This window comes from Marinobacter sp. EhC06 (genome assembly GCF_001650915.1).
GTDB lineage: Bacteria > Pseudomonadota > Gammaproteobacteria > Pseudomonadales > Oleiphilaceae > Marinobacter.
On record NZ_LXYO01000023.1, the window covers coordinates 517,885 to 633,227 of the forward strand.

94 protein-coding genes and 1 riboswitch (2 of these 95 only partly in view) are annotated in these 115,343 nt (G+C 58.0%); of the genes, 66 read left to right on the forward strand and 28 right to left on the reverse strand.

The annotated features are described in order from the left end of the window. The 3 genes in view from recC to recD are tightly spaced (each overlapping or abutting the next) and all read left to right on the forward strand, a layout consistent with a single transcriptional unit that may run on beyond the window. A protein-coding gene (gene recC, locus A8B84_RS12345; RefSeq protein WP_064229461.1) for an exodeoxyribonuclease V subunit gamma crosses the window boundary here: on the forward strand, positions 1-2,241 show its 3' portion. It extends 1,401 nt beyond the left edge of the window; the window shows 2,241 of its 3,642 coding nt (coding positions 1,402-3,642); its start codon lies off the left edge, out of view; the stop codon is at positions 2,239-2,241. Continuing rightward, the gene (gene recB, locus A8B84_RS12350) at positions 2,238-5,963 is read left to right on the forward strand and encodes an exodeoxyribonuclease V subunit beta (RefSeq protein WP_064229462.1); all 3,726 of its coding nucleotides are present in this window, start codon (positions 2,238-2,240) and stop codon (positions 5,961-5,963) included. The genes recC and recB overlap by 4 nt, the downstream gene beginning before the upstream one ends. Further along, the gene (recD, locus tag A8B84_RS12355; RefSeq protein WP_064229463.1) at positions 5,960-8,245 is read left to right on the forward strand and encodes an exodeoxyribonuclease V subunit alpha; all 2,286 of its coding nucleotides are present in this window, start codon (positions 5,960-5,962) and stop codon (positions 8,243-8,245) included. Before recB ends, recD begins: the two co-directional genes overlap by 4 nt. Before the next feature lie 97 nt (positions 8,246-8,342). On the opposite strand, the gene A8B84_RS12360 is transcribed toward recD, so the two are convergent. Then, on the reverse strand, positions 8,343-10,151 hold the full coding sequence (locus A8B84_RS12360; RefSeq protein ID WP_064229464.1) for an ABCB family ABC transporter ATP-binding protein/permease: 1,809 nt from the start codon (positions 10,149-10,151) through the stop codon (positions 8,343-8,345). A 252-nt stretch (positions 10,152-10,403) separates the two neighbouring features. Between A8B84_RS12360 and A8B84_RS12365 the strand changes: the two genes are divergently transcribed. From A8B84_RS12365 to A8B84_RS12375, 3 genes are all read left to right on the forward strand, one after another. Continuing rightward, on the forward strand, positions 10,404-12,134 hold the full coding sequence (locus tag A8B84_RS12365; RefSeq protein ID WP_064229465.1) for an ABC transporter transmembrane domain-containing protein: 1,731 nt from the start codon (positions 10,404-10,406) through the stop codon (positions 12,132-12,134). An 89-nt stretch (positions 12,135-12,223) separates the two neighbouring features. Next, positions 12,224-13,501 (forward strand): 4-aminobutyrate--2-oxoglutarate transaminase, encoded by a 1,278-nt coding sequence (gene gabT / locus A8B84_RS12370; protein ID WP_064229466.1) that lies wholly within the window; start codon positions 12,224-12,226, stop codon positions 13,499-13,501. A gap of 212 nt (positions 13,502-13,713) precedes the next feature. Then, positions 13,714-14,478 (forward strand): VC0807 family protein, encoded by a 765-nt coding sequence (locus tag A8B84_RS12375; RefSeq protein ID WP_064229467.1) that lies wholly within the window; start codon positions 13,714-13,716, stop codon positions 14,476-14,478. A gap of 95 nt (positions 14,479-14,573) precedes the next feature. On the opposite strand, the gene gyrB is transcribed toward A8B84_RS12375, so the two are convergent. The 5 genes from gyrB to dnaA all read right to left on the reverse strand — a co-directional run bounded on the left by gyrB (position 14,574) and on the right by dnaA (position 22,198). After that, a complete protein-coding gene (gyrB, locus tag A8B84_RS12380) occupies positions 14,574-16,988 on the reverse strand; it encodes a DNA topoisomerase (ATP-hydrolyzing) subunit B (RefSeq protein WP_064229468.1) in 2,415 nt (804 codons plus the stop codon). A gap of 54 nt (positions 16,989-17,042) precedes the next feature. Then, positions 17,043-18,170 carry a DNA replication/repair protein RecF gene (gene recF, locus A8B84_RS12385; RefSeq protein WP_064229469.1) on the reverse strand — a complete coding sequence of 376 codons (1,128 nt, stop codon included), beginning with the start codon at positions 18,168-18,170 and terminating at the stop codon, positions 17,043-17,045. Positions 18,171-18,297: 127 nt separating this feature from the next. Then, positions 18,298-19,569 carry an ABC1 kinase family protein gene (locus A8B84_RS12390; protein ID WP_064229470.1) on the reverse strand — a complete coding sequence of 424 codons (1,272 nt, stop codon included), beginning with the start codon at positions 19,567-19,569 and terminating at the stop codon, positions 18,298-18,300. A 15-nt stretch (positions 19,570-19,584) separates the two neighbouring features. Further along, entirely contained in the window at positions 19,585-20,688 is a 1,104-nt protein-coding gene (dnaN, locus tag A8B84_RS12395; RefSeq protein WP_064229471.1) for a DNA polymerase III subunit beta, read from the reverse strand. A 55-nt stretch (positions 20,689-20,743) separates the two neighbouring features. Beyond that, positions 20,744-22,198 carry a chromosomal replication initiator protein DnaA gene (gene dnaA / locus A8B84_RS12400; RefSeq protein ID WP_064232339.1) on the reverse strand — a complete coding sequence of 485 codons (1,455 nt, stop codon included), beginning with the start codon at positions 22,196-22,198 and terminating at the stop codon, positions 20,744-20,746. 645 nt (positions 22,199-22,843) lie between these two features. On the opposite strand from dnaA, the gene rpmH reads away from it, so the two are divergent. The 5 genes from rpmH (at position 22,844) to mnmE (ending at position 26,854) form a co-directional block, all read left to right on the forward strand. After that, the gene (rpmH, locus tag A8B84_RS21330) at positions 22,844-22,978 is read left to right on the forward strand and encodes a 50S ribosomal protein L34 (RefSeq protein ID WP_008172542.1); all 135 of its coding nucleotides are present in this window, start codon (positions 22,844-22,846) and stop codon (positions 22,976-22,978) included. 14 nt (positions 22,979-22,992) lie between these two features. Then, on the forward strand, positions 22,993-23,400 hold the full coding sequence (gene rnpA, locus A8B84_RS12405) for a ribonuclease P protein component (protein WP_064229472.1): 408 nt from the start codon (positions 22,993-22,995) through the stop codon (positions 23,398-23,400). Then, positions 23,400-23,693, forward strand: coding sequence for a membrane protein insertion efficiency factor YidD (gene yidD, locus A8B84_RS12410; RefSeq protein ID WP_064229473.1), 294 nt, complete (start codon positions 23,400-23,402; stop codon positions 23,691-23,693). Before rnpA ends, yidD begins: the two co-directional genes overlap by 1 nt. Before the next feature lie 4 nt (positions 23,694-23,697). Continuing rightward, complete coding sequence (yidC, locus tag A8B84_RS12415) at positions 23,698-25,413, forward strand: membrane protein insertase YidC (RefSeq protein ID WP_064229474.1); 1,716 nt, start codon at positions 23,698-23,700, stop codon at positions 25,411-25,413. Positions 25,414-25,483: 70 nt separating this feature from the next. After that, positions 25,484-26,854 carry a tRNA uridine-5-carboxymethylaminomethyl(34) synthesis GTPase MnmE gene (gene mnmE / locus A8B84_RS12420; RefSeq protein WP_064229475.1) on the forward strand — a complete coding sequence of 457 codons (1,371 nt, stop codon included), beginning with the start codon at positions 25,484-25,486 and terminating at the stop codon, positions 26,852-26,854. Positions 26,855-26,856: 2 nt separating this feature from the next. Here mnmE and thpD read toward each other — a convergent pair whose 3' ends face one another. Beyond that, on the reverse strand, positions 26,857-27,792 hold the full coding sequence (gene thpD / locus A8B84_RS12425) for an ectoine hydroxylase (RefSeq protein WP_064229476.1): 936 nt from the start codon (positions 27,790-27,792) through the stop codon (positions 26,857-26,859). 164 nt (positions 27,793-27,956) lie between these two features. Continuing rightward, the gene (locus tag A8B84_RS12430) at positions 27,957-29,777 is read right to left on the reverse strand and encodes an acyl-CoA dehydrogenase C-terminal domain-containing protein (RefSeq protein WP_064229477.1); all 1,821 of its coding nucleotides are present in this window, start codon (positions 29,775-29,777) and stop codon (positions 27,957-27,959) included. A gap of 255 nt (positions 29,778-30,032) precedes the next feature. Here A8B84_RS12430 and A8B84_RS12435 point away from each other — a divergent pair, with 255 nt between their 5' ends. The 3 genes from A8B84_RS12435 to A8B84_RS12445 are packed head-to-tail and all read left to right on the forward strand — an operon-like array spanning position 30,033 to position 34,877. Beyond that, positions 30,033-30,593, forward strand: a complete 561-nt coding sequence (locus A8B84_RS12435; protein ID WP_064229478.1) for a DUF3833 domain-containing protein — start codon at positions 30,033-30,035, stop codon at positions 30,591-30,593. 39 nt (positions 30,594-30,632) lie between these two features. Continuing rightward, on the forward strand, positions 30,633-31,727 hold the full coding sequence (locus A8B84_RS12440; RefSeq protein ID WP_064229479.1) for an efflux RND transporter periplasmic adaptor subunit: 1,095 nt from the start codon (positions 30,633-30,635) through the stop codon (positions 31,725-31,727). Positions 31,728-31,730: 3 nt separating this feature from the next. Continuing rightward, the gene (locus tag A8B84_RS12445) at positions 31,731-34,877 is read left to right on the forward strand and encodes an efflux RND transporter permease subunit (RefSeq protein ID WP_064229480.1); all 3,147 of its coding nucleotides are present in this window, start codon (positions 31,731-31,733) and stop codon (positions 34,875-34,877) included. 12 nt (positions 34,878-34,889) lie between these two features. On the opposite strand, the gene A8B84_RS12450 is transcribed toward A8B84_RS12445, so the two are convergent. Next, entirely contained in the window at positions 34,890-36,155 is a 1,266-nt protein-coding gene (locus tag A8B84_RS12450; protein WP_064229481.1) for an EAL domain-containing protein, read from the reverse strand. A gap of 231 nt (positions 36,156-36,386) precedes the next feature. On the opposite strand from A8B84_RS12450, the gene A8B84_RS12455 reads away from it, so the two are divergent. From A8B84_RS12455 to glmS, 16 genes are all read left to right on the forward strand, one after another. Then, positions 36,387-37,685 carry an MFS transporter gene (locus A8B84_RS12455; RefSeq protein ID WP_064229482.1) on the forward strand — a complete coding sequence of 433 codons (1,299 nt, stop codon included), beginning with the start codon at positions 36,387-36,389 and terminating at the stop codon, positions 37,683-37,685. A gap of 340 nt (positions 37,686-38,025) precedes the next feature. Next, positions 38,026-39,912, forward strand: coding sequence for a tRNA uridine-5-carboxymethylaminomethyl(34) synthesis enzyme MnmG (gene mnmG, locus A8B84_RS12460; protein ID WP_064229483.1), 1,887 nt, complete (start codon positions 38,026-38,028; stop codon positions 39,910-39,912). Between the two features lie 9 nt (positions 39,913-39,921). After that, entirely contained in the window at positions 39,922-40,566 is a 645-nt protein-coding gene (gene rsmG / locus A8B84_RS12465) for a 16S rRNA (guanine(527)-N(7))-methyltransferase RsmG (RefSeq protein ID WP_064229484.1), read from the forward strand. 50 nt (positions 40,567-40,616) lie between these two features. Continuing rightward, on the forward strand, positions 40,617-41,411 hold the full coding sequence (locus A8B84_RS12470) for a ParA family protein (protein ID WP_008172572.1): 795 nt from the start codon (positions 40,617-40,619) through the stop codon (positions 41,409-41,411). Between the two features lie 60 nt (positions 41,412-41,471). Beyond that, positions 41,472-42,347 (forward strand): ParB/RepB/Spo0J family partition protein, encoded by an 876-nt coding sequence (locus A8B84_RS12475; RefSeq protein WP_064230093.1) that lies wholly within the window; start codon positions 41,472-41,474, stop codon positions 42,345-42,347. Between the two features lie 271 nt (positions 42,348-42,618). Next, positions 42,619-43,017, forward strand: coding sequence for a F0F1 ATP synthase subunit I (locus tag A8B84_RS12480; protein WP_064229485.1), 399 nt, complete (start codon positions 42,619-42,621; stop codon positions 43,015-43,017). Positions 43,018-43,036: 19 nt separating this feature from the next. Next, positions 43,037-43,909, forward strand: coding sequence for a F0F1 ATP synthase subunit A (gene atpB / locus A8B84_RS12485; RefSeq protein ID WP_064229486.1), 873 nt, complete (start codon positions 43,037-43,039; stop codon positions 43,907-43,909). A gap of 75 nt (positions 43,910-43,984) precedes the next feature. Further along, positions 43,985-44,242 carry a F0F1 ATP synthase subunit C gene (gene atpE / locus A8B84_RS12490; protein WP_012138088.1) on the forward strand — a complete coding sequence of 86 codons (258 nt, stop codon included), beginning with the start codon at positions 43,985-43,987 and terminating at the stop codon, positions 44,240-44,242. Between the two features lie 69 nt (positions 44,243-44,311). Continuing rightward, positions 44,312-44,782, forward strand: coding sequence for a F0F1 ATP synthase subunit B (locus tag A8B84_RS12495; RefSeq protein WP_174805021.1), 471 nt, complete (start codon positions 44,312-44,314; stop codon positions 44,780-44,782). A gap of 15 nt (positions 44,783-44,797) precedes the next feature. Further along, positions 44,798-45,334 carry a F0F1 ATP synthase subunit delta gene (locus tag A8B84_RS12500; RefSeq protein ID WP_064229488.1) on the forward strand — a complete coding sequence of 179 codons (537 nt, stop codon included), beginning with the start codon at positions 44,798-44,800 and terminating at the stop codon, positions 45,332-45,334. A gap of 28 nt (positions 45,335-45,362) precedes the next feature. Next, a complete protein-coding gene (gene atpA, locus A8B84_RS12505; protein ID WP_008172590.1) occupies positions 45,363-46,907 on the forward strand; it encodes a F0F1 ATP synthase subunit alpha in 1,545 nt (514 codons plus the stop codon). A 75-nt stretch (positions 46,908-46,982) separates the two neighbouring features. Beyond that, positions 46,983-47,846 (forward strand): F0F1 ATP synthase subunit gamma, encoded by an 864-nt coding sequence (atpG, locus tag A8B84_RS12510; RefSeq protein WP_008172593.1) that lies wholly within the window; start codon positions 46,983-46,985, stop codon positions 47,844-47,846. A 55-nt stretch (positions 47,847-47,901) separates the two neighbouring features. Next, positions 47,902-49,296: a F0F1 ATP synthase subunit beta gene (gene atpD, locus A8B84_RS12515; RefSeq protein ID WP_064229489.1), complete on the forward strand. Its 1,395-nt coding sequence runs from the start codon at positions 47,902-47,904 to the stop codon at positions 49,294-49,296. A 47-nt stretch (positions 49,297-49,343) separates the two neighbouring features. Next, positions 49,344-49,766, forward strand: a complete 423-nt coding sequence (locus A8B84_RS12520; protein WP_008172596.1) for a F0F1 ATP synthase subunit epsilon — start codon at positions 49,344-49,346, stop codon at positions 49,764-49,766. Between the two features lie 148 nt (positions 49,767-49,914). Then, the gene (gene glmU, locus A8B84_RS12525) at positions 49,915-51,279 is read left to right on the forward strand and encodes a bifunctional UDP-N-acetylglucosamine diphosphorylase/glucosamine-1-phosphate N-acetyltransferase GlmU (RefSeq protein ID WP_064229490.1); all 1,365 of its coding nucleotides are present in this window, start codon (positions 49,915-49,917) and stop codon (positions 51,277-51,279) included. Positions 51,280-51,309: 30 nt separating this feature from the next. Then, positions 51,310-53,142: a glutamine--fructose-6-phosphate transaminase (isomerizing) gene (gene glmS, locus A8B84_RS12530; RefSeq protein WP_064229491.1), complete on the forward strand. Its 1,833-nt coding sequence runs from the start codon at positions 51,310-51,312 to the stop codon at positions 53,140-53,142. Positions 53,143-53,648: 506 nt separating this feature from the next. Here the strand turns inward: glmS and A8B84_RS12535 are convergent. Beyond that, on the reverse strand, positions 53,649-54,560 hold the full coding sequence (locus A8B84_RS12535) for a sucrase ferredoxin (RefSeq protein ID WP_064229492.1): 912 nt from the start codon (positions 54,558-54,560) through the stop codon (positions 53,649-53,651). After that, complete coding sequence (locus A8B84_RS12540) at positions 54,557-55,435, reverse strand: ABC transporter ATP-binding protein (protein ID WP_064229493.1); 879 nt, start codon at positions 55,433-55,435, stop codon at positions 54,557-54,559. Before A8B84_RS12540 ends, A8B84_RS12535 begins: the two co-directional genes overlap by 4 nt. Positions 55,436-55,508: 73 nt before the next feature. Here A8B84_RS12540 and A8B84_RS12545 point away from each other — a divergent pair, with 73 nt between their 5' ends. Genes A8B84_RS12545 through A8B84_RS12555 form a run of 3 tightly spaced genes read left to right on the forward strand, consistent with a single transcriptional unit; the run spans position 55,509 to position 58,524 of the window. Continuing rightward, entirely contained in the window at positions 55,509-56,483 is a 975-nt protein-coding gene (locus A8B84_RS12545) for an ABC transporter substrate-binding protein (RefSeq protein WP_227512814.1), read from the forward strand. After that, complete coding sequence (locus A8B84_RS12550; RefSeq protein WP_064229495.1) at positions 56,477-57,481, forward strand: FecCD family ABC transporter permease; 1,005 nt, start codon at positions 56,477-56,479, stop codon at positions 57,479-57,481. The genes A8B84_RS12545 and A8B84_RS12550 overlap by 7 nt, the downstream gene beginning before the upstream one ends. Further along, positions 57,478-58,524, forward strand: a complete 1,047-nt coding sequence (locus tag A8B84_RS12555; RefSeq protein ID WP_064229496.1) for a FecCD family ABC transporter permease — start codon at positions 57,478-57,480, stop codon at positions 58,522-58,524. The genes A8B84_RS12550 and A8B84_RS12555 overlap by 4 nt, the downstream gene beginning before the upstream one ends. 61 nt (positions 58,525-58,585) lie before the next feature. Here A8B84_RS12555 and A8B84_RS12560 read toward each other — a convergent pair whose 3' ends face one another. Then, on the reverse strand, positions 58,586-60,709 hold the full coding sequence (locus A8B84_RS12560) for a TonB-dependent receptor (RefSeq protein WP_064229497.1): 2,124 nt from the start codon (positions 60,707-60,709) through the stop codon (positions 58,586-58,588). 189 nt (positions 60,710-60,898) lie between these two features. Here A8B84_RS12560 and A8B84_RS12565 point away from each other — a divergent pair, with 189 nt between their 5' ends. From A8B84_RS12565 to A8B84_RS12585, 5 genes are all read left to right on the forward strand, one after another. After that, on the forward strand, positions 60,899-61,369 hold the full coding sequence (locus tag A8B84_RS12565; protein ID WP_064229498.1) for a hypothetical protein: 471 nt from the start codon (positions 60,899-60,901) through the stop codon (positions 61,367-61,369). 64 nt (positions 61,370-61,433) lie between these two features. After that, positions 61,434-62,384, forward strand: a complete 951-nt coding sequence (locus A8B84_RS12570; RefSeq protein ID WP_082905156.1) for a helix-turn-helix transcriptional regulator — start codon at positions 61,434-61,436, stop codon at positions 62,382-62,384. Positions 62,385-62,490: 106 nt separating this feature from the next. After that, complete coding sequence (locus A8B84_RS12575; RefSeq protein ID WP_064229500.1) at positions 62,491-64,644, forward strand: TonB-dependent siderophore receptor; 2,154 nt, start codon at positions 62,491-62,493, stop codon at positions 64,642-64,644. Positions 64,645-65,049: 405 nt separating this feature from the next. Beyond that, a complete protein-coding gene (gene nhaB, locus A8B84_RS12580; protein ID WP_064229501.1) occupies positions 65,050-66,555 on the forward strand; it encodes a sodium/proton antiporter NhaB in 1,506 nt (501 codons plus the stop codon). A 90-nt stretch (positions 66,556-66,645) separates the two neighbouring features. Continuing rightward, complete coding sequence (locus A8B84_RS12585; protein ID WP_064229502.1) at positions 66,646-67,482, forward strand: substrate-binding periplasmic protein; 837 nt, start codon at positions 66,646-66,648, stop codon at positions 67,480-67,482. Positions 67,483-67,509: 27 nt separating this feature from the next. Here A8B84_RS12585 and A8B84_RS12590 read toward each other — a convergent pair whose 3' ends face one another. The 3 genes from A8B84_RS12590 to A8B84_RS12600 all read right to left on the reverse strand — a co-directional run bounded on the left by A8B84_RS12590 (position 67,510) and on the right by A8B84_RS12600 (position 72,574). Beyond that, entirely contained in the window at positions 67,510-68,190 is a 681-nt protein-coding gene (locus tag A8B84_RS12590; protein ID WP_082905180.1) for a DUF3047 domain-containing protein, read from the reverse strand. 108 nt (positions 68,191-68,298) lie between these two features. Further along, a complete protein-coding gene (locus A8B84_RS12595) occupies positions 68,299-69,204 on the reverse strand; it encodes a DNA-binding response regulator (RefSeq protein WP_064229504.1) in 906 nt (301 codons plus the stop codon). Further along, positions 69,191-72,574 carry an ATP-binding protein gene (locus A8B84_RS12600; protein WP_064229505.1) on the reverse strand — a complete coding sequence of 1,128 codons (3,384 nt, stop codon included), beginning with the start codon at positions 72,572-72,574 and terminating at the stop codon, positions 69,191-69,193. Before A8B84_RS12600 ends, A8B84_RS12595 begins: the two co-directional genes overlap by 14 nt. A gap of 297 nt (positions 72,575-72,871) precedes the next feature. On the opposite strand from A8B84_RS12600, the gene urtA reads away from it, so the two are divergent. The 11 genes from urtA to A8B84_RS12655 all read left to right on the forward strand — a co-directional run bounded on the left by urtA (position 72,872) and on the right by A8B84_RS12655 (position 86,035). Beyond that, positions 72,872-74,143 carry an urea ABC transporter substrate-binding protein gene (gene urtA, locus A8B84_RS12605; RefSeq protein ID WP_014578807.1) on the forward strand — a complete coding sequence of 424 codons (1,272 nt, stop codon included), beginning with the start codon at positions 72,872-72,874 and terminating at the stop codon, positions 74,141-74,143. Positions 74,144-74,241: 98 nt separating this feature from the next. Next, complete coding sequence (gene urtB / locus A8B84_RS12610; protein WP_014578806.1) at positions 74,242-75,168, forward strand: urea ABC transporter permease subunit UrtB; 927 nt, start codon at positions 74,242-74,244, stop codon at positions 75,166-75,168. A 9-nt stretch (positions 75,169-75,177) separates the two neighbouring features. Further along, entirely contained in the window at positions 75,178-76,386 is a 1,209-nt protein-coding gene (gene urtC, locus A8B84_RS12615) for an urea ABC transporter permease subunit UrtC (RefSeq protein WP_064229506.1), read from the forward strand. Next, the gene (gene urtD, locus A8B84_RS12620) at positions 76,386-77,144 is read left to right on the forward strand and encodes an urea ABC transporter ATP-binding protein UrtD (protein ID WP_053113350.1); all 759 of its coding nucleotides are present in this window, start codon (positions 76,386-76,388) and stop codon (positions 77,142-77,144) included. Before urtC ends, urtD begins: the two co-directional genes overlap by 1 nt. Positions 77,145-77,146: 2 nt before the next feature. Further along, positions 77,147-77,836, forward strand: coding sequence for an urea ABC transporter ATP-binding subunit UrtE (gene urtE, locus A8B84_RS12625; protein WP_014578803.1), 690 nt, complete (start codon positions 77,147-77,149; stop codon positions 77,834-77,836). Positions 77,837-77,850: 14 nt separating this feature from the next. Further along, on the forward strand, positions 77,851-78,897 hold the full coding sequence (locus A8B84_RS12630) for an aliphatic amidase (protein WP_014578802.1): 1,047 nt from the start codon (positions 77,851-77,853) through the stop codon (positions 78,895-78,897). A gap of 15 nt (positions 78,898-78,912) precedes the next feature. After that, positions 78,913-79,956, forward strand: coding sequence for an AAA family ATPase (locus A8B84_RS12635; RefSeq protein WP_064229507.1), 1,044 nt, complete (start codon positions 78,913-78,915; stop codon positions 79,954-79,956). 101 nt (positions 79,957-80,057) lie between these two features. After that, the gene (gene fmdA, locus A8B84_RS12640; protein WP_064229508.1) at positions 80,058-81,290 is read left to right on the forward strand and encodes a formamidase; all 1,233 of its coding nucleotides are present in this window, start codon (positions 80,058-80,060) and stop codon (positions 81,288-81,290) included. A 5-nt stretch (positions 81,291-81,295) separates the two neighbouring features. Then, positions 81,296-81,649 (forward strand): FmdB family zinc ribbon protein, encoded by a 354-nt coding sequence (locus tag A8B84_RS12645; RefSeq protein WP_064229509.1) that lies wholly within the window; start codon positions 81,296-81,298, stop codon positions 81,647-81,649. A gap of 126 nt (positions 81,650-81,775) precedes the next feature. Continuing rightward, a riboswitch (cobalamin riboswitch) is annotated at positions 81,776-81,984 on the forward strand. Positions 81,985-82,179: 195 nt separating this feature from the next. Then, positions 82,180-84,945: a ribonucleoside-diphosphate reductase subunit alpha gene (locus tag A8B84_RS12650; protein WP_064229510.1), complete on the forward strand. Its 2,766-nt coding sequence runs from the start codon at positions 82,180-82,182 to the stop codon at positions 84,943-84,945. A 31-nt stretch (positions 84,946-84,976) separates the two neighbouring features. Next, positions 84,977-86,035, forward strand: a complete 1,059-nt coding sequence (locus tag A8B84_RS12655; protein ID WP_064229511.1) for a ribonucleotide-diphosphate reductase subunit beta — start codon at positions 84,977-84,979, stop codon at positions 86,033-86,035. 129 nt (positions 86,036-86,164) lie between these two features. On the opposite strand, the gene A8B84_RS21335 is transcribed toward A8B84_RS12655, so the two are convergent. From A8B84_RS21335 to A8B84_RS12665, 3 genes are all read right to left on the reverse strand, one after another. Continuing rightward, positions 86,165-86,335, reverse strand: a complete 171-nt coding sequence (locus A8B84_RS21335) for a phage integrase N-terminal SAM-like domain-containing protein (protein ID WP_227512815.1) — start codon at positions 86,333-86,335, stop codon at positions 86,165-86,167. A gap of 213 nt (positions 86,336-86,548) precedes the next feature. Further along, positions 86,549-86,803 carry a Txe/YoeB family addiction module toxin gene (locus A8B84_RS12660; protein ID WP_008938367.1) on the reverse strand — a complete coding sequence of 85 codons (255 nt, stop codon included), beginning with the start codon at positions 86,801-86,803 and terminating at the stop codon, positions 86,549-86,551. Next, entirely contained in the window at positions 86,800-87,051 is a 252-nt protein-coding gene (locus A8B84_RS12665; protein WP_064229512.1) for a type II toxin-antitoxin system Phd/YefM family antitoxin, read from the reverse strand. The genes A8B84_RS12660 and A8B84_RS12665 overlap by 4 nt, the downstream gene beginning before the upstream one ends. 204 nt (positions 87,052-87,255) lie before the next feature. Between A8B84_RS12665 and A8B84_RS12670 the strand changes: the two genes are divergently transcribed. Continuing rightward, positions 87,256-87,498: a type II toxin-antitoxin system Phd/YefM family antitoxin gene (locus A8B84_RS12670; protein WP_058092928.1), complete on the forward strand. Its 243-nt coding sequence runs from the start codon at positions 87,256-87,258 to the stop codon at positions 87,496-87,498. Next, a complete protein-coding gene (locus tag A8B84_RS12675; protein ID WP_064229513.1) occupies positions 87,495-87,758 on the forward strand; it encodes a Txe/YoeB family addiction module toxin in 264 nt (87 codons plus the stop codon). Before A8B84_RS12670 ends, A8B84_RS12675 begins: the two co-directional genes overlap by 4 nt. A gap of 204 nt (positions 87,759-87,962) precedes the next feature. On the opposite strand, the gene A8B84_RS12680 is transcribed toward A8B84_RS12675, so the two are convergent. Then, positions 87,963-90,065 (reverse strand): molybdopterin-dependent oxidoreductase, encoded by a 2,103-nt coding sequence (locus A8B84_RS12680; RefSeq protein ID WP_064229514.1) that lies wholly within the window; start codon positions 90,063-90,065, stop codon positions 87,963-87,965. A 164-nt stretch (positions 90,066-90,229) separates the two neighbouring features. On the opposite strand from A8B84_RS12680, the gene A8B84_RS12685 reads away from it, so the two are divergent. Continuing rightward, positions 90,230-91,003: a CLCA_X family protein gene (locus tag A8B84_RS12685; protein WP_064229515.1), complete on the forward strand. Its 774-nt coding sequence runs from the start codon at positions 90,230-90,232 to the stop codon at positions 91,001-91,003. Between the two features lie 6 nt (positions 91,004-91,009). Next, positions 91,010-91,471, forward strand: a complete 462-nt coding sequence (locus tag A8B84_RS12690) for a methyltransferase family protein (RefSeq protein ID WP_064229516.1) — start codon at positions 91,010-91,012, stop codon at positions 91,469-91,471. Positions 91,472-91,517: 46 nt separating this feature from the next. Here A8B84_RS12690 and A8B84_RS12695 read toward each other — a convergent pair whose 3' ends face one another. Beyond that, positions 91,518-94,103, reverse strand: a complete 2,586-nt coding sequence (locus tag A8B84_RS12695; RefSeq protein ID WP_064230094.1) for an EAL domain-containing protein — start codon at positions 94,101-94,103, stop codon at positions 91,518-91,520. Between the two features lie 241 nt (positions 94,104-94,344). On the opposite strand from A8B84_RS12695, the gene A8B84_RS12700 reads away from it, so the two are divergent. The 6 genes from A8B84_RS12700 to ahpC all read left to right on the forward strand — a co-directional run bounded on the left by A8B84_RS12700 (position 94,345) and on the right by ahpC (position 101,008). Then, the gene (locus tag A8B84_RS12700; protein ID WP_064229517.1) at positions 94,345-94,557 is read left to right on the forward strand and encodes a hypothetical protein; all 213 of its coding nucleotides are present in this window, start codon (positions 94,345-94,347) and stop codon (positions 94,555-94,557) included. A 185-nt stretch (positions 94,558-94,742) separates the two neighbouring features. Further along, positions 94,743-95,336 carry a transcriptional regulator BetI gene (betI, locus tag A8B84_RS12705; protein ID WP_064229518.1) on the forward strand — a complete coding sequence of 198 codons (594 nt, stop codon included), beginning with the start codon at positions 94,743-94,745 and terminating at the stop codon, positions 95,334-95,336. Between the two features lie 63 nt (positions 95,337-95,399). After that, complete coding sequence (gene betB, locus A8B84_RS12710) at positions 95,400-96,869, forward strand: betaine-aldehyde dehydrogenase (protein ID WP_064229519.1); 1,470 nt, start codon at positions 95,400-95,402, stop codon at positions 96,867-96,869. A gap of 27 nt (positions 96,870-96,896) precedes the next feature. Further along, the gene (gene betA, locus A8B84_RS12715; protein WP_064229520.1) at positions 96,897-98,582 is read left to right on the forward strand and encodes a choline dehydrogenase; all 1,686 of its coding nucleotides are present in this window, start codon (positions 96,897-96,899) and stop codon (positions 98,580-98,582) included. Between the two features lie 479 nt (positions 98,583-99,061). Beyond that, complete coding sequence (locus A8B84_RS12720) at positions 99,062-100,279, forward strand: hypothetical protein (RefSeq protein ID WP_064229521.1); 1,218 nt, start codon at positions 99,062-99,064, stop codon at positions 100,277-100,279. Positions 100,280-100,444: 165 nt separating this feature from the next. Further along, positions 100,445-101,008: an alkyl hydroperoxide reductase subunit C gene (gene ahpC / locus A8B84_RS12725; protein ID WP_082905157.1), complete on the forward strand. Its 564-nt coding sequence runs from the start codon at positions 100,445-100,447 to the stop codon at positions 101,006-101,008. A 77-nt stretch (positions 101,009-101,085) separates the two neighbouring features. Here the strand turns inward: ahpC and A8B84_RS12730 are convergent, their stop codons facing one another. Continuing rightward, a complete protein-coding gene (locus tag A8B84_RS12730) occupies positions 101,086-101,562 on the reverse strand; it encodes a peroxiredoxin (RefSeq protein ID WP_064229522.1) in 477 nt (158 codons plus the stop codon). Further along, positions 101,543-102,298: a DUF3581 domain-containing protein gene (locus A8B84_RS12735; protein ID WP_064229523.1), complete on the reverse strand. Its 756-nt coding sequence runs from the start codon at positions 102,296-102,298 to the stop codon at positions 101,543-101,545. The genes A8B84_RS12730 and A8B84_RS12735 overlap by 20 nt, the downstream gene beginning before the upstream one ends. A 258-nt stretch (positions 102,299-102,556) precedes the next feature. Here A8B84_RS12735 and ahpF point away from each other — a divergent pair, with 258 nt between their 5' ends. Together ahpF and A8B84_RS12745 are read left to right on the forward strand one after the other, a co-directional pair. Further along, positions 102,557-104,143 (forward strand): alkyl hydroperoxide reductase subunit F, encoded by a 1,587-nt coding sequence (gene ahpF / locus A8B84_RS12740; RefSeq protein ID WP_064229524.1) that lies wholly within the window; start codon positions 102,557-102,559, stop codon positions 104,141-104,143. Positions 104,144-104,327: 184 nt separating this feature from the next. Next, on the forward strand, positions 104,328-105,452 hold the full coding sequence (locus tag A8B84_RS12745; RefSeq protein WP_064229525.1) for an ABC transporter substrate-binding protein: 1,125 nt from the start codon (positions 104,328-104,330) through the stop codon (positions 105,450-105,452). Between the two features lie 31 nt (positions 105,453-105,483). Here the strand turns inward: A8B84_RS12745 and A8B84_RS12750 are convergent, their stop codons facing one another. Next, positions 105,484-106,152, reverse strand: coding sequence for a transglutaminase-like domain-containing protein (locus tag A8B84_RS12750; RefSeq protein ID WP_064229526.1), 669 nt, complete (start codon positions 106,150-106,152; stop codon positions 105,484-105,486). 116 nt (positions 106,153-106,268) lie between these two features. Beyond that, the gene (locus A8B84_RS12755; protein ID WP_064229527.1) at positions 106,269-106,997 is read right to left on the reverse strand and encodes a TrmH family RNA methyltransferase; all 729 of its coding nucleotides are present in this window, start codon (positions 106,995-106,997) and stop codon (positions 106,269-106,271) included. Positions 106,998-107,152: 155 nt separating this feature from the next. On the opposite strand from A8B84_RS12755, the gene rlmE reads away from it, so the two are divergent. Further along, positions 107,153-107,773: a 23S rRNA (uridine(2552)-2'-O)-methyltransferase RlmE gene (rlmE, locus tag A8B84_RS12760; protein WP_064229528.1), complete on the forward strand. Its 621-nt coding sequence runs from the start codon at positions 107,153-107,155 to the stop codon at positions 107,771-107,773. A 1-nt stretch (position 107,774) separates the two neighbouring features. On the opposite strand, the gene A8B84_RS12765 is transcribed toward rlmE, so the two are convergent. Then, entirely contained in the window at positions 107,775-108,809 is a 1,035-nt protein-coding gene (locus tag A8B84_RS12765; RefSeq protein WP_064229529.1) for a histone deacetylase family protein, read from the reverse strand. Between the two features lie 145 nt (positions 108,810-108,954). On the opposite strand from A8B84_RS12765, the gene A8B84_RS12770 reads away from it, so the two are divergent. Next, a complete protein-coding gene (locus tag A8B84_RS12770; protein ID WP_064229530.1) occupies positions 108,955-109,503 on the forward strand; it encodes a YgjV family protein in 549 nt (182 codons plus the stop codon). 8 nt (positions 109,504-109,511) lie between these two features. On the opposite strand, the gene A8B84_RS12775 is transcribed toward A8B84_RS12770, so the two are convergent. Continuing rightward, positions 109,512-110,381, reverse strand: a complete 870-nt coding sequence (locus A8B84_RS12775) for a carbohydrate kinase family protein (protein ID WP_064230096.1) — start codon at positions 110,379-110,381, stop codon at positions 109,512-109,514. A 212-nt stretch (positions 110,382-110,593) separates the two neighbouring features. Here A8B84_RS12775 and A8B84_RS12780 point away from each other — a divergent pair, with 212 nt between their 5' ends. Beyond that, positions 110,594-112,120 (forward strand): flavin-containing monooxygenase, encoded by a 1,527-nt coding sequence (locus A8B84_RS12780; RefSeq protein WP_064229531.1) that lies wholly within the window; start codon positions 110,594-110,596, stop codon positions 112,118-112,120. Here A8B84_RS12780 and mltF read toward each other — a convergent pair whose 3' ends face one another. Next, positions 112,121-113,497 carry a membrane-bound lytic murein transglycosylase MltF gene (gene mltF, locus A8B84_RS12785; protein WP_064229532.1) on the reverse strand — a complete coding sequence of 459 codons (1,377 nt, stop codon included), beginning with the start codon at positions 113,495-113,497 and terminating at the stop codon, positions 112,121-112,123. 194 nt (positions 113,498-113,691) lie between these two features. Here mltF and A8B84_RS12790 point away from each other — a divergent pair, with 194 nt between their 5' ends. Together A8B84_RS12790 and A8B84_RS12795 are read left to right on the forward strand one after the other, a co-directional pair. Beyond that, positions 113,692-114,612: a lysophospholipid acyltransferase family protein gene (locus A8B84_RS12790; RefSeq protein WP_064229533.1), complete on the forward strand. Its 921-nt coding sequence runs from the start codon at positions 113,692-113,694 to the stop codon at positions 114,610-114,612. A gap of 69 nt (positions 114,613-114,681) precedes the next feature. Continuing rightward, entirely contained in the window at positions 114,682-115,137 is a 456-nt protein-coding gene (locus tag A8B84_RS12795) for a DUF302 domain-containing protein (protein WP_064229534.1), read from the forward strand. A 37-nt stretch (positions 115,138-115,174) separates the two neighbouring features. Here the strand turns inward: A8B84_RS12795 and A8B84_RS12800 are convergent, their stop codons facing one another. Next, positions 115,175-115,343: the 3' portion of a TlpA disulfide reductase family protein gene (locus tag A8B84_RS12800; protein ID WP_064229535.1), read on the reverse strand. The gene runs 647 nt beyond the window's last position; only the last 169 of its 816 coding nucleotides appear in the window; the start codon falls outside the window, past its right edge; the stop codon is at positions 115,175-115,177.

The window sequence follows — 115,343 nt, forward strand, 5'->3', positions numbered from 1 at the left end:
CCCTTCACCATTTCTGACCAGGGCCAGCGCCACCATGAACCGGTGCTGATCGCCCTGGAGACCCTGATGTCACTGCCACGAAGCCGATTCGCGGTGAGTGAGATCATCAGCCTGCTGGAGGTGCCGGGCATACGGGATCGCTTCGGGATTAACGAAGACGAGATTCCCCTCGCCCGGCGCTGGGTAGAGGGCGCCAATATCCGCTGGGGCCTGCACGGCCGGCACCGGGAAAGCCTGGACCTGCCGGCGGAACTGGAACGCAATACCTGGCAAGCCGGCCTGCGGGCGATGCTGCTAGGTTATGGCATGGGTGACGACGAGCCCTGGGGCGGAGTGGAACCCTTTGGCGAAATCGGCGGCCTGCAGGCCAGTCTGGCGGGCCGCCTGAACGACTTTGTGCATCAACTGGAAACCCTCTGGCAGGCGCTGCAGACCAATCGCACACCCGAAGACTGGGAGCGCCTGTTTTCAGAAATGCTCGGGCAGTTTTTCCACAAGGTGGAAGGCAGCGACCTGTTGCTGCTGAACCGTTTCCGCCGCCAGCTGGAACAGTGGCTGGATGACGCCATGGCCGCCGGCCTGCAGGAACAGACGCTGCCCCTGAATATCGTCAAGGATATCCTGCTGGAGGGGCTGGATGAAGGCGGCCTGAACCAGCGCTTCCTGGCCGGCAAGGTGAATTTCGCCACCCTGATGCCCATGCGGGCCATACCCTTCCGGAAGGTGTGCCTGCTGGGCATGAACGACGGTGACTACCCCCGCTCACGGCCGCCGGTGGATTTCGATCTCATGGCCCAGGATTACCGGCCGGGGGACCGTTCCCGCCGGGAAGACGATCGCTACCTGTTCCTGGAAGCCCTGTTGTCCGCCCGGGAGCAGCTGTACATCAGCTGGGTAGGCCGGAGCATCAAGGATGATTCGGAACGGCCACCGTCAGTGCTGGTGGGCCAGCTACAGGATCATCTGGACAGCCTGTGGTCCGTGGCCGGGCAACCGGAGGCAAAGGTCACCGACGCCCTCACCACCCAGCATCCGCTGCAACCGTTCAGCCGGGCCTATTTCCCGAAAGCCAACGGGTTGGACGGGGTTGGTAAGGGTGGTGAGGGTGGTGAGGGCGAAGACAGCCCACCCAGGCCCCTGAACGACGTCCTGAAGGCCCGCCGTCTATTTACCTATGAACGGGAATGGCGCAGTGCTCATGGTGCTGAGGCTATAGAACAGACTCAGTCTGCCCTTCCGTACCAGGCGCCCGAGGAGCCCATCAGCCTGAACGATCTGGCGGCTTTCCTGAAAAAGCCCATCGACACCTTTTACCAGCGTCGACTGCAGGTGCGCTTCGAGGATGTCGAGGACGACGACACCGACAACGAGAATTTTGATCTGGACGGTCTGGACCGCTGGCGCCTGGATAACGAGCTGATTCAGGACGGGCTTCTGAAAGCCAGTAATGAAGAAGAACTGGACGAACGACTGCAAACAACCCTGGACCGGATGGCCCGACGGGGGGACCTGGGCATGGGCGTCACTGAGCACCGCCTGCGTTCCGAGCTGGCCGGTCGATTACCGGACCTGTTCGAACGGTACCAGAGCGCACTGGCTGACTGGCCGGAGGCGATCGCCGAGCCTCTGCCTTTTGACTATCGGTATGAGAATGCCCTGGGTTCTGTTGCGGTCGCCGATCTGATCGACGGCCTTCGCTGCAATGCCGAGGGCGACTTGTGCCGGCTGGTGGTGGCCAGTTCCAGCCTGCTGAGCGGCTCCGCCAGCAGGAAAGTACGCTACGCCAACCTGATGCGGGACTGGCTGATTCATCTTGCCGGGCAACTGAGCGGGCAGCCTTTCCAAACCCTGGTTCTGGGCAAGGAGGAGGGCCGCCGGTTCCGCTTTGCAGCTCTGGCTCCGGAACAGGCCAGACCGCTGTTCGAGGCGGTACTCACCCGGTGGATGGAAGCCACCACCCGGGCCTTGCCGATTCACTGCGAGGCCGGCTTTGCCTGGATCACCAGTTTCTACGGCGGAAAAAAGTATGTCGGTGACCACGAGCGGGCTATCAGCGAGGCAGAGCAGGCCTATACCACCGCTCTGGAGCGGGACACCGGTTACCTGATGGGCGCGTTCGAAACGCCGGAACGGCTGATGGGAAGCGGCGAATTTGAGGCCCTGTTGCATCAGCTCTATGTGCCGGTCTGGGAAGCCGAGCAGGGCAAGTCGGCAGCAGATCAGATCGGGAGCGTGGGATGACTGAACAGATGACCAACCGGAACCCGAACCTGGATCCATTGGCCTTGGCCCTGAACGGCAGTGCCCTGATCGAGGCCAGTGCCGGCACCGGCAAAACCTTCACCATTGCCATTCTGTACGTGCGCCTGGTGCTTGGCCACGGCCAGTCCCCCGACAGTCCGCTGCAGAACCTGCTGCCTCCCAATCTGCTGGTGGTGACCTTTACCGAGGCCGCCACCAAGGAACTGCGTGACCGTATCCGCACCCGGCTCACCCAGGCCGCCGAGGTGTTCTCGGAGGCTAATGACGAGCCCAACCCGCCCGCGGAAACGGCGCTGATCTATCAGCTGCGGGATGAAAGCTACCCGGATCCGGCCAGCTGGCCGGAATGCCGCAAGAAGCTTCTGCTGGCCGCCGAGTGGATGGACGAGGCGGCGGTATCCACCATTCACAGTTTCTGCAACCGCATGCTCAGCGAGCACGCCTTCGACAGCGGCAGCCTGTTCAAGCTCACCCTGGAAACCGACCAGAGCGAATTGCTGGACGAGGTCGCCAGGGATTACTGGCGCACCTTTGTCTATCCGCTGCCCCCGGCGCTGATGGACGAGGCCCTGAGCCACTGGAAAACGCCCGGGGATCTGCGCCAGGGTGTTCGCAACCTGATTGACGATCCTCAGAGCCTGGGCACACCGCCGGAGAGCGTTTACCAGGCCATCGACCAGGTAGTCAGGCGGCGTCTGGAACAGTCACAGGCCCTGAAGGCTCACCCCTGGGGTCAGTGGCGCGGGGAAGTCATCGAGCTGCTGAACGATCTGAACAAGAGCAAGCGGCTCCACGGCGCCAGCAAGAATGCCATGGTCAAGGTCTGGGACTTTCTGGTCGCCTGGGCGGAATCGGACGACCTGTTGCCCGAGAAAATCGACACGGCCGCCGGCTACAAAAATCAGACGCCCGAGGGTCTCGACAATATTCTCAAAGGTGATGAATCCGCCCCCCATCACCCTGCTCTCGACGCCATCGAAGCGCTGCTGGATTTCAGCCAGAACCAGCCCAGTGCCAAATCCGATATCCTGCGCCACGCCAGCCACTGGATTGCCGAGCGGCTGGAATCGGAAAAGCAGAAGCGCTCGGAAATGGGCTTTGACGATCTGCTCACCCGGCTGGACGATGCGCTGCACGGTCCCCGTGGCGACCAGTTGGCGGCCACCATCCGTCGCCAGTTTCCGGTGGCCCTGATCGACGAATTCCAGGACACCGACCCGGTGCAGTACCGCATTTTCGACCGTATCTATGATGTGGAAAGCGCCGACGCCGGCACCTGCCTGTTGATGATCGGGGATCCCAAGCAGGCCATTTACGGCTTTCGGGGTGCCGATATCTACACCTACCTGCAGGCCAGGCAGGGCGTGAAAGAGCGAACCTACACACTCGGCAAGAACTTCCGCTCCGCCAAGACCATGGTGGCGGCGGTTAACCGGGTCTTTGAACACAGTGACCAGAACAGCCGGGACGGCGCCTTCCTGTTCGGCAAGGGCGACACCTCACCGCTGCCGTTCCAGGGTGTGGACGCCAACGGCACCAAACGAAGCTGGTCGATCGACGGGGAAGTGCAACCCAGCCTGGTGTTCTGGACCCACGAATCCGGGGAAGAGGACAGGGACGGCAACCCGAAGGGTATGGCCAAGGGCACCGCCACGGCCGACGTGGCAGAAACCTGCGCCAGCGAGATCGCCCTTTTGCTGACCTTGGGCCAGGCCGGGCAGGCGGGTTTCGCCTTGCCGGATAATCCGGAGGATCTGGAGCCGGTTGCCCCGAGAGACATCGCGATACTGGTCAACAACCGCAACGAGGCCAGCGCGGTGCGGGACGCGCTGGGTCGCCGACGCATCAAGAGCGTCTACCTGTCAGACCGGGATTCGGTACTGACCTCCCGGGAATCCAAAGAAATACTGTGCTGGCTGCGGGCGTTTGCCGAGCCCCGGCAACTGGCTTACATCCGCGCGGCCCTGGCCACGCCCACCCTGGGCCAGACCTGGCATGCCATGAATCAGCTGCTCACCGACGAGCTGGTGCTGGAGCGGGAAATCGAGCGCTTTATCGGTTACCAGCAGCAATGGCAGAAGCAGGGTGTGTTGCCCATGCTACGAACCTTCCTTATGGATTTCGAGGTGCCGGGCCGGTTGCTGCAACGGCCCGACGGCGAACGGCGGCTGACCGACATTCTGCACATTGCCGAATTGCTGCAGCAGGACAGCCTGCAACTGGACGGCGAACATGCCCTGGTGCACCACTACACCCAGATCCTGCGGGCGGCGGACGAGGAAGACGAACACCGTACCCTGCGGCTGGAAAGCGATGCCGGTCTGGTGAAAGTTATCACCGTGCACAAATCCAAGGGTCTGGAGTACCCCCTGGTGTTCCTGCCCTTCGGCACGGCCTTTCGCGCCCAGAGTGAAAAGCAGGCCTTCGTGCGCTATCACGATGACCAGGGCAGGCTGGTTACCGTGTTCGACCCGGCACCGGAAGACGTCGCCAGGGCCGACCAGGAACGCCTGGGTGAGGATATCCGCAAACTCTACGTGGCCCTGACCCGGGCCCGGTTCGCCACCTGGGTGGGCACGGCGGCCCTGGACAACTGGCAGCAAAGCGGTCTGGGCTACCTGATTGCCGGCGATGGACAGAGCCGTATCAGCGACTGCCTGAGTCAGCTGGCCCAGGGCAGAGCAGAGATCCGGATTACCCCGTTACCGGATCCGGACGAGACGCAATACCACGAGCAGGCCCCGGAGGCCCTCGGCCCGGCGCTGGTCTCTTCCCGGGAGGCAAAAGAGGACTGGTGGATCGCCAGTTACTCGTCCATCGAGTACACCGGCATGACCGGCACCGGGATCGCCTTCACCGGTGAAGTGGAAGACGCCCAGACCCAGAACCTGCTGGAAGAAAGCAGCCAGGAGGCAGGGGAAGAGGCGGAACCGATAGCTACGCACCGCAACCAGCACAACTTTCCCAAGGGCGCCGGCCCCGGCACTTTCCTGCACGAATTGCTGGAGTGGTGCACGCAGCAGGGGTTCCAGCGGGTTGTGGATAACCCGCCCCTGCTTCATGAGCAACTGACCCGACGCTGCGGAACCCGTGGCTGGAGTGACTGGGTGGAACCGCTGGAGCGTTGGCTGCTGGCATTGATCAGCAGGCCCTTGAGCCTCGACCGGGCTGGCAGAGAAGGGGTTAGCCTGGCGAACCTGACCACCCTGCGCCCGGAACTGGAGTTCTGGTTTGAGAGCCGCAACGTCAGCGTCCGGAAACTGGACCAGCTGGTGACCGCGCACACCCTGAACGGCGCAGACCGGCCCCGGGTGGAGGAGACCCGATTCAACGGCATGCTCAAGGGCTTTATCGATCTGGTGTTCGAACACAACGGGCAGTATTACGTGCTGGACTACAAATCCAATACCCTGGGCGAAGAGGACAGCGCCTATACCGACCAGGCCATGGGCAACGCCATTCTGGATAAACGCTACGATCTGCAATACGTGCTCTATCTGCTGGCCCTGCACCGGCTGCTGAAAGCCCGTTTGCCGGATTACGACTACGACCGGCACATTGGCGGCGCGGTTTATCTGTTCCTGCGGGGCGTTGATTCCACCAACGGCGGTGCCTTCACTGACAAACCACCCAGAGCCCTGATTGAACAGCTGGATGCCCTGTTCGATGGCGAGTCCGTAAAAGGGGAGGTGGCCGCATGAGCCGTTCCCGTTCTCACACCGGAAAATCCGACCATCAGATTGATCTGTTCGCAGAGGACACCGCCGCGGAACCGTCGACCATGACGCCAGCCGGTGATGCCAGCATCGCTATCAACGATCTGCTCACCAGCCCGGATAAAACCGAATCTCTGCTGGTTCACTGGCAGCAGGCGGAGTGGATCCGCCCGCTGGATGTGGGTTTCGCCCGGCTGATCCGGGAGCTGTCGGAAGAGCAGGGCGAACGCCCGCACCCGCTGGTTCTGCTACTGGCGGCACTGGTCTCGCACCAAGTGGGTCGTGGCCATGTTTGCGTGGATCTGGCCCATCTCCTTGCCGATGCCGGCCATACCCTGTCACTGCCGCCGGAGGAGTCGGTTCACGAGCCACTCGCCGATTCCGGAACCGGCGAACCGGACCAGCCCAAGCCGGACGAGGTGCTTGCTTTTGTGACGCTGCCGGAATGTTTGAGCATACTGGGAAGGGCCTGCGCCGTGAGTGATGGCTCACATACAACACCACTGGTGCTGAATGAAACCCGGCTTTACCTGCGCAGATTCTGGCGTTATGAGCAACGCATTGCTGACGGCATCATGCAACGCCTGGCTCTGCCGTCCGCCCTGGCGGATCCGGAATCCGGACCGGCCCAAACCCTGTCCCGGGCCCTCGGCCAGTTGTTCCAGTCGTCAGAACCGGTGGATTACCAGAAACTGGCCTGTGCCCTGGCCGCCCGCAACCGTTTCGCCGTTATCACCGGCGGGCCCGGCACCGGCAAGACCACCACCGTGGTTAATCTACTGGCAGCCCTGCAGGCGGTCGCCGGGGAATCTCCCGAACGGGCCGGCCGCAAATTCCGCATCCGCCTGGCTGCCCCCACCGGCAAGGCAGCCGCCCGTCTGAACGAATCCATCGGTGGGGCGGTCAGCCGCTTGCCCCTTGCCGAGCTGCCCGGCAACGTGGAGCTGGCTGATATTCCCACGAGGGTCACCACACTGCACCGGTTGCTGGGCAGCCGGCCGGATACCCGCAAATTCCGCCATAACCGCGACAACCCGCTGCTGGTGGATATCCTGGTGATCGACGAGGCCTCGATGGTGGACGTGGACCTGATGGCGTCGGTATTCGATGCCTTGCCCGCCAGCGCCCAGCTGATCCTGCTGGGCGACAAGGATCAGCTGGCCTCGGTGGATGCTGGTGCGGTACTGGGTGAGCTGTGCCAGCGGGCCCTGCAGGCCCACTACACCCTGGAAACGGCACAGTGGCTTGCCGCCATGACCGGCAAGGAGATACCCGAGTCACTGGTGGACGCAACCGGTCAACCCATGGACCAGGCCGTGGCCATGCTGCGCAAAAGTTATCGTTTCCAGGAGGACAGCGGCATCCGGGCGTTCGCGGAAGCCGTGAATACCAATGCCCTTGATAGCGCCATGTTGCGCCAGATCCGGGAAGCGGCCTTCGACGACGTCATCCTGCTCAACGGCCAATCCGGAAAACCGGACCCGGAAGACACCCTGGATCGGGTGTGTCGCCATGCCATCACCGGCTCACCGGAGGCATTCCGCAATGCCGGGCAGGGTCGGCACGTGAACGGCCAGAGCCTGGCACCACCCGTTGGTTACCGCCATTATCTGGAACGGTTACAGAATCACGGCCTGAACGAAGACAGCCCTCGCGAAGACTGGGATGCGATGGCGTTACAGCTCCTTGAAGCCTTCAGTGATTTCCAGGTGCTCTGTGCCCTGCGCAAAGGTCCCTGGGGTGTGGAAGGACTGAACGACCGGATCGCGAGGCAGTTACTGGCGGAGAAGCTGATCCCACGGGCAGAAGGTTGGTACCCGGGCAGACCGGTGCTGATTACCGGCAACGACTACAACCTGGGCCTGATGAACGGCGACATCGGCATTACCGTCAGCGTGCCCTGGGACTGGACTGAAACCGGTGAGCCCCGATACACCCTGCGAGTGGCGTTCCCCAGCAGCGACACGCCTGGCGGCATCCGCTGGATCTCGCCCAGTCGTCTGCAGCAGCTGGAAACCGTGTATGCCATGACGGTGCATAAATCCCAGGGTTCGGAGTTCAACCACACCTGCCTGGTGCTGCCAGACCGGCTCAGCCCCGTCCTGACGAGGGAACTGATCTACACCGGCATCACCCGGGCCCGGAACTGGTTCAGCCTGATTACCGGCACCCAGGAGGTTCTGAGGGACGCTGTCGGGCAGCAGGTGGTGCGCGCATCCGGACTGGCGCTCAGGCTTGTAGATAACGAGTCCCCAAGGCGCCAGTAAGCGGAGGGCCTTGCCAAAACATGCTCCTTCGGCACGTCCATGTGACGCTCGAGCTCCGCCATCCCTGGCTCCGCACGGTTTTGGCAAGGCCCTCCGCTCACTGGCTCAGCTGGCTGTTATCGCCACTTCGGTGCTGCTGCGCCCAGAGATGGGCGTAGTGGCCACCAGCGGCCAGCAACTGGTTGTGGCTGCCGCTTTCAACAATACGCCCGCCATCCATCACCAGAATGGTGTTGGCATCGCGGATGGTGGAGAGCCGATGGGCTATTACCAGCGTGGTCCGTTGCTGGCTGACTTCGTTGAGCGCGCCAAGGATCGCCTGCTCCGACAGTGAATCCAGCGAGGAAGTGGCCTCATCCAGAATCAGCAACGGCGGGTTCTTCAGAATCACCCGGGCAATGGCCACCCGCTGTTTTTCACCACCGGAGAGCTTCAGGCCCCGTTCACCGACTTTGGTTTCATAGCCGTCCGGCAGGCTGTGGATAAAGTCTTCCAGGTGGGCCATCCGGGCCGCCCGATAGACCTCTTCCTCGGTGGCTTCCGGTCGGCCATAGGCCAGATTCCGGTACAGGGTATCGTTGAACAGCACCGTATCCTGGGGCACCACACCAATCGCCGATCGCAGGCTGTCCTGGCTCACGTTACGGATATCCTGGCCGTCGATACGGATGGCGCCCTGATCAACGTCGTAAAAACGGAACAGCAGGCGGGCGAGGGTGGACTTGCCGGCACCACTGGCCCCCACCACCGCCACCTTATGGCCGGCTGGGATGGTGAAATTCACATCCCGCAGGATCGGCCGGTCCGGGCGATAGGCAAAGTGGATATGGTCGAACTGCACTTCACCTTTATCCACAGCTAGCTCGGTGGCATCCGGGGCATCTTCAATGGCCGGTTTATCCCCCAGCAGTTTGAACAGGCGCTCGACATTCACCAGGGCCTGCCGGATTTCCCGGTAGACAAAACCCAGGGCATTCAGCGGAATGAACAGCTGGAGCAGGTAAGCGTTGATCATGGTGAAGTCACCCAGGGTGATCTCACCGCTGGCCACTTCCTGAACAGCCATGGCCATGATCACGATCATCGCCAGACCAATAATCAATGCCTGGCCGGAGTTAAGCGCGGCCAGGGACAACCGGTTTTTCAGCCGGGCCTGTTCCCAGTCATCCAGATCGACGTCGTATAACTGCGCCTCATAGCGTTCATTATTGAAATATTTGACGGTCTCATAGTTCAGCAGGCTGTCTATCGCCCGCGAGTTCGACTGGTTATCCCGGGCGTTGGCTTCGCGCACGAATTTGGTCCGCCACTCGGTAATCTTGATGGAAAAGACCACGTAGACCACCACGGCCACCAGAATGGCCAACACATAACCGACGTTGAACACCACGAACAGGATGCCGGCCACCAGCAGGATTTCCAGGAGGGTGGGCACAATGTTGAACAGGGTAAAGCGCAGCAGGAAGCTGATGCCGTTGGTACCCCGCTCGATATCCCGGGCCAGGCCACCGGTCTTGCGGTCCAGGTGGAAAGCCAGTTCCCGCTGGTGCAGGTGCTCGAACACCCGCAGGGAAACCCGCCGCATGGCCCGCTCGGCCACCCGCGCGAAAACCGCATCCCGAAGCTCATTGAACAGGGTGGCGCCAAAGCGCAGCGAACCATAGGCCACCACCAGAACCACTGGAATCCACAGCAGCATGTCCGCCCCGCGGTTCTGGTCCAGGTAATCGACGATGTATTTCAGGGCGATTGGCGTGGCGACGGTGGCCAGCTTGGCCAGCACCAGCAAAGCCAGGGATAAAGCCACCCGGCCGCGGAATTCGTCGAGATAGGGCCAGAGGCCTGAAATGATTTTCCAGTCCGGTTTATGATCTGCCGGGTAATCGTTGTCGGCGTAGGCTCTCAATTCATGTTCCTTCCGCTTCGGAGTAGTCGAGCGCGCGGGTGGAGCGGCTTGCCAGGACACGCTGTAAATACGTCCCTGTACGCTCGGCGAAAGCCATCCCTGGCTTTCGACGGTCCTGGCAAGCCGCTCCACCCGCACGCTCTTGCGTAGCTGTATGATAGGTCTTGTATGGAGTACAAACCGTATTGTTAGCGGAGTCTACAGCACCCCGTATCCAGGAGGCACATCATTAACACTCGTCACCGCAAAGCCCTGAAACTGGTCATCGACTTTATCAGCCCCTATCGCCGGGCTGTCGCCGGTGCCCTGGTGGCGCTGATTTTTACGGCCGGAATTACGCTCGGGTTAGGGCAGGGTTTACGTATTCTCGTGGATCAGGGATTAGCCACCGAGTCGCCGGAGAACCTGGCCAGGGCCATCGGTCTGTTTTTCATCCTGGTATTGGGGCTCGCATTTGGCTCGTTTGCCCGGTTCTATCTCGTGTCCTGGATCGGCGAGCGAGTGGTGGCGGATATTCGCAAAAAGGTGTTCAACCACCTGATTGATCTTCATCCGGGCTTTTTCGAGCAGAACCGGGCCCTCGAGATCCAGTCTCGGTTTACTGCCGATACCACCGTGCTGCAATCGGTGATTGGCTCGACCGTATCCATTGCCCTGCGTAACGCCCTGATGCTGGTCGGCGGGTTGCTGCTGCTGTTCATTACCAACGCCAAGCTGGCGAGTATCATTCTACTGGGCTTTCCACTGGTGATTGCCCCCATCCTGTTCTTTGGCCGGAGAGTTCGCGCGCTGTCCCGGCTCAGCCAGGACCGGGTGGCCGATGTTGGCAGTTACGTGGGCGAGAACCTCACGCAGATCAAGACCGTTCAGGCCTTTAACCACCAGCCCCACGACCGTCGGTATTTTTCCGAGGTGTCGGAACGGGCCTTCGACATAGCCCGGCAGCGTATCCGTCAGCGGGCCTGGCTGACCACGCTGGCTATTTCCCTGGTGATGGGCGCCGTCGGGATTGTTATCTGGATAGGAGGGCTGGATGTGATTAACGGCCGGATCAGCCCCGGCGAGCTGGCGGCCTTCGTGTTTTACAGCCTGCTGGTGGGCGTTGCTGCCGGTGCCATCAGCGAGGTGATTGGCGAGTTGCAAAGGGCGGCCGGGTCGGCGGCACGGCTGTTCGAGCTGCTTCAGACCGAGCCGGCGTTTGAGCGTAAAGACACGACTCTTGAACTGCCTGAACACATTCAAGGTGCGATCAAGATTGACCGTCTGAGCTTCAGTTACCCCGGGCGTTCGGAACAGCCCGCGCTGACGGATCTTACGCTTGAGGTAAAAGCCGGCGAAACCCTGGCCCTGGTTGGCCCGTCGGGAGCCGGCAAATCCACCCTGTTTGACCTGCTGCTGCACTTCTACCAGCCGACGGAGGGCAGCATTCTAATTGATGGCATGGACACCGCCGATCTCTCGCTCGAGGCCCTGCGTCGGTGTTTTTCCCTGGTGCCCCAGAATCCCGCCCTGTTCCATGGCACCGTGGCCGACAACATCCGCTACGCTCGGCCCGACGCCAGCCAACAGGACGTCGAGCAGGCCGCGAAGATCGCCCATGCCCATGATTTCATCCAGGCCCTGCCCAAAGGCTACGAAACCCGGCTAGGAGATGCTGGACTGGGCCTGTCCGGTGGCCAGAAGCAGCGTCTTGCCATCGCTCGGGCGTTGCTGGCCGATGCCCCGATCCTGTTGCTGGATGAAGCCACCAGTGCCCTGGATGCCGAAAGTGAAAACCTCATCCAGCAGGCGATGCCGGCGCTGACCGCGGAGCGAACCACCCTGGTGATTGCCCATCGACTGGCCACGGTGCGGGACGCTGATCGCATTGCGGTACTGGACCAGGGCCGGCTGCTGGCGGTGGGTAGCCACGATGAACTGATGCGTCATAACCCCCTCTATCAGCGGCTGGCAAAACTGCAATTTCGGGACGATGCCGCCTGAGGGCGACAATAGTCGGTTTGTTTCCTGTCACCGTACTACTTACACTGTTAGATGAAACTTTCGAACCTGAACCCAGGGAGAATGGCAAAGTGAGCAATAAAGAATTGCAGGCACTCAAAGAACGCTACGTTGCAGCGGGCGCGGCAAGTCCCAACGAACAGTTTGCCGACCACGCAACGAATGCGGAATTGTGGGATGCAGACGGCAAACGCATGATCGATTTTGCCGGCGGCATTGGCGTACTCAACATTGGCCACCGTCACCCGAAGGTGGTTGAAGCGGTCAAGGCACAGCTGGACAAGCTGATGCACACCTGCCAGACGGTTATGCCCTATGAGGGCTACGTTAAACTGGCAGAGAAGCTCAGCGGCGTGGTACCGGTACGTGGCCATGCCAAAGTGATGTTGGCCAACTCCGGTGCCGAAGCCCTGGAAAACGCCATGAAGATTGCCCGTGCAGCGACCGGCAAGACCAACGTGATCTGCTTTGACGGCGGTTATCATGGCCGTACTTTCTACACCATGGCGATGAACGGCAAGGCTGCCCCGTACCAGACAGACTTTGGCCCCATGCCCGGTACCGTTTACCGCGCACCTTATCCCGTTCCTTATCACGGCGTCAGTGAAGACGAAGCGCTGCGTGGCCTGAAGATGGCCATGAAAGCCGATTCCCCGGCGCGCAATACAGCTGCGATCGTCATCGAGCCGGTATTGGGTGAGGGCGGTTTCTACGCGGCACCGACCAGTTTCCTGAAGGAGATCCGCAAGATCTGTGATGAGAACGACATCCTGATGATCGCGGATGAAGTACAGAGCGGCTTTGGCCGGACCGGCAAGATGTTTGCCATCGAGCACAGTGGTGTTGAACCGGATCTGATGACCATGGCCAAGAGTATGGCTGATGGCATGCCGATTTCCGCCATCGTCGGTACCGACAAGTACATGGACGCCTCCGGCCCGAACTCTCTGGGCGGTACCTACACGGGCAGCCCGACCGCGTGTGCAGCAGCCTTGGCCGTATTCGACGTGTTCAAGGAAGAGGACATCCTCGGCAAGTCCCAGGCGCTGGGTGAGAAACTCAAGCAGCGCTTCAGCCAGTGGCAGGAACAGTTTGCCCATGTCGACAACGTACGCAATCTCGGTCCCATGGCTGCCTTTGAGCTGGTAGAAAGCAAGGAAAGCCATACACCCAAGCCGGAATTGGCGGCTGCGGTGACCAAGAAGGCGAAAGAGAAGGGTCTGATTCTTCTGAGCTGCGGTATGTATGGCAATACCTTGCGTTTCCTGATGCCGGTCACCATCGAAGACGATGTGCTGGAAGAAGGGCTGGCAATTGTAGAAGAGAGCCTCAAGGAAGTTGGTGCCTGATCGGCGCTGAATTTCACGGGGAGTCGAGAAGCCGGGCATAAGCCCGGCTTTTTTATAACAAAAGAAAAGCGTCGTTCAGTTTCAACGAGCAGCCGCCCTGTTGGCGCACTCGGGCAGCGGTTACGTCCGGGCTCGGATTCGTCGTATACTGCCAGGAGTTCTCCAGCAGTGGCCCCCTCGGCCTGCTCCAGTTTCACCAACCAGGCTAGATCATGACGTCTCCGAGCTCCGCCAACGTACCGGACCACAAGCCAAGGCCCTGGGTCGATTTGCTGGTCAGCATTATTATTCCCTCCGTTATCCTGATGAAATTCAGTGGCGAGGAACACCTGGGCAACGTCAACGCGCTGGTTATCGGCCTGGCATTTCCATTAGGCTGGGGGCTGTTCGAGCTGATCAAGTATCGCAAGAAAAACTTCATCGCGGTACTTGGCCTGGTCAGTGTCGGCCTGACCGGCGGCATTGGCCTGCTGGAGCTGGATGCGGGATGGTTGGCCATCAAGGAAGCCGCGATTCCGGCGATTATTGGTCTGGCGGTACTGGCTTCTACAAGGACGAAATATCCGCTGGTACGAACCCTCCTGTATAACCCTTCGGTTCTTGATGTGGATAAAATCCACAAGACGCTGGAGGAGCATAACCGGGTTCAAGAGTTCGAGGCACGCCTGCTCAAGGCCAGTTACTTCTTTGCCGGTACCTTCCTGTTCTCATCGATCATGAACTACGTCATTGCAAAGTGGATCGTGGTCAGCCCGTCCGGTACGGAGGCGTTTAATGAAGAGCTTGGCCGGATGACCCTGGTGAGCTATCCGATGATCGCCATTCCTTCGATGATCATGATGATGCTGATTTTCTATTATCTGTGGCGCACCATTCGCCGGTTGACCGGTTACACCCTGGAAGAGGTGATGGCGCCTCATCTTGCGGAGAAAGAGAAAGAAAGGAACAAGTCCTCGGAATCGACCACCGGGAAATAGCAGGCCTGGACGTTTTCCGATAAGGCCGGACATAAAAAAGCGGCGGAGGTTTGAAAGCCTCCGCCGCTTTTTTTATTGCACCTGGGACTGGTTGATCAGATATCCAGGTTGGTCACTTCCAGCGCATTGGTCTGGATAAAGTTGCGACGAGGCTCTACATCGTCACCCATCAGCGTCGTAAAGATCTGGTCGGCCGCAATGGCGTCTTCGATCGTTACTTTCATCATCCGACGGGTCTCCGGATCCATGGTGGTTTCCCACAGCTGCTCCGGGTTCATCTCGCCCAGTCCCTTATAACGCTGAATGTTCAGGCCGCGCTGGGCCTCTTTCATCAGCCAGTCCAAAGCGCCCTCGAAAGACAGGACCGCCTGTTTGCGCTCACCCCGTTGGATATAGGCGCCTTCTTCAATGAGGCCATCCAGAGTCTCACCCATACGGGCGATCGCCGCGTAGGAGGACGATTCGAAGAACTCGTGACTGAAGACGTGATCGTAGGGGATCCCGTGAACATAGATGGTCACTTTCGGGAGGTACAGACCCCGTTCGGTATCCTTGGTCACCGAGAAGGTGTACTTGGTACCGGTACGGGTATCCAGGTCCAGGCCATCACCCAGGCGAGCGACCCAGCGAGCCACTTCCGCTTCCTCCTTCAGGTGCTCAGGCTTGAGCGTGACGTTCTGAAGCATCTGTTCCAGAACCTTGGCCGGGTATGCCCGGGACAGGCGGCCAATCATGTTCATAACCGCCTGGTAGTCCTTCACCATAGTCTCCAGCGCGGAATCCTTGATGGCCGGAGCCTCCGGATTCACATAGAGCTGGGCGCCTTCCAGGGCAGTCTGGGTAAGGTAGGCTTCCTTGGCTTTCTCGTCTTTCAGGTACTGCTCCTGCTTGCCACGCTTGACCTTGTAAAGCGGTGGCATGGCGATAAAGACGTGGCCACGCTCGATGATTTCACGCATCTGACGGAACAGGAAAGTCAGCAGCAGGGTGCGGATGTGGGAACCGTCCACGTCCGCATCCGTCATGATAATGATCGAGTGGTAACGCAGTTTGTCGGGATTGAACTCTTCCCGGCCGATACCACAACCCAGCGCGGTGATCAGGGTGCCCACTTCCGCAGAGGAGAGCATCTTGTCAAAGCGGGCTTTTTCCACGTTCAGGATCTTACCCTTCAACGGCAAGATGGCCTGGGTCTTGCGGTCACGGCCCTGCTTGGCGCTGCCACCGGCCGAGTCACCCTCCACAATGTACAGTTCGGAAAGGGCGGGGTCTTTCTCCTGGCAGTCCGCCAGTTTTCCGGGCAGGCCAGCAATGTCCAGAGCGCCTTTGCGGCGAGTCATGTCCCGCGCCTTGCGAGCGGCCTCACGGGCCCGGGCCGCTTCAATCATCTTGTTGACGATAAGCTTGGCTTCGTTGGGCTGCTCCTGCAGGTATTCCGCAAAACTCTGGTACAGCTCCTGCTCGACCGCGGTTTTCACCTCGGAGGACACCAGCTTGTCCTTGGTCTGGGAGGAGAACTTCGGGTCCGGAACTTTCACGCTAATGATGGCAGTGAGGCCTTCACGGGCATCGTCGCCGGAAGTGGCAACCTTGGCCTTCTTGCCCAGACCTTCCTGCTCAATGTAGTTGTTGAGGGAGCGGGTCAGGGCGGCCCTGAAGCCAGCCAGGTGAGTACCTCCATCCCGCTGGGGGATGTTGTTGGTAAAGCAGTAAAGGTTTTCCTGGAAGGCATCATTCCATTGCATGGACACTTCTACGGCAATACCGTCTTCGCGCTCACGGTTGAAGTGGAATACCCGGTTGATCGGGGTCTTGTTAGCGTTCAGGTGCTCAACAAAGGCCCGCAGACCACCTTCATATTCAAAAACTTCTTCTTTGCCGGACCGCTCGTCGGTCAAGCGGATGCGGACGCCACTGTTCAGGAAGGCCAGTTCACGAAGGCGCTTCGCAAGAATGTCATAGTGGAATTCAATATGGGTGAAGGTTTCCGGCGACGGGATGAAATGCACCTTGGTACCGGAGGCATCGGTTTCGCCAACAGCCGCCAGAGGCGCATTGGGAACCCCGTGAGTGTAGGTCTGCTCGTAGACCTTGTTATCACGGCGGATAGTCAGGGTGAGGGTAGAGGACAGCGCGTTCACTACGGAAACGCCCACACCGTGAAGACCACCGGAGACCTTGTAGGAGTTATCGTCGAATTTACCTCCGGCGTGCAGCACGGTCATGATAACTTCTGCTGCCGACACCCCTTCCTCTTCGTGCAGATCCACCGGGATACCACGACCGTTATCTTTAACAGTCACCGATTCGTCGGGATGGATAATCACACCAATCTCTGAGCAGTAGCCCGCAAGCGCTTCGTCGATGGAGTTATCCACCAATTCAAAGACCATGTGGTGCAAGCCTGTGCCATCATCGGTATCCCCGATGTACATACCCGGCCGCTTTCGCACCGCATCCAGTCCTTTCAAGACTTTGATACTGGAGGAATTGTAGTTAGATTCACTCATTCGGAAACTCCTGAAGCGTGATAGGCCGGGGCTTTCTAGCTGTTCGCACCGGTCTTATTCTTCCGTCAATTTGCCATGTTCCACGTGGAACAATCTGTAATCCGGTGCGTTACCCCCGGGCCAGAGCTGTCCCACGAGGGGCCGCTCTATCGATGTGATAAACACCTGACAACGTAATGCCTGTAACCTGCTGGCCAACATGGCCCGATGGCCTTCATCCAGCTCGGCGTTAATGTCGTCAAGCAAAAAGGTCACCTGTTTGCCCAGGTCACTCAACACCATGCCTTGGGCAATTTTCATCAAAATAACCAGGGTTTTCTGCTGGCCCCGGGAGAAGGTTTCGGCAACAGGCCTGCCCTGAAACTTCAACCGGATGTCCGCGCGGTTCGGACCATAAAGCGTGTGTCCAACCTTTCGTTCCTGTTCGCGATGATCTGCAAGCAATTCCGCCAGCGGGCGGCTTACATCCCAGCCCGGGTAGTACTCAAGCTTGAGACCTTCGGTCCAGGGTACTTCCACTTCCCGAACCAGTTTTTCGAAAGCGGCCTTGAATCGGCCAAAGGTGTCAGCTCGAGCCTCGGTAATCCGTTCACTCAGGGTAGTGTACTGATGGTCCCAGACCCGCATTAAAGCTTCGTCTAGTCTACCATTTCTCAGCGTTTGATTCCGCTGTGATGTGACTCGCTGGCATTGTTGCCATAACGATCCGAAAGAAGGTTCCACGTGGAACACTAACCAATCGAGAAACTGCCGCCGCTTTCCTGGTCCCCCAGTAATCACATCAAACACACCGGGATCGATTACCGATACCGGAAGATGTTTCGCGAGGCCAGACAGGCTGCGAACCGCTTCCCCATCCACCCGCAAAACTGTTTCCTTCTGTCCGACATCCCGGGATATCCCCAACCGATGCACAAGTTCAGAGTCATTCCCACGATCGTTTTCCTCCAGACCGTGATCGAGACCGCCGAACACCGTGAGTCGTTGTTGGCCGTGGCTCACCACCGCCTGATGACGATTCACCCGAAAAGAACGACCCAAACCCAGATAGCCAATGGCTTCCAGGACGCTGGTTTTGCCGCTGCCGTTTTCACCGTACAACAGATTGAAAGAAGGCGAGAAGCTGACAGGCGCAGAAGACAGATTGCGGAAATTTTCAGTCTGAAATTTTACAAGCGCCATAGAAAAGCAAACTCGAAGGCGAGGGGGAAGGAAGCCAAAAAACACCCGGAAAACGAAAAAGGCAGCGTTACCTCCCTTCAGCAACGCTGCCCTAGTGTACAAAAGCCACTCGCTCAAGGCGACAGCCTCAATGGAGCATATTCAACCGTTCGTCCATAAACACATCCATTTCCGGAGCGAGGATGTGAACGTAGCGATCGAAATACAGGAACTGTTTCAGCAACAGGGCAAATTCCCTCGGAAAATGCAGGCCGTGGCTTTCACCGATCTTAACCATATCCATCAGAATGTGATTAACATCGTCCTCCGCCTGGTCCGCCTCATAAGGCACTTCATCCGGCACCATCTTGTCCATCTGCTGATACAGCCTTCTCAGATCACCGGCGAGATCTTCAGCACGAACCATCTGGCGGGTTATCCCGATACGGATCATGGCATCGGCCATGCCTTCGAAATTGCCAACCATCACAGCCGAAATAAAATCGCTGACCGCCTGCCAGGTATCCGGTTTGATTCGGCCAACAATGCCAAAATCGATAAAACCAACCCGGCCATCCTTCAAGACCATCAGGTTACCGGCATGCACATCCGCGTGGAAGAACTCGCACTGAGTAAGGCTGGCAAACCAGGTGTTCATGGCAGTGATCAGGGTCCGCTCCGGATCCCGGGCGTAACCGCGAATGCTCTCCAGATCCGTCAGTGACACACCGTGGAAGCGCTCCATGGTCAGAATACGGCGAGTACTGCAATGCTCAAACACCCTGGGCACCGCCGCGTCTTCATTATGGGTGTCATGCAGGAAATCCCGGAAAACCTTCAGGTTGTTGGCTTCCTTGATAAAGTCGCACTCTTCCATCATGGTCCGCTGGATTTCCTCCACAATACCGGACATGGAAGTCCAGGACAGTTTCGGTGCCAGGGTTTCAATAATTCGGGCGGACAGATACAGGAAGTTCAGGTCCGTCAGCAGAATGTTCTCAGCCCCCGGTTTCTGAACCTTGATAACCACTTCTTCACCGGATACCAACCGGGCGGCGTGAACCTGCGCAATCGACGCCGAGGCCAAAGCCACCGGATCGATTTCCGCATAAACCTCATCCAGCGGCCGACCCAATTCGTCCCGGATGATCTTCTTGATCACACCAAAGGGCAGGTTCGGGGTCTTGTCCAGGCAGTACTGGAATTCTTCCACATACTCCTTGGGGAAAAACGTGGGAGAACTGGCAATAAACTGCCCCAGCTTGATGTAGGTCGCACCGAGTGACTCAAACGTCTGCCTCAGCAGCCTGGGCGTGGGAGGGCGATCCCCCCGAAGCCAGTTGATCCCGGTGCGGCCGAGTACCGACACAGTCTGGCCAATCCTGAAGGCGCCTTTGATTCCATTCGTTACGGTACTCATCAACGTCATCTCCTTCTACAGCCTCATGGGCATGACAACATAGAGGCAGCGGTTATCATTCTGCGCCTCTATCAACGCACTGCTGTTCGGATTGGACAGGGTAATTTTTACCTGGTCCTCATCCAGCGCATTCATTACATCCACTAGGTAGCCTACATTAAAACCGATCTGCAGGGATTCGCCCTGGTAGTCCACCGGCAGCGCATCTTCGGCCTGTTCCTGGTCCGGGTTATTGGCGAAGACCTGGAGCTCATTCGAGGCCAGGTTCAGCCGTACCCCGCGGATATTCTCGTGAGACAGGATCCCTGCCCGTTGCAGCGTATTCTTCAGTGTCGCGCGATCCGCCAGCACCACCTTGTCGCCGCCCCGTGGAATAACACGGTTGTAGTCCGGGAACTTGCCTTCGATGAGCTTCGACGTGAAGGTATACGAACCCACCGTCGCCCGAAGGTGGTTATCACCAATGACCAGCGTCACCGGCGTTTCCACGTCATCCAGCAGTCGGGAAAGTTCCAGAACCCCTTTACGGGGAACGATCACCTGCCGCAACTCCGGGCAATTGGTCACCAGTTCCAGATGTGCCATGGCCAGTCGGTGACCATCGGTCGCCACCGTCCGTACATGATCCTTGTCCACTTCCAGTAACAGGCCGTTCAGGTAATAGCGAACGTCCTGCTGGGCCATGGCGAACGCGGTTGCATCCAGCATCCGGCCCAGCTCTTTTTGCGGCAGCTCCAGACGGAAGCTCTCGTCTTCGTCTTCGACATTGGGAAAGTGTTCTGCCGGCAATGTGGACAAGGTGAAGTGACTGGCTCCGCAGCGCAGATGCAAACGATCGCCCTCAAGGGACAGCTCCATCGGCGCTTCGTCACCCAGGGCCCGGGCGATATCAGACAGTTTACGAGCCGGAACGGTAATCCGGCCGGGCTGATCCACATGCACCGGTGTTATCCGCGCTACCAGTTCCACTTCCATATTGGTACCGGTCAGGGTCAGGGTATTGTCCTCGGCCACCAGCAATACGTTGGACAGCACCGGCATGGTTTGTTTCTTTTCCACCACGCCGGCAATGCTTTGCAGCGGGGTAAGCAGGGATTCACGGCTGATCGTCAGTTTCATGGCACTCAGCTTTCTTTATGTTGGAAGGGTGAATGTTGTTTGCCAACGCCCGGCATCAGGTGGTCAGCAGTCTCATAAAATTCTGATAATCCTCGCGGATGCCCGGATCAGTCTCCTGCAACTCCACGATTTTCTTGCACGCATGCAAAACAGTGGTGTGGTCACGACCGCCAAAGGCATCGCCAATCTCCGGCAAACTGTGATTGGTCAGCTCCTTCGACAGCGCCATGGCAACCTGCCGTGGCCGGGTGACCGTTCGGGTTCGGCGTTTGGATAGCAGGTCGGCAACCTTGATCTTGTAATACTCGGCCACAGTGCGCTGAATATTATCGATGCTCACCTGTTTCTCATGCAGCGCCAACAGGTCTTTCAAGCTCTCCCGGATGAACGGAGGGGTGATCTCCGAACCGGTGAAGTGAGCATTCGCTATCACCAGACGAAGCGCCCCTTCTAGCTCACGAACATTGGACCGAATCTTCTGGGCAATAAAAAAAGCCGCCTCGCTGCTGAGCTTGACGTTGGCCTGATCGGCCTTCTTCATAAGAATCGCCACCCGGGTTTCCAGTTCCGGCGGCTCAACCATCACAGTCAGCCCCCAGCCAAACCGGGATTTGAGCCGCTCTTCCATATCGACAATTTCTTTCGGGAATCGATCACAGGTCACGATGACCTGCTGGCCGCCTTCCAGCAGCGCATTGAAGGTATGAAAGAACTCTTCCTGCGAACGCTCCTTGCGGGCAAAGAACTGGATGTCGTCAATCAACAACGCATCCACAGATCGGTAATAGCGCTTGAACTCGTTGATGGCGTTCAGCTGCAATGCCTTGACCATATCTGCCACAAACCGTTCCGAGCGGAGATAGGCCACTTTCGCCTTGGGGTTGCGACGGACAATTTCGTTGCCGATGGCGTGCATCAGGTGGGTCTTACCCAGACCAACACCGCCGTACAGGAACAGCGGATTGTAGGCACCCCCCGGATTCTCCGCCACCTGCATCGACGCCGCCCGTGCCAGCTGGTTGGATTTACCTTCAACAAAGGTTTCGAAGGTGAACCCCTCGTTCGGAAAACTCTGGTGCTTGATATCACCTTCAACCTGAACCGGCCGTCGCTCGCTGCCACTTTTCGGGCGGACAGAGGGCGAACCGGCCACCGTGGCAGCCACACCCTTCTCTTCTTCGGTGACCCGGCTACCGCTTTCTTCATGAACCTGGCCATTTACACGGACAGGTGCTTCCGAGCGTTTGACCGGTTCATCTTCACGAGGTGCGGACCCCACTTTCATATTAACCCGGGGAGCCTGCCCGCCGTTCAGATCCTTGAGTACCTCTTCAATGCGCCGCAGATACTTTTCATTCACCCAATCCATCACAAAACGGTTGGGAGCGAACAGCATCAGCTGCCCCTCCCGATGGTCGGATTGCAGGGGCCTGAGCCAGGTATTGAACTGTTGTGCGGGAAACTCGTCCCGGAGTACTTCAAGACATTGATGCCACATACTGTTTGGCACGACAGCCTGCTCCCGATAACCCTGAAATGTCTCTGAACGGACAAGGGACATCCTGTCCAGTGAGATGACCCCGGATTCTAACCCGACCGGCCTCCCAGTGAAAGAGCCGCAGCCGGTTCATGAACAGCCTGTGGAAATTTATTTCTTTATATTTCAGTTTGTTACGAACTTACCTACAACCTTGTGTACAGAAAATAAGTTCTTTGAAAGTTACTCACAGCCCTGTGTGTACAGCCGGGGTTTAACCCTGTTAGGAACCCCGGGACGCAACCGGGGATAACTTGGATTCATCACACAATTCCGACTTACCCACATTTCGCCCTGCCACCGTCCACAGCGCTCACGGTGCCTTATCAATACCCTTATAAACCGTGCAAAGTTTTGTTTTTTAGATTTTTTTATCGCTTATCCACAGAAATCCTCGATACTAATAACAGTAATAATTAATCCTTAAAAGAATTCTAAAAAGACTTACTGAATTTATTACCTGGCCAGGTGGTTCAAGAAATTTCAGCATGCGCACAACCCCCTAGCAATAAGCATTGAATTCCCACCGGTATTTGCATAGAATGCCGCTCCTGTTTTGGCTGTTCATTTTCCAGCCAGTTACTGAATTTCCAACTTACGAATTGTGAGATCATCACCATGAAAAGAACGTTTCAACCAAGCGTCCTGAAGCGTAAGCGCGTTCACGGTTTCCGTGCCCGTATGGCCACTGCCAACGGTCGCAAGGTTATTTCCCGTCGTCGTGCCAAGGGCCGCGCACGTCTGTCCGCGTAAGCTCTGATTGCCTCATGAAGGCTTTGAGTTTCCCGAAATCACATCGTCTTCTGCGACCTGCTGATTACGGCAAAGTCTTCAACGACGTGCAGCTGAAAGTTCCACACCGGAATTTTCTGATCCTGGCAACACCGAATAACCTCGGTCATGCCAGGATCGGTTTAATCTTCTCGAAGAAGAACCTGAAGCTAGCCGTCCAGAGAAACCGGGTAAAGCGCCAAGTCCGAGAAAGCTTCCGGCACCAGACGGATCTGCCCGGTCTCGACCTTGTGGTTCTGGGACGTCAGGGGCTGGTTTCCCTGGATAACCAGTCGGTACGGGCATCCATGGACGACCTCTGGCGACGTCTCAGAAAAAAGTACGCTCAATCTCAGCCATCCCGGGCAGCAACACCAGACACTGCCGGTCGAGGAACGGGTTAATGCGCAAGCTCCTGCTTCTGCCCATCCGCTTCTATCAGTACGCAATCAGCCCCATGATGGCCAGTCACTGCCGCCATCACCCCACCTGTTCACAATACGCCGTTGAAGCCATAACCCACCATGGCGCGCTTAAAGGATTATTTCTCGCAATCCGGCGTCTGTTAAGGTGTCATCCCTGGGCGGAAGGCGGTTATGATCCTGTGCCGGGAACAACAGAATCCCGGGTTCAGGAAACCGTAACAACCTGCGTACACGCTGATCATTCCCATACAACAACCCAGACCAGACAGTAACTCTATGGATATTCAACGCATCGTATTATTTGCCGGCCTGGCTATTGTCAGTTATCTGATGGTGCTTGCCTGGAATGAGGATTACCATCAGCAGCCGGAGACGGCTCAAGTTGCTGAATCTCAGCCTTCGCAGTCCGCCGGCAGCATGGGCAATTCAGACGATATGGTGCTTCCTGAGGATAATGCAGCCCAGGTGGACGGTGATGGCGAGTTCACGACGCCGGAAACCGGTCAGGCTGTCGTCAGTTCAACAGAAAACAACACCACGGTAAGCGATCAGTTCATCACTGTTCGCACCGACGTCTACGACCTGCAGATTGATCGGGTCAGCGGTAACCTGGTAAAAGCACAGCTGCTTGACTACGACGACACCCTGAACAGCAAGGAGCCGCTGACCCTCCTGAATAACACCCAGAACCGTCTTTATGTTCTCGAAAGCGGTCTGATTGGTCGTGATGGTCCTGATAGCCGCAAGAACGGTTCCGCTCCCGTCTACAATGCAAACGCTTCGAGCTATGAGCTGGCCGAAGGTGACAACCAGCTCCAGGTAGACCTGAGTTACACTACCGATAACGGTGTAAAGATCACCAAGCGTTACCAGTTCGAACGCAACAGTTATGAGATCGGCGTCAAGTACCTGGTTGAAAACCAGTCCAGCGACAACTGGCAGGCCAATTTCACCGGTAAAATCGTCCGTGACCAGTCTCCGGACCCGACCTCCCAGACCAGCATGGGTATCCAGGCATTCCTTGGTCTGGTAATCAGCTCCCCGGAAGATCCCTACGAGAAGTTTGATTTTAGCGACCTGCAGGAAACCCAGATCAACCAGTCTGTCACCAACGGCTGGCTGGCTTTCCTCCAGCATTACTTCCTGTCTGCCTGGGTTCCCGAGCGCGACATCCCGGCCCAGTACCAGACCACCCAACGTGGCCAGAATTACGTCATGGGCTTTGTCTATCCTGCCACTACCGTGGCTCCGGGCGAGACTGCCGAGATCGGTGCAAGGGCCTATGTCGGGCCCAAGATCATCGAACGCCTCGAAGAAATGGCTCCGAACATGGACCGTACCGTTGATTTCGGCTGGCTGTTCTTTATTTCCCTGCCGCTGTTCATCATTCTGGATTGGTTCCACAGCCTTGTCGGCAACTGGGGTGTTTCCATTATCCTGCTGACAGTGCTGGTTAAAGCCGTGTTCTTCCATCTGTCTGCCACCAGTTACAAATCCATGGCCAAGATGCGGGCAGTCGCCCCTCAGTTGACCCGGCTGAAAGAACTGTACGGTGACGATCGACAGCGCATGTCCCAGGAAATGATGGCGCTGTACAAGCGGGAGAAAATTAATCCACTCGGTGGCTGTCTGCCCATCCTGGTGCAGATGCCGGTATTCATCTCCCTGTACTGGGTACTGTTTGAGAGTGTGCAGCTACGCCATGCGCCGTTCATGCTGTGGATTCAGGATCTATCGGTGATGGACCCGTATTTCATCCTGCCGATCCTGATGGGTGCCAGCATGTTCCTGCAGATGAGTCTGAACCCGACTCCGCCGGACCCCATGCAGGCCAAGATCATGAAGATGATGCCGTTGATCTTCACCGTATTCTTCCTGTGGTTCCCGGCAGGTCTGGTTCTGTACTGGCTGGTGAACAACATTCTGTCCATTGCCCAGCAGTGGTACATTACCCGCAAGATCGAAGCAGAAATGGCCGGTAAGAAGCACTGACCGGTGCCCGAACCGACCCGGCAAAGGCTCCTGTGTGGAGCCTTTGTTGTTTTCAGCCTGTGGAAAAAGCATGAGCCAGAGTTCTGACACCATCGCAGCCATAGCCACCGCACCCGGACAGGCCGGGGTCGGGATCGTTCGCGTGTCTGGCCCCAGGGCCCGGGCCATTGCCCAACAGATGCTGGGGTTCGAGCCCAAACCCCGTTATGCCCATTACGGCCCGTTCCACGACAATCGGGGCGAGTTGATTGATGAGGGCATCGGGCTGTTTTTCCCCAACCCCCACTCCTTCACCGGTGAGGATGTATTCGAGCTTCAGGGCCATGGCGGTACCGTGATTCTCGATCTTCTGCTTCGGGAGGTGTGCAGCCAGGGGGCAAGACTGGCCCGCCCCGGTGAGTTCTCCGAACGGGCCTTTCTGAACGACAAACTGGATCTTGCCCAGGCCGAAGCCATTGCCGATCTTATCGAGAGCAGCTCGGAACAGGCGGCCCGCTGTGCCGTTCGTTCCATGCAGGGAGTGTTCTCCCGGCAGATCGAAGATCTGGTGGAGGCGGTGACTCACCTGCGGATCTATGTTGAGGCGGCGATCGATTTTCCCGAGGAGGAGATTGATTTCCTGGCCGATGGCAAGGTGGCCAGTGATCTTCAGAACCTGCTGGACCGGCTCGAGAAAATTCTGGCGGAAGCCCAGCAGGGGACCATTCTTCGAGACGGTATGAAAGTGGTCATTGGCGGCAGGCCCAATGCCGGCAAATCCAGCCTGCTGAACGCCCTGGCCGGTCGCGAGGCGGCCATTGTTACGGCTATTGAAGGCACAACCCGGGATGTCCTGAGGGAACATATCCACATCGATGGTATGCCGCTGCACATCATCGACACGGCCGGTCTCCGGGACAGTCCGGATGAAGTGGAACAGATCGGTATTGCCCGGGCCTGGGATGAAATCCGTCAGGCCGATCGCATCCTTCTGATGGTGGATGCCACCACCACCGATAAAACCAGTCCCCATGAAATCTGGCCGGATTTCATTGATCAGTTACCGGCCAACGCCCCGGTGACGGTTATTCGCAACAAGGTGGATCTGTCCGGTGAAACGGTAGGGATCAGCGCCGAAGACCATCAGAGTGCGCCGGTTATCCGTTTGGCGGCAAAGTCTGCCGAAGGTCTGGAAATACTCCGGGACCACCTGAAACAGTGCATGGGCTTTGCCAGCACTACCGAAGGCGGTTTCCTGGCCCGACGCCGGCACCTGGATGCCCTAGAGCGGGCCCAGGCCCTGTTGGTTCAGGGCCAGAGCCAGCTGGAAGGGTTCGGTGCCGGTGAGTTACTCGCTGAAGATCTGAGGGCGGCCCAGGATAGCCTGGGTGAGATCACCGGGCACCTTACCCCGGATGAGCTTCTGGGCAAGATTTTCAGCAGCTTTTGTATCGGTAAATAGCGCTAACCGGTTTTCCGGCCTTCGTCTTCTGGAACTGGCACCAGGGTCTCGGTGTTACTGCGATTGCCCAGGAAATCCGGCCGTGGCTTGTTGCCACAGAATGGGGCCTGAAGCTGGTTTTCCACACTGTTGTAGACGAAGAACAGATTGCTCCGCGGCCAGGGTGACATATTGGCGTTCGAGGCATGCAGGGTATTGCACTCGAAGATGATCAGCGAGCCGGCGGGACCGGTGGGTGCCTTGATCCCGTATTCGTCCGCCATGGCGGCAAGGTCCCGATCGTTGGGAACGCCCAGCTCCTGTTTTTTCAGGGATGACTGGTAGTTGTCTTCCGGCGTGCGGCCAACGCAGGGCACAAAGGTCTTGTGGGAGCCGGGAATCAGCATCAACGGGCCGTTAAACGGCGTGTTGTCGGTGAGGGCGATGGAAAAGCTGACGGCTCGCATCCGGGGCATCCCGTCTTCGGCGTGCCAGGTTTCGAAATCGGAGTGCCAGTCAAAGCCCTTGCCGTGGAAGCCGGGTTTGAAGTTGATCCGGGACTGGTGGATATAGGCTTCACTGCCCAGAAGCTGGCGGACCATCGCCAGAATCTTCGGATCCCGGGTCAACCGGTCGAAGCGATCAGAAAGTTCGTGAATGCCGAAAATCGAGCGGATTTCCTGCTTGCCCGGCTCGGTAATGGTTCCTTCGGACCGCAGGATACTCTCATCATTTTCGTAACCCCGCAGATCCTCCCGGAACTGGCGAACGGTGGCCTGGTCGAGAAAATTGTTGAAGACGATAAAGCCGTCGCGCTCATATTGCGTCAGTTCGGTTTCACTCAGTGGTCCGTTGGTTCGATCCGAACCTTTGCTGTGCACCACGGGGTCCTGGCGCTCAAAGCTTTCAGTGGGACGTTCCAGGCGGGTGGGATAAAAGTCGTCAGCACGAGTTTCCATATTCGAACCTCCTTCTTTTATGCTCGCGATCAAAGGTTTTCTATTTAATTCAGTTAGTTAATAACTCCAATATGGAAATGCACCTGTGAGGTGGGGTCAGGCGGGAGTATTTCAAGGCCAAAAAAATCCCGGGCAAGGCCCGGGCGTAAGAGAGACCGGATAGCTTATCCGGTAAAGGCCAGATCATCGGCATCCAGTTGCATCAGGTTCTTGCTGGGGCTGAGCATGCTGGCAGCGTGGCTCTGGGCCCGGGGCAAAAGGCGCTCAAAATAGAATTCGGTGGTTCCGAGCTTGGCCTGGTAGAAAGCAGCCGAATCCTCGCCACCGTTATCGAGTTTATCCACAGCCACCGCGGCCTGGCGCAGCCAGATATAGGCCATGGTGACGTAGCCGCTGTACATCAGGAAATCATAGGCCGCAGAGCTCACCACATCCCGGTCCTTGCGGGCCGCAAGCATGATCCGCACTGTCAGCCAGTTCCATTGGCCGGTCAGCTTGAGCAGCTCAAGCGCCCAGGGTCGCAGCCGTTTGTCGGTGAGATGCTTGCGGGCAAAATTGGCAATCTTCAGGGTGAATTCCCGGACCGCGCCGCCCTGGGTCATCAGCAAAACCTTTCGACCCAACAGATCCAGCGCCTGGATACCGGTAGTGCCCTCGTACAGGGTGGCGATGCGGGTATCCCGGACAATCTGCTCCATGCCATGCTCCCGGATGTAACCATGGCCGCCAAAGACCTGAACGCCCAGATTGGCTGCTTCGCACCCGAGTTCGGTGAGAAAGCCCTTCAGTATCGGGGTCAGGAAGCCGAGCTTGTCATCGTATTTGTCCGCCTTTTTATCATCGCCCTCAGTGAATCCCTCCACCATGTGATCGGCCAGTCGCGCTGCGTAATACAGCATGGCCCGACCGCCTTCGGCGATGGCCTTCTGGGTCAGCAGCATCCGGCGCACATCGGCATGATGAATCAGGCTATCGGCCACCTGAACCGGTTCTTTTTTACCGGAAAGTGCCCGCATAGAGCGTCGATCCTTCGCATAGGCCAACGCCCACTGATAGGACAGCTCCGCCGGCCCGACACCCTGGATTGCGGTGCCGATCCGGGCGGTGTTCATGAAGGTGAACATGCAGTTGAGGCCTTCATTCTCGGGCCCGATCAGATAACCCTTGGCCCCATCGAAATTGAGCACACAGGTGGCCGAGGCCTTGATGCCCATTTTCTTTTCCAGACTGCCACAGACCACCGCGTTGCGTTCGCCCACCCCGCCCTGGCTGTCGGGCAGGAACTTGGGCACGATAAACAGGCTGATACCCCGGGTACCCTTGGGGGCATCCGGCAGACGGGCCAATACGATGTGGACGATGTTCTCGGTCAGGTCGTGGTCGCCGGAGGAGATGAAAATCTTGGTGCCCGTGAGTTGGTAGCTGCCGTCGGCCTGGGGTTCAGCTTTGGTCTTCACCTGGCCCAGATCGGTGCCGCACTGGGGTTCGGTCAGGCACATGGTGCCGGCCCAACGGCCTTCGGTCAGTGGTGCAAGGTAGGTCTGTTTCTGATCCTCGGAACCGTGCAGGAAAATGGTGTTCATGGCGCCCAGGGACAGACCCGGGTACATAGAGAAAGGCCAGTTGGCTGTGCCCATCATCTCCTGTTTCAGCAGTCCCATGGACGCAGGCAGGCCCTGGCCGCCGTATTCCTCGGGTGCGGAGAGCCCTTGCCAGCCACCCATGGCGTATTGTTGGTAGGCTTCGCGGTAACCGGCAGGTGTAGTGACCTCACCGTTCTCGAGTTTGCAGCCTTCCTCGTCGCCGGAGAGGTAGAGTGGGCTCAGCACTTCTTCACAGAACTTTGCGCATTCGCCGAGTATCGCATCCACGATATCGGGCGTGGCGTTTTCACCGCTGGCCAGGGTGGCGTAATGACCCGGGTAGTCGAACACTTCGTTCAGCAAAAATTTCATGTCGCGCAGGGGCGCCTTGTAAACCGGCATAGCGGAATCCTCTGTGTCTTTCTCGGAATCTTCGGTGGGCAATCACCCGCCATTACCTGTTGTTTTACGCCAATACCCGGGCGCTGCCATTGACGAAAAGCGCCCGGCAGACTGTCAGAATGGACAATTGGCCGAGATGACGTAAAAGCCCGGGGAAAGCCCGGAGAGAGTCCGGCAATGATCGCTAAAGTCGGTTGTGGCGTATTCCTTTTCGCCAAAGAACCGCAATAAACCCGTTCAGAGAGTGTAAAAGTCATGCAAAGCCCGTTTACTGAGATATCGAAACGCCTGTCGACACCTATACTCTGGGTACTGTCTTCGGCACTGCTGCTCAGCGGCTGTGCCAGCCCGTCACTCGAGGATTATGCAGACCGCACACCCGAACTGGTCCCGGAAGAGTTCTTCACTGGCGAACTTTCCGCCCGGGGGGTGGTCAAGAATTTCTCCGGTGAGGTGATTCGTACCTTCGATGCGGATATTAGCGCGTCGTGGGATGATGAGGGTGTGGGCACCCTGGATGAGGTGTTCCGCTTTAATGACGGCGAGGTGCAGACCCGGGTCTGGACCTTGACTCCCTCCGAGGAGGGTTATCATGCCGACGCAGGCGATGTGGTTGAACCCGGAACCATGCGCTGGCGCGGTAACGCCATTCATATGAATTATGTCCTCCGTGTGTCATACGGTGACGGTACTCTGGATGTGCGCATGGACGACTGGATGTATCTGATCACGCCCGACACGCTGATCAACCAGACCACCATGAGCAAGTGGGGAATCGACGTGGGCGAAGTGGTGCTGGTGATCCAGAAAAAGTAACAGACGACTAACCGAGAATTGGAAGAATCTGGAAATCCTATGTGGAAACAGTGGTTGATTGCGTTGGTGCTGGTGGCAGTTGCTATCGGCGGTGCCTTTGTGTACCAGAATCTGGATGAGGGCACTGCCGCTCAGAGCGGTGCTGAGCGTCCTGCCAGTGCCGTCAACACGCTCCTTCCGAAGATGGAGATGGTGCGGGATGTGGTCAATGCAGTTGGCAGTCTGAAAGCCCTGAATGCGGTGGAGTTGACCACGGAAGTCAGTGGCCGGGTGGTAGAACTGAATCTGGAAACCGGCCGCCGGGTAGAGCAGGGTGAGGTGCTTTTACGACTGGATGATCGCCAGGCCCGGGCGGATCTGCAGGTGATTGAAGCCCAACTGGCGGATGCCCGCCGGAAGTTAGAGAGGGCACAGCGGTTGCGCTCCAACAACAGTATTTCCCAGTCCCAGGTGGATGAGCTGAGAACGGCTGTCGACGTGGCCGAGGCGCAGCGTCAGGCGGGTCGGGTCCGTCTGGAGAACCACCGCATCGAAGCGCCGTTTGCCGGTGTGGTCGGGTTGAGTGACATCAGCGTCGGGGCCTACATCACGGCCGGAACCTCGGTGACCACCCTGGATACCACCGACCGTATGGAGCTGGGTTTTTCCATTCCGGAGCGTTTTCTGGGGCAGGTGAGTCTTGGGCAACGGGTTCGCGGCGCATCGCCGGCCTACCCGGATCGGCAGTTTTCCGGTCAGCTGGTGGAGTTGGGTTCCCGGGTCAGTGAGCTGAGCCGGTCGCTGCCGGTGCGGGCACTGATCGATAATCCGGAGGGTCTGCTCCGCCCGGGGCAGTTTATGTCCGCCACCCTGACGCTCCGGGAACGGGAAGCACTGGTTATCCCGGAACAGGCGGTGATGATCCGCGGTGATGAACAATATGTGTTTGTGGCTGAAGACGGTGTTGCCCGGCGGGTTTCGGTCAACCTGGGTTCGCGCATGCCGGGTTTTGTGGAAGTGTCGAAGGGTTTGAGCCAGGACGATCCGGTGATTGTGACCGGTCAGGACCGGCTCAGCAGCGGGGACCGGGTTCGGGTATTGGAAGATGACAAGGCCATTCCCGAGAACCGATTTATCACGGCCAGGGAGTCGTAACCGGTGGTTCTTTCTGATGTCTCTATCAAGCGACCGGTGTTCGCAACGGTTCTCAGTCTTTTGATCGTGGTTTTCGGGCTGGCAGCCCTGTTGGGCCTGCCGGTGCGCGAATACCCGGATATTGACCCACCGGTTGTCTCCATTTCCACCGATTACACCGGTGCGGCAGCCGAGGTGGTAGATACCCAGATTACCCAGGTGATCGAGGGTGCCATCAGTGGCATCGAGGGTATTCGTTCTATTGAATCGTCTACTGAGCAGGGCGAATCCCGAACCAGCATCGAATTCACCACGGCCCGGGATGTGGATATTGCCGCCAATGATGTTCGTGATGCGGTGTCCCGGGTGGCCAACCAGTTGCCGGACGAAGCAGATCCGCCGGTAGTGCGTAAGGCGGATTCCGATGCCCGCCCGATGATGTGGGTCACCCTGCGCAGTGATGTCTGGGACAGTGCCGAGCTGAGTGATTTTGCCGACCGGGTGTTGGCGGACCGGCTGTCGGTTCTCGACGGTGTTGCCGACGTACGTATCGGTGGCGAGCGGCGTTATGCCATCCGGGTCTGGCTGGACCGTGAGCGGCTTGCCGCCCGGGATATCACCGTGGCAGAAGTTGAACGGGCCCTGCGCGCCAACAACGTGGAGTTACCGGCCGGATCGGTGGATTCGTCCACTCGCAATTTCACGGTGCGTGCCGAAGGCCGACTGTCGAATGTGGAACAGTTTCGGGAACTGGTGATTCGCCGGGACGGTAATGACCTGTTGCGTCTCGGGGAAGTGGCCAATGTCCAGATGGGGGTGGAGTCGGATGTCAGCCGTCTGCGCGCGAACGGCCAGACCGCCATCGGCATGGGTGTTATCCGTCAGTCCAAGGCCAACACCGTGGCCGTTTCCGATGCGGTCCGCGCCGAGTTGGAAAAGATTCGGGAGACCCTGCCGCCGGAAGTCACCATCGCGGAAAGCTACGACGAGTCCATTTTCATCCGGGCGTCCATCAAGGAAGTGGTCACCACGCTCGCCATCGCGGTGTCCCTGGTTATCCTCGTTATCTTCCTGTTCCTGCGTTCCTGGCGCGCCACCCTGATTCCTGCGGTGACCATTCCGGTTGCGGTGATTGGTGCTTTCATCGGCCTGGGTTTTCTCGGTTTTTCCATTAACGTGCTGACCCTGCTGGCGGTCATTCTGGCCATCGGCCTGGTGGTGGACGACGCCATCGTGATGCTGGAAAACATCCAGCGCCGGATTGACGAGGGTGAACCGCCATTGCTTGCCGCCTACCGGGGCGCAAAACAGGTCGCGTTTGCGGTGATTGCCACCACCCTGACCCTGGTGGCGGTGTTTGTCCCCATTTCTTTCATGGGTGGCAATATCGGACGGCTGTTCGCCGAATTCGGATTTACCCTGGCTGCGGCGGTGGTTTTTTCCAGCCTCGTTGCCCTGACGCTGGCACCGATGCTGTGTTCCAAGTGGCTCAGACACAGCCCGGAATCGGCGGAGGGCCATCGTCTGTGGGCGGCCAGCGAGAAGGTTCTGAATGGCCTGACCAATGGTTACCGCAGGCTGTTGCAGTTTTCCCTGAGGCAGCCGGGGCTGTTACTCGGCCTGGGTCTGGTGGGGCTGGTTATTGCCGCCGTGGTGTACCCCAAATTGCCCCAGGAACTGGCGCCAACCGAGGACCGCGCCGTGATCATCATGCCCACCAGCGCGCCTCGTGGTTCAACGGTGGAATACACCGATCACTACGTCCGCCAGGTGGAAGAGTCTTTGCTGCCGTATCTGGATGAGGGCATAGCCAATCGCCTGCTCTCCATCGTCGGATTCCGCGATGAGGAAGACAATGCGTTCCTGATCATGGGCCTGGTGCCCTGGGAAGAACGGGATATCAAGCAGCAGGAAGTGACCAGCGAAATCCGCAAGAAACTGGCGGATGTGTCCGGCATCCGAACCGTGGCCGTAAACCCGCCGGGTCTGGGCCAGCGCGGGTTCAGTCAGGCGGTGGAGTTCGTGGTGGCCGGACCGGACTATGAGTCGGTACAGGCCTGGAGCCAGGAGATCGTGGAGCGGGCCAAGGAGAATCCCAATCTGCAGAACCTGGATACTGACTTCGAGCTGACCCGACCAGAGCTTCGGGTCAATATCGACCGGGAGCGGGCGGCGGACCTGGACATCACCATTGAGGACGTCGGGCTCACCTTGCAGACCATGCTGGCATCACGCCAGGTGACGACCTACATTGATCGGGGCCGGGAATACGATGTGATTATCCAGGCTGAAGATGCCAACCGGGCAACCCCGGAAGACCTGGGCCAGATTTTCCTGCGGCCCCGGGAGGGCGGCAACCTGATCCCTTTGCAGGCGCTGGTCTCGGTGCAGGAAATTGGCGCCAACCCGGACCTCCGTCGCATCGACCGGCTTCCCGCCGTGGTCATCAGTGCCTCCCTCGCCGATGGTTATGACCTGGGGTCGGCCTTGACCTACCTGAACAACCTGGCTGTGGATAACCTGCCGCCGGAAGCGCGGGTCAGTTACAAGGGTTTGAGCCGGGAATTCCAGGAATCCTCGGCCGCCATCTACGTTACCTTTGCGCTGGCCTTCGTCATCGTGTTCCTGGTGCTGGCGGCCCAGTTTGAAAGCTGGATCCATCCGCTGATCATCATGCTGTCGGTGCCACTGGCGGTGACCGGTGCCCTGCTGGCGCTCTGGTGGACCGGAATCAGTCTCAACATTTACAGCCAGATAGGCATCATCATGTTGCTGGGGTTGATGGCCAAGAACGGGATATTGATCGTGGAGTTCGCCAATCAGCTCCGGGACAAAGGCTATGAGGTGCGGGATGCCATACTCGAAGGCGCCTGCCTGCGGTTCCGGCCGGTACTGATGACCACCATATCGACGATTTTTGGTGCGGTTCCCCTGGTAATCGCCACCGGCGCAGGCGCGGAAAGCCGTGCGGCCATTGGCATGGTGATTCTGGGCGGGCTGATCTTCGCCACCACGCTGACCCTTTTCATCATACCGGTGCTGTATAACCTGTTGGCCCGGTTTGCCAAATCCTCCAATGCAGTGGAGAAGGAACTGGAACGCCAGGCTTCGGGCCAGGCCGGTGGCACAGGGCTGGCGGCAGCGCCTCAGAAACGCGCGGATGACTTCTGATCAGTGACACGATCACAGGGTGGCCGGGAACTCGAGCTGGCCACCGAATATTTCATCCGGGTGGATATCAATGCAGAATACCTGCTGTCCTGACAGCATGGTTGAGAGGGTTACCGTGCGTTTGGCGTCCGGCAAACCGACATAGGGCCGACAGCTACTGATGTGCTGGGGCCGTTCCAGGGCATTGCGGAAGTATTCCCGGTGCGTCCATCGGGCGCCGGCCGAGTGATATAGGGGGTTGAATTTTCCGCGATGGATGTCCGGATTGGCCCGGGCAAGATTGCCCTGCTGTATGCCCTGGGCATTAAGCAGGAAACAGCGTTGCACACCGTCCACGTCCAACAGCTTATTGCACGCGACGTCGAACGGTAACTCCCGGCTCAGGGAGTGGCAGGCTTCCAGAATTTCGAAGCGAAGCAGTCGAAAGTAGCTCTCCTGGTCCCGGATATCCTGGGCCGAAGATTCACTGGAATCGGCAATAATTCCCTTCAGGGCCAGTTCTGTCAGTTCCGGCTCATGATCGTGCAGGCTTGTTGGCCGGGCAAACAGGAAACCCTGCAGCAGATCCGCCTCGGTTTGCAGGGCGATATGGGCCTGAGTGCTGTTCTCGATGCCTTCCAGAAGCACGAGGCTGCCGCTCTCGCGAATCATCTTCACCAGACTTTCCAGCAGCATTCGGGCGCGACTGTGGTTCTCCGCATTGACCAACAGGCTGCGGTCGAGCTTCACGATGAGCGGATTGATGCGCCACAGACGCTCGAAATTGGAATCGCCCATACCAAAATCGTCAATGGCAATCTGGAAACCATGGGCCTTGGCCTTGAGAATGAATTCCAGAAGTGCTGTCGGATTCTCGGAGGCCGTCTCCACCAGCTCCAGAACCACTTTCTCCGGGTCGATTCCGCTGCTCTGGCACTGTAGGGCGAGCTTTTCCAGAGAGGCTTCTGGATGAATGCAGGTACCCGGATTAATATTCAGGAACAGCCAGACAGGCTGTGAGCTTGCGGCGAAATTATCGAGGTGAATCTGCAACAGGTGTCTGTCCAGTTCGGCAGTCTGGTTCTCTGCTTCCGCCTGCTGGAAAAGCTCGAAGGGGGAGATGCTGGCGTTGTTCTTCCTGACCCTCACCAGGGCCTCATAGCCCACCAGTTTCCGATGGGTCGGGCTCAGGATCGGCTGGTAAACAGAACTGAAATCATAGTCGTTGATCATGTCTGGAGCCCGGGTTATTTCGGCTCCGCGATAGATGCGTCGGGGAAGTCGGACTACGCTGCTCATGGTCAGGAACCTTTATACTGCCAATGGTCTGGCCATCCTGGCCTGATGATAAAAGAATGTCTGAACAGGCAGCTAAAGCGAATTCCGTACCAGAGAGCCAAAAAACAAGCAGTTAACTTTGCTTAAACCCGTCAGATAAATGAACTTCGCTATCGGTTTTAGAACAATTGCACCAGATGCGGGCAGATTCTGAACGGCAAGGTTGGCAATGCACCAAAACAGGATTCCTTGATGCCATCAAAAAGTCAGTTCCGTTTGCTGGGCCAACGCCGTTTCCTGCCGTTTTACCTGACCCAGTTCTCCGGCGCCTTTAACGATAACCTGTTCAAGAACGCGCTGTTGCTGTTGATCACCTACAGCGCCGGCAGCTTGATGGGGCTGTCCGTGAATGTGGTGGTTAACCTGGCGGCCTTCCTGTTCATCCTGCCGTTCTTCCTGTTCTCTGGCATTGCCGGCGAAATGGCCGACCGCTATGAGAAGTCCCGGATCATCCGGAATGTGAAGCTGGCAGAGATCGTGATCATGTCCGTTGCCGCGGTTGGGCTATGGTTCGGCTGGTACGAGTTGTTGTTGGTACTGCTGTTCCTGATGGGCACCCAGTCCACCTTCTTCGGCCCGGTGAAATACGCCATCCTGCCCCAGGTGCTGGCGGACGATGAACTGGTGGGTGGCAACGGTCTGGTGGGCATGGGCACCTTTGTGGCAATTCTCCTGGGCACCATTGCCGCGGGCCTGTTGATGGGCTTTGAGGCCGCCGCCCGGCTGACGGCGATTGCGGTTGTGGTTATGGCGGTGCTTGGTTATCTGGCGGCACGCCAGGTACCGGCGACCGAACCCGACGGTTCGGGAGTTAATGTACGCTTCCGGCCGGTGGTGGAAACCTGGAGGCTGATGGCTCTGGCGGCCGAGCGTCGCCAGGTGTTGCTGGCGGTGTTGACCATCTCCTGGTTCTGGTTTCTTGGCGCGGCGTACCTGACCCAGTTTCCCAATTTTGCCCGCACCAATCTGCTGGGCGATGAAACTGTTGTCACCCTGCTGCTGGCCATGTTCACCATCGGCATTTCGATCGGCTCCATGATGTGTGAGCGGCTTACCAAGCACCGCATTACCCTGGCACCCGTGCCCTGGGGGGCCCTGGGGCTTAGTCTGTTCGGGATTGATCTGTATTTTGCGGTGCCGGACGATCCGGAGGCCTCGACCTGGTGGACACTGGTCACCGATCCCGTTTACCTGAGGGTGTTAATGGATCTGGTGGGTATCGGTATCTGCGGTGGTCTTTTCATCGTGCCCCTGTACGCCTTTATCCAGCACGAAACACCACGGGCCAAACGTGCCCGTATCATCGCCGCACTGAATGTCATCAACGCGTTGTTCATGGTGGTGAGTGCCCTGGCCGGCATCGTGGTGCTGGGATTTCTGGGAATCAGCATTCCGGGGTTTTTCCTGCTGCTTTCACTCCTGAACGGGCTGGTGTTACTGGTGGTCTGGCGGCTTCGGCGAAAAACCGCCTCACACTCTGTGGATAATTAGTTGGAAAACCTGCGGAAACACTCCGGATGAATTATAGAAATTCGATAAAAAACAAAATTTTAAATCATTTTTTAGGGTGTTTAACAAGTAGTCTTGCATGTGGATAACTTTCTTGAAAACTTTTCTGAGAAGAGTGATCCAAGCGTCTGAAAAGCCATGAATTTCGGTTTTCCACTATCCACTGAACTTCGCCAGGGAAGCCCTCGGGTACGGTGCACGGGGGCAATCAGCTTTTAACCCCAGCTTTCTCTGGTTAAAATTTGCACATTCTGACTGCAATTTCCTGGGTGAGGCGTTATACTCGCCGCCCTATTTTATCCCCCGATTTCCGAGGTGAGCTGTGGATTTTCCGACCCGTTTCGATGTCATTGTCATTGGTGGTGGCCATGCCGGTACCGAGGCCGCGCTGGCGGCTGCACGCATGGGTTCCCAGACCCTGCTGCTGACCCACAACATTGAGACCCTTGGCCAGATGTCCTGCAACCCGGCCATCGGCGGTATTGGCAAAAGCCATCTGGTTAAAGAAATTGATGCCCTGGGTGGCGCCATGGCCGAAGCCACCGACAAGGCCGGTATCCAGTTCCGGGTACTGAACAGCCGCAAGGGTCCGGCCGTGCGCGCCACCCGTGCCCAGGCTGATCGCGTTCTCTACAAGGCGGCCATTCGCCATACCCTGGAAAGCCAGCCGAACCTGACCCTGTTCCAGCAGGCGGCGGACGACCTGATTGTGGAAAACGACCAGGTCACCGGTGTCGTTACCCAGACCGGCATCCGCTTCAACGCCAAGACCGTGGTGCTCACCACCGGTACCTTCCTCGGCGGAGTTATCCACATCGGTATGCAACACCATGCCGGCGGCCGCGCCGGTGATGCGCCGGCCAACGCCCTGGCCCAGCGGTTGCGGGAACTGCCGTTCAATGTCGGACGTCTGAAAACCGGCACGCCGCCGCGCATCGATGCACGGTCTGTGGATTTCTCAGTGATGCAGGAGCAGTGGGGTGATGACCCTACCCCGGTGATGTCCTTTATCGGCAATCGTAGCCAGCACCCGGAACAGGTCTGCTGCTACGTGACCCGGACCACTGAACAGACCCACGATATTATTCGCAGCGGTTTCGACCGCTCGCCGATGTTTGCCGGCAGCATCGAGGGCGTGGGCCCCCGCTATTGCCCGTCGATCGAAGACAAGGTGAACCGGTTTGCCGACAAGGACTCCCACCAGATCTTTGTGGAGCCGGAAGGACTGACCACCAACGAGCTCTACCCGAACGGCATTTCCACAAGCCTGCCCTTTGATATCCAGCTGGCGGCGGTCCGTTCGATTCCCGGCTTTGAAAATGCCCATATCACGCGGCCCGGTTATGCCATTGAATACGATTACCTGAATCCGCAGGACCTGCGTCACACCCTGGAAACCAAGTTCATCCACGGTCTGTATTTCGCCGGCCAGATCAACGGCACCACCGGCTATGAAGAAGCCGGGGCCCAGGGTCTGCTGGCGGGGATCAATGCTGCCCTGCGCGCCCAGGAAAAAGACGAATGGTACCCGCGCCGGGACGAGGCCTACCTGGGTGTGCTGGTGGATGACCTGATCACCATGGGCACGTCCGAGCCCTATCGCATGTTTACCAGCCGCGCCGAGTATCGCCTGATTCTGCGCGAGGACAATGCCGATCTGCGTCTGACCGAAACCGGTCGCAAGCTCGGCCTGGTGAATGATGAGCGCTGGCAGAAGTTCAATGACAAGCGCGATGCGATCGCCACCGAGCGTAGCCGCCTCGAGGCCACCCGGATTCATCCGAATACCGAGGCCGGTGAGCGCGCCAACGGCTTTCTCAAGCAGCCGATGACCCGTGATCAGTCTCTGGCCGAGCTGCTGCGCCGGCCCGAGATTGTCTACAGCCACATTGCCGAGATCGGTGCCGAGAAAGCGGAAGATCCGGTGGTCGCGGATCAGGTGGAAATCGAGATCAAGTACGAGGGTTATATTTCCCGTCAGACCGACGAGATCGAGCGGCTCCGTAAGAACGAGAACACCGCCCTGCCGGTGGATCTGGATTATGACGTCATCGGCGGCCTGTCCAACGAGATCAAGCAGAAGCTCAAGACCGTTCGGCCGGAAACCGTAGCTCAGGCCTCACGTATCCAGGGTGTGACCCCGGCGGCGGTGAGCCAGATCCTGGTGCACCTGAAAAAGCGCGACCTGCTGCGCAAACAGTCGGCCTGATCTGCGCCCATGACCAAGTCACTCTGGCACGGCCAGCTCCGGGATGGACTGGCCACAATGGGCCTGTCCCTGGATGAGGATCGGCAGGAAAAGCTGCTGGCTTTTCTGGGCCTGCTTAACAAGTGGAACCGGGCTTACAACCTCACGGCTGTGCGTGATGAGCGTGTGATGGTGTCCCGGCAGCTGCTCGACAGCCTGAGCATTTTGCCCTGGGTAACTACGGATCATCTTCTGGATGTGGGTGCCGGCGGCGGATTGCCGGGTATTCCCCTGGCGATTGCACTGCCGGAAAAGCGATTTACCCTGCTCGACAGTAACGGCAAGAAAACCCGCTTTCTCAACCAGTGTGTGTTGGAGCTGGGGTTGGGTAACGTGGAGGTTATTCATGGCCGTGCGGAGGATTGCAGCCCCGAAGAACCCTTCGCCCAGATCAGCAGTCGCGCCTTTACCGCGTTGGAGAATCTGGTGAACTGGTGTGGCGATCTGTTGGCAAATGAGGGTGAGTTCCTTGCCATGAAAGGTCAGTTTCCGGATGATGAAGTAGCTGCCCTCCCGGCTGGCTGGCAGGTAAAATCCAGCCATTCCCTGGACGTTCCCGGTGCCGATGGCGAGCGCCATCTTCTGGTGGTCGCCCGGGCCGCGAATTCCCGGTAGTTCGGCAGTCGAATTTCTCTACCGCAAACCCATAAACAAGGAGGCAGGACATGGCGCGCGTGATTGCAGTGACCAATCAGAAAGGCGGTGTGGGCAAAACCACCACCTGCGTCAACCTGGCCGCCTCCCTGGCCGCGACCAAACGCCGGGTGTTGCTGGTGGATATGGATCCCCAGGGCAACGCCACCATGGGCAGCGGTGTGGATAAAAATGCCCTGGAACTGTCCGGCTACGACATGTTGACCAAGCGCGCCAGCGCTGCCGAGGTGATCATTCCCGCCGAGGCCTCCGGTTTCGATATCCTGCCGGCCAACGGCGACCTGACCGCCGCTGAAGTCGAGCTGATGAACGAAATCGGTCGTGAGCATCGCCTGCGCCTGGCCTTGAATACCGTTCGCGACAACTACGATTACATCCTCATTGATTGCCCTCCATCACTCAGCCTGCTGACGGTGAACGCCCTGTCGGCGGCCGACTCTGTACTGATTCCCATGCAGTGCGAGTACTACGCACTGGAGGGTCTGGCGGCGCTGATGAACACCGTTGAGCAGATCCAGGAAACGGTTAACCCGAATCTGCAGGTTGAAGGCATCCTTCGCACCATGTACGACCCGCGGAACAGTCTGACCCTGGATGTTTCCGGTCAGCTGAGTGAGTACTTCGGCGACAAGGTGTATCGTGCGGTGATTCCCCGCAATGTCCGCCTGGCCGAGGCGCCAAGCTATGGCGTACCCGCCCTGAAGTACGACCGGGCATCCAAGGGCGCCATTGCCTACCTCGCCCTGGCCGGCGAGATGGTGCGTCGCCATGGTTCAAAAAAGACATCCGCGCCGGTTGCGGTGTAACATACCGCCCTGTCACTCACTTAAGCACAACGATTTTCAACGGGAAGAATGACTGACACCATGGCGGCGAAGAAACGAGGATTGGGTGAACGTGGACTGGGCGCCCTGCTGGCGGGCTCCAAGGTCAATCTTGACCAGGAGCTGAAAGACCACGATGGGGAACTCCGCGAAGTTCCCATTGATCTGATCCAACGCGGCCGGTACCAGCCCCGGCGCGACATGGACCCCGCGGCCCTGCAGGAACTGGCGGATTCCATTCGTCAGCAGGGCGTAATGCAGCCAGTGGTGGTTCGTCCCATCGCCGAAGGCCGCTATGAGCTGATTGCGGGTGAGCGCCGCTGGCGTGCTACCCAGATGGCCGGCCTGGATAGCATTCCTGCCATCATCCGGGATGTTCCCGATGAAGCCGCCATCGCCATGGCGCTGATCGAGAACATCCAGCGCGAGAACCTCAATCCCATTGAAGAAGCCTTCGCCCTTCAGCGTCTGCAGGACGAGTTTGGCCTGACCCAGGCCCAGGTGGCCGAAGCCGTTGGTAAATCCCGCACCACCATTACCAACCTGCTACGATTGATCGGTTTGTCTGAAGACGTTCGTATCATGCTCGAGCATGGCGATCTGGAAATGGGCCACGGCCGAGCGATGCTGACCCTGGCTCCGGAACTGCAGATGCAGGTGGCCAAACAGGTGGTGGCCAAATCCCTGTCGGTTCGCCAGACCGAAGCTCTGGTAAGGCGGGTGCAGCAGGAAACCCCGGACAGCAAATCCAGAAAAAAGGGAACTGTGGACCCCAACATTCGCGCCCTGCAGGATGATCTGGCCGAGCGACTGGGCGCACGGGTGTCGATTGATCATGGTCAGCGTGGCAAAGGCAAGCTGGTGATTGAATACAGCTCCCTGGATGAACTTGACGGCATTCTTGGCCATATCAAATAAAAGGTCGGGGTTTTATCGGCCTTCCGGGCCCCCTACGAAAGTTCGTACCTGGCTGTGTACACAACATGTAGTGGTGAAAAACTGAACGGCCGTCTATTTGTGACTAAAATTGCCAAAACCCAGTTATTACGCCGCTTTTGACGGACCGGCCGCTGCCCGGTTTTGTTGATTCGTGCACATTGAACACATATAATCTGCGGCGCTCGTATCGGTGTATTTGCTTACTTTTTAGACGACATCGACCGAAAAGCACCGTACTTCCGGGACGAACATGACGAAGGCAGCTTCAGGCGGTATTGGCCGCCCGCCCATCGCACGATGGTTTGTAATAGAGAGTGTGGTACTTGTCTTTGTCAGCCTGGCGTTTCTCTTGCGAGGCCAGGTTTCCGGTTATTCAGCGCTGCTGGGTGGACTTATTTTTTTGATCCCCCATGGTTATTTTGCGCTCAAGGCATTCCGCTACGCCGGCGCGCGGTCTGCCAGGAAGATCATGACTTCTTTTTACCAGGGTGAGGCCGGCAAGCTCATCCTGTGCGCCATCCTTTTCACGATGGTGTTTAAATGGATTCAGCCGCTTGATATAGCGGCACTTTTTTTAACATTTGCGATCATGCTGGTCACCAATTGGTTGACGCCGCTTCTGGCGGGCAGCAATACGCAGCAAAGCTAACTGGACCTGGGAAACCGTTATGGCAGGAAGTGCATCCGAATATATCCAGCATCACCTCCAGAACCTCACCTACGGTAAGCTGCCGGCAGGCTATGAGCGTGCCGACGGAACCGTACTTCAAGATGCAACCTGGACGCTGGCTCATACCGGCAAGGAAGCATCCGACATGGGCTTCTGGGCTCTGCACATAGATTCTCTGGGCTGGGCGGTCGCGCTCGGTGCCCTGTTCCTGTTTATTTTCCGTCTGGCCGCGAAGCGTGCCACCTCGGATCAGCCCGGCGGGCTGCAGAATTTCGTTGAAGTGATGGTTGAGTTCGTCGACCAGAGTGTGAAGGAAACCTTCCACGGCAAGAACAAGGTGATTGCGCCGCTGTCGCTGACCATTTTCTGCTGGGTATTCCTGATGAACCTGATGGACCTGGTGCCGGTGGACTTCCTGCCCCAGCTGTTCCACCTGATGGGTCTGGAATACATGAAGGTCGTTCCGACTACGGATGTAAACGTTACTCTGGGCATGTCCCTGTCCGTATTCGCTCTGATCATCTATTACAGCCTGAAAGTGAAGGGCGTGGGTGGCTTCGTTGGTGAGCTGACCCTGCACCCCTTCTCTTCAGACAATCTGTTCCTGAAGATTTTGCTCGTCCCGATCAACTTCCTGCTGGAAGGCGTGAGCCTGATCGCCAAGCCGATCTCACTGGCGCTGCGTCTGTTCGGTAACCTGTACGCAGGCGAGCTGATCTTTATCCTGATTGCACTGCTGCCGTTTTGGGCACAGTGGGCACTGTCTGTACCCTGGGCGATTTTCCACATTCTGGTTATCACCCTGCAGGCATTCATCTTTATGATGTTGACGATCGTGTACCTGAGCATGGCTCACGAAGACAGTCACTGATCGGACACCATTAAGCCGTAGTTCTAAACCCTAAACCCTTAAACTGAAAAACCTAACTGAAAACTGGGAGTTATCATGGAAACTGTAGTTGGAATGACCGCTATTGCCGTTGCACTGCTGATTGGCCTGGGTGCCCTGGGTACTGCGATTGGCTTTGGTATCCTCGGTGGCAAGTTCCTGGAAGGCGCTGCGCGTCAGCCGGAAATGACCCCGATGCTGCAGGTTAAAATGTTCATCGTTGCAGGTCTGCTGGACGCCGTAACCATGATCGGTGTTGGTATCGCTCTGTTCTTCACTTTCGCCAACCCGTTTGTCGGCCAGATCGCCGGTTAATCGAGTCGCCAGAGCCGGGGTTTTACCCCGGTCAGATGATTCTTAACAAAACAGGCGAGAGGTGAAGACGTGAACATTAATTTGACGATGATTGGTCAAGCCATCGCGTTCTTTATCTTTGTCGTCTTCTGCATGAAGTACGTGTGGCCGCCAATCATGGCCGCACTGCAGGAGCGTCAAAAGAAGATCGCTGACGGACTGGCTGCCTCAGACCGCGCTGCGCGCGATCTGGAACTGGCTCAGGAAAAGTCAGCTCAGGAACTGCGTGAAGCCAAGCAGCAAGCTGCTGGTCTGATTGAACAGGCCAACAAGCGCGCGGCCCAGATTGTGGAAGCATCCAAGGATGACGCCCGCAAGGAAGGCCAGAAGCTGATTGAGCAGGCCAAGGCCGAAATTGAACAGGAGCGCAATCAGGCCCGTGACGCTTTGCGTGCAGAAATTGCCACCATTGCTGTTGCCGGTGCTGAGAAGATCCTGGAAACCTCTGTCGATGCCTCCAAGCACAACGAGATGTTGGAAAAACTGGCGGCAGAACTTTAAACGACGAGGTTCATCATGGCAGAACTGAGAACGCTGGCCCGTCCCTACGCAAAGGCAGCATTTAGTGCCGCTCAGGAGCATGAACAGCTGGCTGAGTGGTCCCAGGTGCTGACAGTTGCCGGGCAGGTCACCGCGAACAAAGACATTCGACAGCTTCTCGCGAATCCGGGTCTGGAAGAGCAGAAGAAGGCAGAACTGATTCTGGAGGTCGCTGAAGATGGCGTCACCGATCAGGTCCGCAACTTTTTCGCTGTACTGGCTGAAAACCGCCGGCTGACTCTTCTTCCTGAGATTGCAGCGCTCTTCAACACGTACCGGGCTGATCTGGAGCGCACTGTTGATATCGAAGTCACCGCGGCTTTCGAGCTGACGGACGAACAGCAACAGAAGCTCGCCCAGGCACTTTCGAAGAAACTCGAGCGGCAAGTGTCACTCGCAGCGTCATTGGACAAGTCTCTTATTGGCGGCGTGATTATTCGCACCGGCGATATGGTCATTGACGCATCTGTACGCGGAAAGCTGACCAAGCTGGCCGACGCTCTGGGCTCCTGATTTCAGCACAAGGTTTGAGGATATTGGCATGCAGCAACTGAATCCATCCGAGATCAGTGACATCATCAAGAAGAGAATCGAGAAACTCGACATCTCTTCCGAAGCAAAGAACGAAGGTACGATCCTGTCGGTATCCGACGGTATCGTGCTGATCCACGGTCTGGCCGACGTTATGTACGGCGAGATGATTGAATTTGCCAACGGCACTTTCGGCATGGCTCTGAACCTGGAGCGTGATTCCGTTGGTGCGGTTGTGCTGGGTGACTACGAAGATCTGGCCGAAGGCCAGAAAGTTCGTTGCACCGGCCGCATCCTGGAAGTACCGGTTGGTCCGGAACTGATGGGCCGTGTGGTCGACGCTCTGGGTAACCCCATCGACGGCAAGGGCGACCTCGGTACCGACCTGACCTCTCCGGTCGAAAAGGTTGCACCGGGCGTTATCGCTCGTCAGTCCGTTGATGAGCCGGTTCAGACTGGTCTGAAGGCAATCGACACCATGGTGCCGATCGGTCGCGGCCAGCGTGAGCTGATCATCGGTGACCGTCAGATCGGTAAGACCGCTGTCGCCATCGACGCGATCATTAACCAGAAAGACACCGGCATCAAGTGTATCTACGTTGCCGTCGGTCAGAAGCAGTCTTCCATTGCCGCCGTTGTGCGCAAGCTGGAAGAGCACGGTGCCATGGATCACACCATCGTGGTTGCCGCCGGTGCCGCCGATCCTGCAGCGATGCAGTTCCTGGCTCCGTACTCCGGTACCTCCATGGGTGAATACTTCCGTGACCGTGGTGAAGACGCCCTGATCATCTATGATGATCTGTCCAAGCAGGCTGTGGCTTACCGCCAGATCTCCCTGCTGCTGCGTCGTCCGCCGGGCCGTGAAGCATACCCGGGTGACGTATTCTACCTGCACTCACGTCTGCTGGAGCGCGCGTCCCGTGTAAACGCTGATTACGTTGAGCAGCTGACCAACGGTGAAGTGAAAGGCCAGACCGGTTCCCTGACCGCCCTGCCGATCATCGAAACCCAGGCTGGTGACGTGTCCGCGTTCGTACCGACCAACGTAATCTCCATTACCGACGGTCAGATCTTCCTGGAAACCAACCTGTTCAACTCCGGTATCCGTCCGGCGATGAACGCCGGTATCTCCGTATCCCGGGTAGGTGGTTCGGCCCAGACCAAGATCATGAAGAAGCTTGGCGGTAACATCCGTCTGGCTCTGGCCCAGTATCGTGAACTGGCCGCTTTCGCACAGTTTGCTTCCGACCTCGACGAAGCAACCCGTCAGCAGCTTGAGCACGGTCAGCGTGTAACGGAACTCATGAAGCAGAACCAGTACAGCCCGATGTCTGTGGCTGAAATGGGTACGGTTCTGTTCGCAGCCAACGAAGGCTTCCTGGACGACGTTGATGTCGACAAGGTAGTGAAGTTTGAAGCGCAGATGCTCGACTGGATGCGCTCCGAGCAGAAAGACCTCCTCGACAAGATCAACGAGAAAGGCGATTACAACGACGAAATCGCTGCCGGCCTCAAAGCTGCACTTGAGAAATTCAAGACCACTCAGAGCTGGTAAGAAAATGGGCCTGCGGCAATTGTCGCGGGCCGCTTTTCGTAGCAACGAGTGTCTAACTTGAGAAGGCAGTGAGTTATGGCCGTCGGCAAAGAAATACGTAACCAGATTTCAAGCATCAAGAGCACGCAGAAAATCACCAGCGCCATGGAAATGGTGGCTGCGAGTAAAATGCGTAAGGCTCAGGAACGCATGCAGGCAACTCGCCCGTATGCCGACAAGATGCGTCAGGTGATCGGGCACATTGCCAAGGCGAATGCTCAGTACAAGCACCCGTTCATGGTCGAGCGCGAGGTCAAGCGCGTGGGCTATATCGTGGTGTCAACTGATCGTGGCCTCTGTGGTGGTCTGAACATCAACCTGTTCAAAGCGCTTGTCCGTGAAATGAAAGCGTGGAAAGAAAAAGGAGTGGAAACCGATCTGTGCGCCATCGGGCAGAAAGGGGCTTCCTTTTTCCGGAGCTACGGCGGCAATGTCGTCGCGGCGCTGACCCATCTGGGGGACAGCCCGAGCTCTGAAAAACTCATCGGCAACGTCAAGGTTATGCTGGATGCGTTCTCGGAAGGCAAGATCGACCGTCTTTATGTGGTCAGCAACGAGTTCGTCAACACCATGACCCAAAGCCCGAAGGTGGAGCAGCTTCTGCCCCTGCCTGAGAGCGAAGACGAAGAAGAGATCAAGAACCAGTGGGATTATCTCTACGAGCCCGATGCCAGGCAGATCCTCGATGGCCTTCTGCCACGTTTTATTGAATCCCAGGTGTACCAGGGTGTGGTAGAAAATCTGGCATGTGAACAGGCAGCCCGGATGATCGCCATGAAGAGCGCAACTGATAACGCCGGTAGCATTATCGACGAGCTTCAGCTGGCTTATAACAAGGCGCGTCAGGCAGCCATTACCCAAGAGATATCGGAGATTGTGAGCGGCGCCGCTTCGGTCTGATCCGACCCACAATCCAACTGGTTTTATTGACTATCAAGATAACGAGGAACCGAGCATGAGTAGCGGACAAATCGTTCAGATCATTGGCGCGGTTATCGACGTGGAATTCCCACGTGACTCCGTACCCAAAGTATATGACGCACTGCTGCTTGAAGGTGGCGAAACAACTCTGGAAGTCCAGCAGCAGCTGGGTGACGGCATTGTTCGTACCATCGCCATGGGCAGCACTGAAGGCCTGAAGCGTGGCCTGAAAGCAGAAAACACCGGCAACCCGATTTCGGTACCGGTTGGTACCCAGACTCTGGGCCGTATCATGGACGTTCTGGGTCGTCCCATCGACGAAGCCGGCGAGATCGGCGAAGAAGAGCGTTGGGCGATTCACCGCAAGGCACCGGGCTATGCCGATCAGGCAGCGTCTGCGGACCTGCTGGAAACCGGCATCAAGGTTATCGACCTGATCTGCCCGTTCGCCAAGGGTGGTAAAGTTGGCCTGTTCGGTGGTGCCGGTGTTGGTAAAACCGTAAACATGATGGAGCTGATCAACAACATCGCGAAAGAGCACTCCGGTCTCTCCGTATTCGCGGGTGTTGGTGAGCGGACCCGGGAAGGTAACGACTTCTACTATGAAATGAAGGAGTCCAACGTTCTCGATAAGGTTGCTATGGTTTACGGCCAGATGAACGAGCCCCCTGGAAACCGTCTGCGTGTGGCCCTGACCGGTCTCACCATGGCTGAGAAGTTCCGGGACGAAGGCCGTGACGTACTGTTGTTCGTTGACAACATCTACCGTTACACCCTGGCCGGTACCGAAGTATCCGCACTGCTCGGCCGTATGCCGTCTGCGGTAGGTTACCAGCCGACTCTGGCCGAAGAGATGGGTCAGCTGCAGGAGCGTATTACCTCCACCAAGAACGGTTCCATCACGTCCATCCAGGCGGTATACGTACCGGCGGATGACTTGACTGACCCGTCGCCTGCAACCACCTTCTCGCACCTGGATGCTACCGTTGTACTGAGCCGTGACATCGCTTCCAAGGGTATTTACCCGGCGATCGATCCGCTGGATTCCACCTCTCGTCAGCTGGATCCGCTGATCATCGGTCAGGAGCATTACGAAGTGGCCCGTGGCGTGCAGACTAACCTGCAGCGCTACAAGGAGCTGAAAGACATCATCGCCATCCTGGGTATGGATGAACTGTCAGAAGAAGACAAGCTGACCGTAGCCCGTGCCCGTAAGATCGAGCGTTTTCTGTCCCAGCCGTTCCACGTTGCTGAGGTCTTCACCGGTTCCCCCGGTAAGTACGTTTCCCTCAAGGAAACCATCAGCAGCTTTAAGGGCATCCTGAATGGCGACTATGACGAACTGCCCGAGCAGGCGTTCTACATGGTTGGTACCATTGAGGAAGCGGTCGAGAAAGCGAAGGAGATGAAGGCTAAGGCCAAGAAGTAATTTGCGCCTGAGCACTTGTTTCCGGATCGATCAAAGAGGCAACTGACATGGGTATGACCGTGCATTGTGATGTGGTAAGTGCCGAAACAAAGATCTATTCCGGATTGGTGGAAATGCTGATCGCAGCGGGCTCTGAAGGTGACCTGGGTATTGCCCCGGGTCACACCCCGCTGCTGACCCAGCTGAAGCCGGGCCCTATTCGGATTATCAAGCAGGGCGGTGAAGAAGAAATTCTTTACGTGTCAGGCGGGTATCTGGAAGTCCAGCCCAATCTGGTGACTTTGTTGGCGGATACCGCTGTTCGTGCAAAGGATGTGGACGAAGCAGCCGCGCTCGAAGCTCAGAAAGAAGCCGAGAAAGCACTTGCCAACAAGACTGGTGAATTCGAGTACTCCCGTGCCGCTGCAGAGCTGGCCGAGGCTGTTGCGCAGCTTCGTACCATCCAGCAGCTGCGTAACAAAATGCGCTAAGCATTTTCGTTTCGGGTTTGCCGAACACCGAAGCCGCATCCTGAGCGGCTGGAAGACCAACGTGTTACGTTGGCCATCCGGCCTTGAAGGGTGCGGTTTTTTATTTTCAGCATTCAGAGAGTAAACACTCCGGGAGCCTGACTTTTCCATGAGCCCGCTACACGTCGTCATTCTGGCCGCCGGCCAGGGTTCCAGAATGAAATCCGCATTGCCCAAGGTACTGCATCCTATTGCCGGCCGCCCGATGCTCCATCATGTTATCGAAACGGCTAAACAGCTTGGTGCCGAAAAGATCCATACGGTGATCGGCCATGGCGCTGACAAGGTCCGGGAAGCTACGACTGAAGCCTCGGTAAACTGGGTCACCCAGAGCGAGCAGTTGGGTACCGGCCACGCTGTCGCTCAGGCCCTGCCGGATTTGCCCGATGACGCGCGGGTTCTCGTTCTCTACGGCGATGTGCCGCTGACCCGCCATGAAACCCTCGAGGGGCTGGTTGGCACCCTGGATGACAACACCCTGGGTCTTTTGACGGTGACCATGGACAAACCCCAGGGCTATGGCCGGATCGTCCGGGATGCCAATGGCGACGTGCAGTCAATCGTCGAGCAGAAAGATGCGTCTGCCGAGCAACAACAGATCCGCGAAGTGAATACGGGCATCCTGGCGGTATCCGCGAAACACTTGAAATCCTGGTTGCCTACGCTCTCCAACAGCAATGCCCAGGGCGAATACTACCTTACCGACATTATTGCCATGGCGGTGGACCAGGGCCTTCGTGTTTCGGTGTCCCAGCCGGAGAATCCTTTTGAAGTGCAGGGGGTCAACAATCGCCTGCAGTTGGCGGAACTGGAACGCTGGTTCCAGCGTCGGCAGGCAGACCGACTGATGACAGAGGGCGCGACGCTCGCGGATCCTGCCCGGGTGGATGTCCGCGGCGAGCTCAGTATTGGCAATGATCTGTGGATCGATGTAAACGTGGTATTCGAGGGTAAGGTCAGCCTCGGTAGCAATGTGTCCATTGGCCCCGGTTGTGTCATCAAGGATGCGACCATTGCAGATGGAGCCGAGATCAAGGCACACAGTGTGATTGAGGGCGCGGTGATTGGCGCCAGTGCCCAGATCGGCCCGTTTGCCCGCATCCGTCCGGGCACCGAACTGGCGGCGAATACCAAAGTCGGTAACTTTGTGGAAACCAAAAAGGCTATCGTCGGCGAGGGCAGCAAGATCAATCATCTGAGTTATGTGGGTGATGCCTCACTGGGCCGTAATGTGAATGTGGGTGCAGGAACCATCACCTGTAATTATGATGGTGTGAACAAGTACCGGACGGTGCTCGGCGACGGGGTCTTTGTCGGCTCCAATACAGCCCTGGTTGCGCCGGTTACCGTTGCGGCCGATGCCACCATCGGTGCCGGGTCCACCATCACCCGTGATGTAGCCGACCACGAACTGGCTGTCGCACGGGGCCGGCAGCGCAATATCGCCGGTTGGGAAAAGCCGAAGAAACACTGATACAAACGATCAACAGACAGGTAGAACAGCATGTGTGGAATTGTAGGCGCGGTTTCGGAAAGGGACGTTCAGGGCATCCTTCTTGAGGGGCTGCGCCGTCTGGAATATCGGGGGTATGACTCCGCGGGCATGGCCGTGATCGGTGGCGATCATAGCGTCCAGCGTGCACGGGAAGTAGGCAAGGTTGCCGCTCTCGGGGATGCCATGGCAGCAAACCCACTCGCGGGTCATCTGGGCATCGCTCACACCCGCTGGGCCACCCATGGCGAGCCATCCCAGATCAACGCCCATCCGCACATGTCCGGTGAGCATCTGGCCATCGTCCATAACGGTATTATCGAGAACTATCAGGAGCTGCGTGAAGAGCTCCGGGCCGACGGTTTCGAGTTCACCTCGCAGACCGATACCGAAGTCGTTGCCCACCTGATTGAGAAGAACTACCGTGCCCTTGGCAACCTTCACGAGTCCGTTCGGGCCTCCATTGCCCGTCTTCGCGGTGCCTACGCCCTGGCTGTTGTCCATGCCGATGAACCGGACCACATGGTGGTCTGTCGTGAAGGCAGCCCCCTGGTGATCGGCGTGGGTATCGGCGAGAACTTTATCGCCTCCGATCAGCTGGCCCTGCTGCCGGTAACCGATCGCTTTATGTTCCTGGAAGAAGGCGACATTGCCGACATCAAGAAGGATGGCATCACCATTCTTGATCGCGAGGGCCATTCGGTGGAGCGGGAAGTGGCCCGCTTCGAACACGGCGCCGATTCTGCCGACAAGGGCGAGTACCGCCACTTCATGCTCAAGGAAATCTACGAGCAGCCCAAAGTGATCAAGGCCACCATGGAAGGCCGGGTCACCAAAACCCGGGTGCTGGAACAGGCCCTGGGTACCGAGGCTGCAAACCTCCTCGAGAATGTTCGTCATGTCCAGATCATTGCCTGCGGCACCAGTTACCACGCCGGTATGGTGGCCCGTTACTGGATTGAGGAGCTGGCCGGTGTCGCCTGCTCGGTGGAGGTGGCTTCCGAGTTCCGCTACCGCAAACACGTGATTCAGCAGGATACCCTGTTCCTCTGTATCTCCCAGTCCGGCGAAACCGCCGATACCCTGGCGGCCCTGCGTCAGGCGAAAAGAGCAGGTTTCCGGGCAGCATTGGCCATCTGTAACGTGCCGGGTAGTTCCCTCGTGCGGGAATCCGACTTGGTGATCATGACCCAGGCTGGACCGGAAATCGGCGTGGCCTCCACCAAGGCATTCACCACCCAGCTCACGGCATTGCTGATCTTTACCCTGGCTCTGGCCCGTCATAATGGGCTGCCCGAGGAGCAGGAAGCTGAAATCGTCGAGGCCCTCCACCTCGTGCCCGGCCAGGTCAGCGATGTGCTGGCCCTGGATGGCGAGATCGCCGAGATGTCCAAGGCATTCATAGATAAGAACCACAGCCTGTTTCTGGGCCGCGGTTCCCAGTTCCCGGTCGCCCTCGAGGGTGCCCTCAAGCTCAAGGAAATCTCCTACATCCACGCCGAAGCGTACCCGGCCGGCGAGCTCAAGCATGGCCCCCTGGCCCTGGTCGACAGCGAAATGCCGGTGGTCACCGTAGCGCCCAACAACGATCTGGTTGAGAAGCTCAAATCCAACCTGGAAGAAGTCCGGGCCCGTGGCGGCGAGCTATTTGTCTTCGCTGATAGAAAGGCCGACGTGAAAGCCGAAGACGGCATTCACGTGATGCAGATTCCATCCGTGCATCCGATTACGGCTCCGATTGTCTACACCGTGCCACTGCAGCTTCTGTCCTATCATGTGGCGGTGCTCAAAGGGACTGATGTGGACCAGCCGAGGAATTTGGCGAAAAGCGTTACCGTAGAGTAATTGAAACTGCTGTATGCGACCCCGGAACGGATCTGTGGCTTCGAGGCCGAGTTTAACGCCTACCGAATGGACGATCTTAGGGCTTGCGGTACCTCCACCTGACTGGAGGGCAAGACCCACTCGGACTATAAATGCGGCTACGAAACCTACCTCGCAGGTAACCGGGTTTCGCCCCTGAAGCTCACCGCTTACGTTGAGCATGACACGACGAGTCGATGGACCAATCGTCTTCAGGCCATGGTAGTGGGAGACAGGGATCGTTTTGACGGCACGGGCTTTGTCCGCGGCCCAGTGGAATCCTATGCAATTCTGGACCTGACTTGCCGCTAGCAGCTGCCGCAGGGCGATCTCACGTTGGCTGTCAACAATCTGCTTAATGAAGACTACTTCCCCGTCATTTCGCAGATCTACAACTTTGACACTCAGTACACCCAGCGAACGGGCCGCTCAGTCATGCTGACCTACGGACTGGATTGGTAAGGGACAATAGGCCGGTTTGTCCAACGCTAATGCGGGATAAGCCGGCTTACGAACCAGCATTCCGAAGCGGATGGGCCCTCGTCGAGGTCAGCGCAGGTATCTACCCGGCTGATCTCGAAGGACTCACACCTGGCATCCAGACGCCCCGTGACCTCTTGCCCGGCGTGCCACGATACCGGTACAGCGACGGCGCCATCCTTCTGAGGCACTGCATCATCGATTTCAAGATCGGCGCTTAATCCCTGTACTTCTAGCCACTCCAGCACCGCAATTTCGGCGCATTGCTGGGGCGGTGTCAGCCTGCTAGAGCCCCGATAGCACGGCAGATAGGGCCGGCCAGCTGTTTCGTGAGCGATCAGAGGGGCCACATCCGGGTCTGAAATCCGGCCGTATTTCCGAAGCGCTGGAAATACGATCACGCTCGCAGCCAACCGGCACCCGCCCAGATGCGAACTCTCCCAGACCTCGAACTGTCCCTGCTGTTTTTGTGATTCTCTGGCCAGCGCCTGGTAGGTGCGGTATCCGAACTTGGCACAGCACTTGTCTTTCTTTCCGTGAGTGCAGCACAGAATCAGGTTTCGGGTGAGGGATTCCGGTGACCAGTGGCTCAAGGGCTGACGGTTTGCCACTGCGTCCAGCAACGCCGGAAGGGACTCGCGCTCTACATCCAGCCAGAGATTCTCGGGGAACAGATACAACCGATGGCGGTCTTCTGGCCAATGCCTGCGATGGATAAGGTTGACCCGTCGTCCCCCGGCCACGAGGGTTTCAATCCGGTCTACCAGGGCGGGCTCCATGTCATTGGCGATCCGAAGGCTTTTAGACCAGGCTCGGCGAGGCCAACTGATAAGCAGGTTGCATTGCGGATGGGCGCCGGTCCCGGGCAGAGGATCGCCCACGTCCAGGCTCTCCATGGCACAAAATCGCTGCCTGGTCATAGGGTAAGTGTGGCCCCGGTCGGTCGCCCGGCATACCCGGAGGCTTGCTGACCCTGGCCTTTGACAGGTACACAGAATGGCCTCCCGTTTGCTGGGTCGACCAAAACCTGGGCCCGCAATCCAAACACATCTGCCAGTGCCGGCTCGTTGAACACATCCACAGGCGCGCCCCGGTATCGAATCCGGCCTGCACGCATCAGAACCAGTTCATCGGCGTAGGCGGCTGCAAGATTCAGATCGTGGAGAACCACGAGTAGGGTTCGGCCATGTTGGTGGCACAGCGATTCCAGCAGCTCCATCAGATCCACCTGGACTTTCAGATCGAGGAAGGTAGTTGGTTCGTCCAGGAGCAACCACTGGGTTTCCTGAGCCAATACCATGGCGATCCAGCAACGCTGACGTTGCCCCCCGCTAAGAGAATCAACCGGGCGATCTGCGAACTGGCTGACATCGGCGGCCTCCATGGCCCTGGTAACCGCTGACTCGTCGCGCCGGGACCATTGCCGGACCAACGTTTGGTAAGGAAATCGCCCAAGCCCCACCAGCTCGCGGACGCTCAGGCCATCGGGCGCATTGGGGCTTTGTGGAAGAACGCCCAGCCGACGGGCCACGGCACGGGTTGGCTGCCGATGGATATCCTGGCCGTCGAGCAGAACCCGGCCGGTACGGGGCGAAAGCGTCCGGGCCAATGTTTTCAGTAGTGTTGATTTACCACAGCCATTGGGGCCCAGCAGGACGGTGAGCTTTCCCGGTTCAAGATGAAAATCAACGTCATCAAGGATAACGGTCTCTCCGTAGCCCACCGACAGGCGCTCACCCTTGAGGGGGCCATGGTCGGTGTTACAGGTTAGAGAATGCTGTGTCTGATCAGTCATGGGATAGTCGCGTTGAATCTGACGCAGATGATAGTATTACGCATTCTCATTAGCAAACCACAAGCAGCCAATTATGATCCACCCAACCCGTCCGCCCGGGCAGACGAGCCCGATGGCTCTGTTGTTTGTCTTGGGAATTACTTTTCTTGGTTTCATGCCGGCCGGTGTGGCAGGTATCGTAACCGTTGATCACGCCCTTGGGGTTGCGACATTAGAAACCCAGCCTGAGCGTGTAGTTTCGCTATACCAGGGAGCGACCGATACGGCTGTCGCCCTGGGCATTAAACCGGTGGGTATGGTGGAGTCCTGGACCGAAAAACCCATGTATCAGTACCTGCGAGCCTACCTGTCCGACGTTCGGATGCTTGGTCTTGAAACCCAGCCTGACCTGGAAGGGATTGCCTTGCTGGATCCCGATCTGATCGTTGCTGCCCGCAATCGTCATCTGGCGATCTTTCCGTTACTCGATCAGATCGCCCCGACGGTAGTGATCGACGATGTCTATGAGTTCAAGCCCCTGCTATCGTTGATGGCCAAGGCCACTGGCAAAAAGGAACAGGGGCTTTGTCTACTGGAGCACTGGCAGGCCCGAACCCTCGATTTCCAGTCGCGGATCCGGAAAAAACTGGGTTCTGCCTGGCCCACCGAGGTAGCCATTCTGAGTTTTCGTGCCGACCATGCAAGAATCTACTATGGCGGTTTTGCCCGAAGTGTCCTGGAAGAACTGGGGTTCCTGGCCCCAGCGCCCCATCGTCAGAAAGGCTGGGGTATTAAGCTGACCAGTGAAGAGAGCATTCCTGCTATGGATGCCGAAACAATCTTCCTGTTCATGGAGGATGATCCGGCCGTTCAGCGTACCTATCGGCGCTGGTCTGCACACCCCTTGTGGCAGAATCTCAAGGCTGTCCAGGCGGGTGAGGTTTATCCGGTGGACCCGATAACCTGGAACATGGGGGCCGGAATATTGGCGGCCAATCTGATGCTGGATGACCTCTACCGCCATTACCGACTACGAGATCCTTTGCCAGAGGTATTGGACGCATGCTGACGACCACGGCCACCCGGGCCGCGGGCCTGCTCACCGGAATTGCTTTGGCCGGTGCAGCTCTGGTTGCCAGCCTGATGTTTGGGCACATCCCGGTCTCCTTCGAAGCTCTCTACGGCAGTGTTGTGGCGTACAACCCCGGCGACCTGGAGCAGCTTGTCATACGCTCTGAACGCCTGCCCCGAACACTCATCGCCCTGGCAGTAGGGGCCGGACTCGCGGTCGCGGGTGTGCTGATGCAGGCACTGACCCGAAATCCGCTGGCGTCGCCGGGTATTCTGGGCATCAATGCCGGCGCTCTTTTCCTGGTCGTTGTCGGGGCGAGCTTGTTTAGCCTGACGGCGCCCACCCAACTGATCTGGCTGGCCTTCGCCGGGTCCGGCCTTGCGGCGATGCTGGTGTATTTCCTCGGTCATGAACCCGGCCGGGGGATTTCGCCGATCCGGACGGTGTTGGCCGGTGTCGCCTTGACGGCCCTGTTTGTGTCGTTTTCCCAAGGCCTGCTGATTCTCAATCAGGAACGGTTCGAAAGCATGCTGTTCTGGATAGCCGGGTCGGTTTCCGGCCGCAATCTAGAGGCGGTGGCCCCCTTATTGCCCCTCATAGCGGGGGGGCTGGTATTCAGTTTGTTGCTGGGCCGTCAGCTCAATCTGCTCGGTCTTGATGACGAGGTTACCCAGGGGCTGGGCCTGAACGTCGCACAGATCCGTTTGCTTATCGGCCTGATGGTGATCGTGCTGGCCGGAACTTCAGTGGCCATTGCCGGTATGATCGGCTTTGTGGGGCTGATCGTGCCCCATATTACCCGGGGGTTGCTTGGTACTGATCACCGCTGGCTTATCCCGGGTGCCGCCGTGATCGGCGGAGCGTTGTTGATGGGATCTGACACCCTCGCCCGGCTGTTGATTCCACCAAGGGAGGTGCCCATTGGTGTCGTGACGGCCCTGATTGGGACGCCTCTGTTCCTGCACCTTGCTCGTCGCGTTGGGCAGAAATCATGAGTAAAACACTGGTTGTACGTGGGGCAGCAGATCAATGGTCGGTGCGGATACAACCGGCGGTCCTCAGGATTTGTCTGGCCCTGGCTGCCCTGCTTTGCCTGAGTGCTCTGGTTTCGCTGTCCCTGGGCAGTTACCCGACCACCATGCCTCAGATATTCCAGGCCTTGTCGGGTGCGGAGAATCTGCACGGGATCAGACTCATTCTGCTGGAAATACGTCTGCCCAGGATCCTGATGGCCATCCTGGCCGGCGGCGCTCTGGGGCTTGCCGGGTTGTTGCTGCAGGGCCTTGTCCAGAATCCGCTGGCGTCACCGGATGTGGTCGGGATTACCAGCGGCGCATCGGCTGCGGCGGTGTTCACTCTGTGGGTAACCGACAGCGCCGGGGGCACGCCACTGCTGGTACCTGCCGCCATCGCCGGGGCGTTAGCTGTGACGGTTTTACTGGTGATGCTGTCGTGGCGCGGAGGTGTCAGCCCCACCAGGTTGGTATTGATTGGTGTTGGGCTGGCAGCCGGCCTTTCTGCGGTCACTACCCTGATTCTGGTAGTCAGCCCTGATGCCACTGCCATGTCCGCCTATATCTGGCTGACCGGAAGCCTGTATGCCGCTCGGTGGAGTGATATTTTCGGGCTGGCACCGGTGGTAATAGGCGGCCTCGCTGTGGCCATTGCCGTGGCCCGCGACCTGGATCTTCATGCCCTGGGTAGCGATCTGGCCCTGGCCCTTGGCAGCAATCTCAATCGCCAGCGTCTTGTGCATCTGTTGCTGGCGGTTGTACTGGCCGGCGGCGCAGTGGCCTATGCCGGCGCTCTGGGTTTTATCGGATTGCTGGCTCCACATATGGCACGTCGGATTATCCGCACCGGGCATATGGGCCTTACCCTCATCAGTCCGATGCTCGGAGGCCTGATACTGGTCTGGGCGGACCTTGCCGGCCGGGTTTTGTTTATACCCAGGGATCTGCCGGCAGGCTTGTTCGTGGCTGGTGTCGGGGCGCCGTTTTTCGTTTATCTACTATACCGCCTGAGGCGCAAGTCCTGAACGGTCAGGTGCCGGCACAAAAAAGCCGGGGAACGCCCCGGCAAGGAGACCACAACGAGGGTCAGAAATCGTGCTGATAACCGAGCGTGATGGTTCGGCCACGGCCCCGGAAGTAGTAGTCGTCGCTGGCTCGGGCCGCCTGGGAGTAATAGGTGATGTAGGTTTCGTCCAGCAGGTTTTCGATACCCAGGGAGATTTTGCCCGCGCTGGTCTGATAGGCGAGTGAGGCGTCGAACAGGCCGTAACCGTCAAAATCCAGTGTGTCGCCTTCCACATCCCGGTCCAGGAAGTGGCTGTACTGGAGATGGCTGGACAGGGCCTGAGTCCACCCGGCCGACCAGGTGGCACGGAACGTTTCGGGCGGAACGTTAATGCCCGTCAGCTCCCGATCAACCTGTCCATCACCGTCCGTGTCCGATTTACCTTTCACGTAACTGTACGAGAACCCAAGCTGATGACGAGGATGAATGTCTGCCTCTGCGGTGACTTCCCACCCTTCTATCTCGGTTTTCTCGCGGCTGCCGACCCAGACGCCGTTACGCTCGGTCAGGCGCTCGCCGAAATCCGAATTGGACTGATAGTAGCTCACCTCCAGCCGATAGGCTTCCCAGTCCATGCGAGTGCCGATTTCACGGTTATCTGTCACGATGGGCTGTAACTGCAGGAGGCTGTCAACGTCCTGATTGGGCGTGCTGATACCACGAAGAACCCGGCCAACATCCGGCATCCCGAAACCTTCCGAGTAGTTCCCGTAAACCTGTGCCCAGTCGTTCACCTGAAACACCACGCCAGCGTTGTACAGCGTCTCATTGAAGTCCGGGTTGCCACCGTCGACAACCACGTTGTCCTGGGTCACATTGCTGCGATCAATGGTGGTGTAGGTATCCACCTTGAGTTTGGCTCTTTCGTGGCGGGCGCCGCCATGGACTGACAGGCGGTCTGTAACGCTCAGATTGGCCTGCAGGAATGCCGCGAGGTTCCGGAAGCGGGATTCGGGCACGTAGGTCCGATCCGTTTCGACCAGAACCTGGGTGGTTTCATCCTGCAGCAGATCCAGGCCGGTGGTCAGCGTCAGGTGATCATCGAACAGGCCCTCGCGAGTCAGGGTGAACTTACCCCCTAATTTGTCGGATTCGTTTCGGGTCTGGTCAAACTGGGTATCGCCACTGCCGTCCAGGTAGGGGAAAAAAGGCGTGGTCGCAAATTGCGCGCGGAAAGACTGACGATATAGCTGGGTATCAACGCGGTTGCCCATCCAGTCGTCGTGAGTATAGGAAAGACGCGCTGTTGTTACTTCGTTGTATTCCGGCTCGCCATCCGGGTTGCCAGGCCGGGCTGTTGTTGGGACACCGTTGGCCCGATCACCCGGTACCGGTTCGTAATCGCCATTGCCTTCGAGCCTGAACCGATTGACGAAGAATTCAATATTCTGATCGTCGTCCAGCCAGTAGCCGATCTTGCCCAGAACGTCATGGCTGTCGGAATTCTGTATCTCACCGGGGTAGGCGATCCCGACGATGTCGTCTTTGCCATCGTAGAACACACCGCGTTGTTGGTAAGTGGCGCCACCCAGGTACTCCCAGTTACCGGATTGGCCACTCACACGGTAGTTCAGCTTGTAGCCCTGGCCGTCTGAATCAACGTCGTCGTCCGAGGTCGCGCTAGCGGAAACCGACTGATTCACCTGGCCACTCGCGGGCTTTCTCGTGACAAAGTTAATAATGCCCCCGGTGGCGCCCAGGCCATGTTCAGCACTGGCACCGTGGATAACCTCAATACGCTCAACCATCGACAGATCGATTGTATAGCTGTCGCGGGCGCTATCGCGCAGCGGGTTACTCTGCGGCACCCCGTCAATCAGAAACAGGGGCGACCGGCCACGAAAAGTTTCACCGGCATTGGACAGTTTTTGACGACTTGGCGAGTAGGAGGGGATCAGGTTGGCCAGAACCTGTCCCGGGTCATTGCTAATGGCAAGTTGCTGCTCGATTTGTTCCCTGGAAATGATGGTGGTCTTTTGCGGCATCTGGTCCGCGGTGGTCCGGTTACGTGTTGCGGTGACCACCAGTTCATTCAGGTTTGCGGTGGGTACGGCAGGCGTGGTTTGCGTCTGACCCGGGCTGACTGCTGGAAGTGTGGCCAGCCCGGCCAGAACCACAGTGCGGGCGGAAAAGGTTTTAGGCATGAAGGTTAACTCGTTTTTGATGTATTTGAAGCCGCAGGCAGCAGATGTTGGGCTCCCAGAAAACGCAAACGATAATAATTACGATTAATAAATGCAAATTATGAAACTTGCGGGCTACACACAATGTTTCTCTTGATTCCGATAATAATGATAACTATTATCATTCAAGGAACGAGCGAGGAGAGCCCCATGGAATTTCTATGCCCCAATCACCGTCAGCAATTCGCCGAGCTTCCGCTGGAAGAACGCAAAGACCTCTGGCTTTTCTGGATGGAGAATGCCCAGGCCTGCAGTGAGCAGGGGCAGTGGCGGGACGTTATTTCCCTGTCAGGCAGCGCCTTTGACCTGGCCTGCCTTCACGGCCCCAGAGAAGAATCCTGCATGCACATCGAGCTGACCCTCTCAGCCATTCTGGTATCCCGGGCGCTGTCCGACCGCGGCGACCGGGCCGGTATGGACGCAGTAATCCTTCGGGCACTGGATTGTTTGCAGCAACCCGACTATCACGCCTCCATCGAGGGATGTTGCAACGTCCACGAATGCGTCGCCGTGCTTATCGACCCTTCGCGGCACGCAGACTTCTTTGCTGACTACCTGAACTGGCCCTCTTTGCCATTTGTTCCACGCAAACGGGTAACCATGGTGAGGACGCTTCACTGATCTCATAATTGGAGAATAGAGGCATAGCCTGCAGACCAGGTTGACGAGGCGCGGAGAGGGTAGGTTGCACACATTCAGTCGGGCAGATTTCGAACGTTTCGGGCAGCTTTACGACATTGAATTTCGGTTCCCGGTGATAGCGGGCGACACCAGCACCGATGACCGGATTGTTGCCCGCGGGGAGATTACCGAGCACAGCCTCGCATCGGGTTTTCGCTTTACCTTTTCCTCACTTGAAGTGCTGGAGGGCTACGAATCGGTTTCCTGTGGTCACGCACCATTGCTGGTGCTGGTAGTCCTTGATGGCATCGTTGAGCTTACCCTCGGCTCTGTCGAACACGCACTGACGCCGGGTACCGCTGTCAGCATGCAGCTGCATCCGGACTACCCATTGCAGGCCCACCAGCCAGAGCACCAGCATCTGGAAATTGTTGCGCTTGCGTTCGATCCCCGGGGCGCAACCCTGGGGCATGTCTCACCCAGCTTACATGGCCTGACCACGCTCCCTCGGGTTCCCCTGCGTAAATGGAATGTGCCTCCCGCGCTCAAGGAGCTGTTACAGACCTACGCGGGCCTTACCATGACGGGCGCTCAGAAGAACCTGGTTTTGGAGGGCCTGGCACTGCAGCTTGCCGGACTGGGTCTGGTAGGCGAAGAGCATGAATCGCCGGATGTTCCGGTGGTTCCGGTCCAGCAACGTCAGCGCCTTGAGCTGGTAAGGCAGCACCTCGAGTTCACTCCGGATCATCATCACACCCTGAAGGACCTTGCCCAAATGGCGGCTATGAGCCCAAGCGGCCTGCGAGCTAAGTTTCGGGCGATGTATGGCGTTCCGGTCTTCGACTATCTGAGAAAATGCCGGCTTCGCTTGGCAAAACACTATCTGGAGCAAGGCTTCAGTGTTGAGCAGAGCGCGAACAAGGTGGGGTACACACACGCGACCAATTTTTCGACGGCGTATCGCCGGGAATTCGGGTTTTCTCCCCGACAACGCAACGTTGACCAGAAAAATTAGCACTCCGCATAGATTTTTTGTTTTCTTGAATACCAAACATCGGATCTAAACGACAATAATTCGCATTACAGTTTATTTTGTAAAGCGCGTTGTTTGGAGCTGATTAATGAATTCGTCCCGTGATAACCGCCAGTCCTTTCTCCCGTCAGGCCTCGCGTTGGCCATAGCCGGGGTTCTGGCAAGCCCGATGTTGTACGCGCAGGAAGCGAACGTTACCGAGCTGGATGCAATTGAGGTATCTGCAGATGGCGCCGAACCGAGCGGCACTGCACCGAGTGATGGTTATACCGCAGAGGCTACCGTCACTGGCACGAAAACAACCACCAGCGTGGTTGAAACACCCCAGTCCATTTCGACGGTCACAGCGGATCAGATCCAGGATCAGAACGCGGCCAACCTGGGCGAAGTTCTGCGCTATACAGCCGGTGCCCGTGGTGAGACTTTCGGTTTTGAACCGCGCACCACCTTTCTGAGAATACGTGGCTTCGATGTGGCCACCAGTGGCTTGTTTCGTGACAACCTGAAACTGGCGAATCCCGGCTTTGCGGCCGGTTACAGCCTGGAGCCCTATGGTGCCGAGCGCATTGATGTGCTGAAGGGACCCTCGTCCGTGCTCTACGGACAGGCGGGCCCGGGCGGGTTGGTGAACTATGTGTCCAAGCGACCTACATTCGACACTCGTCGAGAAGTGCGCGTTGAGGCGGGCACCAACGATCTGGTTCAGGGCCAGTTTGATATCAGTGGGGCGGTGAATGACAGTGATACCCTTGCGGTTCGCCTGGTGGGCCTGGTTCGCGACAGCGAAACTCAGGTGGATTTTGTCAATGACGACCGAAAGTACCTCGCCCCCAGCCTGACCTGGCAACCCACGGACGCCACCCGACTGACGGTACTGGCGCACTGGCAGTATGACGACACCCAGCCCTCCCAGCGCTACCCGTTGCAGGGGACTCTTGAGCCAAACCCGAATGGTCCGATTCCTGACAACCGGTTTACCGGCGAGCCGGGGTACGACGCTTACGAGCGTCGCGAGAGCGCCTTTGGATACGAGTTTGAACACCACATCAATGACCAGGTGGTGCTGCGTCAGAATGTCCGGGACTACCGCAACGATGTCGACGACCAGACCATCTACACCACCGGCTTGCTGGCGGATCAGAGAACCATTACCCGGTCACGCTTTGACAGTTTCGGTCGCATTGACGGCCTGGTCATGGATAACCAGCTGCAGTTGACCGCTCAGACGGGGGCGGCCGAACACACGGTATTGGTCGGCCTGGATCATCAGGATATTGACGTGTCATCCCGGCAGTTCTTCGGGCCCGCCAGTAACCTGGACATCTATGATCCCGTCTATGGCGCGCCTATCCCTGATGCCCCTTTGTTTAAAGACGAGAACGGCCAACTCAAGCAGACCGGCGTTTACCTGCAGGATCAGATCCGGGTAGACCGTTGGACGGTTTCCCTTGGCGGCCGGTATGACGTGGCCCGTTCCGAGACACTCAATAATCTCACCGGCGCCACAGCTAGCCGGGAAGACGAAGCCTTCACCGGGCGTGCCGGTGTCAGTTACCAGCTCGCGAATGGCCTTGCACCCTATGTGAGCTACATGGAGTCGTTTCTCCCCACTACAGGTACCGATGCGGCAGGCAATCCGTTCGAGCCGGAAACCGCACATCAGTACGAGGTGGGCGTGAAGTACCAGCCCAACACGGACACGTTGGTCACACTGGCCTGGTTCGACCTGACCCGGGAAGACTACCTGACCACCAACCCCACCAGTTTTGCCAGTGAGCAGAAGGGCGAGGCCAACTCGCGGGGCCTTGAGATGGAAGCCCGCACGCGTGTGTTCCAGGCGCTGGATGTGGTTGCCAGCTATACCTACACCGATGCCGAGATCACCAAAGCCAGCAACCCGGTGGAAGAGGGCGAGCCGCTGGAATACACACCCGAACATGAAGCGGCGCTATGGGGCAAATATAACTTCCGGGGCGGTATGCTGCATGGCCTGGGTCTGGGCGCCGGTGTGCGTTACATCGGCGAGAGTTTTGGCGCGGCATTCAACGCGGATAATTCTGCCCTGGAAGTACCGGATGTAACCCTGGTGGATGCCGCTGTTACCTACGACATTGGCCAGGTGTCGCTGGGCCTGCATGCACAGAACCTGCTGGATGAGAAATACGTGGCAACGGCCTTCGACAGCTCGGGCACCTACGGCACCCGCCGTGAAATCACAGGTTCGGTTATTTACCGGTTCTGAGTACATTGCTCTCCCGGCGCACGGACGCGCCGGTTCCCAAAATTCTCTAAGAACCTATCCTGAAAGCAGTTCCCCCGCCAGAAACTGTCCTTCACCGTTGAGATTCACATCCAGGTCAGTTCTATCCAGTGCCTGTTCGTGGTCTTGAGGGGGGCTTTTTTTCATAAAACCACCGCATTGAGCCAGAAATCGGTTAAAATGCGGTCGCTTGCACCGTTTGAATTAAGTAATATTACTAAAAAATTCCGGCGTGGCTGGGCTTACCTTCCTCTCTTGTTGTTATTACGACCAAATAAGGTCTGAAACTCGTACCTTTGGACCATACCCCGGTACGCAAATATCAAGGAAGATTCGGGCCTTCTGCCACACAATACCAATAACCCGTTTTCTCAGAAGATTTCTGTAATGCCCACTACCGTTATTTCCGGCTTTACCCACAATTTCCTTGGCAAAGCGCCCGTCTGGTACAAGCAGGTAATTCTGCTGTTTCTGGTCGCCAACCCGATTGTCATGTGGACGCTCGGTCCGGGAACGGCCGGCTGGCTTCTGATTGCCGAGTTTATTTTTACCCTGGCCATGGCCCTGAAGTGTTACCCGCTTCTGCCGGGTGGCCTGCTGGCGGTGGAGGCGCTGCTGATCGGCCTGACCACGCCGGATGCGGTCTATCTGGAAGTGCTCACCAACTTCCCCGTTATCCTGTTGTTGATGTTCATGGTGGCCGGTATCTACTTCATGAAGGAACTGCTGCTGGTGACCTTCACCCAGATTCTGGTGGGTGTGCGTTCCAAGTCGGCTTTGTCTCTTCTGTTCTGCTGCGCGGCAGCGATTCTTTCGGCCTTCCTGGATGCCCTGACTGTTACCGCGGTGATCATCAGCGTCGCGGTGGGTTTCTACTCGGTTTACCACAAGGTTGCCTCCGGTAAGGGCTATCAGCACAAGGATCATAACGCCGGTAGCGATGACGAGGTGATCGAGCTGCACCGGGAAGACCTGGAGAACTTCCGTGCCTTTTTGCGCAGCCTATTAATGCACGGTGCTATCGGTACCGCTCTCGGCGGGGTAGCCACCATGGTGGGCGAGCCGCAGAACCTGCTGATTGCCAAGGTGGTGGGTTGGGATTTTGCCGGCTTCTTCCTGCATATGGCGCCGGTGAGCGTGCCGGTGCTGGCGGCCGGGTTGTTTACCTGCTGGGCTCTGGAAAAGTTGCGCTGGTTCGGCTACGGCGGGCGCCTGCCCAAACCCGTGCGCCGGGTGCTGGAAGAGTTTGCAGAGAACGAGCGGGCGAAGCGAACCAAGGCTGATCAGGCCGCACTCTGGGTGCAGGCTTTTGCGGCTGCAATTCTGGTGGTGGGCCTGGCTTTTCACCTGGCTGAGGTCGGCTTGATTGGCCTGTTGGTGATCATCCTGATTACCTCATTTACCGGTGTCACCGATGAGCACCAGATTGGTAAAGCGTTCCAGGAATCCTTGCCGTTTACCTCCCTGCTGGTGGTGTTTTTCGCGGTGGTTGCCGTGATCCACGAACAGCACCTGTTCAAGCCGATCATTGACTACGTTCTGTCGCTTCCCGAAGCCCGTCAGCCGGGCATGTTCTTTATCGCCAACGGCGTGCTCTCGATGATCAGCGATAACGTGTTCGTGGCCACCGTGTATATCAGTGAGGTGAAACAGGCTCTGGATGCGGGTGCTATCAGCTATGACCATTTCCAGAAGCTGGCGGTTGCCATCAACACCGGCACCAATCTTCCCAGTGTGGCGACCCCGAATGGCCAGGCGGCTTTCCTGTTCCTGCTGACGTCTGCCATCGCGCCACTGGTTCGACTGTCATACGGCAAGATGGTGATTATGGCGTTTCCCTATATGTTGGTAATGGGGGGGGTAGGTCTGTACATGGTTATTAACCATATTTGACATTCTGTTCGGATTTTTGCGGGCAGTGTCAGTGCAGATTTGCCCGGGTCTGTTAATCTTTGCCTAAACAGACCTCACTAAACGGATTCCATGCACAGTTGCCAACGCCCTTGTTTTGTCTCTGCACTGACGAGCCGGCAGTCGCTGACTAACCGGTTCGTCATCTTTCTGATGCTCACCCTTGCGGCCATGGCGGCATCAGCCCAGGAAGGAGCGAATAAAAAAACATTGCGTGTGGCCTACCTGGAGTTTCCGCCGGTTACCTACCAGGCTGCCGATGGAACAGCGGCTGGCAGCTTCATCGAGCTGACCCGGAAAGTTGCCGCTGAGGCTGGCTATGAGCCTGAGTTTCTCTATTTACCGGTCAGTAGGGTCTATCTTTATCTGAGCAATGGCGCGATTGATGTCTGGCCCGGCGTTACTGAGGTCCCCAATCTACAGGGGAATGTTCTGGAAAGTTGGGTCAGCCCATCCCCGGTGCACCTGAGTGCCTGGTATCTTGATGGAAAACCGCCCTTGACCAACCTCGAGCAGTTGCGGGGCAAACGTGTGATTGTAATCGGCGGCTATACATACGCCGGCCTGCTTTCCTGGCTTGAAGCCGACAGTGAAATCCGGGTTACCGAATCGCCCAATCATCGTTCTGCGGTTGATATGCTGAAGCGTGGACGTGGTGATTACCTGCTGGATTATCGCCAACCGGTCCGGGAAATTCTTATCGAAGGGGCGGATCGCATGCTCCGGGAGTCGGAAGTCCGTACTCGCAACCTGGCCTGGGTTTTCTCGCTTGCCCATCCCCGGGCTGCTCTGTTGCGGGATGAATTCGACGATGCCTATCTGCGCCTTGTAGAGAAAGGTGAGGTGCCGCCGGTACGAGAAATTACCGAGGGCTATACGATCCCGGGTTATCCCGAACAGCTGCGCTGATCGGTTTTGCACACAGAGTACTGATGTTCAGGGGTTTAACCGGATATCCCCATACCAGGCGGTCGCTTTTTCCCCGGTGTTGTCCGAATCCGACATGATGGCAATACCCACCACCGGTGGCGGTTCCTCGCCAAACGCTTCCCGGTAGTCGGCCATGATATCCCGCTCCACCGTGACCCATTCGCCGACCTGTTCTGATCCGGAATTAATGGCAATCATCATGGTTTTCTCGGTGTAAGGGTTGGGCACAATCTCGCCCTTCGGGAGAGTATTGGCCCAGATGTAGTTGAGGGCATTGCCCGGCAGAGACTCACCGAATAACACCTCGACGGTCTTGCGTTTGGCGCGCTCGAAAAACCCTGCCTTCTCGGGCTGGAACTCGAATGCCACATAGATTCTCGCCGGATAATCGTCCCCGGACTTTTCCCGGGCATCGCCTTTTTCGAAGACATTCGAGACCTTCCACCGCCATTGCAGAATCAGCGAATCGGTTGGCTCCAGCCTGACCCGTGCGATCAGTCCTGACGCACCGCCGTCCGTGGTCGCCCGCACGACCTGCTGACCGTCTTCGGTTGTCAGTTCATAGCGGCTGAGCTGATCTATTTTGGGGAATTCCAGAGGCTCCCAGCCATCATTCAGGGACTGCATTTCCGAGAAAGGTGTGAGCGGGGATGGTGCCTGTGCCAACAAGAGCCCTGACAGGCCCATCAGAACCAGCACTGATAAAAATGTGGCAGTCTTTCTCATCGCGCTTCTCGCTTTCAGGTTTACAGTACCCCGATGGACAGACGCTATGAGCAAAAGTGCCCGAGGCCATTACTGGATTGCCAGCAAGCGGATTGCACTGGCTGCGGCCGCCGTCCGGTTCTCTACGCCCAGTTTCCGGAATACCTGCTCCAGGTGTTTGTTAACGGTTCGGGGACTCATATCCAGGATCTGGCCTATCTCCCGGTTGGTCTTACCGTTCGCGATCCAGAGTAACACGTCGGATTCTCTCAGTGTCAGCTCGAACCGTTGCCGCAAGGCTGCTGTTGCGCTGTTCTGGTTCTGTGGTGTTTTCAGCCGCAGCAGGTATTCTCTGTTATCCACAAGGGCAAGAAACTCTACCGTTCTGTCGATACCCATGATTTCGACTGGCATGCTGTGGCCCGGCTCGGGACGGTGGCCCAGCCATTGCTCCAATCTGGCACGTACCTCGGGAAATTCGGGATGCGCTGCGTCGGGCAGGTACTGGCAAACCTGTGGCGTGCCCCAGAGCAAATTCGCCTCGCGGTCCACCGCAAACAGGTTCTGACCGGCCGTATCCAGGGCGCTACGAGCACTGCGGGTCATGCGGGCGTTCGTCAGGTGTACATCCATTCTGGCCAGAAGTTCGGTGGTGTTAATCGGTTTGGTTACGTAATCCACCCCACCGGCGTTGAGCCCCATAACAACGTGCTCGGTATCGCTCAGACCGGTCATGAAGATGATGGGAATATCGGCGAACGCGGGGTTCTCTTTCAATCGACGACAGGTTTCGAAGCCGTCCATATGGGGCATCAAAGCGTCCATCAACACCACATCTGGGGTTATATTCTGGCTGATCGTAAGCGCCTGGTTTCCTTCCAGAGCAACGAGCACCGTCATACCTGCCTCTTCCATGGCATCGTTGATCATTCGAATGGAGTCGACTGCGTCATCTACGACCATCACGACAGTCTTCCGGTCATTATGAAGCTTCATGTTCGGCTACCTCGAGTAGTTCAAGAATTTTCTCAAACTGGAAATCGTTGGTGAGTCTGGTGAGCTCAATCGCAAAGGGTTCGGCCGCCTCGCCGCTGTGTTTCAGGTCATGCAATGCCTCAAGCAGGCCTTTCCGGTGTCCGATCCGGGCCAGAGTGGCCAGAGCCAGGCGATGCTCCATTTTGGGTAAAGGCAAAACGCCATGGTCGGGTGCTGGAATAGCCGCCATGGGATCCGGGCTCTTATCGAATCGCCAATTGAGATCCAGCACGCTGGCAATGGTGTCGAGCAACAGGTTCAGCCGAACCGGTTTGATGATGTAGCCATCGTGCAGACGCGGTGAGTCTGCGGCGTGGTGGCCTTCGTTAGCGTCGGCAGAGACCATCACGACAGGCATGGTGTGCTTGTGCTGTCGTAGCATTGCCAGGACTTCCCAGCCGCTTTGGCCCGGCATGGACACGTCGAGAAGCAGAAGGTCAGGGCGTTCGGCCTCAACGGTTGCCAAAACCTGCAGAGCATTGCCAAGATCGACGATTTCAAAGCCCAGGGGCGAGAGCATGGCCCGCATGACCTGGCGGTGGGACACATCGTCATCCACCAGCAGTACCTTTCGCCGCGAACCGTGGTAACCGTAGATGCGCTTGGCCGGCATTGATATCGAGCGGGGTGTCGAAGAATGCAGGCTTGATAGCATCAGACTGACCCGGAAGACACTACCTTGACCCGGTACGCTCTCCAGCGAGATATCGCCACCCATGATTTCCGTGAGCAGGCGGGTAATGGTCAGACCCAGGCCTGTGCCGGCCCGGCTTTGCCCCGGTGTCCGGATACGTTCGAAGGGTCGGAAGATGCGTTCCACATTCTCAGGGGCTATGCCTTCCCCGGTATCGCGTACGGTGAACTCGGCGACCTGACTGCGATAACGCAGGGTCAGGGAGACGCCGCCCCGATCCGTGTATTTAATGGCGTTGGAGAGAAGGTTGATCAGAATCTGGCGCAGCCGCTTCTCATCGGTGGTGACCATTTCCGGAAGCGGGTTGGGGCAGTGGTAATCGAAGGCCAGGCCTTTATCTTCCGCCTGCAGGCGGAACATGGTCACCAGTTGCTCCATCAGCAGCCCAATCCTGACCTGATCGCGGTGCAGGTCCAGCCGGCCGGCTTCAATTTTGGAAATATCCAGCAGCCCCTCAATCAGATCGGCGAGGTACTCACCGCTTCGGCGTATCACGCCGAGGGCTTCCTTGCGGTGGGAAGGGATGGTCTCGTCGTTTTCCATCAACTGGGCATAACCGAGGATGGCATTGAGTGGGGAACGGAGTTCGTGACTGATCCCGGTCAAGTAGCGACTTTTCGCCCAGTTGGCGGCCTCCGCCTGTTCTTTGGCCTGCTGAAGAGCCTGGTCGGTCCGTTCGTGGGCGACGATCTCTTCCATCAGGAGGCGGTTCTGGCGACGGGACTCTTCTTCAGCCACCACCCGGCTTTCGTGGGCGAGCACGAACAACCAGCAGATCACACCGGTCACGATCACCAGAATGAAGAACACCTTCCACAGGGTCACCGATAAAAGAATGCCTTCAGCGGGTGAAGCGACCGGCGTCTTGAAATAGATCAGGGACAGCAGCAGGCCGGAAAGGCCGTTGATGAGCACCAGCAGGCTCAGAAAATGCCCGAGCCTTGAGCGCAGACCGGCCAACACCGGTTTTGGCATCAGGCTTCCGAGAAACTGATTGAGCTGTTCCTGATATCCGGCCCCCGGTTTGCAGGCGTCTGCGCAACGGGCATCGAGCGAACAGCACAGTGAACAGATGGTGCCGTCGTACGCGGGACAATGGGTGAGATCTTCCGGTTCGAAGTGATGTTCACAAATCGTGCATTGCACGAGCTGATGGTCAGTAGCGATGGGGACGAATGGCCGTGCTGTGTAGAAACGGCCACCGGTTTTCCAGGCGATCAGAGGCGCCATGATCAGCGCGACTCCCATGGCGATAAAATGGGACAGAGCCTCCGGATAGACGCCCAGTATGCCGGTGTGGCAGATGATTCCTACTAAAGAGGCCGTCAGCATGGCACCAACTCCGACCGGGTTGATGTCGTACAGGTGGGCACGTTTGAACTCAATGTGTGCGGGACTGAGCCCCAGTGGTTTGTTGATCACCAGATCCGCCACCAGGGAACCAACCCAGGCAATGGCGACGATGCCGTAGAAACCCAGGGTTTCCTCCAGCGCCCGGTAAACACCCAGTTCCATCACCAGAAGGGCAATGGCGACGTTGAAGAACAGCCAGACAACTCGTCCGGGGTGGCTGTGGGTGAGTCGCGAGAAGAAGTTGGACCAGGCGATGGAGCCGGCATAGGCATTGGTAACGTTGATCTTGAGCTGGCAAAGAATGACGAAAATGCCCGCCATCGCCAGGGAGATCTCGGGTGAATGGGTAATGTAATTGAAGGCGATCAGATACATCTGGGTGGGATCAGCCGCCTCCGAGGCGGTAACGCCCTGTTTCAGGGCAAGAACCGCAAGAAAGGAGCCCGCCAGGATTTTTAACATGCCGATCACAATCCAGCCAGGTCCGCCTGCCATAACGGCGGCCCACCAACGTCGCTTTTCCCGGGCATTGCGGGGTTCTGGAATGAAGCGCAGGAAATCCACCTGCTCGCCGATCTGGGCAATCAATGAGAACACCACAGCCGCCGCAGCCCCGAACATAACGATGCTGAAGCCACCGGAATCAACCGGGTTAAGTCCCTCGAACTGTGTCCAGTCGCTGACGGAAGAGGCATCCGCGTAAACAATGAAAACAAAGGGCACCAGTTGGAGAAAGATGAAGGCTGGCTGGGTCCAGACCTGGAACCGGCTGATCGTGGTGATCCCGTGGATTACAAAGGGAATGATCACCACGGAGCAAATCAGGTAGCCCAGGACCAGTGGAATCCCGAACAGCATTTCCAGCGCCATGGCCATGATGGCGGCCTCGATGGCGAAAAAGATAAACGTGAACGAGGCGTAGATCAGCGAGGTGATGGTGGAGCCTATATAGCCAAAGCCGGCACCGCGAGTCAGCAGGTCAATGTCGACGCCGTAACGGGCCGCGTAGTAACTGATCGGGATGGCGGTGAGGAAAATCACCAGACTGACGGCCAGTATCGCGGCGACCGCATTGTCGAATCCGTAGTGGAGGGTAATGGAGCCGCCGATGGCTTCCAGTGCCAGAAAGGAGATGGCGCCCAGGGCTGTGTTGCTTACCCGGGCCGCGGACCAGCGCCGGGCACTCTTGGCGGTAAAGCGAAGCGCATAGTCTTCCAGGGTCTGGTTGGCTACCCACTGGTTGTAGCTGCGCCGAACCCGAAAAATATTCTGTCTTGCCGCCATGACTGCCTTGCCTTTGGTGTTTGAGTGCCCCGCGTTAGTGCAGCTTCAAGCTGAAATGCACAGGATGAGAAAGCCGGAACAATATCCGTGCCATAGACCGGTGCAGGGATGTTCTTCTTCTGCATGCCTGCGTTTTTAGCCTGTCCTGTTGGTTACAGGAATGCGTCAAATGACGTAGCGCGCTGGGGCGATTGCCGAATGGGCACCTGTACGGGTGCCGAGCAGAATGATTCTCGTGGGCACTGTGCTTTCGAAGGGAAGCGCGGATCCGGACTTCAAAAACTGCGAGGAATCACCATGGATACGACAGATCAAGCCGCCAACGGGCGGTCGTTCGGTAAGGGACTGGGGCTGAAAAAGAGCCTGATGACGCTGGCGGCTTCCGTCATGCTTGCGACGTCGGCACAGGCGGCAGTGCCGGCCACAGCAGAGGTCAACACGACCGGTCTGGCGGTGACGGATGACACTGTTACGGTCGGCATTCTGCACTCCATCACCGGCACAATGGCGATCAGTGAGATTGGCTCGGTTCAGGCGGAAAAGCTGGCCATTGACCAGATCAACGCCTCCGGTGGTGTCCTGGGCCGCCAGATTGAATTCGTTCAGGAAGACGGCGCCAGTGACTGGCCGACCTTCGCTGAAAAATCCCGGAAGCTACTGCGCCAGGACAACGTTGCTGCGATCTTCGGCGCCTGGACCTCGGCTTCCCGCAAGGCCGTTCTCCCGGTCATCGAGCAATACAACGGCATGCTCTATTACCCCACCTTCTACGAGGGTCTTGAGCAGTCGCCCAACGTGGTCTACACCGGCCAGGAAGCGACGCAACAGATTCTTGCCAGTATCGACTGGGCCGCAGAAACCAAGGGTGCCAAAAGCTTCTATCTGCTCGGATCGGACTACATCTGGCCCCGTACTTCGAACAAGATCGCCCGCAAGCACATCGAGGACAAGCTGGGCCTCAAGGTCTCTGGCGAAGAGTATTATCCGCTGGGCCACACCCAGTTCAACTCCGTTATCAACAAGATCAAGCTGCGCAAGCCGGACGTGATCTTTGCCTCGGTTGTCGGTGGCTCCAACGTGGCCTTCTACAAGCAGATGAAAGCGGCCGGTATCGATTTCACCGATGAGAAGCCCCTTCTGCTGACCATCTCCGTGACCGAAGACGAAATCCGCGGTATCGGCGGTGAGAACGTGGACGGCATCTACGCCTCCATGAAGTATTTCCAGAGCCTCGATAACCCCAACAACAAGGAATTTGTTGCGGCCTTCAAGGAAGCCTACGGCGATGACATGGTCATCGGTGACGTGACCCAGGCGGCGTATCTCGGCCCATGGCTGTGGAAAGCTGCGGTTGAAAAAGCCGGCTCATTCGACATCGACAAGATCCGTGAAGAGTTCGCAGGCATCGAGTTCACGAAAGCGCCAGAGGGTTACGTGCGCATCCACGAAAACCATCACCTGTGGTCCAAGACCCGCATCGGCCAGGCTCAACCTGACGGCCAGTACAAGGTTGTCTACGAGACCGAAGAACTGATGGAACCGGACCCGTTCCCGGAAGGCTACCAATAAGCCCGGACTCCTGGCGCCCCCGGGCGCCAGCATCCGTTGCCTCTGAACACGAGATTAAGGGTTTGAAGGGTAAGTTGGTCTAAAGGGGAGTAAGGGTCATGTTTGATGGCTACACCAGCAGTGAATTGATGTCGATATTTGCCATGCAGGGGTTTGCCGGGCTCTCCCTGTTTTCAGTGTTCGTACTGATGGCATTGGGCCTGGCCATCATCTTTGGTCAGATGGGGGTGATCAATATGGCACACGGGGAGTTCATGATCCTCGGCGCCTACACCACCTACCTGACATCCGGTTTTTTCCAGTCCTATCTGCCGAGCCTGTTCGGCGGCTACTTCTTCGTCGCCATGGTTCTGGCTTTCCTGATTTGTGCTGCCCTGGGGGCATTCGTTGAATGGCTCATGATACGGCGACTCTATCACCGACCACTGGATACCCTTCTGGCCACCTGGGGTCTGAGCCTGATCATGCAGCAGGCTTACCGATCCATCTTTGGCGCCCGGGAAGTGGGTGTGGACCTGCCCGAGTGGATGATGGGGGCGATCCAGGTGACTGACCTGGTGGAGCTGCCCATCAACGGTTTGTTCGTGATGATCATCGCGCTGTCCATTGCCGTGGGCGTGTATTTCCTGATGTACCGATCCGGCTATGGCAAGAAAGTGCGGGCGGTGGTTCAGAATCGCCCCATGGCTGAAGCCGTTGGTATCAACAGTGCCGGTATCGACCGAGCCACTTTTGCCCTCGGGTGTGGCATCGCTGGCGTCGCTGGTGCTGCCTTCACCATGATCGGTTCCACCGGTCCGTCCTCTGGCCAGGCTTATATCGTAGACACCTTCCTGGTGGTGGTGTTTGGCGGTGCCCAGAGCCTGATCGGCACCATTGTGTCCGCCTTCGGTATATCCCAGGCCCAGTCCACCATGGAGTTCTTCCTCAGTGGTTCCATGGCCAAGGTGCTCACCCTGCTGGTCGTCGTCGGCATCCTGATGCTGCGTCCAGAAGGACTCATGGCCCTCAAGGTCCGTCGGTAGGAGATTGTCATGAAGAGTTCATCCCCATTGAAATGGTTTGCCACCCGCGAGGGACTGTATTACGTCGCACTGGCCGTGTTGCTGGTGGTGCTTTTGCCACTGGCGCTGGACCCATTCCGCCTGAACATGGTGGGCAAGTACCTGACCTACGCCTTTGTCGCCATTGGCCTGGTGATGTGCTGGGGCAAGGCCGGCATTCTCAGCCTGGGCCAGGGTGTGTTCTTTGGCCTTGGCGGCTACTGTATGGCCATGTTCCTGAAGCTGGAGGCCTCCACTCCGGAGGCCACCGCCATCCAGTCCACCCCCGGCATCCCGGATTTCATGGACTGGAACCAGCTCACCGAGCTGCCCTGGTTCTGGGAACCGTTCCACAGCTTCTCCTTCACCCTGCTTGCGGTGATCGGTGTGCCGGTTCTGCTGGCGTTCGTTATCGGCTTCGCCATGTTTACCCGGCGGGTGGGGGGCGTGTACTTCGCCATCATCACCCAGGCTATCGCCGCAATCCTGACGATTCTGATTATCGGACAGCAGGGCTATACCGGCGGTGTGAACGGCATTACCGATCTGCAGACGCTGAACGGCTGGGACATCCGCACCGATGAAGCCCGGACCATCCTGTACTTTGTCTGTGTTGGCATGCTGTTCCTCTGCCTGTTTGTGGCGCGCCTTGTCCAGAACCGGAAGCTGGGCCGCATCCTGGTGGCCATGAACGCCCAGGAAAATCGGGTGCGTTTTTCCGGCTATGACGTTGCCGCCTTCAAGATCTTCGTGTTCTGCCTGGCAGCGGCTTTTGCCGGCGTCGGTGGTGCCATGTTCACCCTGATTGTCGGCTTCATGTCGCCGTCGTTCATCGGCATTGTCGCCTCCATCGAGATGGTCATCTTCTGTGCCCTGGGTGGTCGGTTGTCCATCCTCGGCGCGGTCTACGGTGCCTTGCTGGTGAATGCCGCCAAGAGTGGCTTTTCGGAATCCTTCCCGGAACTCTGGCCGTTTGCCATGGGTGCGTTGTTTATCGGTGTCGTACTGGCCTTCCCGAACGGTCTGGCCGGCCTGTATCAGACCTACGTCATGCCCCTGGAAGACAAGATCTTCAAGCGCAACAAGGGTGCACAGCTGGAGGCCAAGCCCGCGGAAAAAACCGCAGAGCCAAAGCCGACCGCTGAGAAGACTCCTGATTACGATCCGATGATCGATTCCTACAGCCCGGAGAAATCGTGATGAGTGCAGCCAAAAGCAAAAGTGGGGATTTCCTGCTGGCGGTCGAAGGCCTGACCGTGTCATTCGATGGCTTCAAGGCCGTGGATGACCTGTCCTTCTACCTGGATCCGAAGGAAATCCGGGTCATCATCGGCCCCAACGGTGCCGGTAAAACCACGGTTCTGGACCTGATCTGCGGCAAGACCAAGGCCACGTCCGGCTCCATCAAGTTTGACGGTAAGGAGCTTACCAAGCTCAAGGAGCACCAGATTGTTCACTCGGGTGTGGGCCGGAAGTTCCAGACCCCGTCCGTGTTCGAGGATCTGACCGTCTTTGAAAACCTTGAAGTGTCCTACCCAAAGGGACACAGCGTGATGGGCGCCCTGGGATTCAAGCGCGACGCGGAGGTCATCAATGCTGTGGAGGAGGTGGCTGAAACCATCTTCCTGACCGAGGCCCTGAATGAGCCGGCTGCATCGTTGAGCCATGGCCAGAAGCAGTGGCTGGAGATCGGCATGCTGCTGATCCAGAAACCGGACCTGCTGATGCTGGATGAGCCGGTAGCCGGGATGTCCGTCACCGAGCGCAAGAAAACCGCCGAGCTGCTGAGGGTGATTACCAGGGACCATACGGTATTGGTGATCGAGCACGACATGCAGTTTGTCGGTGATATCGCTGACCGGGTCACGGTCATGCATCAGGGCAAAGTTCTTTCCGAGGGGTCAATCGAGCACGTGAAATCGGACCCGAAAGTCATCGAAGTCTACCTGGGGCACTGATCATGCTGAGCATCAAACATCATTCGGTGGCCTACGGCCAAAGCACCATCATCGATGACCTCAACCTCGACGTGGCAAAGAACGAAATTGTCGCCGTGGTGGGGCGTAACGGCATGGGCAAGACCACGCTGATGAAATCCCTGGTGGGCATGACCCCCACGCGAGGCGGTGAAGTCAGCCTGGATGGGAACGACCTTTCCGGCCTGAAGAGCTTCCAGCGTGTGCGCGCCGGAATCGGTTTCGTGCCGCAGGGGCGGATGATCTTTCCGACACTGACGGTACGGGAGAATATCGAGACCGGCCTGGCCGCTGTTGGTGAGAAGAAGGTACCCGAGGACCTCTACGAGATGTTCCCGGTACTGAAGGAAATGCAGAACCGGCGTGGTGGCAACCTCTCTGGCGGCCAGCAACAACAGCTGGCTATTGCCCGGGCACTGGCCACCCGGCCCAAGGTGCTGCTGCTTGACGAACCCACGGAAGGTATCCAGCCCAACATCATCAAGGAAATCGCGCAGACCCTTCGGCGCATCCGGGATGAGCGGGGCCTGTCGATTGTGGTGTCGGAGCAGGTTCTGAGCTTCGTGATGGATGCGGCAGACCGGATCCTGGTGATTGAAAAGGGCGCGATTGTGCACGAAGAGAGCCGGGAAGAAGCGGATCAGGACAAGATTGCGAGCTATCTGGCGGTTTAACGAGGAGCAGATCAATGAGACACGGTGATATTTCCAGCAGCAACGATACCGTCGGCGTGGCGGTGGTGAACTACAAGATGCCGCGGCTGCATACCAAAGCCGAGGTGTTGGACAACGCCCGCAACATCGCTGACATGATCAAGGGTATGAAAGTCGGCCTGCCCGGCATGGATCTGGTGGTGTTCCCGGAATACAGCACCATGGGCATCATGTACGACAACGAGGAAATGATGGAAACCGCGGCCACCGTGCCCGGTGACGAAACGGCCATCTTCTCCGCCGCCTGTCGTGAGGCGAACACCTGGGGCGTGTTTTCGCTCACCGGAGAGCGACACGAGGATCACCCCAACAAGGCGCCGTACAACACCTTGGTTCTGATCAACAACGAGGGTGAGGTCGTCCAGAAATACCGCAAGTGTATCCCCTGGTGTCCGATCGAGGGGTGGTATCCGGGGGACACTACCTACGTCACCGAGGGTCCGAAGGGCATGAAGATCAGCCTGATCATCTGCGACGACGGCAACTATCCCGAGATCTGGCGCGATTGCGCCATGAAGGGGGCGGAGCTGATTGTTCGCTGTCAGGGCTACATGTACCCGGCCAAGGAACAGCAGGTGATGATGGCCAAGAGCATGGCCTGGGCCAACAACTGTTACGTTGCGGTGGCCAACGCCGCCGGATTTGACGGCGTGTATTCCTACTTCGGCCACTCCGCGATTATCGGCTTCGATGGCCGTACCCTCGGGGAATGCGGTGAGGAAGACATGGGCATTCAGTATGCCCAGCTGTCCGTAAGCCAGATCCGTGATGCCCGTGCGAACGATCAGTCCCAGAATCACCTGTTCAAGCTGCTGCACCGGGGCTACACCGGAGTGCATGCCTCCGGGGACGGCGACAAGGGCGTGGCCGACTGTCCGTTCGAGTTCTACCGTACCTGGGTGATGGATGCCCAGAAGGCGCAGGAAAATGTGGAGGCCATGACCCGGAAGACGGTAGGTACCGCCGAGTGCCCGGTGGGCGAGCTGCCGTTCGACGGCAAGGAAAAATCCGCAGGGGCCTAAGCCCGGGAGGCGTTCATGCCGTTTATCAACGAACGGCTGGAAGACAATCGGGAAACCATTGAAAAGAACCGGGCCGCCTCAGGCCCGGTTCGTGCTTCCCGGTTCCGCTTCGAGCCCGAGGCCGTGATGGCCAGACTGCGAGAAAATATCGTTGGCCAGGACGAGGCCCTGGCCGCCATGGAATCCATGCTGGTGCGGGTGAAAGCCGATATCGGCGAGGACAGCCGGCCGCTGGCGGTGCACCTGTTCCTGGGTCCTACTGGCGTTGGCAAAACCGAAACCGTGCGCCTCATTGCCGAAGCCATCCACGGTAATCGCGATGGCTTGTGCCGTATCGACATGAACACCCTGGCCCAGGAGCATTACGCCGCAGCCCTGACCGGTGCACCGCCGGGCTACGTGGGCAGTAAGGAAGGCCACAGCCTGTTCGATCTGGACAAGGTACAGGGCTCGTTCAGCAAACCCGGCATTGTGTTGTTTGATGAAATCGAGAAAGCCAGCAAGGAAGTGGTGCGCACGCTGCTGAACGTGCTGGACACCGGTCGGCTGGTGTTTCCCTCCGGCAACCGGGAGATCGACTTCCGCAACACCCTGATCTTCATGACCAGCAACGCCGGTGCGCTGGAGGCGGAGACGTATGAGCAGAGCTACCAGCGGGGCTGGCGTCGCTGGCTCGGTTTATCACCCGGCAACGGCGAGGCCATTCGCGATACCGCTCTGCGCCGGCACTTTGACCCGGAATTCCTCAACCGGATTGATCAGATCCTCACCTTCAACCGACTTACCGACAACTGGCTGGAAGCCCTGCTGGACATTGAGCTGGCGGGCTTCAATCGCCGGTTGTCCAAAAAGCACGCCGAGCTGTCGCTGGCGCCTGAGCTGCGAGAAGAGCTGTGCCGTGGCTACGACGCTCGCTATGGCGCCCGGGAACTGCTGCGGGCTTTTCGCCAGCGGCTGGAACCCGCCGTTGCCCGGGCGTTGCTGGCGTATCCGGACTGTCGCCGGTTTGAAGCTAGCCTGCAGGGCAGGAAGGTCACGGTGCACCAATACGTCGAATGACGTAGGCACCGGGGGCATTTCGCGAATACCTCACAGGGACGGGATTTCGGATAGTAAAGCCGTTACCTAATCGTGCAAGCCAACACCAAGGAGCGCCCGTTATGGCTGAAACCATTATCAAGATCGATCTGAACAAGTCGGCCTATGAGAACGACAAAATCCACAACCGCTGGCACCCGGATGTTCCGCTGGTGGCTACCGTCAAGCCGGGCGACGATTTCATCGTTGAGTGCTATGACTGGACCGGCGGCCAGATCAAGAACGACGACAGCGCCGACGACGTGCGCGATGTTGATCTCAGCCAGGTTCACTTCCTGTCGGGACCGATCGGGGTCGAGGGCGCAGAGCCGGGCGACCTGCTGGAAGTCGACATCCTCGACATCGGCACTTTCGAAGAGAGCCAGTGGGGCTTTAACGGGTTCTTCTCCAAGCAGAACGGCGGTGGCTTCCTGACCGAACACTTCCCGGAGGCCCAGAAATCCATCTGGGACTTCAACGGCATGTTCACCAAATCCCGGCACATTCCCAATGTGGAATTTGCCGGCCTGATTCACCCGGGCCTGATCGGCTGCCTGCCCTCCAAAGAATTGCTGGACACCTGGAACAAGCGTGAGGCCGGACTGGTCGCGACCGATCCGGAGCGTGTGCCGGAACTGGCAACACTGCCCAATGGTGAGACCGCCCACATGGGCCAGATGACCGGTGACGCGGCCAAGGCTGCCGGCGCCGAAGCCGCCCGTACCGTGCCGCCACGGGAACACGGTGGCAACTGTGACATCAAGGATCTGTCCCGTGGCTCCAAGGTGTATTTCCCGGTGTACGTGGACGGTGCCGGCCTCTCCGTAGGCGACCTTCACTTCAGCCAGGGCGACGGTGAGATCACCTTCTGTGGCGCCATCGAAATGGCCGGCTGGATTCACCTGCGGGTAAACCTGATCAAGGACGGCGTGAAGAAGTACGGCATCAAGAATCCGGTGTTCAAGCCCAGCCCGATCAAGCCCCGTTACGACGACTATGTGATCTTCGAAGGCATCTCCGTAGACGAAGACGGCGGCCAGCATTACCTGGACGTGCACGTGGCTTATCGTCAGGCGTGCCTGAACGCCATCGAATACATGACCAAGTTCGGTTATACCAAGGCCCAGGCCTACGCGATTCTGGGTTGTGCGCCGGTGGAAGGCCACATTAGCGGCGTGGTGGATATCCCGAACGCCTGCGCCACGCTCTGGTTGCCGACGGGCATCTTCGACTTCGACATTAACCCGTCCGCCGATGGTCCGCAGAAGAAAGTCAGCGGGGGCATGGACGTACCGCTGTCGAAAGATAAGGAGTAATCGCCATGCCCGTGTATGACTACAAGTGCCGTGAACATGGCCTCTTTCACACACTGGCCACCATGGAGGATGCGGCCAAGCCGGCGCAATGCCCCACCTGCAAGGCCATGTCGCCGCGGGTGATCGTGTTGCCATCCCACATTGCCGCCATGGACCCGGCCCAAAGGGCGGCCGAGGACCGGAACGAACGGTCCCGGCATGAGCCGGTGTTTTCCACCGCAGACCGAAGGGCGAATGATAAGGAGCACAGTCGCGCCTGCGGCTGTGGCTCCCCGAAACCCGGCAAGTCCATGCTGTTCTACACCGCCGACGGAAAGAAGATGTTTCCCTCCATGCGGCCCTGGATGATCAGCCACTGATTGGCTGAGTTGAAACTGTCACGTGTTTGGCCCCCTCTCCGGGGCCTTTTTTATTGCTTCAGGTTGTCCCTTCCGAATATCGTGTATATAGTGTTTCTATCCTTGGTCAAATACCAGATGTAGTGATCAGTGCGTAACCAACTCGGTCAACGTGTGATCATCTCAGCCATTCTGGTATCGGGAATCCGGTGAGACTCCGGAACTGACGCGCAGCGGTATTGGGGAACAAGCGTGGCATCGAGACACTGGTGAAAGCCGGGAAGTCGCCACACGAGGCCGAATCGAACGATTCACGCCCCTGAGTCCGAAGACCTGCCAGGGAGACAACTGCACCTTCGCGTTTTAAGGTGAGCAGACCGGATTCAGGCCAGACGTGTAGGTCGGATTAGCGAAGCGTAATCCGACACCCCTGTCTGCGCCAGGCCGCTTTTGTCGGATTACGCATGCGCTAATCCGACCTACGGTGGCACTCCGATTCTCTGCCTACGCGATGGTGAAAGGATTTCAACGCGTATTCAGGAGAACACAGCATGTCCGCCTCAGCCCTGGCCGAACCCCGGCCAACCTCGCACACCGATACCGAATCCCTTCAGGTCATCAAACGCAACGGCACTCTCGTGGGCTTCGACCCCTCGAAGATCAGCATCGCCGTAACCAAAGCGTTCCTCGCTGTTGAGGGCGACACCTCCGCCGGCTCCGCCCGTATCAATGACGCGGTACACCGGGTGACCGACCAGGTTATCCAGGCGATTGGCCGTCGCCTGAAGGCCGGCGGCAAGGTGCATATCGAAGACATCCAGGATCAGGTGGAACTGGCCCTGATGCGGGCCGAAGAACAGAAGGTGGCCCGCGCTTACGTTTTGTATCGGGAAGAGCATGCCCGCGAGCGCGCCCGCCATGCCCCGGTTGAGGCGCACCCCCATCTGACGGTGAAAAAGACCAGTGGCGAGATTGCTCCGCTGGATCTGGGCCTGATGAAACTGCAGGTGGAGCAGGCCGCCACAGGGCTGGAGGGCATCGACGGTGATTCCCTGGTGGACGATGCCCTGACCAACCTTTACGACGGCATCGCCGAGGAAGACGTGCTGTCGGCCTTGATCATGACGGCCCGCAGCCGGATTGAGCGGGAGCCGGACTACAGCGCGGTCACTGCACGCCTGCTCCTGGAGCAGCTTCGCCTGGAGAATGCCGCTGCCCTTGGCCTGCCCATCAGTCTGCCCTTGGCGGAGATTTATCCACAGGCCTTGAGTGCCTTTATCGAGGCAGGTATTCGTTATGAACTGCTGGACGAGGCCCTTGCCGCTTTCGATCTTGAGCGTCTTGGGGCTGCGCTGAAGCCAGAGCGTGACCTGCAATTCGGCTTCCTGGGCCTGCAAACCCTGTACGACCGGTACTTCCTGCACTGGAACAAGGCCCGCCTTGAGCTGCCCCAGGTATTCTTCATGCGCGTCGCCATGGGCCTGGCCCTGCGCGAAGACGACCCGAATGCCCGCGCCATCGAGTTCTACAATCTGCTGTCGTCGTTTGACTACATGGCCTCCACACCTACGTTGTTTAACAGCGGTACCCGGCATTCCCAGTTGTCCTCCTGTTACCTGACCACCGTTGGCGACGATCTGGAAGACATCTACGGCGCCATCCGCGATAACGCCATGCTGTCGAAATGGGCTGGCGGCCTGGGCAACGACTGGACCCCGGTACGGGCACTCGGCTCCCACATCAAGGGCACCAACGGCCAGAGCCAGGGCGTGGTGCCGTTCCTGAAAGTGGTGAACGACACCGCCGTGGCCGTGAACCAAGGCGGCAAGCGTAAGGGCGCGGTGTGTGCCTACCTGGAAAGCTGGCACCTGGATATTGAGGAATTCCTGGAACTGCGCAAGAACACCGGTGACGAACGCCGACGCACCCACGACATGAACACCGCCAATTGGGTGCCCGACCTGCTGATCGAACGCATGCGCGAAGACCGGGACTGGACCCTGTTCTCCCCCAGCGATGCGCCGGATCTGCACGACCTGTACGGCAACGCCTTCCGTGAACGCTACGAGCATTACGAAGCCCTCGCAGAGCAGGGCAAAATCAAGCTGTTCAAGAAAATCCCGGCCAAGCAGCTCTGGCGCAAGATGCTCACCGTGCTGTTCGAAACCGGCCACCCCTGGATCACCTTCAAGGACCCGTGCAACCTGCGTTCTCCCCAGCAGCACCGGGGCGTTGTGCACAGCTCCAACCTGTGCACGGAAATCACCCTGAACACCAGTGCCGACGAGATCGCTGTATGCAACCTCGGTTCCGTGAACCTGGCGGCCCACATTGCCAACGGCGAGCTGGACGTGCAGCGCCTGGAAAAAACGGTGAACACCGCCGTGCGCATGCTCGATAACGTTATCGACATCAACTACTACGCCGTGCCCCAGGCCCGCAATTCCAACCTGAAGCATCGCCCGGTAGGTCTCGGCCTCATGGGTTTCCAGGACGCGCTCTATCAATTGGGCCTGCCGTATTCCAGCCCGGAAGCGGTTGAGTTTGCCGACGTTGCCATGGAGCAACTCAGCTACTTCGCCATCCGCGCCTCGGCTTCGCTGGCGGGTGAGCGAGGCGCCTATGAGAGCTATGAGGGCTCACTCTGGCAGCAGGGCACCTTGCCGATCGACTCCATCCAACTGTTGAAGGAAAACCGCAGGGAAGGGGACCTGTCTGTGAACACCAACGCCCGACTGGACTGGTCTCCCGTACGCGAACTGATCGCAAAAAACGGCATGCGCAACAGCAACGTGATGGCCATCGCGCCCACGGCCACCATCTCCAACATCGTGGGCGTGTCCCAGTCCATCGAACCGGCATACCAGAACCTGTTCGTGAAATCGAACCTCTCCGGCGAGTTCACCGTGGTCAATCCCTCGCTGGTAAGGGATCTCAAGGCAGAAGGCCTATGGGACAACGTGATGGTGAACGACCTCAAATACTTCGACGGTTCCGTGCAACAGATCGACCGCATCCCGGCGGTACTGAAAGCCCGCTACGCCACTGCCTTCGAGATCGATGCGAGGTGGTTGGTGGAAGCCGCTGCCCGCCGCCAGAAATGGCTCGACCAGGCCCAGAGCCTCAACCTGTACATGGCCGAGCCCAGTGGCAAAAAGCTGGATGCCCTGTACCAGCTGGCCTGGGAACGTGGGCTGAAAACTACCTACTACCTGCGCTCTCTGGGTGCCACCGGCGCTGAAAAAACCGCCCCGGTTGCCGCTCCCCAGCCACAGGTATGCAGCATCGACGATCCGGACTGCGAAGCCTGTCAGTAACTGCTCACTTAACGATTTCGAGGCAAAAACCATGCTTGATTGGGACGACGAACCAAAAACTGAATCCAAGGCGGCGCATCCCGGCGCCCCGGCCCCGGTGAATGTGGACGACAAACGCGTCATCAACGGCGAGACCGACATCAACCAGCTGGCGCCGTTCAAGTACCCCTGGGCCTGGGAGTACTTCATGAACGCCAACAAAAACCACTGGACCCCTCTGGACGTGAACATGGCCCAGGACGTCCATGACTACCATCACCGGCTGACCGCACCGGAAAAGCACGTCTACGAGAACGTGCTGGCCTACCTCACCACCTCCGACATCCTCGCCATGCGCAACATCGGCCTGGCTGTGATGGAAAAGATGAGCGCGCCGGAGCTGCAGATCTACCAGGCCCGCCAGGTGTACGAAGAGGCCATGCACACCTGGGCCTACCAGCACTGCATCGAAACCCTCAACCTGGACCAGAGCGAGATCTACAACCGCTACCGGGTGGTACCGGAGATCAACGGCAAGATCCAGATTGCCAATCGCCGGCTGGATGCGGCCATGCGCCCGAATATGAACCTGCGTAACAAGGACGACCTGCAGGAATTCATCATGTCCTATCTGTTCTTTGCGGCGGTGTTCGAAGGCACCTGGTTCTACAACGGCTTCAGCCCCATTTTCGCCCTGCAGCGCCGGGGTCTGATGCGCGGCACTGGCGAGCAGCTGCAGTACATCCTGCGGGACGAGGCCATGCACTTCTCATTCGGCCTGAAAGTGGTCAACCAGATCGTGGAAGAGGAGAACATCACGTTCGATCCGAAGGCCGTGCGTGAGATGTGGGACGAATCCGAAGCCGCCGAGAGGGCCTATGCGGACTACATCCTGCGGGATCCGATACTCGGTTACTCCGCGGAATATCACAGCGAGCAGTTTCGCTTCGTGGCCAATCGTCGTGCCCGCACCGTCGGCCTCGAAGAGCCGTTTCCGGGTGCGAAGAACGTGTCGCCCTGGCTAGATGAGCAGGCCACCTTGCGCAAGGAGAAGAACTTCTTTGAGACGCGGGTGATCGAGTACCAGACCGGGGCTCAGTTGGAGTGGTGAGGGCTTACTGACCGGTAGCCGAGCGGACTGCGCACCCCTGCGAAACCTTGGCCGAGGACGTGGGTGTAAATCTGGGTGGTGCGCAGATCCACATGGCTGCAGCGGCATAACGATGTACAGCGAGCCAGGTCAGAAACTCATTGACCTCTCGGGGTCCATATCGCGAGGGTGCTTCATTTGCTGAAAACGAATGAAGTAACGGATCCAGTACCAGTAGGTTTTTTCGGTACGGATGCTGTAATGATTCACGCGAATAACCGCACGAACCTGGTCCCGTAAGCGAGGCTGTTTTCCTTTCATTCGTCCCGGCTCCCCGCCAATACTGTTTATTTGCACAGTGTTATTGGTGGCGTGGATTACAGACGTCAAATGATTACATGGAAAGGCAGTGTGTAGTGGGCTAACCTGTTGTTTTATAAATTTATCGGCACTGTGTTCTGTGATCCAGAAGCTGTAAAAACGAAGCGGTCAAATTTCTGCAATCATGAAGCGCTCTGTCTAATTGCTGTTAAATCAGTAGTGATACCGGAGCTGGGCGATAAGCAAAGCGTCATCCGTGACTTTGTAAACTATTCGGTGTTCTTCGTTGATCCGGCGGGACCAGTACCCGGCGAGGCTGTGTTTTAGGGGCTCTGGTTTGCCAACACCTTCGAACGGTTCTCGCTTGGTCTCTTTGATCAGCTTGTTGATTCGGTTAAGAATCTTTTTGTCGGTTTTCTGCCAGTACAGATAGTCTTCCCAGGCGTTCTCGGAGAAGATGAGTTTCATTCAAGAAGTTCCTTTTCTTGACCACCGTCTTGCTCCAGCTCGGCAACGGATTCCAGCAAACGCCGTGCGTTTTTTGGTGCGCGCAGAAGGTATGCAGTTTCTTGCAGCGCCTCGTAGTCCTCGAGGGAGATCATTACCACTGATTGCGACTTGCTCCGGGTGATGATCACAGGGGAATGGTCTTCACAGACCTGCTCCATCGTTTTTGCTAGATTGGTTCTAGCGGCTGTGTAGCTAATGGCATCCATAGGGTTGCTCCTGTACAGGATATTGATCATGATCAGGATACCGTACAGAAAAAGATTTAACAATCGGCTGCACAGCGACCGATTTTCCGCCGCTTCGCGGCTCCAAACCGGCGCGTGAGCCGGGCGTTATAGGTGACGTTCGTCTTGACGTACGTACCCAAAAGCGTACACTTGGTGAAAAGTTGAACACGAAAGAGGTGCGTCATGACCGGAATCACAGCAACTGAGGCGCGCAGCAACCTATATCGGTTGATCGACGAGACCGCCGAGTCCCACCAACCAATCGTCATCATGGGTAAGCGGAACAAAGCCGTCCTGGTTTCCGAGGAAGACTGGTCTGCAATTCAGGAAACACTTTACCTGCTCTCCGTACCGGGTATGCGGGAGTCTATTCGTGAGGGGATGGATACCCCCGTGGATGAATGCGATGAGGAGCTGGACTGGTGACATGGAAGTTGGTTTACACCAAGCAAGCCCAGAAAGATGCAAAGAAGTTGGCCTCCAGCGGCCTCAAACCAAAAGCCGAGGAACTATTAGCGCTGATAGCGGAAGATCCATACCGCAAGCCGCCTCCGTTTGAGAAGCTCATTGGTGATCTTGCGGGGGCCTATTCACGCCGCATCAATATTCAGCATCGTCTTGTCTACCAAGTGCTGGAGGAGGAGCAAGTGGTGAAAGTCCTCAGGCTCTGGAGCCACTACGAATAATGCATAACCAGCCGCTGTTGCCGAACAATTTTTCCACCGCTTCGCGGCTCCAAAATTGCCGCAAAGCTTCGCGTTAGCACTCAGAGAGGAAATGAATGTTTGTTGCCGTTTTGCCGACCAGTCTCCCGTAGTCCCAACCAGCACTGACTGACAACCTTCCCCTATTCAGCAAGAAGCGCAACCTTCTCCATGCCATATCTCACATCAGGCTGCGCGTACTGCTACCCTCGTACCATTAAACGCCGCATTCCCGGTCAGTGCGTCAATGCGCCCGGAATCAGTGACGTCGTTCATGCTCACGCCGGGTTGTCCCTCGGCGATCGACATGGCGGTGTCCGGCCGGTTGTGGCCCCAGCCCTGGGGCATGCTGATCACACCCTCGAACATATCGTCGTCGATTTCCACCGGCAGGTTGATGCTCCCGGAAGCCGAAGTAACCGTGGCCAGTTGTCCGTCTTCAAGCCCGATTTTGAGGGCATCTGAAGCGTTCATCTGTAACGTGCATGGGTTCTTGCCCTTGACCAGGCGGTGGGAATTCTGGGTCCAGGTGTTGTGGCTGCGAGGCAGGCGGCGGCTGATCAGCGTGAACGGATAGTCGCTGTTCTGATCTGCCTGCAACAGGCCCGAGGCATCCAGGCGTTTCAGATCCTTCAGGTATAGCTCGGGGGCAATGCGGATCTTGCCGTCCTCGGTCTGGATGCGCTGACCCAGGCAGGGCTGAAGTGGTCCCAGATCCACACCATGGGGGTTGGCTTTCAGGGTCTTCAGGCTCATGCCCTCTTTTCCGTAGGCGCCGTGTTTCAGGCCCAGATCCAGCATGGCCTCCGGCGTTACGCCATCGTCTTCCAGGCCCGTTAACTGCAGGGCCAGATCCCGTAGAATCTCCCAGTCGTGTTTCTGGTTCGGCGCTTTTTCGAACATCGGTTCCGAGAACTTGGCGGTATTGCGAACGGCGAAAGAGTTGAAGAAGACATCGAAGTGGGGCACTTCCAGCCCGGTCGTGGCCGGCAGGATGATATCGGCGTGACGGGTGGTTTCGTTCAGGTAGATATCCACCGACACCATGAAATCAAGGGCATCGAAGGCATCTTCCAATCGGGCTCCGCCGGGCGCCGAAAGCACCGGATTGCCGGCGATGGTGATCATCGCGCGGATCTGGCCCTCGCCCGGGGTCAGGATCTCATCGGCCAGGGTGGCCACGGGGAATTCGTTGTTGAAATAGGGCAGTTTTCGCACCCGGGACTCGTAACGGCCATAGGAACTCGGCTTGCCCTTTTTGTCTCTGACAAGATCAAAAGCCGGCTGGGGGAACATGGCGCCGCCGCGGCTATCAAAGTTGCCGGTGAGAATGTTCAGCATGTTGTTCAGCCACTGGCAGAGGCCGCCGAAGGACTGAGTCGAGGCGCCCATACGGCTGTAGCAAACGGCGCTTTTGGCCGCTGCCATCGCCCGTGCCAGCTCGCGGATGGCGTTAGCGCTCATACCGCAGGCGTCCGCCACGGTTTCCGGGGAATAGGGTTTGACGGCCTCGGCCAGTTGCTCCAGCCCGTCGATCCGGTCTTCCAGATGACCAAGGGTAACCAATTGTTCCTCAAACAGGGTGTGAACCATGGCCAGCATGAACAGGGCATCGGTTTCCGGGCGGATAAACAGGTGCTGGTCGGCCTTTCTCGCAGTCTCGGTGCGCCGTGGATCAACCACCACCACCTTGCCGCCCCGTTGCTGAATGGCCTTCAGGCGTTTGCCGACGCCGGGGGCGGTCATCAGGCTGCCGTTGGAAACAATCGGGTTGGCACCAATGATCAGCATGAAATCCGTATGGTCGATGTCCGGCACCGGAATCAGCATGCCGGCACCCAGCATGTAATTGGAGGCCACGTGATGTGGTAACTGGTCGGCTGAGGCGGAGCTGTAGCGGTTATTGGTGCACAGTGCCTTGAAGAACCGCGGCAGCATGATGGCGTTGCCGAAGTTATGGGCGTTTGGATTACCCAGATAAACCCCGACCGCATCCTGCCCGTGTTCCTGCTGGATGCCGCGAAACCGCGAGGCGATTTCCTCGAAGGCAGCTTCCCAGCTGATCTCCTGCCAGCCGTCCGCGGTGCGCTTCATGGGTGCTTTCAGGCGGTCCTTGTCATTGTAGAAATCCTGCAGTGCAACGGCTTTCGGGCAGATATGGCCGTGGCTGAACGGGTCGTTGTTGTCGCCCTTGATGGACAGGATCTCGCTACCCCGATGCTGGATTTCGAGGCCACACATGGCTTCACAGATGTTGCAGGTGCGGTAATGGGTCTGGGTGTCGGTCATGGCAAACACTCGGTCCGGATATTGTCGTTATTGGTTCTGGCAGTGTGGCACAAGCCGGCGGAAAATCAGACGGTCATAATTCACATAAAACCGGTCAATCCCGCCAAATGATGTTTCTGCCCGTGGCGGAAAGACAGCCCGGTTTTTCATCGTACAATAGCGCCATGACCAGATCCTTTTACCGCCGGGGCCCGGACCATCGTGCCGGTGCGCCGGTTACCTTTCTCGACGTCCGCCGTCGCTTCCAGTTCCGCTCCATCGAGATTGGCCGCTGGGTCACAGAGCCGGAGAAACAGCGCAGTGCGTCGCTGTTCTACGATGCTCTGTGCGACCTGATGACCATTCTTGGCGGCACCGAGTCGCTGGTTTCCCTGCGCGGCACCCTGGCTTTGCAGTACGGCATTGGCGGCCGACCCGGTGTATCGGCCCATTACACGCCGGCCACCCGCAGTTTCTCGCTGGCCAAGAACGCCGGCCCCGGCAGTATTGCCCATGAGTGGTTTCACGCTTTCGACCATTACATTGGTGAGAAGCTTTTCGGTGAAACCCAGAGAGGCCAGTTTGCTTCGAAACTCTGGCTTGGCCGCGACGACGCGATCAGGCATCCGTTGAACGATCGTCTGCAGGCCTGTTTCAAGGCGATTATCCTGGATGAAAAAGGCGCAGAGCCGAGCGAGCTGTTTCGATGCTCGGTGAAGGCCGACAAGGCGGCAGGCGTCCAGTATTTCAGCCTCCCCGAAGAGCTTTGCGCCCGCGCGTTTGAAGCGTTTGTGCAGGATGCAGACCTGAAGAATGCCTTCCTGGTGAGCGGAACCCGAGAAACGGAAGAGGCAAAACTGGGGCTCTATCCGGTTGGCGCGGAGCGGGAACGAGTCAACAGCGCATTCTACAGTTACTATACGGCCCTTGGCCGGGCACTCCGGCTGGCAGAGGAGTAATGGCTTGTGACAGCACTTGAGCTGAAAGTACCGCCGGTGGTTCTCGTCGCTTTTGTAGCGGTTGGGATGTGGGCTCTATCCCGGATTTCGCCAGACTTTTCGATCGCAATTCCAGCGGCAGGCTGGGTGGCGTCGGGCATTGCTCTGGTGGGTATGGCGATCGCGGTTCTTGGTGTATTGGCTTTCAGAACGGCGGGGACAACGGTAGACCCCAGGGTGCCGGATCAGTCCGAAAGTCTCGTGGTTTCTGGTATCTATCGATACAGCAGAAACCCCATGTATCTGGGGTTTCTGATGGTGCTGTGCGCCTGGGGGCTTTGGCTTGGCAACGTGCCGGCCCTGCTTTTCCTGCCGGCCTTTGTCCTCTACATGAACCGCTTCCAGATAGCACCTGAGGAGCGGTTCATGCGGGAAAAGTTCGGTGACGCCTTCACAAGGTACTGCACTGGCGTTCGCCGCTGGCTTTGAGAGGTATTGTCAGTGGTAGTGCGCTTGGCCTGCCGAGTTAAGGCGGTCATTCCAGGCTGGCAGCCTTTCTGTCAGTTTCCAGCCATGTCTTGAGGTCGTTCAGCGACTTAGGTCGGCAGACCCAATAGCCTTGAAGAAGGTCGGCCCCCATACTACCCAGCAGACTGGCCGCCTGCTCTGTTTCCACGCCTTCTGCCACCACCCGAAATCCCAGACCATGACCCATGCTGATGGCCGTCTCCACGATCATCCTGGCGCTTTCGCTGGTATGGATATCCTGCAGCAGGGCCCGGTCCAGTTTGATTTCGCTGGCCGGCAATTTCTTCAGGTAGGAGAGTGAGGAGTAGCCGGCGCCGAAGTCATCTATCGAAATTTTCAGACCAATCTGTGCCAGCGCTTCCAGGGCTTCGAGACCTTTATCCGGGTCGTCCATGGCTGCGGTTTCGGTGAGTTCCACGATGATCTGATCCGGATGCAGCTGGTATCGTTTCATCCGGGTTTCGAAAAGGCCTTTCAATTCCGTGGAAACCAGGTCCCGAGCGGAAACGTTCACCGATACTGTCAGTGCTGGATCGATGGTGTGCAGGCTTTTCAGGTCGTTCAGTGCCTGGTCGATAACCCAGCGGGTCAGGTGTTTGATCACGCCGGTTTTCTCGGCCAGCGGAATGAACTCTGCGGGGGGGACCCATCCTCGCTCCGGATGGTGCCATCGAATCAGGGCTTCCACTCCCTCTACCCGGCCTGTGGTCAGACTGACTTTTGGCTGATAGTGCAATTCCGGCTGATTCAGGTGCAGGGCTTCACGAAGATCAGCCATCAGCGTAAGCCGGCTTTCGTTGTAGATGTCGTTCCGGCGGGAATAAAAGCCGCTCTCGTAAGGGCCATGGGGTGCCATTTCCATGCCCACGTGGGCATTTCGGATCAGCAGGGCCGCTTTTTTGCCATGCTCTGGGTAGCTCGCGACGCCGAAACGAGGGCCGGGTTCGATGGCCAGGTGGTCGATCAGGACCGGTTCCGCCAGTCGTTTGAGGGCATTATCCAGAACCTGGAAGTTATCCCCGGTCTTGCTGACGTCTACCAGTACCCCGAAGCTGTCCCCGGACAGTTGATATACCCGTTCTTCGCGCCCGTAGGCATCCGCAGTCGCGTGAACCATGGGCAGTCTCTGAGCCAGTTCGGTCATTTGCTGGGCCATACGTTTCAGCAAGCGCTCACTTCGTTCAAGCCCCAGCGTGCGGTTGATCTCCTTGAGTCGTGTTACCCGGGCCACGCCGACCATATAGCGTCCGTTCGGGTCCTGTTTCAGTTGTTCGTCCACCATCCACTCGAACCGGTTGCGATTGGGAAGACCGGTGACCGGGTCGTGGGTCAGCGCTTCATTCAGTTTGTTCTGGGCCTCGTTACGGGCGTTTTGTTGCTCGAGAATGTCCGCCTGGGCCTGAATTTTCTGCTCCCGCTCCCGATACAGGCGGTCTGCAAGGGCGAGCGTGAGAATGAAAGCCTCCAGTCCGGAGCCAATCTGCATGGCGTATTCGGTAAAGAAGTTCTCCGGCAGCAGACCGAGCGCCCGGCCTGCCGTTGCCGATACCCCCACCGTAAGCGGTGTCCAGGCGATGGTGAAAAATACCCCGGCGCGAACACCGGCAGCCCAGGCAACCGGGCCTGCCACCAGGAGCAGCGAAAAGAATCCGAATGCGGAGATTGCCGCCACCCGGATGCCGGTGTCGTAGCTCAAGAACGGAGCGCTCAGGAAATACAGGATTTCGAATGCCAGCATGGCCTGCAGGGCGCGGTAGAGCCGCGGACTGTGTGAGCGAACCTTCAGGAACTCCATGCAGAACAGAATGGAAAACATCGCCAGAAAGGGAATCGTGAGCATCAGCACATGGGCATGCAGGAACGGCGACCCCGGGTAGACATGTTGAAGCGTATAGCCCCGAACTGTGGCGAAGAACAGGAAATACCCGAATATGGCCAGGGCGTAGTAGAGGTACAGCTTCTCGCGCAGGGTCAGGAAAACGGCCAGGTTGATCAGGATGATGACCGCCAGGCTGCCGTAGTAGAAGAAGTGCAGTTTCTGCTCGTTGGCGGCGGCCTCGTAAAAATCATTCTGGTGCCATATCCGCAACGGCACCACCATCGTGCCCTGGGTGGCGACCCGAATATAGAGTGTCTTCAGGGCGTCCGGGGCCAACTGGAATCGGAACAGCATATTGGGATGATCCACATCTCTCGGGTAGAACGGCCGGGTATCCCCGGTGCGGAATTCGCGAAGCAGGGTGACTCCAGAGAGCTCGTGGAACACCACGTCATCGAGCTGGGAGTAGGCCAGCTCGGCGATCAGCAGCTGGTCATGGTCAGTCTGGTTTCGCACCTGAACGCGCAACCAGTAGGCGGAGTCGGTGATTCCGAAGGTGGCCTTGCCGGACGGTCTGGCTTGCCAGGCGGATGGGGGAAGGGCGCGAACATCGGCCAGTGTTGCGTCGGCACCGGTGTCTTCCCAGTACTGGAAATGGCTTTCAATTGGTGCGTCAGAGGCGAGTGTAATCGGGCCGGCATCCGCGTGGACAAACTGGAACACGCACGAGACCAGGATCAGAACAAGGATACGCAGAGCATTGCTGAGGATCACCAACAGAAGACCCCGTTGTATGGCCAGTAGGCCTTTCTTTTTATCGTATAGTTCAGCTTAACAATCTTTCTGCTTCTGAAAAGCCGACAACCGATAATTAATGTAGCGAAATGTCTCATATTTCGATTTTCCCGATTTTGAGCTCCAGCTCTCTGGCGCCTCCCTCAGCCTGTAAGCGCCTGTCTGGATGGCGGCACATCTGCTACGTTGAAAGGATAAATCCTTTCCCACGGAGGCCTTTATGTTTGTCGCTGAAAAAACAACCGGGCACCTGATTGAGGTACTGGACACCCAGGCATTGTTTGATCCCCATATCGAGCAAGTGCGCGGCAGCCTCCATTATGGGGAGGAGGCGCAGGATCCTGAATATTATGCAAAGTCCGAACTGGCTTTTCCCTCCGGCGAAGCGCTTCCCGTGTGCTGGACAGATCCCGACTACCGCCGCCATAGCTGATCCTTCCTGTAGCCACCTCAGGGCCATACCAGCGTGGCTCTGAGGTTGTCCGTTTTTTAAACCGGTTTGAATTCTTCATCTGGCTTCTGTAAGCTTTTTATTAATTGAACGTTCAATTAATAAAAAGCAGGGCTGATTCGCGCTGCTTTTCAACCCTGGAATCAAGACGAGTAACCGAAGCCGCCATGCCGATTGTTGGAGTAAAAGACACACGCAAACAGCAGTTGATTGAAGCCACCATGGCGTCCATCGCCGAGCTGGGCATGCAGAACACCACCATTGTCAGCATCAGCAAACGGGCGGGCATGTCCTCCGGGATTATCAGCCATTACTTCGGTGGCAAACAGGGTCTGATTGAAGCGGCCCTGCGGTATCTGCTGGATCAACTGGGCAAGGAACTGCGGGAGCGCATGGCGAGGACCGACCGCTCCCCGGAGCAGCGGTTGAATTGCATCATCGAATCGAATTTTTCCGAGTTCCAGCGCTCGGCGCTGGCGGCCAAGACCTGGCTGAGCTTCTGGGCCCGGTCGATGCATGAGCCGGGGCTAAAGCGGCTGCAGCAGATCAATAACGCCCGGCTGTACAGCAACCTGCGCTATTCCTTTGCGCAGGTGCTCGAACCCGGCGCAGCGACCGAGGCGGCTCGCCAAACCGCGGCAATGATTGACGGTTTCTGGCTGCGCAGTGCTCTGAGCCTGGACCCGGTAGAAAGTTTTGAGGCCGGCGAGCGGCTCTGCAAGAAATTTGTCCACGAGACACTGGCCCAGGCAACCGCCTGAGCCGAGATTGATTCGAACGGCCCACAAGGCCTGAAGACACCGAACCGAGGTTAATTACCGACTATGTCTGCATCTCTTCCTGTTGTTCAGAATTTCGTCCATGGCCGTTTCCTGGCCAACAGCACCGGCGAAACCTTCCCTGTGGTGAATCCGGCCACCGGTCAGGTTATCTACGAAGTGGAAGTGGCGGATGAATCCGTGCAGCAGGCCGCCATTGAAAGTGCCCGGGCAGGCTTTGCCGAATGGTCCGCGATGACTGCCATTGAGCGCAGCCGCATTCTGCTGCGGGCGGTTGCACTGTTGAGAGAGCGCAATGATGAGCTGGCCGCCGCAGAAGTGCGGGATACCGGCAAGCCCTGGCAGGAAGCGGAAGCCGTGGATGTGGTAACGGGTGCAGATGCGATCGAGTTCTTTGGTGGTCTGGCCCCGTCCATTGAAGGCAACCAGCAGGACCTGGGTGGTGATTTTTACTACACCCGCCGTGAGCCCCTGGGCATCTGCGCCGGTATTGGCGCCTGGAACTACCCGATCCAGATCGCCTGCTGGAAATCCGCGCCGGCCCTGGCCTGCGGCAACGCCATGATCTTCAAACCCTCCGAGGAAACCCCCATGGGTGCGGTGAAGCTGGCGGAAATCTTTACCGAAGCGGGCGTACCGGCGGGCGTGTTCAACGTGGTGCAGGGCGCCGCCGAAGTGGGCCAGTGGCTGACCCATCATCCCGAGATTGCCAAGGTATCTTTCACTGGCGAAGTTGCCACCGGCAAGAAGGTGATGGCAGCGGCATCCTCCACCCTGAAGGACGTCACCATGGAGCTGGGCGGGAAGTCACCGCTGATCATCTTTGACGATGCGGATCTCGAGAACGCCATCTCCGCCGCCATGGTGGGCAACTTTTACACTCAGGGCGAGATCTGCACCAACGGCACCCGGGTGTTTGTTCACGAAGACTTGTACCCGCGCTTTATGGAACGCCTGCTGGAGCGTACCCGCAAGAACATCAAACCCGGCGACCCGATGGACCCGAACACCAACTACGGTGCCCTGATTTCCAAAAAGCATCAGGATCTCGTGCTCGATTACATCGCCAAAGGCCTGTCTGAAGGCGCCACCCTCAGTCACGGCGGTCGCGCGTTCGAGCCTGAAGACTCCAAAGGCGGCTTTTTTGTGGAGCCGACCATCTTCACCGACTGCACCGATGATATGACCATTGTGAAAGAAGAGATCTTCGGGCCGGTGATGTCGGTGCTGACCTTCTCCGACGAGGACGAGGTGATTGCCCGGGCCAACAACACCGACACCGGGCTGGCGGCCGGGGTGTTCACCAACGATATCCGTCGGGCGCACCGGGTGATTCACCAGATCCAGGCTGGTATCTGCTGGATCAACAGCTACGGTGCTTCCCCGGCGGAAATGCCGGTGGGCGGCTACAAACTCTCCGGCATCGGCCGGGAAAACGGGCGCGAGACCATCGCTCACTACACCCAGATCAAGTCTGTCTACATCGGTATGCAGGATCTGGACGCCCCGTTTTAATCCCGCAAGCCACAGAGGAGAACGCGTATGACAGAAAATCGATACGACTACATCATTGTGGGTGCGGGTTCCGCCGGTTGCGTGCTGGCCAACCGCCTGACCGAGGACGCGCGCCACCGGGTGCTGCTGCTGGAAACCGGCGGCAGCGACAAGAGCATCTTCATCCAGATGCCCACCGCCCTGTCCATTCCCATGAACACCAAGAAATACGCCTGGCAGTTCGAGACCGAGCCGGAGCCGTATCTGGACAACCGCCGCATGCACTGTCCCCGGGGCAAGGTTCTGGGCGGTTCTTCCTCCATCAATGGGATGGTGTATGTCCGTGGCCACGCCCGGGATTTCGACGAATGGGATTCCGAGGGCGCCACCGGCTGGCATTACCGGAATGTCCTGCCTTATTTCAAAAAGGCCGAAACCTGGGCCTTTGGCGCCGACGATTACCGGGGGGATAAAGGCCCGCTCGGCGTGAATAACGGCAACAACATGCAGAATCCGCTCTACAAGGCCTTTATCAGGGCGGGTTCCGATGCCGGTTATCTTGAAACCGACGATTACAACGGTACCCAGCAGGAAGGCTTCGGCGCCATGCACATGACCGTAAAGAACGGTCGTCGCTGGTCCACCGCCAACGCCTATCTGCGCCCGGCCATGGAGCGGGATAACCTGACCGTGGTCACCCATGCCCTGGTGCACAAGGTGTTGCTCGATGGCAAAACCGCCACCGGTGTCCGTTACGAGCAGGGCGGCAAGGTGCACGAGGCGAAAGCCGCCGAGGAAGTCATCCTGTCAGCGGGCTCTATCGGTTCACCCCACCTGCTTCAGCTGTCCGGAATTGGCAAGCGTGAGTTACTGGAAAAGGCTGGTATCGAGGTAAAGCACGAGCTACCCGGCGTGGGGGAAAACCTGCAGGACCACCTGGAGTTTTACTTCCAGTACCGCTGCAAGCAGCCGGTTTCGCTCAACGGCAAGCTGGACTGGTGGAACAAGCTGAAGATCGGTGTTCGCTGGATTCTCCGCAAGGACGGTCTGGGCGCCACCAATCACTTCGAGTCCTGTGGCTTTATCCGGTCCAAGGCCGGCGTCGAGTGGCCCGACCTGCAATATCACTTTTTGCCGGCAGCCATGCGCTACGACGGTAAAGAAGCCTTCAACGGAGACGGATTCCAGCTGCACATTGGTCACAACAAGCCGAAAAGTCGGGGCTTTGTGCATGTGCAATCGGCCGACCCGAAACAGGCGCCGACTATCCGCTTCAACTACCTGCAGCATGAGGCAGATCGGGAAGGCTTCCGGGACTGTGTGCGTCTGACACGGGAAATCATCAGTCAGCCGGCCATGGACGAGTACCGCGGAGCGGAAATCCAGCCCGGGGCCGAGGTCCAGACCGACGAGGAAATTGATGCGTTTGTCCGCCAGGCGGTGGAGAGCGCCTACCACCCGTCCTGCTCCTGCAAGATGGGCACCGACGAGTTGGCCGTGGTGGACCCGGACACAAGGGTCCGCGGCATCCGAAATCTCAGGGTGGTGGACTCGTCCATCTTCCCGACCATACCCAACGGCAACCTGAATTCGCCCACCATCATGGTGGCCGAGCGGGCAGCCGACCTGATTCGGGGCAGGGAGCCCCTGCAACCCTCTGATGCGCCTGTGGTGATGGACGACCAGTGGCAGGCTCGTCAGCGACCGGGACAGGCAAAGCGCGCGCTCGCATAGCGCGTCGTCATCCCACCCGGGCGTGCAATGCGCCCGGGGTTTTGCAAGCCCTCAGGATTTCCCTATCAGCGCGACGGTGTTCTGCCGTTTTCGGGCGCCCGATAGGCAAGTCCTGGGTTTGTGTCCGATTCGAAAGAAACAGTGCATAAGGAGCCTCTGATTAACTCCGAGTCACCTCTGGCCTTCAGAGCGTTTTACAATCAAGGCGCGACTTTGCAGTAAGGCTGGCTGCCTTTCAAAAAGTCGCAACGCGGAGTGTAAATCGCTCTGAAGGCCCCGTAGGGCGTGCTCTGAGAGCTTCACCTGCAGCGTTGCAGCTCTTGCCAAGGGCTACGGCCATTGGCTGCGAACTGCGTCTTGCATCTGAAGCTCTCAGAGCACGCAGAGGCGATTCGGAGTTGATCAGAGGCTCCTCCAAGTAGAGGAGGAACACCCATGCTGTTCACTATAATGATGACAAATAACTGGAGGTGCAGCGCATGACACTCTGGTTATCCGCAGGTCTGATCTTCACCTTCGCCGCCATTGTGCTGATTCTGTACAAATGGTGGGACATCCAGTGCATCGGCGTAACGCCGGTCAGAACTTTCACCTTTATTGCCATCCTGTTCACCTCCGGTCTGGATGTGGGGCTGATCATGTTCCCGCTGACCGAGTTCGGTGGCTATGGCGATCTCTCTGCCAGCCCGGAGTACGGCTTTGCCAATCCGCTGGCTATCGAATTCGGGTTCTGGGCGTTCCTGATCTGGGGCTTCTATTTCCTGACCTGTTTTTACTTCGCGATCATCGAGCCGCGGGTGCAGTTCTTTGAAATCCCACTGGTGAAGATTGTGAATAACGTGGTGATCATCGGCACCTGCGCTTTCACCGCCTATCTGTTGCTGGTGAATCTGCCCTGGTATCTGCCCATGTTGGGTGATGGCGAGTCCGTGGTGCCGGCGTTCTACTTCATCGTGTTTGCTGCGATTGCGCTGGCGGTCTACTCCAGCTCCAAGATCAAGTATGTGCGCATTCTCAGCCTGGGTTCGAGCCTGTTGTTCATTGCCCTGATTGTGGGCATGTGGTTCCGGGCGTTTGTAATGGGTGCCGGCTCGCCGGCGGATTTCTTTGGCACAGCCGGACTGATCGGTGAGTACTTCGCCAACATTCATCAGTTTGCCCTGCCCATCAATGACTACCATGAGTTCTACCTGTTCTGGTGGTTTGCCTGGAGCATCATGATCGGCCAGTTTACGGCCCGCTTCGTGAGTGGTATCCGCACCTGGCAGCTGTTGATCGCCATGCTGGTGGTACCGTCCATCGCCATCGGTGTGTGGTTTACCGTGCTTTACCACTACCACGCGGAAGGCATGCAGATTGCGGCGTTCACCAACCTTGCCATGATCTCAGTGGGTGTGTTGATGGTGGTGAACTCGCTGGATTCACTTATCCGGCTGTACACCGACAACCTGAATCTCACCGCTCAGCGCCTGGGAAGGGCGAACTATGTGGTGTTCAATTTCCTGGCCATGGTTGGCCTGACCATGCTGTTCCAGCTGGATTTTTTGCGGATTCAGTGGGTTGGCGCCCTGGTGATTGCCCTGTATTTCGGCTGTTTCGTCTACATCCTGGCGAAGAAACGGGCAGAAGTCGCTGCCATTAAAGCGTCACCGAAAGAGAATATTCTGGACTTCGGAAAGATTGAACTGGCGGGTTAAGGCCCCATAAACGGAGTGGCGGAAGGAGATTCCTGGCCGGAAACCAGAGATAGGTAAAACCTATCTCTGGTTTGGGAATTATCAATTTTATCCGCATCCTCGATATCCGTACCTTATGTGCCATCAATTCACTAACTTATGAATCCATCAACAAGGAGTTTTTTAATGGGCATCATTAACAGCGAAATCAAACCGTTCAACGCCACCGCTTTCAAAAACGGCGAGTTCGTTGAGATCAGCGAAGCCGACGTGAAAGGCAAGTGGGCGGTCTTTTTCTTCTACCCGGCCGACTTCACCTTCGTTTGCCCGACCGAGTTGGGCGACGTTGCAGACAAGTACGAAGAGCTGCAGAAGCTCGGCGTTGAAGTGTTCTCCGTGTCTACCGACACTCACTTCACCCATAAGGCATGGCACGACAGCTCTGAAACCATCGGCAAGATCCAGTACTACATGGTAGGCGACCAGACGGGCACCATCACCAACAACTTCGGTGTTATGCGTGAAGGCCAGGGCCTGGCAGACCGCGCTACCTTCCTGATCGATCCGGATGGTGTTATTCAGGCGATGGAAATCACCGCTGAAGGTATTGGCCGTGATGCAGACGACCTGATGCGCAAGGTTAAAGCGGCCCAGTACGTTCGCAACCATCCCGGCGAAGTATGCCCGGCCAAATGGAAAGAAGGCGAAGAAACACTGGCTCCGTCTCTGGACCTGGTTGGCAAGATCTAAGCTAACCTTCGGGAAAGCTTATGAACGAAAAACCCCGGATTTTCCGGGGTTTTTTGTGTCTGGAGAAAAGCTATCGCTCAGAGCGACTCTAGAATGGTTTCGGCGCTGGTGAGGTCGAGCCCCTGAGGGTCTACGTGAAGCAGCTCCACCTTGCCGTCGTTGACGATCATGGCATAGCGCTGGCTGCGAATGCCCATGCCATTGGCGGTGCGGTCCTGGGTCAGGTCCAGAGCCTTGGCGAACTCTGCCAGGCCATCGGCCAGCATCACGATCTCATCGGCATTGTGGGCCTTACCCCAGGCGTCCATTACGAAGGCATCGTTGACCGATGTGCAGACGATGGTGTCTACGCCTTTGGCGCGCAGTTTGTCGGCATTTACCACAAAACCGGGCAAATGGGCGGCTGAACAGGTGGGGGTGAACGCACCCGGTACCGCGAAAAGGACGGCTTTCTTGCCGGCAAAGAGCTCGCTGGTACGAACTGTCTCCGGACCTTTCTCGCCCATCACCTGAAGCTCGATATCTGGAAGGGCATCACCCGGCTGAATTGGCATTGCTGTTGTCTCCACTGTTGTCCTTGTTGAAATAGTCGGCGCCACGGGCCTTCAGGCGATAGAACTCTTCAATCACCCCCGCCATCGCCTCAGGACAGTAGGGCCGAAGACCACTTAATACGAGCCGTTTGGTCACTTCGCCCACCGGCTTTTTGTCGGCGGTCAGGCGGTATTCCAGAAGAACGTTCCCGCGCTTGCCGGCCGCCTCGAGCGTCGCGTTGTGCAACTCCAGGCCGGGGGAGGGCAGATCCAGGTTATCCAGGGCCAGGCTCATGCTCTCGTACATCACCATGGGGCGGTAGGGATTGAACATCACCCCGTTCGACTCCATTAACGGTTTGAGAGTATGGGGGAAGTTTTTCCCGGAGGCCGCCACGTAGGCACGGGTAATGGTCTCGATCAGCTGTTCATCGTTGGTGGTGGCGCCGCTGCGAGCCACCTCGATATAGACTTTTCCGGCATCGTCGCAGACTTCTATTGTGTCCGCGGTTTCAACGAACTTGAGCGGTACATTCTCTCCGAGCAGGCTGCGGAACCGGAAAGTCATGTTTTCCGAAAGCCCGAAGCGCGCCAGCACGATGGCAAAAAGCAGGTCGCCGGGAACACAGAAACGGCGGGCATCCGGATCATGGATGGGATTGAAATCCCCGGCGATTTCCTTGGCGAACTGGCTGGCTTGCAGGGCGGAAATTACGACGTGTCCGTCCTGGACGGAGTGGAAACGGTCTAGAAACATGCGTTGCCTATTCTGGGTACCAGAGAATGATGTTGCGACGTTGTTACAACATCATACTGCGGCAGGCATACCGCTGGATATGCGCTATTGGTCAAGCTCTGTTGGCGGCGGGCCGTAAGGTATAGCAAAGTTCTATCAAACAGTTTGGGTCAATTAATTTGAGCATTGGATTGCCGGACCGTATCTTTGCACCAACTTCAATTGACCACCGTATTTTTTCAAATACTTAGTTTCGAGATTTAAAGGAGAAGTCAGAACATGTTGGATGCCAATATCAAGGAACAGCTTAAAGCCTACATGGACAAGCTGCAGCAGCCGATCGAGCTGGTCGCAGCCTATGACGACAGCAAGAAGTCCCAGGAACTCCGGGAGCTGCTGGAAGAACTGGAACCGATGTCTTCCAAGATCAACCTGCGCACCGAAGAGTCCAATGATGTGCGTCGTCCCTCCTTCGCCATCAACCGTGTAGGTACCGATATTGGCGTTCGCTTTGCCGGCATTCCCATGGGCCATGAGTTCACCTCGCTGGTGCTGGCGCTGTTGCAGGTGGGCGGTCATCCCTCCAAGGCGTCCCAGGATGTGATCGAGCAGATCCAGTCGCTGGAAGGCCGCTTCGAGTTCGAAACCTATTTCTCGCTCTCCTGCCAGAACTGCCCGGATGTGGTTCAGGCCCTGAACCTGATGAGCGTGTTGAACCCGAACGTCAAAAACACCTCCATTGACGGTGCCCTGTTCCAGGATGAAGTGGAACAGCGTGAAGTGATGGCGGTTCCCAGCGTTTACATGAACGGCGAGCCCTGGGGCCAGGGCCGTATGACCCTGGAAGAGATTGTCGCCAAACTGGACACCAGCTCCAGCGAGAAAGACGCCGAGAAGATCAACCAGAAAGACGCCTTCGAGGTTCTGGTGATTGGTGGTGGCCCGGCCGGCGCCTCTGCTGCCATCTACGCGGCCCGGAAGGGAATCTCCACCGGTATCGCGGCGGAGCGTTTTGGTGGCCAGGTGGCGGACACCATGGGCATCGAGAACCTGATCTCCGTGCCTTATACCGAAGGCCCGAAGCTGGTTGCGGCCATGGAGCAGCACGTCAAGGAGTACGACGTGGATATCATGAACATGCAGCGTGCCGAGAAGCTGATTCCGGCCTCACGCCCGGGCATGCCCCACGAAGTACGGTTGGAAAACGGTGCAACTCTCAAGGCACGCAGCCTGGTGCTGTCCACCGGCGCGCGCTGGCGCCAGATGGGCGTGCCGGGAGAGGAAGAGTATCGCAACAAGGGTGTGGCCTACTGCCCGCACTGTGACGGTCCTCTGTTCAAGGGCAAGCGTGTTGCCGTCATTGGCGGAGGTAACTCAGGTGTGGAAGCGGCCATCGACCTCGCCGGCATCGTGGGTCATGTGACCCTGATCGAATTCGGTGCCGAGATGCGCGCTGATGAAGTGTTGCAGAAGAAACTGCGCAGCCTGAAGAACGTGGAAATCATCACCTCCGGACAGACCACGGAGATCACCGGCGAAAACGGCAAGGTTAATGGCCTGAACTACACCGATCGTACCTCCGGAGAGCAGCATCACATCTCCCTTGAAGGTGTGTTCGTGCAGATTGGCCTCGTACCCAACACCGAATGGCTCAAGGGTGACATCGAACTGAGTCAGCACGGCGAGATTATCGTTAACGATCGCAATGAGACGTCCATCCCGGGTGTGTTTGCCGCGGGTGATGCGACGACCGTGCCTTACAAGCAGATCGTGATCTCCATGGGTGAAGGTTCCAAGGCAGCGTTGAGTGCCTTTGACTTCCTGATTCGCAACTCCGTGGATGAAAGCGAAGAAGAAGCGGCGTAAACCAGAAAACAGTCGCCTGATGAGAGAGAAGCACCGGAGCGATCCGGTGCTTTTTTATTTGCCGAGCATTCGCTCCGAACTGAGACATTGGTTACCGATCCGCGCTTGTCTGTTACACGACAGCTCGGTAGTTTAGGCCCCTTAAAACCAACACCGCCAGATCGTCCAGAGGGTGATTCGTTTCATGAGGTCCTATCCAGCCCGCTTGCTGATCGGTTTCCTGCTCCTGCTGACAGGCTCTTTTGCTCATGCCGGCCCCAGGCCCAGTGTTGTTTTCCTGTCGCCGGATGACTCCCGGTTCTGGCAAATGGTGGCCGGATTCATGGAGGCGGTGGCGGAGGATCTTGAGGTTGACCTGGAGGTTCAATACGATCGGGAGAGTCATCGATTCAGCTATCTTCGCATGGCGAAGGACGTCCTGAGCCGCGAAGAGAAGCCCGACTACCTGTTGTTCATGTGCAAGGAGCATGTCACCGAATCCATGCTCAGGCTCACGGATGGGGCAGGCGTAAAGGCGTTTACCTTCAATACTGATGTACCAGACGCCGCCCGGGCCAGCATTGGTATGCCCCGAACCGTCTTGCCGGGCTGGCTCGGCCACCTTTCTCCGGACAATATTGCCGCCGGCCGTGTCCTGGTGACGCTGCTGGGCAAACAGGCCGAACAGTTGGGGCTCGCCTCCGAACCCAGCATTCCCATGGTAGCCCTGTCGGGAACTCTGGATTCCTCTGCTGCCAAGGATAGGAACCGGGGGTTGCTGGCGGCTGCCGTCCAGCAGCGCAGTGAACTCCTGCAACTGGTATATGCGAACTGGAGCCGTGACCTGGCCCGGGAAAAAACCGAAGTCCTGCTGAAACGTTATCCGAATACCGCCTCCATCTGGAGCGCGAGCGATGGAATGGCACTTGGCGCCATTGAAGCCGCCCAAAATGCCGGTCGGGCTCCGGGCAAAGACCTGTTGGTGGGCGGCATAGACTGGGAACCCGAGGCCCTGGAAAAAATCCGGCAGGGGGAGTTGCTGGCCAGTATGGGCCAACATTTCATGGGCGGTGGACTTGCCTTGCTCCTGCTGCATGACTATCACCATGGCCGGGATTTCGGTGATATGTCACCGGACTACGTATTCCGCTACGAGCTGGAACCTGCAACCCGGGACAATATTGACCAGGTGCAGCGTATTATGGACCCGGAGAATTGGAGCGCCGTTGATTTCCGGCAGTTCAGCCGCGTTGGTCAGATGGGGACGGCGAAGTCAGTGCCTGGCCCTGATGCCCTGTTGGATGCGATGACGGGGGCGCTGGCACGGTAGAGGTGCGGCGTTGCCTCGATCAGAGGAGGCTCTAGGACTTCGATACGTCCTGCACGAGACTCCCTTCGGGAATTGCAGGTTCCTCCTCGCCGGCAAAGAGATGGCCGTAGGCCGCCCGCACACCGGAGACGATGAATTCATGGGGCACATCGTCGAACAGGCCATGGTCGTTCACATACTCCATATGCGCATGGCCGTCCTCGGTGTACTCCTGGAACATGGAATCGTGCACCCCATCGAATTCCAGCGGTTCCACCTTCATCAGTTCGCACAGTTGCCGGTTGAACGCCGGCGTCGCCTTGACCCATTGTCCGTTCAGGAAGAGTTCGATGTACCCGTGCATACGGAAAATGTCCGACTGCAGCCATTCGATCAGTTTCGGGCTTGAGAGATGGTTGCGCACATCGGCCAGCCCCAGCCGGCTGGGTACGCCAATGGATCGCGCGGCGGCGCCCAGCAGAACCGCCTTCGGGATGCAGTAGGTCTCGCCGCTTTCCAGGGCGTAACTGGCGCTGAACGTGTTGGCATCGGTCCGGAACACGTAGGGGTTGTAGCTGATGCTGTCACGAACAGCGAGATAGAGCGCCTTGATCTGTTCCACCGGCTCATCAGGAACACCCTCCAGCTGTGACTCGATCCAGGCTTTCAGCCGGGGATGGTCATAGTCAAAAAAGGCGGTGGGCTGGAGATAGCGTTCCATAGTCATCAGTCCGGTCTCGGGATCAGACCCTGATCGTGCTCAATTGGCGGCCGACAGGCAATGGCGGTATCCGCCAGAACGATTGGGGAAAGTGCTCACAGCATGGGGTTTGCAGTCTAGAGGTCTCGCATTAATTCGTAGGTGCACATATTGACCGCTGAGGCCAGGTTCAGGGATTCGATTTGTCCCTGGCCGCGAATGCTGTACCGCACCGCCTTCAATTGATCGAGGGCCTCCCGCGGCACACCCCGGGCCTCGTTGCCAAACAGATAACAGTCGTGTTCCCTGAAGCCCCGGGATGCCATCGAACCGCCATTGAGGTCGAGGCAGGCAAGGCTCTGGTATCGGTCGGGAAGGCTGGCCAGATCAACGTCGGTTTCAAGCGGGACGTGAAAGAGCGCGCCCATGCTGGCTCGCACCACCTTCGGATTGAAGGGGTCCACACTGCCGGGGCTCAACAGACACCGGAAACCGCCGAACCAGGCGAGGGTGCGCAGAATCGTACCCAGGTTGCCGGGGTCCTGAACCTCATGCAGGTAAATCGCTTTTTCCCCGGGCACCGGTTCAGCCGGGCGCTCCGGCATGGGCACCACCGCCAGAATCCCCTGGGGTGTCCGGGTGTCGGCGAGCTGTGCCATCTGGCGATCGCTGATGACCTGAGTCCTGAACGGGCTCTGCCAGTGCTCATAGGCACCGGTGACGTAGAGCTGCGAGGCTTCCAGAGCAGGTTGGCGGGCGGCGGCTTTCTGCAGTTCAAGAATCAGGTGCTCGCCCTCAACGAGGTAGTGGCCAAACGACTGCCGGTACTTTTTCTGGTGCAGCTTTTTGATGTCGGCCAGATTCACGAGCGCGGTCTCCCGTCAGGTAGGCTGGGTGGGTTCTGAAAATCACAGATTGCTGGCCGGATTGTACGTGTGGCCGGCCCGGTTGTCAGGATTTTGCCGCCGCCCGGCGCGGCACGTACAATTAGCGCTTGGCTTTCCCGTTTTGAAGAGACCCCATGGCCCGATCCAAAAGCAGTAACCGCTGGCTTGAAGAGCACGTAAACGACCCCTTCGTGAAACAGGCGCAGGTGGACGGCTACCGCTCACGTGCCAGTTACAAGCTTCTTGAAATCAACAAGAAGGACCGGCTGATCCACCCCAACATGGTGGTGGTGGATCTGGGTTCCGCCCCCGGTGGCTGGTCCCAGGTGGCGGCCAAACTGGTGGGCCACAAGGGCCGCGTGATTGCCTCCGACATCCTGCCCATGGATGCCATTGCCGGCGTGGATTTTATCCAGGGTGATTTCACCGAAAACGATGTGTTCGAGTCGATCATGGCCACCCTGGGCGATGACCCGGTGGACGTGGTGATTTCCGACATGGCGCCGAACATCAGCGGCGTGACCGTTGCCGACCAGGCCTCGTCCATGTACCTGGTGGAACTGGCTCTGGACATGGCAAGCCAGGTACTAAAGCCCAAAGGCAACTTCCTGGCCAAGGTGTTTCAGGGCGAAGGGTACGATGAGTACCTGAAATCCGTGCGCGCCGTCTTCGACAAGGTTGTGGTGCGCAAGCCGGATTCCTCCCGCTCACGCTCCCGTGAGGTCTACATCCTCGGCAAGGGCTTCAAGGGCTGAGTCAGTCTGCAGCCCGGTCGAACCCCTGCATGACGTTGACCGCATTGACGCCGATGGCGTCGACGTCATAACCGCCCTCCATGGTAAACACCGTCGGCAGTCTCAGCCCGGCAAGGCGCTCGCCCAGGGTCAGGTAATCACCGGATTTCAGCTTGAAGAACGAAATCGGGTCGTCCTCGAAGGTATCCACCCCTAACGCAACCACCACGGCCTCGGGGGCAAACGCCTGAATTCGCTCACAGGCTTTCTCCAGACCCTGGCTCCAGACGCTGTAGGGCGTGTTGGGTGGGTACACGATGTTCAGGTTGTAGCCCTCGCCATCGCCTTCACCGGTCTCATCCTCGAATCCCAGGAAGTGGGGGAATACCAGGTCCGGGTCGCCGTGCAGGCTGATGGTCAGCACGTCGCGGCGATTGTAGAAAATCGCCTGGGTGCCGTTGCCGTGGTGGAAGTCCACATCCAGCACGGCGACCTTGCCATAGCCCTGGTCACGAAAGGCCTGGGCCACGATGGCGGCATTGTTGAAGAAACAGTAACCGCCGAACAGATCGGCGTGGGCATGGTGTCCGGGCGGACGGCACAGGGCAAAGGCGGCGCGCTCGCCTTCGGCCACCAGTTTCTGGGCGGTCAGGGCCACATTGGCGGAAGCCCGGGCGGCTTCCCAGGTGCCGTCTGAAATCGAGGTCTCCGCCGCAAAGCTGTAGTAGCCCAGCCGGCCGTCGATGTCCCTGGGCAGCCGATGGCGCATGCCGCGCCCGGCCCAGACCGCCGGGATGGCTTCCCCCGGTTTGCCGGCCGCCAGCCATTCCTGCCAGCAGGTCTCCAGGAAAGCCACATAATCGGCCGTGTGCACCCGTTTGACGGGTTCCAGACCAAATTCTTCCGGTTCCAGAATCTCTCCAAGGGCCTGATCCTTCACCCGTGCCAGGATGGTTTCCGCCCGCGAGGGTTTTTCGTGGGGCTCGATCAGCAGGCCGCCATCCAGTTCGGTTTTGACATGGCGGCGGCTGTGCAGTGGCGAGAAAACGGTTTTCATGGTCGGGGACAGTCCTGGCTCAAAGGTGCGAATTACTGTGGCACACGGTGCTCCGTGGCTCAATTCCGGTAATTATGTCAGGCTGAAGCCTTTTCCGGGGAGAAGGGATTTCCGTTATGGCAACAAACAGATACACCGTTGGACTATGACTGAGTTTATAGCAGATATGACCCTCGCCGAGGGACTGGGTCAGCTTTGTGGCCTGGTGGCCCTGGGGTTCTGCATTGCCGGCTTCGCCAACAAGAATGACGACCGGCTGATGGTGCTGCTGATCTCGGCCAACGTTGCCTTCGCTCTGATGTTTGCATTCTTCGAGAGCTGGACGGCGTCGGCACTGACGGTACTGGTGATCCTGCGCATTACCCTGGCCCGCAAATACCAGGGCAACTGGCAGATCATGTTGGCTATGCTGGCGGTCAATCTGGTGGTCGCCTGGGCGACCTGGAAATCGATCACTGACGTGTTCCCGCTGGCTGCCGCGGTTTTCGGCACCGTGGGCATGTTCATGCTCCGGGGTATTCCCCTGCGAATCGTGCTTGGGTTTGCGGCCCTGGCCTGGATGCTCAACAACATCGTGATCGGCTCCGTGGGTGGTACCCTGGCCGAGGGTATGGTGCTGGTCACCAACATCATCACCATCATCCGGCTCTATCGGCTGCAGAAGAAATACCCCGATTTTAACCCGGGTAGCTGATTCGGGTTTCAGGCCAGCCGCTGTGGATTCAGCTCCGGAGAGGCCAGTTCCCGTGAGGTGACACACAGCGCCCCGGCAATGGCTCCGGCCCTGAGGCAGTCGGTCAGTTCTGCACCCTGCAGGTAGCGGTGCAGGAAACCGCTGAAAAAGGCATCGCCGGCGCCGTTGGTATCGATCACCCCGGAGACTGCAACCGCTGGCTGCTCCAGCCATTGCCTTTCGCTGGTCAGCAGTGTCGCCCCCGCCGAGCCGTGAGTGCATACCACGAACTCCTTGCCCCGCTCGACCAACCTTTCCATGGTGGTCCGGTAGTCCGGAAGATTGTCGCTGGACAGGAAGATTACCCGGGCGGCCTCTACAAAGGGTTCATGATAGATGTTTTGTCCGTCGTAGTCGTGCAGGTCGGTCCAGATGGGCGTGCCCGCAGCCTTCAGCCACGGCAGGGCAGATCGGGTGTAACCGAGGATGTTCACCACCGCCAGTGAGCACTCTGACAGTACCTGTTGCGCCTGCCTCCAGTCGACGTGTTCAGGCTCCGGGGGCGGCTGGATGAACAGTGAAATGCGGTTGCCGTCCGCGGACATCAGGTTGACATGCTGTTCGGTCGGGGCGGCAGTCTTTTCGGTCAGAAGCCGGATCCTGGAGTGGCCGAGCGCTGCCTGAATCTGCTGGCCTTCCGTATCCCTGCCCAGCAATGTGTGAAAGACCACCGGTTGCCCGAGGGCCGCCAGGTTCAGGCTTTTGCCAGCGCCAGTGCTGCCTAGGGCCCGGTAGCTTTCGGTGGGCCAGATGGTCTGGGGCTGCGGTGTCGGCAGTTCGGGCAGGTGAATGATGGTGTCCAGCGAAGCGCCGCCAAGAATAAGGATCGGTTTTGTCATGGTGGTCTCGTCCACAATCCAGGAGGAAACGTCATTGTAGGCAGGGTTTCGATTCCGCAAATCCTCCCTCTGACTACGCCCCCGGTTAGCGACTGACTGAAACAACCGGGGGCCGGGACCACTTTGGCCAATTTCCCGGCAGCCCGGCCTGAGCTATCTTGACTGCAGGCCATTGATTATAAAAAGCGGACTGGAATCCGAGAGGACAGGCAATGAGTAACCAGCATTTCGATGTACTGATCATCGGCGCCGGCGTTTCCGGCATTGGCATGGCGTGTCACCTGAAACATGAATGCCCCGGGAAATCATTTGCCATCCTTGAGCGCCGTCAGTCCCTGGGTGGCACCTGGGACCTGTTCCGTTACCCGGGTATCCGTTCGGACTCGGACATGTTCACCTTCGGCTACAACTTCCGCCCCTGGACTGGCGGCAAGGTGCTGGCGGATGGTGCGTCGATCAAGAATTATGTGGCGGAGACTGCGAGGGAACACGACGTTGACCGTCACATTCGCTTTGGCCTGGCGGTCAAAACGGCGGACTGGTCGGGCGTCGACAAATGCTGGAAGCTCACGGCCCTGAACGAAGAAACCGGCGAAACCGAGCACTACACCGCCAGCTTTATGGTCGGTTGTACCGGCTACTACAATTATGATCAGGGCTACAAACCGGACTTCCCCGGCGAAAGTGATTTCCGTGGCCAGATTGTGCACCCGCAGCACTGGCCGGAGGGTCTCGACTACACAGGCAAGAAGGTGGTGGTCATTGGCAGCGGCGCAACCGCGATCACCCTGGTACCGACCATGGCGGAGAAGGCCGCGCACGTAACCATGCTCCAGCGCTCACCCACCTATCTGATGCCATTGCCCTCCACCGACAAGGTGACCCTGGCCCTGCAGAAAATATTGCCCGAGAAAACCGCCTACCGGCTGACCCGGGCCCGGAATATTTCTATTTCCCGTTTTCTATACCAGCGTTCCAGAAAGAGCCCGCAGTTCATGCGTCGGCTGTTCCTGAGCATTATCAAACGCAAGGTTGGCGACACCGCCGACATGCGGCATTTCACCCCCGATTACAATCCCTGGGACCAGCGCCTGTGTGTGGTGAAAGACGGGGATCTTTTCCAGGCCATGAAAGCGGGCAAGGCCTCCATCGCCACCGATCATATTGACCGCTTCACAGAAACCGGCATCCGCCTGAAATCGGGCGAGGAACTGGCGGCTGACATCATCATTCCGGCAACCGGCCTGGATATCCAGATGCTGGGGGGTATCCGGCCGACCGTGGATGGTGAAGAAGTGGTGATGAAAGACAAGGTCATCTACAAGAATGTGATGGTGGAGGGCGTGCCCAATGCCGGCATGATCTTCGGGTACACCAACATCTCCTGGACCCTGAAGGTGGATATTGCCGCCGAGTACCTGTGCCGGCTTATGAACCTGATGGACAAGCGTGGCTATCGAAGCGTGGTGGCCCGGGATACCGAAAACAGTCGCGGCGACGACACGGTCCTGGGATCCCTCAATGCCGGCTATATCAACCGCGCCGCAGATCGTCTCCCCCGTCAGGGTACCCGTGGGCCCTGGAAGTCCTCCCAGAATTACCTGGAGGACGTCAAAATCCTGCGTTTTGAGCCGATCGAGGATGGCTATCTGGAATTCGACGGCAAGCGGACCCACGCCAGTCAGAAAGAATCCGGTGGTTTCCTGCGGCCCCTGCGCTCGGCCCTGTTCGGAACCTGATCACTCAAAGGCCGAACGTATAACGTCCCGGTAGTTGCGGATACGCTGCACGTAGTGCACGGGCTCGTAGCCACGGGCGTATCCGTAACGGGTGCTGGGGTAGTATCGCTTGTCAGCCTTGAGGGGTAAAACCTCGGTCATTTCCTGCCAAGAGTCCGGGTTTTTGTTCAGGGTTCGAGCCAGTTCCCGGGCATCCAGAAGATGGCCCCGGCCGATGTTGTAGCTGGCCAGCGCCAGAAAGGTGCGGTCCGGCTCCGGAATAGTCTCGGGCAGGCGGCGGTGCCGGTCGGCCAGGTACCGTGCTCCGCCATCAATTGCAGCATCCGGGTCCAGCCGGTTGGTCACACCCAGTGATTCGGCGGTTCGTCGGGTCAGCATCATGATGCCACGGACTCCGGTGGGGGATTTTGCTGCAGGGTCCCAGTGGGACTCCTGGTAAGCGAGGGCGGCCAGCAGGTCTGCGGGCATCCCGGTTTTGGCCTCGGCTTCCCGGAATTGATCAATGAATTCGGGTAGCCGATCCTCAATCCGACGGTTCAGTGCCCGCAGATCGACAAAATCGAAATCACCGATATAGGAATAGTAGCGGTTTTCCATCAGGCCTATGGCTTCATCGCCATCGACGCTGTTCATCCACTCGTGGGCATCCGAGCCCAGATCTTCTGAACCCTTGGGCAGGTACCAGCCCAGATTGCGGCCCTCTGTGAGCGTCATTGCCACTTCCAGATGCGGGAAGTGCCGGCGCATCACCTGAACAATGTTGGAATCGGCGACGGTACAGCCGACGTCCTGCTCGGCAACATCCGAGAGAATTACTTCTGTCGTGCGGTCTGCATCTTCCTGAAAGCCGATGCCCGGGTGTTGCTCATTGAGCTTGTTCAGGGTTTCAACATAGCTGGAGCCGGCGGTCACCACAATATCGGTGCCCGGGATGTCCTCGGGTTTCCGGGGCATGGGGCGCGCATCGCGATGGCAGACCAGTTGCTCGGTAATCTCGGTGTGGGCCGGGCCCCGGGCGAAACGCTCATCCCGGGAGGCCAGGTGAGTCAGCCCGGCTGCCGCCAGATGGGTGTCGCCGGACTCCAGCGCAGCCAGAACCTCGCTGGTGGATTCCAGCATGTTCCATTCCACCTGCCAGCCACGCTGTTCGGCATAGGCGCTGATCAGCGCATGCTCGGGACCGACGGGATTTTCGTGGCGATCCAGATAATAGGTGGTGGAGCCGTTGCGGGTGGCGACTTTGAGTGTCCCGGTTTCCGACGGTGGTCTGAGCTCTGCTGTCGGCTGTGTTGTCGTCTGTTGGCTGTTATTTTCACTGCAGCCGGCGAATACGAGCGGCAGGATCAGAATGCCTGGGGCGAACTTCCATCGGGGCATGGCGGGGAGTTTCCTGTTTTTGTAGGATGGCTTCTACGTATTAACACGTATCTCCTTTAGACCATACTCCTGGATTCCGGAATTGGATCCTCTTCTTGGCCAACAGAACCAATGAGGATCTCAAGTATCCCGCCAGCAGAGAATGTGTCAGGCTGAACGCCCCTTCTTTACTACAGATCACAGGCGACCGTTGTATGGCCTCCGGTAGAAAAAGTAGAAAACGCTCTCTCTGGCATCCCACTTTCTGGGGGGCCTGGGCTCTGGTCTTCTTGCTCTGGCTGTTGTCATTTTTGCCAATGGGACTGAAGCAGCGATTCGGTCGCTGGCTGGGCAGGCTGCTTTCCAGAAAAATGCGATCCCGTGCCAGGGTTGCGGACGCCAATCTGGCGGCTTGCATGCCGGAACTGGATGAAGCAACCCGCAGCCAACTGGTTGAGGACGCCTTCGTGGCCTCTGCACGGGGTGTTCTTGAAAGCGTTCATGCCTGGTGGCGGAACATGACGCCCTATTGCGAGAGCGCCTTGGTGTATGGCACCGAGCACCTTGAAGAAGCGAAACGACGCGGCAAGGGGGTGCTGCTGATCGGTGGGCATTACAGTATTTTTGATTTCGCACTGCCCTTGATTGCCTGCAAGCTCGAGAAGCCCGGTTACATGTATCGCCCCAACAACAACCCGGTGATCGACCGTATGATCGAACGCGGCCGCCGACGCCATTTTGGTATCCGGCCCTTTACCAAGCGCCAGATCAGACCGATGTTGTCTTTCCTCAAAGAAGGGGGGCAGGTCTGGTTCGCCTGTGACCAGGATTTCGGCAACAAGTCGGAGGTGTTTGTGCCCTTCTTCGGGGTTAGTGCCGGCTGCATCACGTCGCCAAGCTTCATTGCCAGGGAGTCCGGTGCCGCCGTCATCTGCGTGAGTCATCTGCGAATGCCCGATGGCAGTTACCGGGTGGTTTTCTCTCCGATTCAGGAGTCCTTCGGCGAACATCCGGAACAGGACGCCAAAGTCTGGAACCGTTTCATTGAAGCCACCGTTCGTGAGCAGCCCGATCAGTACCTCTGGCTGCACAAGCGCTTCAAGAGCAGGCCGGAAGGTGCGGCAGCGATCTACTGAAGACCTTTTATGCGTAACGCTTTACGCTGTTCTATGCTCAAGACTTCAGCAAATGTTCAGGAGAATCCCATGCGCTGCATTCTCAGACTGGTTCTCGTGGCATCAACCCTGTTGTTCGCCACGCTCACTCATGCCGCAGATGGGCTGATCGCGGTGAAAAGCAGTCACGATGTCAAAGCGACGGCGGACAAACTCGAGTCTGTGCTGAAGGAGAAGGGCATGACGGTCATGGCCCGAGTTAATCATCAGCAGGGCGCCGAAAAAGGCGGTCTGGCGTTGCGTCCGACCGAAGTGGTTATTTTCGGCAATCCCAAAGTCGGTACGCCACTGATGCAGTGCGCCCAGAGTGTTGCAATCGACCTGCCCCAGAAAGCCCTGATCTGGGAAGATGCCAACGGTGAGGTATGGTTGGGGTACAACGATCCGCAATACCTCAAGAGCCGTCATGGCATTGAAGGCTGCGATGAGGTGCTCGGAAAAGTGAGCGGCGCACTGGGGAATTTTGCCAAAGCGGCCACTCAATAGATAAAACTCAGGCCACTATCGGGAAATCGGCTCCGGTTCATTCCGTGGGTGTACGGATCTTTTCCAGGCCCCTGGCCAGGGTTGCCCGTGACAGTTCGCCCATGTGGGAATCGATTAATTGGCTTTGGGCATTGTAAAACAGCGTGGTTGGCAAGCCATTGCTCCCCACGGCCCGGGCCAGCTGAGCCTGATCGTCCCGGTAGAGA

Coding starts and splice junctions, on each gene's coding strand:
- recB (WP_064229462.1), top strand. CDS start 2,238: ATGACTGAACAGATGACCAACCGGAACCCGAACCTGGATCCATTGGCC.
- recD (WP_064229463.1), top strand. CDS start 5,960: ATGAGCCGTTCCCGTTCTCACACCGGAAAATCCGACCATCAGATTGAT.
- A8B84_RS12375 (WP_064229467.1), top strand. CDS start 13,714: ATGACGTCTCCGAGCTCCGCCAACGTACCGGACCACAAGCCAAGGCCC.
- gyrB (WP_064229468.1), bottom strand. CDS start 16,988: ATGAGTGAATCTAACTACAATTCCTCCAGTATCAAAGTCTTGAAAGGA.
- recF (WP_064229469.1), bottom strand. CDS start 18,170: ATGGCGCTTGTAAAATTTCAGACTGAAAATTTCCGCAATCTGTCTTCT.
- A8B84_RS12390 (WP_064229470.1), bottom strand. CDS start 19,569: ATGAGTACCGTAACGAATGGAATCAAAGGCGCCTTCAGGATTGGCCAG.
- dnaN (WP_064229471.1), bottom strand. CDS start 20,688: ATGAAACTGACGATCAGCCGTGAATCCCTGCTTACCCCGCTGCAAAGC.
- rpmH (WP_008172542.1), top strand. CDS start 22,844: ATGAAAAGAACGTTTCAACCAAGCGTCCTGAAGCGTAAGCGCGTTCAC.
- rnpA (WP_064229472.1), top strand. CDS start 22,993: ATGAAGGCTTTGAGTTTCCCGAAATCACATCGTCTTCTGCGACCTGCT.
- yidD (WP_064229473.1), top strand. CDS start 23,400: ATGCGCAAGCTCCTGCTTCTGCCCATCCGCTTCTATCAGTACGCAATC.
- yidC (WP_064229474.1), top strand. CDS start 23,698: ATGGATATTCAACGCATCGTATTATTTGCCGGCCTGGCTATTGTCAGT.
- mnmE (WP_064229475.1), top strand. CDS start 25,484: ATGAGCCAGAGTTCTGACACCATCGCAGCCATAGCCACCGCACCCGGA.
- thpD (WP_064229476.1), bottom strand. CDS start 27,792: ATGGAAACTCGTGCTGACGACTTTTATCCCACCCGCCTGGAACGTCCC.
- A8B84_RS12430 (WP_064229477.1), bottom strand. CDS start 29,777: ATGCCGGTTTACAAGGCGCCCCTGCGCGACATGAAATTTTTGCTGAAC.
- A8B84_RS12435 (WP_064229478.1), top strand. CDS start 30,033: ATGCAAAGCCCGTTTACTGAGATATCGAAACGCCTGTCGACACCTATA.
- A8B84_RS12440 (WP_064229479.1), top strand. CDS start 30,633: ATGTGGAAACAGTGGTTGATTGCGTTGGTGCTGGTGGCAGTTGCTATC.
- A8B84_RS12450 (WP_064229481.1), bottom strand. CDS start 36,155: ATGAGCAGCGTAGTCCGACTTCCCCGACGCATCTATCGCGGAGCCGAA.
- A8B84_RS12455 (WP_064229482.1), top strand. CDS start 36,387: ATGCCATCAAAAAGTCAGTTCCGTTTGCTGGGCCAACGCCGTTTCCTG.
- rsmG (WP_064229484.1), top strand. CDS start 39,922: ATGACCAAGTCACTCTGGCACGGCCAGCTCCGGGATGGACTGGCCACA.
- A8B84_RS12470 (WP_008172572.1), top strand. CDS start 40,617: ATGGCGCGCGTGATTGCAGTGACCAATCAGAAAGGCGGTGTGGGCAAA.
- A8B84_RS12475 (WP_064230093.1), top strand. CDS start 41,472: ATGGCGGCGAAGAAACGAGGATTGGGTGAACGTGGACTGGGCGCCCTG.
- A8B84_RS12480 (WP_064229485.1), top strand. CDS start 42,619: ATGACGAAGGCAGCTTCAGGCGGTATTGGCCGCCCGCCCATCGCACGA.
- atpB (WP_064229486.1), top strand. CDS start 43,037: ATGGCAGGAAGTGCATCCGAATATATCCAGCATCACCTCCAGAACCTC.
- atpE (WP_012138088.1), top strand. CDS start 43,985: ATGGAAACTGTAGTTGGAATGACCGCTATTGCCGTTGCACTGCTGATT.
- A8B84_RS12500 (WP_064229488.1), top strand. CDS start 44,798: ATGGCAGAACTGAGAACGCTGGCCCGTCCCTACGCAAAGGCAGCATTT.
- atpA (WP_008172590.1), top strand. CDS start 45,363: ATGCAGCAACTGAATCCATCCGAGATCAGTGACATCATCAAGAAGAGA.
- atpG (WP_008172593.1), top strand. CDS start 46,983: ATGGCCGTCGGCAAAGAAATACGTAACCAGATTTCAAGCATCAAGAGC.
- atpD (WP_064229489.1), top strand. CDS start 47,902: ATGAGTAGCGGACAAATCGTTCAGATCATTGGCGCGGTTATCGACGTG.
- A8B84_RS12520 (WP_008172596.1), top strand. CDS start 49,344: ATGGGTATGACCGTGCATTGTGATGTGGTAAGTGCCGAAACAAAGATC.
- glmU (WP_064229490.1), top strand. CDS start 49,915: ATGAGCCCGCTACACGTCGTCATTCTGGCCGCCGGCCAGGGTTCCAGA.
- glmS (WP_064229491.1), top strand. CDS start 51,310: ATGTGTGGAATTGTAGGCGCGGTTTCGGAAAGGGACGTTCAGGGCATC.
- A8B84_RS12535 (WP_064229492.1), bottom strand. CDS start 54,560: ATGACCAGGCAGCGATTTTGTGCCATGGAGAGCCTGGACGTGGGCGAT.
- A8B84_RS12540 (WP_064229493.1), bottom strand. CDS start 55,435: ATGACTGATCAGACACAGCATTCTCTAACCTGTAACACCGACCATGGC.
- A8B84_RS12545 (WP_227512814.1), top strand. CDS start 55,509: ATGATCCACCCAACCCGTCCGCCCGGGCAGACGAGCCCGATGGCTCTG.
- A8B84_RS12550 (WP_064229495.1), top strand. CDS start 56,477: ATGCTGACGACCACGGCCACCCGGGCCGCGGGCCTGCTCACCGGAATT.
- A8B84_RS12555 (WP_064229496.1), top strand. CDS start 57,478: ATGAGTAAAACACTGGTTGTACGTGGGGCAGCAGATCAATGGTCGGTG.
- A8B84_RS12560 (WP_064229497.1), bottom strand. CDS start 60,709: ATGCCTAAAACCTTTTCCGCCCGCACTGTGGTTCTGGCCGGGCTGGCC.
- A8B84_RS12565 (WP_064229498.1), top strand. CDS start 60,899: ATGGAATTTCTATGCCCCAATCACCGTCAGCAATTCGCCGAGCTTCCG.
- A8B84_RS12575 (WP_064229500.1), top strand. CDS start 62,491: ATGAATTCGTCCCGTGATAACCGCCAGTCCTTTCTCCCGTCAGGCCTC.
- nhaB (WP_064229501.1), top strand. CDS start 65,050: ATGCCCACTACCGTTATTTCCGGCTTTACCCACAATTTCCTTGGCAAA.
- A8B84_RS12585 (WP_064229502.1), top strand. CDS start 66,646: ATGCACAGTTGCCAACGCCCTTGTTTTGTCTCTGCACTGACGAGCCGG.
- A8B84_RS12590 (WP_082905180.1), bottom strand. CDS start 68,190: ATGGGCCTGTCAGGGCTCTTGTTGGCACAGGCACCATCCCCGCTCACA.
- A8B84_RS12595 (WP_064229504.1), bottom strand. CDS start 69,204: ATGAAGCTTCATAATGACCGGAAGACTGTCGTGATGGTCGTAGATGAC.
- A8B84_RS12600 (WP_064229505.1), bottom strand. CDS start 72,574: ATGGCGGCAAGACAGAATATTTTTCGGGTTCGGCGCAGCTACAACCAG.
- urtA (WP_014578807.1), top strand. CDS start 72,872: ATGGATACGACAGATCAAGCCGCCAACGGGCGGTCGTTCGGTAAGGGA.
- urtB (WP_014578806.1), top strand. CDS start 74,242: ATGTTTGATGGCTACACCAGCAGTGAATTGATGTCGATATTTGCCATG.
- urtC (WP_064229506.1), top strand. CDS start 75,178: ATGAAGAGTTCATCCCCATTGAAATGGTTTGCCACCCGCGAGGGACTG.
- urtD (WP_053113350.1), top strand. CDS start 76,386: ATGAGTGCAGCCAAAAGCAAAAGTGGGGATTTCCTGCTGGCGGTCGAA.
- urtE (WP_014578803.1), top strand. CDS start 77,147: ATGCTGAGCATCAAACATCATTCGGTGGCCTACGGCCAAAGCACCATC.
- A8B84_RS12630 (WP_014578802.1), top strand. CDS start 77,851: ATGAGACACGGTGATATTTCCAGCAGCAACGATACCGTCGGCGTGGCG.
- A8B84_RS12635 (WP_064229507.1), top strand. CDS start 78,913: ATGCCGTTTATCAACGAACGGCTGGAAGACAATCGGGAAACCATTGAA.
- fmdA (WP_064229508.1), top strand. CDS start 80,058: ATGGCTGAAACCATTATCAAGATCGATCTGAACAAGTCGGCCTATGAG.
- A8B84_RS12645 (WP_064229509.1), top strand. CDS start 81,296: ATGCCCGTGTATGACTACAAGTGCCGTGAACATGGCCTCTTTCACACA.
- A8B84_RS12650 (WP_064229510.1), top strand. CDS start 82,180: ATGTCCGCCTCAGCCCTGGCCGAACCCCGGCCAACCTCGCACACCGAT.
- A8B84_RS12655 (WP_064229511.1), top strand. CDS start 84,977: ATGCTTGATTGGGACGACGAACCAAAAACTGAATCCAAGGCGGCGCAT.
- A8B84_RS21335 (WP_227512815.1), bottom strand. CDS start 86,335: ATGAAAGGAAAACAGCCTCGCTTACGGGACCAGGTTCGTGCGGTTATT.
- A8B84_RS12660 (WP_008938367.1), bottom strand. CDS start 86,803: ATGAAACTCATCTTCTCCGAGAACGCCTGGGAAGACTATCTGTACTGG.
- A8B84_RS12665 (WP_064229512.1), bottom strand. CDS start 87,051: ATGGATGCCATTAGCTACACAGCCGCTAGAACCAATCTAGCAAAAACG.
- A8B84_RS12670 (WP_058092928.1), top strand. CDS start 87,256: ATGACCGGAATCACAGCAACTGAGGCGCGCAGCAACCTATATCGGTTG.
- A8B84_RS12680 (WP_064229514.1), bottom strand. CDS start 90,065: ATGACCGACACCCAGACCCATTACCGCACCTGCAACATCTGTGAAGCC.
- A8B84_RS12685 (WP_064229515.1), top strand. CDS start 90,230: ATGACCAGATCCTTTTACCGCCGGGGCCCGGACCATCGTGCCGGTGCG.
- A8B84_RS12700 (WP_064229517.1), top strand. CDS start 94,345: ATGTTTGTCGCTGAAAAAACAACCGGGCACCTGATTGAGGTACTGGAC.
- betI (WP_064229518.1), top strand. CDS start 94,743: ATGCCGATTGTTGGAGTAAAAGACACACGCAAACAGCAGTTGATTGAA.
- betB (WP_064229519.1), top strand. CDS start 95,400: ATGTCTGCATCTCTTCCTGTTGTTCAGAATTTCGTCCATGGCCGTTTC.
- betA (WP_064229520.1), top strand. CDS start 96,897: ATGACAGAAAATCGATACGACTACATCATTGTGGGTGCGGGTTCCGCC.
- A8B84_RS12720 (WP_064229521.1), top strand. CDS start 99,062: ATGACACTCTGGTTATCCGCAGGTCTGATCTTCACCTTCGCCGCCATT.
- ahpC (WP_082905157.1), top strand. CDS start 100,445: ATGGGCATCATTAACAGCGAAATCAAACCGTTCAACGCCACCGCTTTC.
- A8B84_RS12730 (WP_064229522.1), bottom strand. CDS start 101,562: ATGCCAATTCAGCCGGGTGATGCCCTTCCAGATATCGAGCTTCAGGTG.
- A8B84_RS12735 (WP_064229523.1), bottom strand. CDS start 102,298: ATGTTTCTAGACCGTTTCCACTCCGTCCAGGACGGACACGTCGTAATT.
- ahpF (WP_064229524.1), top strand. CDS start 102,557: ATGTTGGATGCCAATATCAAGGAACAGCTTAAAGCCTACATGGACAAG.
- A8B84_RS12745 (WP_064229525.1), top strand. CDS start 104,328: ATGAGGTCCTATCCAGCCCGCTTGCTGATCGGTTTCCTGCTCCTGCTG.
- A8B84_RS12750 (WP_064229526.1), bottom strand. CDS start 106,152: ATGGAACGCTATCTCCAGCCCACCGCCTTTTTTGACTATGACCATCCC.
- rlmE (WP_064229528.1), top strand. CDS start 107,153: ATGGCCCGATCCAAAAGCAGTAACCGCTGGCTTGAAGAGCACGTAAAC.
- A8B84_RS12765 (WP_064229529.1), bottom strand. CDS start 108,809: ATGAAAACCGTTTTCTCGCCACTGCACAGCCGCCGCCATGTCAAAACC.
- A8B84_RS12770 (WP_064229530.1), top strand. CDS start 108,955: ATGACTGAGTTTATAGCAGATATGACCCTCGCCGAGGGACTGGGTCAG.
- A8B84_RS12775 (WP_064230096.1), bottom strand. CDS start 110,381: ATGACAAAACCGATCCTTATTCTTGGCGGCGCTTCGCTGGACACCATC.
- A8B84_RS12780 (WP_064229531.1), top strand. CDS start 110,594: ATGAGTAACCAGCATTTCGATGTACTGATCATCGGCGCCGGCGTTTCC.
- mltF (WP_064229532.1), bottom strand. CDS start 113,497: ATGCCCCGATGGAAGTTCGCCCCAGGCATTCTGATCCTGCCGCTCGTA.
- A8B84_RS12790 (WP_064229533.1), top strand. CDS start 113,692: ATGGCCTCCGGTAGAAAAAGTAGAAAACGCTCTCTCTGGCATCCCACT.
- A8B84_RS12795 (WP_064229534.1), top strand. CDS start 114,682: ATGCGCTGCATTCTCAGACTGGTTCTCGTGGCATCAACCCTGTTGTTC.